This window comes from Pseudomonas sp. RGM 3321, assembly GCF_022836805.1.
Classification (GTDB): Bacteria; Pseudomonadota; Gammaproteobacteria; order Pseudomonadales; family Pseudomonadaceae; genus Aquipseudomonas.
On the sequence record NZ_JALHBH010000095.1, the window covers coordinates 1 to 81,295 of the forward strand.

Sequence of the window (81,295 nt, forward strand, 5' to 3'; positions counted from 1 at the left end):
TGGATGAATCGGTGCAGATCTACAATAGGGAGCGGCCACACTTATCCCTGAAATACAAAACGCCCGATGCGGTGCATCGGGCGTTTTGAGCGTGAAACAGGTGTAAACCTATTTCAGGACTAGACAGTTGTTTTTTATAAAGTGATGCACGTTCGAGTTTAATTAAACTTGCGGAAAGTTCGGTCAATGTACTTGGAAATCTCCTACGCGCGATGATGTGAGAATCAAAACTCCTCTATGAGTTGCCCTTTGGGGCGAAGGAGTTTTCATGTCGTTCAATACCGCGATCAGCGGCATTCATGCCGCGAACAAAAGGCTGGAGGTGGCCGGTAACAATATTGCCAACTCCGGCACCATCGGGTTCAAGTCCTCGCGTGCGCAGTTCTCGGCGCTGTATTCAGCCAGCCAGTTGGGCAGTGGTCGCAATGCAGTAGGTGATGGCGTACGCCTTGCTTCAACACAGCAGAACTTCAATCAGGGCGAAAGCATGACCACGTCGGGTAATCCGCTCGACATGCGTATTCAGGGCAACGGCTTTTTTGTCGTGAGTGACGGTGGGTCTCTTGCCTATACCCGTGCCGGAGCGTTCCTCAAGGATGCGGCGAACTTCGTCGTCGACAGCGAGGGTGGACGATTGCAGGGTTATGCGGCAAACGAGCAGGGCGAGATCAAGCGTGGGTTGCGCACCGACTTGCAGATTGACACATCGAATGTATCGGCCAGAGCCACCACGCGGGTTGCCGAGAACATCAACCTGGACGCCTCGCTGCCTTCGCTCGCGCGCTTGCCGGTCTTCGATCCGGCCGATCCTGCGACCTACACGCGGGCCGTTGGCCGTACCATTAAGGACGCGGGGTCTGGAGCGGGGACCACTGCGGTGCCCGCGGCGGATCATGAGCTCAAGCAGTATTTCGTCAAGACCGGCGACAGTCAGTGGTCCATGTATGTACTGATCGATGGGCGTAATCCGGTGGACCCGAACAGCGTGGCGCCGTTGCATGTCACCCTTGAGCAACGACCGGACGGATCGCTGTCATACAGCGGCAATAGCCAGCACCTTCGTAAGGTCTCGGACACCGAATTTGCCCTGCAAGGCTGGCGGCCGGCTGAAGAGGTCGATGGTGCCTGGGTCAGTAACGGCGCTGCCAACGGCGGCACAGTGTCGCTGCCGTTGAAGGATGGATCGACCAGCATGCTTGACCCTGGTGATGCGTTGATGGATCGCCCGGTGCCAGCGTTTGATCCGTCGGACCTGAAGACGTACAGCGATATGTTTGCCAATGCGATTTTCGACAGTCAGGGCAATCAGCACGAGCTGAAGCAGTATTTCGTGAAGGACGGCACCAACAGCTGGCGCATTCATGCGCTGATTGATGGTCGCAACCCGCAGATGCCTGATTCCACCGACCCGCTGACGGCGAACATCGTGTTTGATTCTGGCGGCTGGGTACAGTCGTTGACCGGCGGCCCTGGTTTTGCGAGTACCCATAACAATGGTCTGCAACTGACCGGCTGGACACCGGCCATGCCTGCCGAGCGGGTCACGGGGCGAGAACAGTGGGTGTCCAACGGTGCGGCTGGCAGTGCGAAGGGTATCACGATCGACTTCACCAACCTGCTTCAGCACAACGCCGCCAGTTCGCGTTCATCTACTCATGTTGATGGCCACGCGGCGGGGCAGTTGAGCAGCTTGAGCGCGGGGCGCGATGGCATCCTGCGTGCCGGATTTACCAATGGCATGAACAAGAATATCGGTCAGGTGATACTCGCCAGCTTCGCCAATCCGCAGGGGTTGCAGGCGCGCAGTGATACGCGCTGGACCGAATCCGCCGAGTCTGGCGTTGCCGACTACAATGTGCCGGGCGTCGGCACGCTGGGCAGCCTCATCGGTGACGGGCTGGAGGGGTCCAATGTCGTCCTGGCCGATGAACTGATTGCTCTGATCCAGGCGCAGACGGCTTATCAGGCCAACTCCAAGGCGATATCGACAGAGGCGACCGTGATGCAGACGCTGATCCAGTCGACCTGATCAGATTGAACAGTCGGATTTGATGAAGTGACCTTTCAGCCGTGTCCAGCCAGGCCCGGGGCTGGTCTGGGCGCAGACAATCCGGCTGTCGCCCTGCCATTTGTAATAGTGGGCGGGGGCGGCCTGGGCGAGGAGGGCGAAGGTCATCAGGCTCGCGCTCGCGATGCCGGCAATGCACGCACGAAAAGGCATGAGGGTTCCCGTTCAGGGCTGCGGTGTCCGCAAGATTATCACTGTCGGTCCGGTTGTCAGCCCATGCCAATGAAGTTTTTTTGGCGGTGCTCGCTGCTTGATGATCGGCAGGCGGCAGTCCTCCGCCGCTATTGGGTGGCGCTTTGCCCGAAGGGCATCATCGAATGTCGGTTTTTGCTGGTTAATCAGGCATTTGTATCGAGCCTGACAAGTTGGTTCAAAAATTGCTTTAACCCTTTCAGAACAGCTACAGGCGGCAAGCGTCTGTCGGAGGAGGAAGACTGTGGACAAGTTGCTTTACGTCGCAATGAGCGGTGCATCCGAAAACGCGATCGCGCAGAAGGCTCACGCCAACAACCTGGCAAACGTATCAACCAACGGTTTCATGCGTGACCTTGAACAGGCCCGCTCGATGCCGGTGTTTGGCGAGGTCATGCCATCGCGCGCCTATGCGATGAGCGAACGTCCGGGGACCGACTTTTCCTCCGGTGCCATGGTTGAGACCGGCCGTGAACTGGACATCGCCGTCAAGGGTGATGGCTGGATTGCCGTGCAGACTCCCGACGGTGGCGAAGCCTATACCCGCAGCTCCGGCATGAACATCGATGCCCTGGGTGTGTTGCGCGACGGCAGCGGTTTGCCGGTAATGGGCAATGGCGGTCCGATTGCCGTGCCGCCTCAGCAGCAGATCGAGATCGGTGCCGACGGCACGATCAGCATCCGCTCGCTGGGCGAAAGCCCGCAGGTGATGGCGCAGGTCGACCGTATCAAGCTGGTCAAGCCTGACCTCAAGACCATGGAAAAAGGCCCCGATGGCCTGATCCACACCAAGAGCGGCCAGCCTGCTGCTGCCGATGCCACCGTTCAGGTCGAGTCCGGCTTTCTGCAGGCGAGCAACGTCAATGCGGTCGAGGAAATGACCTCGGTGCTGGCCTTGTCCCGTCAATTCGAATTGCACGTCAAGATGATGAAGACAGCCGAAGAAGACGATCAGTCGATGGCTCGCGTCTTGCAACTTGGCTAATCAATGACAGCTTGCGCCGACAAACCGGCGCTTGAGGAGAACACACATGCTTCCTGCACTATACGTCGCTAAAACCGGCCTTGCCGCTCAGGACACCAACCTGACCACTATCTCCAACAACCTGGCGAACGTTTCGACCACAGGTTTCAAGAGTGACCGTGCCGAGTTCCAGGACCTGCTGTACCAGATCAAACGCCAGCCGGGTGCCCAGTCCACTCAGGACAGCGAGCTGCCATCCGGTCTGCAACTGGGTACCGGTGTGCGCATCGTCGGCACGCAGAAGAACTTCACGGCCGGTAGCCTGCAGACCACCAACAACCCGCTGGACCTGGCGGTAAACGGTCGTGGTTTCTTTCAGGTGACCCAGCCGGACGGCACTGTTGCCTACAGCCGCGACGGTACTTTTCACCTGGACGCCAACGGCCAGATCGTGACTGCCAACGGCTACGCCCTTGAGCCTGCGATTGTCGTTCCGCAGAACGCCCAGACTTTCACAGTCGGTCAGGACGGTACTGTTTCCGTCACGCTGGCCGGTGCAACCGCCACTCCGCAGATCATCGGCAACATCCAGACCGCTGACTTCATCAACCCGGCTGGCCTGCAGGCCATCGGCGGCAACCTTTATCTGGAAACCGGTTCAAGCGGCGCGCCGCAGATCGGCACGCCAGGCCTCAACGGCCTGGGCCCGACCCTGCAGAACACCCTGGAAAACTCCAACGTCAGCACTGTTGAGGAGCTGGTCAACATGATCACCACCCAGCGTGCTTACGAGATGAACTCCAAAGTAATCTCGACCGCCGACCAGATGCTGCAGAACCTGACTCAGAACCTGTAAGTGTTTGATGTTGTCGCTCGTAAAACTGCTCAATCCGACGGGGCGCCTGATAAGCGCCTGTTACACCGCGAGGTTTCAAGTGTCATGAACCGCCTTAGTGTTCCGCGTTTTTCAGTGTTGATCGCTTCATTGTGCGGGATCACCCTGCTGTCTGGCTGCGTTGCGCCGACGGCCAAGCCCAATGACCCTTATTACGCTCCGGTGTTGCCGCGTACACCCATGTCGGCCGCTGCCAACAATGGTGCCATCTATCAAGCCGGTTTCGAGCAGAACCTGTATGGCGACCGCAAGGCTTTCCGTATCGGCGATATCATCACCATCACGCTTTCCGAGCGTATGGCAGCCAGCAAGGCGGCAACTTCGGCCATGACCAAGGACAGCACCAACAGTATTGGTCTGACCTCGCTGTTCGGTTCGGGCCTGACTACCAACAACCCGATTGGTGGCAATGACCTGAGCCTTAACGCAGGTTATACCGGCGCTCGTACTACCAAGGGCGATGGCAAGGCCGCACAAAGCAACAGCCTGACCGGTTCGGTCACTGTGACTGTGGCGGATGTGTTGCCCAATGGCATTCTGGCGGTGCGCGGCGAGAAGTGGATGACCCTCAATACCGGTGACGAGCTGGTGCGTATTGCCGGGCTGGTTCGGGCTGATGACATCGCCACCGACAACACTGTGTCGTCCACCCGTATTGCCGATGCACGTATTACCTATTCGGGGACTGGAGCCTTTGCCGATACCAGCCAGCCAGGCTGGTTCGACCGGTTCTTCCTCAGCCCGTTGTTCCCTTTCTGATAGCGGGATAGACATGATCAAGCTCAAGCAACTGATAGCGGCGACCTTGTTGTTGTCCACAGCGTTCGGCGTTCACGCCGAGCGTCTTAAGGACATCGCAAGCATCTCCGGCGTGCGGGCCAACCAGTTGATCGGTTACGGTCTGGTCGTGGGTCTCAATGGTACGGGCGACCAGACCACCCAGACCCCGTTCACCCTGCAGACGTTCAACAACATGCTGTCGCAGTTCGGCATCAAGGTGCCGTCCGGTTCCGGCACTGTGCAGTTGAAAAACGTTGCAGCAGTTGCTGTGTACGCGGATCTGCCAGCGTTCGCCAAACCGGGTCAGACGGTCGATATCACCGTTTCCTCGATCGGTAACTCCAAGAGCCTGCGCGGCGGTGCGCTGTTGATGACGCCAATGAAGGGTGTCGACGGCAATGTCTACGCCATCGCACAGGGCAACCTGGTGGTCGGCGGTTTTGATGCGGAAGGTCGTGACGGTTCGAAAATCACTGTCAACGTTCCGTCGTCGGGCCGTATTCCCGGTGGTGCTTCGGTCGAGCGCTCGGTGCCGAGCGGCTTCAATCAGGGTAATACCCTGACCCTCAACCTGAACCGGTCCGACTTCACCACTGCCAAGCGGATTGTGGACAAGATCAATGAGCTGCTCGGCCCTGGCGTTGCTCAGGCGCTGGACGGCGGCTCGGTACGTGTGACCGCGCCGCTTGATCCGGGTCAGCGTGTCGACTACCTGTCGATTCTGGAGAACCTGGAAGTCGATCCTGGCCAGACCGCTGCCAAGGTCATCATCAATTCGCGGACCGGCACTATCGTGATTGGTCAGAACGTCAAGGTTTCGCCTGCTGCCGTAACGCACGGCAGCCTGACCGTGACCATCACCGAAGACCCGATTGTAAGCCAGCCGGGCGCATTGTCCGGTGGCCAGACGGCGGTCGTGCCGCGTTCGCGGGTCAATGCCCAGCAGGAACTGCACCCGATGTTCAAATTCGGCCCAGGCACCACGCTGGACGAGATTGTGCGTGCGGTCAATCAGGTCGGCGCTGCGCCCGGTGACCTGATGGCCATCCTCGAAGCCCTTAAGCAGGCCGGCGCGTTGCAAGCCGACCTGATCGTCATCTGAGGACTCGATTATGGACATGCCCAAGAGCGGAATTTCGTCAGCGGTCGACTCCGGTGCCTACACCGACGTCAACCGTCTGGCAGCGTTGAAGCATGGCGACAAGGACAGCGTGGCCAACCAGAAGAAGGTTGCTCAGGAGTTCGAGTCGCTGTTCGTCAGCCAGATGCTCAAGGCCATGCGCTCGGCCAACGAAGTGCTGGCCAAGGACAACCCGATGAACACCCCGGCGACGCGGCAGTATCAGGACATGTATGACCAGCAATTGGCGGTCACCCTGTCCACCCGTGGCAACGGCATCGGTTTGCAGGATGTGCTGATGCGTCAGCTGTCCAAGGACAAGGGTATTCAGCACGCAGCGCCGAACGATACGACAGCCACGCCTGCAACGACTGGCGATACGACCCCGGCCAAAACCGGGCTGGCGACCAGTGTCTATCAGCGTCCGCTGTGGGCCACGCGCTCGGCGGCGGCAGATCAGGCGGCTGCCGCAGTTTCGGCATCCGGTGATGGACGCAATGACATGGCGGCGCTCAACTCGCGTCGTCTGTCGTTGCCAACCAAGCTAACCGACCGATTGCTGGCCGGCATCGTGCCTTCCGCCACAGCAGCTGTCAGCAACAGCCCGGTGCCTGCTCGCGCAACGGCCAGCAGCAATGGCAACAACGGCGACTGGACGCTCGACCCCAACCTGGCTCCCGCGCCTGAGTACGTGCGTTCCATGGCCCAGCCACCGCTGGCACCGGCCAAGCGCGCATTCAGCAGTGCTGACCAGTTTGTCGAAACGATGTTGCCGCTCGCCAAGGAAGCGGCCGCACGCATTGGCGTCGATCCGGTGATGCTGGTGGCGCAGGCTGCGCTGGAAACCGGCTGGGGCAAGTCGATCATGCGTCAGCAGGATGGCAGCAGCAGTCATAACCTGTTCGGCATCAAGGCGGCGGGTAGCTGGAAAGGCGCTGAAGCGCGCGCCATTACCAGTGAGTTCCGTGACGGCAAGATGGTCAAGGAAACCGCAGACTTCCGTTCCTACGATTCCTACGCCGACAGCTTCCACGACCTGGTCAGCCTGTTGCAGAACAACAATCGGTATAAAGAAGTGGTCAATTCGGCCGATAAACCGGAACAGTTTGTAAAAGAATTGCAGAAGGCCGGGTATGCAACTGACCCGGCCTACGCCAGCAAGATTTCGCAGATCGCGAAGCAGATGAAGAGTTACCAGACTTACGCTGCTGCATCGGGCTCTTCCACGACTTTATAAGGTTTTGAATCATGTCGCTGATTTCAATTGGGCTCTCAGGTATCAATGCCAGCAGTGCCGCGATCAACACTATCGGTAACAACACGGCCAACGTGGATACCGCCGGTTACTCGCGTCAGCAGGTAATGACCACGGCTTCGGCACAGATCAATATCGGCCTGGGTGTCGGCTACATCGGCACCGGTACGACGCTGTCCGACGTGCGTCGTATCTACAACAGCTACCTTGATGCCCAATTGCAAACCAGTACTGCCCTGAGCGCGGACGCGGTTGCGTACTCCGGCCAGGCCAGCAAGACCGATACACTGCTGTCCGACAGCGCGACTGGCGTGTCCACGCAGCTGGCTGACTTTTTCACCAAGATGCAGGGCATTGCGACCAACGCTACGCAGTCGTCGGACCGTTCGGCATTCCTGACTCAGGCTTCTGCGTTGAGCTCGCGCTTCAATTCGGTCGCTTCGCAGTTGTCGTCGCAGAATGACAACGTCAATGCCCAGCTCACCACCTTCACCAAACAGGTCAACGAGCTGACCACGACCCTGGCAAGCCTGAACAAACAGATCACTCAGGCAGGGGCTGGCAACACCACGCCCAACTCGCTGCTCGATTCGCGCAATGAGACTGTGCGCCAGCTCAACGGGCTGGTGGGTGTCAAGGTAATCGAGAACAACGGCAACTACGATATCTACACCGGTACGGGCCAATCGCTGGTCAGCGGTGGCACGTCGTACACCATGTCGGCGACCCCGAGCCCTGCCGATCCTCTGCAGTACAACGTACAAATCGCTTACGGCCAGACCAAGACTGACGTCACCTCGGTGATCAGCGGTGGCTCGATTGGCGGTCTGCTGCGCTATCGCTCCGATGTGCTGGTGCCTGCGACCAATGAGCTGGGCCGTGCCGCGATGGTGTTGGCCGATCAGGTCAACAGCCAGATGAGCCAGGGCATCGACAGCAAAGGCAACTTCGGTTCCAGCCTGTATGCCAACATCAATAGTGCCGACGCCATTTCGCAGCGCAGTACCGGCAAGACCACCAACAGCGCCGGTTCCGGCAACCTGGACGTGACCATTGGCGATACCAGCAAACTGACCGCCGACGATTACGAAGTCACCTTCAGCGACGCCTCCAACTTCACGGTTCGTCGCCTGCCCAACGGCGAAAGCGTCGGCACCGGTGCGCTGACTGACAACCCGCCCAAACAGTTCGACGGCTTCAGTGTCAGCCTCAATGGCAATGCGCTGGCTGCTGGCGACGTTTTCAAGGTTACTCCAACACGCAACGGTGCCTCGGGTATCTCGGTGGTGTTGACCGATCCCAAGGACATTGCAGCGGCCGCACCATTGACAGCGACTGCCGGGTCCAGCAACTCGGGCACAGGTGGCTTCACGCAGCCAGTGCTCAATACCAAATCGGACATCTACGACAGCGTTCAGACCTCTGACCTGCGTAACGCGATCAAAGACTCCGCGCCGATGAAGCTGGTGATGGGTGCGGTCAGCAGTACCGGTGTGCAGAGCTACACGCTGATCAATGCCAGTGGTGCGCCTGTGCTTGACCAGAATGGCAGCGCGGTGAGTGGCACGATCATTCAGGGTCAGAGCAACGCTGTAAAGCTGAGCATCGGTTACACCGACAACACCACTACACCAGCTGGCAAGACGGCGTTCGAAGTGCAGATGACCCTGTCCGGTTCGCCATTGGTCAATGACACGTTCAGCATCGGCCTGACCGGTGCCGGCTCTTCGGACAACCGCAACGCGCTGGCAATGGTAGGGTTGCAGACGGCCAAGACCGTCGGCGTCACCAACGGCGGCGTGGGCACCAGCCTGTCCGGCGCTTACGCCGATCTGGTCTCGGTCGTCGGTACATTGGCAGGGCAGGGCAAGAGCGATGTCACCGCCAGCGCTGCCGTCGTTGCACAGGCCAAGTCCGCGCGTGATTCGGTCTCGGGCGTGTCGCTCGATGAAGAAGCGGCCAACCTGATCAAGTATCAGCAGTACTACACGGCCTCTTCGCAGATCATCAAGGCGGCCCAAACCATTTTCAGCACGCTGATCAACAGCCTTTAAGGAGTCGTGAACCATGCGGATCTCAACTACCCAGTTCTACGAATCCACCAACACCAATTATCAGCGTACGTATTCGAATGTGCTCAAGACCAGTGAAGAGGTCTCCAGCGGCATCAAACTCAACACCGCCAGCGATGATCCGGTGGGTGCTGCACGTGTCCTGCAACTGGCTCAGCAGAACTCCATGCTGACCCAGTACGCGTCGAACATCGGCACGATCAATACCAACATCGTCAATTCCGAGACTGCGCTGACCAGCATCGTCGATACGATGCAGACGGCCCGTGAAGTGATCGTATCGGCAGGCAACGGTGCTTACACCGATTCCGACCGCCTGGCCAAGGCCGCTGAACTCAAACAGTATCAGAGCCAGCTTCTCGGCTTGATGAACAGCCAGGACTCCAACGGCCAGTATATTTTTGCCGGGTCCAAGTCTTCGGCACCGCCGTACGCGCAGAATGCCGATGGCACTTACAGCTATAGCGGGGACCAGACCAGCGTCAATCTGGCAATTGGTGATGGCCTGGTTTTACCGAGCAACACCACAGGCTATGAAGCGTTCGAACAAGCCGTCAACACTACCCGTACGTCTTCGACGCTGCTTTCGCCTGCGACCGACGACGGCAAGGTCGGCCTGACTGGCGGCCAGGTTACGTCCACCAGCGCTTACAACTCGGGCTATCAGGCTGGCGAACCGTACACCATGACGTTCCTCAGCGGTACGCAGTTCAAGATTACCGATGCCAGCGGCACCGATGTCACGACCGATGCGTCAACTGCCGGTAAATTCAGCTATAGCTCGTTCGCTGATCAGACCTTCACCTTCCGCGGTGTAGAGCTGACCATGAACATCAACCTGTCAGCCGCCGAATCTGCCACGCCTGCAACGGCCGCTACGGCACTGACCAATCGCAGCTATGAACTGGCCTCGACGCCAGACACGGTCTCGACTTCGCGCAGCCCGGGCAACACGTCGGCCGCCACTATCAGCAGTTCGGCAGTGGGCAACACAACGGCTGACCGCACGGCGTTCAACAACACTTTTCCGCCCAATGGTGCGATTCTCAAGTTCACCAGCGCCACTGCCTACGACCTGTATGCGTCGCCCGTCACCAGCAGCAGCAAGCCGGTGTCGAGTGGCACGTTGACCGGTTCGACGGCCAATGCGTCGGGCGTCAATTTTACGGTCAGCGGGACGCCAGCAGCCGGTGATCAGTTTGTCGTGGAGTCCGGCACGCACCAGACCGAGAACATCCTGAACACGCTGACAGCGGCGATCAAGGCGTTGTCGACACCCACTGACGGCAATCTGGTTGCCTCGCAAAAGCTTGATGCCGCATTGGGCTCCGCGCTAGGCAACATTGCCAGCAGCATCGATCAGGTTTCCACAGCGCGCTCCGCCGGCGGCGCACGCCAATTGGCGGCGACGGCGCAAGGCACGACCAACGAGCTGCTCAAGGGCAACAACACGGTTGAGCAGGGCACTTATGTCAACGCCGATATTGTTGAGGCCACTACCCGATTGACGTTGCAGAAGACCATGCTGGATGCCTCTCAGCAGGTATTCGTCCAGTTGTCCAAGCTGAACCTGTTCAGCCAGCTGTAACCCTGGTATTGAGCATCCGCCGTCTTTATTTCAGCGGTGAGGGAGGTTACTTGACCGGTAGCTTCCCGCCGCTCGCGAGTCTGCAATAGTGAATTCAGTCCCCCTCGTCAGTATCGTCATTCCCGCCCTCAATCCCCGGTTCTTCCGCGCCGCGCTACAAAGTGCCTTGAATCAGGTTTACGACAACCTGGAAATCATTGTCTGCGACGATTGCCGCACCGATGAAATCAAGGCCGTTTTCGACGAACTGGTGCCCGCATCCAGCAACCTCGCACGTTATGTGCGCAACCCGCAGCGGCTGGGGTTTCAGGGCAATCTGCTGAAGTGCCTTGAAGAATCGCGCGGCGAATACATCAAGTTTCTGTGTGACGACGACCGCCTCTTTCCGTACTTCATCGCTAACCAGGCAGGCGTTCTGGATGCCTATGAGGACGTGAGTCTGGTCGTTGGCCGACGACATCTGGTCGACATCGATGACTACGTATTGCCACCCCGTCTGGAAAACGTCGGGCTCGTGCCCTACGACGCCGTGTTCAAAGGCGAGGACATGCTGGCGATTTTCGAGCGTACGCCACGCAATTATCTGGGTGGGTTCAGTGCTGCTCTGATGCGCCGGGCCGATGTTATGGAGTACCTGCCTTCGATTGCCCAGTCGGGACAGGGGTTTATCGCGCTGCTGGATTTTGCGCTGTTCATATGCCTGTTGCGCCGTGGCAACCTGGTCGCGCTGCACACTATTCAAAACGTCGAGCGCCGGCACCCGGATCGTTTCAGCGGCCAGCCCGACGTGATTCAAAAGGCCGCCACTGAATGGAGCTGGCTGAACGAAATGCTCAAGGCACGTAGCGGTGAGCAGGCCCCGGCCCAGGGCTGGGTGCGCTTTCTGCCCTTGCGCAAGGCGCTGGAACAGCCCCGTGAGTGGGACGAGGTCGGTCTTTACGGGATAATGGCCAGTCGTCAGGGTGTCATGCACAGCCGGGTGGGCAGCAAGAGCGAAACCTACGCCGAGCTTTACACCGAGTGGCTGTCGTGTCGGCAATTTACCGCCCCGCAGAGAAAACTGATCGAGAAACGCATCGGACACTGGACGTGGCAGCCGCGCATCGTTCCGGTGGTCGTTGACCCGTTTGGCGATGCCGAAGGGCTGGATATCACCCTACGCAGCATTGCCGAGCAGGATTACGCCGCTGATTCAGTGGTTGTGTTGACCAATGCCGATGTTGACGATCCGCAGGTGCTGCGCTTCTCGTTGCAGCCGGATTGGGCACGCCAACTGAACGAAGTGCTGCCGCTGCTGGAGAGCGCCGACTGGGTTTATCTGCTGCGTGCCGGGGACCGGCTGACTCAGCCGTCACTGCTGGTGCTGGCAGAGCGAGTCGCGCAAAGCGAGGGCCTGTTGTGCGTTTACAGCGACGAAGGCGCTCTGGTCGATGGGAAATCCAGCGAGCCGATCTTCAAGCCTGATTTCAACCTGGACCTGATGCGGGCCTATCCTTACGTTGGCCGCACGCTGGCGTTCCAGCGCCGCAATCTGCTGGACACAGGCGGCTTCGACCCTGTACACGGCGAACTGGCACCGCACGATTTCATCTGGCGTCTGGTGGAACGCGTCGGGCCTCAGTCTGTCGAACACATCGCCGAGGTTCAGGTTGAATCGACCCTGACCTACGCTGAATGGCTTTCGCTGCCCCAGGTGATCGAGCATAACGAGTCGGTCGTATCGGCCCATCTTTCGCGCATTGGCCGAGAGCACGTCATCCACCATGATCAGCTGCCACTGCTGAACCGGATCGAATACCGGCATGCTACAAGCCCGCTGGTATCGGTGATCATTACCACCCGGGATCAACTGGCAGCTCTGGAGCGGTGTGTAGAAAGCCTGCTCAGCAACACGACTTACCCTTATTTTGAAGTGCTGATCGTCGACAATGCCAGCGAGAGCGCTGATACCCGCGCCTGGTTTGCCGCGATGAGTGAGCTGGGCAGCGACAAGCTGCGCATTTATGCGCTGACCGAGCCTGGCAGCGAAGCCAGTGCTCAGAACCTCGCCGCCCGGCACGCCAACGGCGATTATCTGCTCATGCTCAGCCCGCATGCTGTGCTGCATCAGGCTGACTGGCTGCAAAGTCTGCTTAACCACGCCCAGCGTCCCGAGGTGGGCATCGTCGGGCCACGAATCCTCACCCCGCAAGGCAATATTCTGTACGCAGGGATGGTGATGGGCATGGACGGGCTGGCGGGGCGGCCCTTCATCAATTATCCGGCAGGCTCAAGCAGCTACATGCAGCGTCTGCAGTTGACGCAGAACTGGAGCGCGGTCAGTGGCAATTGCCTGATGGTCCTCAAGGAAGTTTTCGACCAGGCAGGCGGCATGCAAGCTGCAACCTTCACTCAAGGGCTACAGGATCTGGACCTGTGCATGCGGGTCGGGCGTGACGGCTACCTGATTGTCGGCACACCCGATTCGTCACTGGTATTGGCCGAGCCTGCCGCCGCCGAGCGCTCTGAAACGTCTCGTCAGGCGCTGGATAAAGAGCAGCAATCGTTCTTTGAAAAATGGCTGCCGAAGATGGCTCGGGACCCGGCCTATAACCCCAATCTTCACCTCAGTGAAGTGCAGGCTTTCGATCTTGACCCAGGTCTGCAAGTGGGCTGGGAGCCGTTCTGCACCCGCCATCTGCCTTCGATTCTGGGCATGCTGGTCAACTCGTCGGCAGTGGGTCATTACCGTGTCAGCCAACCGTTGCTTGAGCTGGTAGCGGCCGGGCGAGTGTCCGGGCGAATGACCTATGAGTCTATGTCGCCTGTCGAGGTCGAACGCCAGTCTCCGGACGTCATCGTCTTTCAAGGACGTTATTCCGAACCCAAGATCAAAGATATCGTTCTGGCCAAGAGCTACTCCAGTGCCATGCGCATTTTTGAACTGGATGACTACATCATCGATGTGCCCGAGCGAAACGAGCACCGGCGCAGCATGCCCGACAACATTGCCGAGATGCTGCGCAAGGGCATAGGTCTGTGCGACCGCGTGGTGGTGTCTACCCAGCCGCTGGCTCAGGTGCTGTCGAGCATGCACAGCGACATTCGTGTGGTGCCGAACATGTTGGCGACGCACTTGTGGAGCAGCCTTAAAAGCCAGCGCCGCACCTCCGGCAAGCCGCGGATCGGCTGGGGCGGGGGAACCAGTCATCGCGGCGACCTGGAATTGATTGTTGATGTCGTGCGTGAACTGGCCGATGAAGTCGAATGGGTGTTCTTCGGCATGTGCCCGGACTTGCTCAAGCCTTACATTCATGAGTATCACACAGCTGTAAGCCTGCAAACCTACCCGGCCAAACTGGCCAGCCTGAACCTTGATCTGGCCCTGGCACCGCTGGAATTCCATATCTTCAATGACTGCAAGAGCAATCTGCGTCTGCTGGAGTACGGTGCGTGCGGCTACCCGGTCATTTGTTCGGACACCGAGGCGTACCGCGGCCATTTGCCGGCTACGCGGGTCTACACCAACAGCTCCGAAGAATGGTTGCAGGCGATTCGCATGCACCTGTCAGACCCCAATGCGAGCTATCGTATGGGCGACGAATTGCGCGAAACGGTCTTGCGCGATTTCATGTTGCGTGGAGAAAACCTGCAATATTGGGCTAACGGCTGGTTGCCCGACTGACCCCACCTGTTTGATGCGCTCCAGCCACTGATGGCTGGGGCTGTGTTGTTTGCTCTTGCGTTGGCCGGGTCTTTTGGTTATCAGGGTTGCTTCTGGTCACCAGAATTAGAGACGCCATCGGCACGCTATCAAGGAAAGCTCATGCAAAGCCATTCTGGAAATGAAACCACACCGTTGAGCCAACGTCTGACGCTGCTGTTGCTCGCCGAGAATCAGCCGCATTTCCTGCGTCGTGCGCTGAAGTACTACAGCAGTTATCCGTGCAATGTGATTGTGGTCGATGCCTCGCCTGCGCCGGACGCGCAGGTCGCCGAGAGTGCCGGGCTGCAGTACATCCATAACGCCGCACTCAGTGAAACCGGTCTCAGCGCCAGAATTGCAGAAGGCCTCAAGCATGTGTCCACGCCCTTCGTGGTGTACGCACAGGTCGACAGTTTTCTGCTGCCTGATGCGCTGACCGAGGCCGTGAGTTTCCTTGAAAGCAACGAACGTTACGGCGCTTGCCAAGGCTACAGCCTGGGTTACAGGGCCTACGTCGACCACGTGGATTATTTCCGCCGTGACCGTAAGGTTCATGAGGACTACGCATCTGATCAGGCCAGTGAGCGGCTTCTGGGCTTCATGGGGCAAAGCCTGTCGCTGCTCAATGCCGTGACCCGGACCGGGCTGGCGCGTCAGTGGTTCACTTCAGTGCCTGAAAGTACAGAGCTGCACTGGCAGGAAATCGGCCATATGACCTTTCTGGTTGCGGCTGCAGCATTGCGCATACTGCCCATCCCCTACGCGTTGCACGTCAATGCTGGCAAGGAGGCAGAGCATCGCTATGGTGCCGCCATCGCAGGCGCAGTCAAGCACATCGACCCCAAGGCCAAAGCCGAGCGCGAAACGCTCGCGCGTCTGCTTGTCTCGTCTCTGGGCGACGCCAGTGGCCTGGAAGGTGAGCTGGGCGAGCAGCACATACTGGCCGGCCTCGCAGCAATGGCTGAATGTCTGGAAACCCAGCCGTATCAGGGCGGCGAAAAAATCATCAGCTCTGTGTGGAACGTTGCTCTGGCAGAGGTGGACGCGCAGTTCGAGCCTCGCCAGTTCGTTGAACTGCCGTTCTATAACCAGCCGTTGTTCGACGAACTGGCGCGAGTCGAGTTTCTGATCCATCTATTGCCGGCAGGGCATGTGCAGATGGAAGGGCTGGAAGCCGTGCTGGTCAAGCACGCCGAGCTGTTGCGTGTACAGAGCAACCCGGACGCCGAGTCGATTTTGAGTCGTCTGTGGCAAGCCTATGCACACTACGCCTTCAGTCACAGCGTCGTGCAACGTCTGGCCGAAGAGTTGGGCAAGTCCGAGGACGAGGAAGACATCGAATGCGCTGAGCGTATTGTTGCCTGGGGTCAGCGTCTGCAGGCTGATTCCGCTTTCGATAACAGCCAGCTGTTGCGTGGCATGCCTTCCGGCAAGTTGCTCGACTGGCTCGATTCGCGTGATCCGGCACCGGCACAACTGAAAAAGCTCACCACGCAGCTGGCGCGTCGGCCAGCCGGTTCGCAAATCGGTATTTTGCTGCTTGATCTGGAAGCCGACGTGTTCAAGCTGCAGGCAACCTTCGACAGCCTGATCAACAGCCATTATCGAGCGTTCAAGGTCGTGGTATTCACCACCGGTGATCTGCCTGCAACCACCAGCTTGAACGACACCCTGCACTTCGTCAAAGTCGCCGAAAACAATTATGTCGACAAGATCAATCAGGTCGTCAAACAGGCTTCCAGCGACTGGTTGATGCTGGTACAGGCGGGTGAAGAGTTCACCCGCAGCGGTCTGCTGCTGGCCAGTGCCGAGTTGATTGACGCCGGACAATGCCGAGCCGTAGCTGTGGATGAGATTCACCGTCAAGCCAACGGCACCCTTGCGCCATTGTTCCGTCCGGGCTTCAACCTTGATCTGCTGCAAAGTGTGCCGACACTGGCCGCTCGGCACTGGCTGATTCGTCGCCAATTGCTGGTCGAGGCGGGCGGCTATTCGCGAGAGTTTCCCAAGGCGCTGGAATTCGACCTGCTGCTGCGTCTGATCGAGCAAGGCGGCATGAGCGGTCTGGCTCATTTGAGCGAGCCGGTACTGATCTGCGATGCCCCCGAACTCGAAGACAATCAGGACGAGCAAAAGGCGCTGACACGTCACCTGGGGCAGCGTGGTTATCAGGCTGAGGTCAGTTCGGCGTTGCCCGGCACCTACAAAATCGATTATCGCCATGCCCATCGGCCGGCGGTCTCGATTCTGCTCCACAGCCAGGACAATCTGCCGGAACTGCAACGTTGCCTGCACAGTATCCTGCAACGCACCCGCTATCAGCGCTATGAAGTGCTGATCGGTGATAACGCCAGCACCTCTGCCGAATTGTCGACCTGGCTCGACCAGCAGCAACAGCTGTCCAGCCGGGTACGCGTATTCCGCGCCGAGCAGCGTGTCAGCACGGCTGCCTTGCGCAATCTGGTCAGCCAGGAAGCCAAGGGCGAGTACCTGATTCTGCTGGATGCCGAAAGCCAGATCGTCAATGTCGGCTGGATCGAGTCGTTGCTCAACCAGGCACAGCGTCCGGAAGTGGGCGTGGTCGGCGTGCGTCTGGTGGACCGTGAAGGAACCATTACCCAGGCAGGTCTTGTTCTGGGACTCAATGGCGGTGTCGGTTCCGGCTTCGTTGGCGAACCGAAGACGTCACGTGGCTATATGCAGCGACTGGTGGTCGAGCAGAACTACTCCGCCGTGTCATCGGCCTGCCTGATGATTGCCAAGGCGTTGTACGACTCACTGGACGGGCTGGACGAAGAGGCTTTCGCCGAGTCGCTGGGCGATGTCGACTTGTGCCTGAAGGCTGCACAGGCGGGCTATCTGACCGTCTGGACCCCGCATGTTCAGGTGGTGCATTCAGGAGTGGTAAATGCTCCCGAACCAGTGCTTGGCGCGCTGAGCGGAAAGTGGGCGGCGCAGTTTGCCCAGGACGAAGCCTATAACGCCAATCTAGATCTCAACGGCAAGGGGTTCACGCTGGCTGTTTAAGCTGCATGCTTCATGCGATCCGGCTGTTTTACGGCCGGATCGTCTGCCTCCTGCTGCGGCGTCATTTTGTTTTTTCCCTCCGCCAATAATCGCAAAGCGTACAAACCGGCGTGACCTGCGGGTCATAACGTGCATCTTCACTGTATTGTGTTACAGGGAGCGACACGCGCCTGGCTTGCTTTCACATGCCTTGCGCCCTGAAAATGTCTGCAATCACCCTTATTCGGTAGCGCCCTGATCTTATCGGGACGAAAAATGACCTGTTTACTCATCGGGAAGCCATGATGATTGGCATTAAAAGCATAGCGAGTTACGTGCCCACTGCTGGCGTGGATAACTACGCTCAAGGTGCCAGTTTCGGCAAGGATGAAGATTTCATCCTCGGGAAAATCGGTTCCACGTTTCTGCCGCGTAAAGACGCTGGCCAGGAAACCTCGGACCTGTGCGTTGAAGCGGCCAATACCCTGTTTGCCAACAACCCGCAGCTCAAGCGCGAAAGTATTGACGTTTTGATCGTCGTCACCCAGAACGGCGACGAAGAGGGGCTGCCGCATACCGCAGCCATCGTTCAGGACAAACTGGGTCTGTCGACCAATGTCGCTGCGTTCGACATTTCGCTGGGCTGTTCCGGCTATGTCTATGGCATCTACGCGATCAAGGGGTTCATGGAAGCGGCAGGGCTGAAAAACGGTCTGCTGATAACCGCTGACCCGTATTCGAAAATCGTCGACCCGCAGGACCGCAACACCACCATGTTGTTTGGCGATGCAGCCACAGCGACCTGGATGGGCGAGGACGCTGCCTGGCAACTGGGCAAGGCTAAATTCGGCACCGACGGTTCGGGTGCGCCGCACTTGAAGGTCAGCAACGGCGTGTTTTTCATGAACGGTCGCCAGGTGTTCAATTTTGCGCTGCTGAAAGTACCGGCGCACCTGCACGAGCTGTTGGGAGAGTCAGACCTGACGCCTGACGATATCGATGCATTCTGCATTCACCAGGGCAGCGCTGCCATTGTTGATGCCGTGGCACGCCGCTTTGAAGACAAGCCCGAGAAGTTTCTCAAGGACATGGTTGAGACGGGTAACACCGTATCGTCGAGTATTCCATTGCTGATTGAAAAGCACGTACTCAACTCTTCGTGGCATCGAGTAGCGCTGAGCGGTTTTGGCGTGGGGCTTTCCTGGGGTTCTGCGATTATCTATAAAGCCTGAATCGCCGCAGGCTAAAACAGCGCCCGTGACTAGTTCACCGGGCGCTTTTTTTTGAATAATCGATTCTGGTCACATTTTTGAACTTCTACAGTGGTCTGCTCTTTCTGGAACGTGAAGTTCAGACAACGGGTTTCCTCGCGTCATGTTGGTTTGGTTTCGCCTCAAACCCTTGTTTTATAAGGGGTGCAGGCATGATGGCAAAATATTCAAAAAAAACACTCAAGCAACCTGCCATCGCGACGATAACTATTACGAAGGTTCTCTAGGCACACCCGGCGCTTGCAGGGGCCGGAAGCCACGTAGTACCAAACCAACGAGGAATTCATCATGGCTTTAACAGTAAACACCAACGTAGCATCGTTGAACGTCCAGAAGAACCTGGGTCGCGCTTCCGACGCACTTTCGACCTCGATGACTCGTCTGTCTTCCGGTCTGAAAATCAACAGCGCCAAAGACGACGCTGCCGGCCTGCAAATCGCTACCAAGATCACTTCGCAGATCCGCGGCCAGACTATGGCGATCAAAAACGCCAACGACGGTATGTCCCTGGCGCAGACCGCTGAAGGCGCTCTGCAAGAGTCGACCAACATTCTGCAGCGTATGCGTGAACTGGCTGTTCAGTCGCGAAACGACAGCAACAGCTCCACTGACCGTGACGCGCTGAACAAAGAATTCACCGCGATGAGTTCCGAGCTGACCCGTATCGCTCAAAGTACCAACCTGAACGGCAAGAACCTGCTTGACGGTTCCGCCAGCACCATGACTTTCCAGGTTGGTTCCAACTCTGGCGCTTCGAACCAGATCACCCTGACTCTGAGCGCAAGCTTTGACGCCAACACCCTGGGTGTCGGTTCCGCTGTGACCATCGCTGGTTCCGATAGCACCACTGCAGAGACCAACTTCTCTGCCGCTATCGCCGCCATCGACTCGGCTCTGCAGACCATCAACTCCACCCGTGCTGACCTCGGTGCTGCACAAAACCGTCTGACCAGCACTATCTCCAACTTGCAGAATATCAACGAAAACGCCAGTGCTGCACTGGGTCGCGTACAAGATACCGACTTCGCTGCTGAAACTGCACAGCTGACCAAGCAACAGACCCTGCAACAGGCTTCCACCTCTGTTCTGGCTCAGGCTAACCAGCTGCCATCCGCTGTACTGAAGCTGCTTCAGTAATAGCGACATGAGTTTTAGCGGGGGAGTGCGTAATAGCGCTCTCTCGCTTTTTTACTTTCGGAGGTGATGGTTATGGATATGAGTGTAAAGTTGAACGTTTCTTATCCGGCCGCCCAACCGGCGAGTCAGGCTCCAGTGCCAGACAAGTCTGTTGACAAGCCTGCCGATACGCCGTCAGTCGAGCGTGTTGCCGCCACGGCGGAAAGTAAAGGCTCAGATCTGCACAAGGATGACTCCCACGACGAGGCGAAAGTCAAAGCCGCGGCAGAAGACATCCAGAAATTTTTTCATTCGGTGAAGCGCAATCTCGAGTTTTCGATCGATGAAGCTTCTGGCAAAGTGATCGTCAAGGTCATTGCCAGTGACTCGGGTGAAGTGGTAAGACAAATTCCCAATGCAGAAATCCTGAAACTGGCCGATAGCCTGAGTGATGCGAACAGTTTGTTGTTCCGCGCCAAGGCCTGATTGTCAGTACGGTATTTGTTGCTGTTTTACGAGACCTGTGAAAAGGCGGTGAAACCGGCGACATTCTTGAAGGGAGAGGCAAAATGGCTAGTCCAATTACATCTACAACAGGCCTGGGTTCGGGTCTGGCAATCACGTCCATCGTTGAAGGTCTGGTGGGTGCCGAGAAAGCGCCCAAGCAAAACCAGATCGACAAGCAAACCGCCGCTACAACCGCATCGCTGTCGGGTGTGAGTCAGTTGACGTCGGCACTGGCTGCGTTCCAGAAAACCCTGGATACCCTGGGCAGCTCCACGACGCCTGCGTTTCAGGGCTTTGCTGCGACATCTGCCAACGAGGCGGTGGTCAAGGCAACTGCCAGTAACACGGCCGTCAACGGCACTTACGCGATCGGTGTCACCCAGCTGGCGACGCCTTCCAAGGTGGCCACAGCCGCGCTGAATTCCACGCAGGCGAGTGCTATTCCGAGTGGTACCCTGAAAATCACTCAGAATGGCACTGACTACGATGTCAAGATCGACAAGGCCTCGACGTTGCAGGAAGTGCGCGACAAGATCAACTCGTCGCTGCAGGGTAAGGGCATTACTGCCAACATCATCAACGACGACAATGGTGCCAGGCTGGTATTCAGCTCGACGACCACTGGCAAGGGCAGTGACATTTCGGTCGTGGGTGCTTCCGGTCAGGAAGCGCTGAATATCGACGGCACAAAGTTGATGAGCGATACCAGCACGGGGACCGATGCCAGCGGCAAGGCTATCCCCGGTGCTGGCGCGATTACTGCGACCGCCAAGGACGCTGCTTTCACTGTCGACGGCCTGAGCCTGACCAGCAAGACGAATACAATCAGTACCGCGATTTCCGGCCTTACTTTCGATCTGGTCGCGCCAACTGCTGCTGGAGCAACCACTACCGTGACGGTGGCCACCAACACCGATGGGTTGAAAGCGTCGCTGCAGTCCTTCGTGGACTCCTACAACACGCTGGCCACCCTGGTGACTTCCCTGACCAAGGGTTCGATCAGCGACAAAGGCGTTTATACGGCGGCCGCCCTTACCGGCGATGCTACGCCGCGCGCGCTGCTGGCGACTATTCGTGATCAGCTGGCGAGTGCCTCTTCAAGTGCGGGCCTCAGTGCTCTTTCGCAGTTGGGCATCAAGACCCAGCAGTCCAACGGTACGCTGTCACTGGACACTGCTACATTCACCGCAGCGCTGAACGATAAAAAACTGGGCAGCCAGATTCAGACGATGTTCACCGGTACCGGGGCAACAAATGCCGACGGTACGGTTGATGGTGGCCTGGTCTCGCGTATGACCAAAGCGCTTCTGCCCTACACGTCGTCTGACGGTGTTCTGGCCAGCAAGACGAGCAGTCTCAATAAAATACAGACCCGTATTGCCAGTGATCAGGACGCTCTTGATCGTCGTATTGCCAGCTTGACGACCAGTCTGACCAAGAAATACAACGCCATGGACCTGGTGGTCGGGCAGCTCAAGGCGACCGCTACCAGTATCACTTCGATCTTCGAAGCGATGAACGCGCAGAAAAACGCTTCGTAAATTCGTTTTACAGAAGTTTCAAGAACCCGACTTCGAGTCGGGTTTCTGCTTTTGGGCTAAAGTTTCTGCGCGATGCGTCGATAGCTTGGGTATCAGTATTATGGATTTGCGACGAGGTCCCCCTTATGAATCCGATGTTAGCGTTGCGGCAGTATCAGAAGATCGGCTCCCAGGCTCAGACCTCGGAAGCCAGTCCTCACCGTCTGGTTCAAATGTTGATGGAGGGTGGCCTCGACCGTATCGCCCAAGCCAAGGGTGCCATGGCACGCAAGGACGTCGCCAACAAAGGCGTGTTCATCAGCAAGGCGATCGGCATCGTAGGCGGTCTGCGTGAAGGGCTGGATCTGGAGAACACCCCCAGCGAAGCGTTGGTCAGGCAAGACAGCCTCTATCACTACATGATGACGCGCCTGGCCGAGGCCAACGCACGCAACGATCAGAAGATTCTCGACGAGGTTGCCGGGCTGCTGATCACCGTCAAGGAAGGCTGGGACGCTATCGGTACCGCACAAGCACAACAATAAGTTGCTGCCCTGAGGAGAACAACAAGATGAGTGCTGCGCTCAAGCGTATCGAAGAAACCCGGGAAGCCCTGGTGGGGGCGCTTGCCGAACGCGACTGGGAAGCTATCGTCAAACTTGACCTGGCGTGTCGCGAATGTGTCGATGCGGTGGTCAGCGAAGCGCCTGCTGACGAACCGGCTCTGCGCAGCAATCTCGAGGAGTTGTTGGGGGTCTACAGACAACTGATTGATGTTGCAACCGGGGAGCGTCAAGCAGTCGTCGATGAAATGACTCAAATCCAGAATGCGAAGAACGCGTCGAAGGTATACCATCTGTTCGGTTAATGTTTAATTGTCATTTTTATTGTTCGACAAGAATTTCGCCATAAATTTGACTGTGTTCGTTTTTTTGACTTAACTAGTGATGTTTACTATTTTCTGGCGTCTCAAGGTTTATACAGCTGAGATGCCAAGCTGCCCCCCAATCATGGGCATTGAGTTGACTAGGGAAGTTGCTATTGCATGTGGCGTGAAATCAAGATTCTGCTAATCGATGACGATAGCCAGCGCCGCCGGGATCTGGCGGTTATCCTGAATTTTCTTGGCGAAGAAAACCTCTCCTGTTCAAGCCAGGACTGGCAGCAGGTGGTTGGCTCTCTGGCATCTCCGCGAGAAGTCCTTTGTGTACTGGTCGGTAGCGTAAGTGCTCCGGGCAGCCTTCAAGGGCTTCTTAAGACCATCGCAGCATGGGATGAGTTCCTTCCTGTGCTGCTTATGAGCGAAAATTCTTCTGTCGAGCTGCCGGAGGACCTGCGCAGGCGGGTTCTTTCCGCGCTCGAAATGCCGCCCAGCTACAGCAAGCTGCTCGATTCCCTGCACCGTGCCCAGGTCTATCGCGAGATGTACGATCAGGCCCGTGAGCGTGGGCGTCATCGTGAGCCGAACCTGTTCCGCAGTCTGGTGGGGACCAGTCGCGCGATTCAGCATGTGCGGCAGATGATGCAGCAGGTCGCCGACACCGATGCCAGCGTATTGATTCTCGGTGAATCGGGGACCGGCAAGGAAGTTGTAGCGCGCAACCTGCACTATCACTCCAAGCGCCGCGATGCGCCATTTGTGCCGGTCAACTGCGGTGCCATTCCGGCCGAGCTGCTCGAAAGCGAGCTGTTCGGGCATGAGAAGGGCGCGTTTACCGGGGCGATCACCAGTCGTGCGGGCCGTTTCGAGCTCGCCAACGGCGGTACGCTGTTCCTCGATGAAATCGGCGACATGCCGCTGCCCATGCAGGTCAAGTTGCTGCGCGTGTTGCAGGAACGCACTTTCGAGCGCGTGGGTAGCAACAAGACGCAGAGCATCGACGTGCGCATTATTGCCGCGACGCACAAGAATCTCGAAAACATGATCGAGCTTGGCAGCTTTCGCGAAGATCTTTATTACCGTCTCAACGTGTTCCCCATCGAGATGGCACCGTTGCGCGAACGTGTCGAAGACATTCCGCTGTTGATGAACGAGCTGATTTCGCGCATGGAGCACGAAAAGCGCGGCTCGATTCGTTTCAACTCCGCCGCCATCATGTCGCTGTGTCGTCATGCCTGGCCGGGCAACGTTCGCGAGCTGGCCAACCTGGTCGAGCGCATGGCGATCATGCACCCGTACGGCGTGATCGGCGTGGCCGAGCTGCCGAAGAAATTCCGCTATGTCGATGACGAAGACGAGCAGATGGTCGACAGCATGCGCAGCGATATCGAAGAGCGCGTTGCCATCAACAGCAACACGCCGAACTTCGCGTCGGGCGCAATGCTGCCGCCTGAAGGTCTGGATCTGAAGGACTATCTGGGTGGCCTGGAGCAGGGCCTGATTCAGCAGGCGCTCGACGATGCCAACGGCATTGTTGCCCGCGCTGCAGAGCGTTTGCGGATTCGTCGTACCACGCTGGTCGAGAAGATGCGCAAGTACGGTATGAGCCGTCGTGAAGGTGATGAACAGGCAGATGATTGACGCCTGTCTGTAGCGCCAAAAATCAAGCCCCTGAATTTTCAGGGGTTTTTTTTCGGCACGAGGATTGCAAAGTCCCTCTTAACACACCGTTTACTGACGGTTCGCCACGAGAGAGATGAACTATGTCCCAGGCCGCCCAACTGACTTCCGCCCTATCTGCTCAGGCTCAATACTCTCCGGAGCTGGAAAGTCGTCAGGGGCTTGAGCAGGCATTCTCGCTGTTCAATCAAATGTCGGCGCAATTGACCGACTCCTATGGGCTGCTCGAAGCGCGTGTCACTGAACTCAAGGGCGAACTGGCCCACGCCGGTGCCCAGCGTCTGCAAGAGCTGGCGGAAAAGGAGCGGTTGGCCAACCGCCTGCAGAACCTGCTTGATCTGCTCCCCGGTGGCGTAATCGTTATTGATGGCATGGGCGTGGTTCGCGAAGCCAACCCTGCGGCAATTGATCTGCTGGGCCAGCCATTGCTGGGCATGCTCTGGCGTCACGTCATCAGTCGGTGTTTTGCCCCGCGTGAAGACGATGGTCACGAAGTCTCGCTCAAGGACGGTCGCAGGCTTTCCATTGCAACCCGCTCGCTGGACGCCGAGCCCGGGCAGTTGGTGCTGCTTAATGATCTGACCGAAACCCGCCGTCTCCAGGAACAGCTGGCGCGTCACGAGCGGCTGTCATCGCTGGGTCGGATGGTCGCTTCTCTGGCGCATCAGATTCGTACGCCGTTGTCGGCCGCCATGATCTATGCCAGTCATCTGACCGAGCAGGAATTGCCGGTGGAAACCCAGCAGCGCTTTGCCGCACGGCTCAAGGATCGTCTGCATGAGCTCGAGCATCAGGTTCGCGACATGCTGGTGTTTGCCCGTGGCGAGTTGCCGCTGACGGATCGTCTGACGCCCGTTGCCTTGTTTCAGGCGTTGCAAAACGCTGCGGTCACCCATGTGCAGGGCGTGCCGGTACGTTGGCAGTGCGACAGTATTGAAGGCGAGTTGCTGTGCAATCGCGACACCTTGGTCGGTTCGTTGCTCAACCTGATTGAAAACGCCGTCCAGGCCAGTGCTGGCCGGACACTGCTGAAAGTTCATGTGTACAGCCGCGGCAATGTGCTGCGCGTATGCTTCAGCGATAACGGCAGCGGCATGGACAAGGCTGCGCTGGCGCGTATCGGCGAGCCGTTTTTCACTACCAAGACCACCGGCACCGGGCTCGGTCTGGCGGTGGTGACCGCCGTTTCGCGTGCGCATCAGGGCAGCGTGCATTATTTGTCGCGGGTCGGCCGTGGTACTTGCGCCATCGTCAGCCTGCCACTGATTCCGGCGTCCAGCTCCACAGGTAACAACTGATGTCGATCAATGTGTTGTTGGTCGAGGACGACCGTTCACTGCGCGAGGCGCTTGGCGAGACCCTTGAACTGGCAGGTTACAGGTACCAGGCGGTCGGTTCTGCGGAGGATGCGCTGGTTGCTGCCGAGGCGCAGCCATTCAGTCTGGTGATCAGTGACGTCAACATGCCGGGCATGGACGGCCACCAGTTGCTGAGTCTGTTGCGCAATCGCTATCCGCAATTGCCGGTGCTGCTGATGACCGCTCACGGTGCCGTTGATCGCGCGGTCGATGCCATGCGTGAGGGCGCGGCGGATTATCTGGTCAAGCCTTTCGAGCCCAAGGCTCTGATTGCTTTGGTTGCGCGACATGCACTAGGTCGTCTGGAGCCTGCCGAGCGTGACGGGCCGATTGCTGTCGAGCCCGCCAGTATCCAGTTATTGAACCTGGCCAGCCGTGTGGCGAAGAGCGACTCCACTGTGCTGATCTCCGGCGAGTCCGGCACAGGCAAGGAAGTGCTGGCGCGTTTCATTCATCAAAATTCGCCACGTGCCGATAAGCCTTTTATTGCGATCAACTGCGCTGCGATTCCGGACAATATGCTGGAGGCGACGCTGTTTGGTCATGAAAAGGGCTCGTTTACCGGCGCCATTGCCGCGCAGGCCGGCAAGTTCGAGCAGGCTGACGGCGGGACAATCCTGCTCGACGAGATTTCTGAAATGCCGCTGGGGCTGCAGGCCAAACTGTTGCGTGTGTTGCAGGAGCGAGAAGTCGAGCGTGTCGGGGCGCGCAAGCCGATCATTCTGGATATTCGTGTCGTGGCCACCACCAACCGCGATCTTGCGGGTGAAGTGGCGGCGGGGCGCTTTCGTGAAGATCTGTTTTATCGCCTGTCGGTGTTTCCACTGGCCTGGCAGGCGCTGCGTCAAAGGACTGCCGATATTCTGCCATTGGCCGAGCGGCTTCTGGCCAAGCACGTCAATAAAATGAAGCACGCGCCGGTTCGTCTTTCTGCCGAAGCGCAGCAGTGTCTGGTCAGCTACCCCTGGCCTGGCAATGTGCGTGAGCTGGACAATGCCGTGCAGCGGGCCTTGATTCTGCAGCAGGGCGGGGTGATACAGGCGCAGGATTTCTGTCTGTCCGGGCCGGTGACAAGTCTTCCAGCCGCTGCGGTGGTGGAGGCGGTGCCGTCTTTGCCTGTCACATCCTCGTCTGATAATGCAGGTTCCGGTGCCAATGCGGAATCTGTCGGTGCACTGGGTGATGACCTCAGGCGTCGCGAGTTTCAGATGATTATTGACACGCTGCGTGCGGAGCGCGGTCGTCGTAAAGAGGCCGCCGAGCGCCTGGGTATCAGCCCGCGTACCTTGCGTTACAAGCTGGCGCAGATGCGCGATGCCGGGATGGATGTGGAAGCCTATCTGTTCGCTACCTGAGCTGGTGGCGCTGATCGGTGGTTGTGATCGCCGGTCACTGAATATTCGTATAAGCGGTGCAAGCCGGAAATATCCGGATACCCCCCCATGAGTACGGGCGGTCTGGAGTGATTTCATGTCGGGCAACATGGCATTCCCATTTGGTGTGGCAAATAGCCGCCATCTAGCTGGCACCGTTGTTGCTATGTCTTCTGTACCCGCTGAATCAGTGTCAAAAATTTGCGGGCCTTACGAGAGAAACGTCCATGAGCCAAGGTGTTGAATTTAATCGCTTGATGTTGGATATGCGGGCCATGCAGATGGATGCGATGTCTGCACCCAAGCCCGTGTCCGGCGCGCAGGAAGCCGGCGCCAGCAGCTTTGCCGACATGCTTGGCCAGGCCGTCAACAAGGTCGCGCAGACCCAGCAGGCCTCCAGTCAGTTGGCCAATGCATTTGAAATCGGCAAGAGCGGTGTGGATCTGACCGACGTCATGATTTCGTCGCAGAAAGCCAGCGTGTCTTTTCAGGCGTTGACCCAGGTGCGTAACAAGCTGGTTCAAGCTTATCAAGACATCATGCAGATGCCGGTTTAAGGGACGTACTGAGTCATGGCCGAAGCAACTGCCGATCCCGTTCCAGCAAGAGCGGGCGCTTCCGATAAGAAACCGTTGTTCGGTTTGTCTTTTCTGGAAAACCTTTCCGAAATGACCATGCTGCGTCAGATCGGCCTCATGGTCGGTCTTGCCGCGAGCGTGGCCATCGGTTTTGCCGTGGTGCTCTGGTCCCAGCAGCCTGACTACCGTCCGCTTTATGGCAGCCTGGCGGGCATGGACAGCAAGCAGATCATGGACACCCTGACTGCGGCGAATATCAACTACACCGTCGAACCCAATTCCGGCGCGCTGCTGGTCAAGTCCGATGATGTGCAGCGTGCGCGTATCCAGCTGGCGCAGGCAGGCGTGGTGCAGAACGACGCTAACATCGGTTTCGAAATCCTCGACAAGGATCAGGGCCTGGGGACCAGTCAGTTCATGGAAGCCACGCGTTATCGTCGTGGTCTGGAAGGCGAACTGGCACGTACTATCTCCGCCCTGAACAACGTCAAGGGTGCCCGTGTGCACCTCGCGATTCCGAAGAGTTCGGTGTTTGTCCGTGACGACCGCAAACCAAGCGCTTCGGTACTGGTCGAGCTATATGCTGGCCGATCGCTGGAGCCCAGCCAGGTTCTGGCCATTATCAACCTGGTGGCCACCAGTGTTCCCGAGCTGAGCAAGTCGCAGATTACGGTCGTCGACCAGAAGGGCGCTTTGCTTTCCGATCAGGCGGAAAATTCCGAACTGACCATGGCTGGGAAGCAGTTCGACTACAGCCGTCGCATGGAAGGCATGCTGACCCAGCGCGTGCAGAACATTCTGCAGCCGATTCTCGGCAATGATCGCTACAAGGCTGAAGTCTCGGCAGTGGTCGATTTCAGCGCCGTCGAATCGACCGCCGAAAGCTTCAACCCTGACCAGCCTGCCTTGCGCAGCGAGCAATCAGTCAATGAACAGCGCTCCAGCAGCTCAAGCACGGGCGGCGTTCCGGGGGCACTGAGCAACCAGCCGCCAGGTCCTGCAACTGCTCCGCAGAATGCAACTGCCGGTGCGGCTGGTGCGGCAGGCCCTATTGCGCCAGGCCAGCCGCTGCTGGATGCCAATGGTCAACAGATCATGGACCCGGCGACCGGTCAGCCAGCGTTGGCTCCGTACCCGGCCGACAAGCGCGTGCAGTCGACCAAGAATTTCGAGCTGGACCGTTCGATCAGCCATACCAAGCAACAGCAGGGCCGTCTGACCCGTCTGTCGGTCGCGGTGGTGGTCGATGACATGGTCAAGACCAATGCGGCCAACGGTGAAGTCACTCGTGCGCCGTGGAGCGCGGCGGATCTGGCTCGCTTTACGCGTCTGGTGCAGGATGCCGTCGGTTTCGACGCCAGCCGCGGTGACAGCGTCAGCGTGATCAACGTGCCGTTCTCCAGTGAGCGCGCTGAAGTGTTGCCAGAGGCGTCGTTCTACTCGCAACCGTGGTTCTGGGACATCGTCAAACAGGCGGTAGGGGTGATCTTCATCCTGATCCTGGTGTTCGGCGTACTGCGTCCGGTGTTGAACAACATCACCACCGGCAAGAGCAAGGAACTGGCCGGTTTCGGTGGCGACGCCGAGTTGGGTGGCATGGGCGGCCTGGATGGCGAGTTGTCCAACGACCGCGTCAGCCTGGGTGGCCCGCAAAGTATTCTGCTGCCTAGCCCGACCGAGGGTTATGACGCACAGTTGAACGCAATCAAGAGCTTGGTGGCCGAAGATCCGGGTCGTGTGGCCCAGGTCGTGAAAGAGTGGATTAACACTGATGAATGATCGAGCCATGGTAGCCAAACTCTCCAAAGTCGAGAAAGCCGCAGTGCTGCTGCTTTCCCTCGGCGAAACCGACGCGGCTCAGGTGCTCCGGCACATGGGTCCCAAGGAAGTCCAGAAAGTGGGCGTAGCGATGGCTCAGATGCGCAATGTGCATCGCGAGCAGGTCGAAGAGGTCATGAGCGAGTTTGTCGACATCGTCGGCGATCAGACCAGCCTTGGCGTCGGTTCCGACGGCTATATCCGCAAGATGCTGACCCAGGCACTCGGCGAAGACAAGGCTAACGGCCTGATCGACCGGATCCTGCTGGGCGGCAACACCAGCGGTCTGGACAGCCTCAAATGGATGGAGCCGCGTGCCGTCGCCGACGTGATCCGTTTCGAGCACCCACAGATTCAGGCCATCGTGGTGGCTTATCTTGACGCAGACCAGGCGGGCGAGGTGCTTGGGCATTTCGATCACAAGGTCCGTCTGGATATCATCCTGCGCGTTTCTTCGCTCAATACGGTGCAGCCAGCAGCGCTCAAAGAGCTTAACCAGATTCTCGAGAAGCAGTTCTCCGGTAACGCCAACACGTCGCGTACTACCTTGGGTGGTATCAAGCGTGCAGCCGACATCATGAACTTCCTCGACAGCTCCATCGAAGGCGCGCTCATGGATTCGATCCGCGAGGTCGACGAAGACCTTTCGGTACAGATCGAAGACCTCATGTTTGTCTTCAACAACCTCTCCGACGTGGACGACCGCGGTATTCAGGCGCTGTTGCGCGAAGTATCCTCGGACGTGCTGGTACTGGCGCTCAAGGGCTCGGACGAGGCGATCAAGGAAAAAATCTTCAAGAACATGTCCAAGCGTGCCGCCGAACTGTTGCGCGACGACCTGGAAGCAAAAGGTCCGGTGCGTGTCAGCGACGTGGAAACCGCCCAGAAAGAAATCCTCACCATTGCGCGTCGTATGGCCGAGGCCGGCGAGATCGTACTCGGTGGCAAGGGTGGCGAGGAAATGATCTAAGGATTCAGCCGACTCATGTCCAGTTCCAATAAAGAATCGGCCAGCGACCTCATTCGCGCCAAGGACGCCGGGTTGCTCGATATCTGGGCGTTGCCCAGCTTCGATCCACATGTGGAACCCGAGCCTGAGCCCGAACCGGAACCGGTCGACGAACCGGCCGAGATGGAAGAAGTACCGCTGGACGAAGTTCAGCCGCTGACCCTGGAGGAGCTGGAAAGCATCCGCCAGGAGGCCTGGAACGAAGGCTTTGCCACCGGTGAAAAGGAAGGCTTTCACAGCACACAGTTAAAAGTGCGCCAGGAAGCGGAAGTTGTTCTAGCGGCCAAGGTCGCCAGCCTGGAACAACTGATGGGCCACCTGTTGGCACCTATCGCCGAGCAGGACACCCAGATCGAAAAGGCCGTCATTCATCTGGTCGAGCACATCGCGCGGCAAGTCATTCAGCGCGAACTGGTCACTGATTCCGGGCAGATCGCCAGCGTGTTGCGCGATGCGCTCAAGCTATTGCCGATGGGTGCGCAGAACCTGCGAATTTTCATCAATCCTCAGGACTTCCTGCTGGTCAAGGCCATGCGCGAGCGTCATGAGGAGTCGTGGAAAATAGTCGAAGACGAAGACTTGCTGCCGGGTGGTTGCCGTATAGAAACCGAGCACAGCCGTATTGATGCCAGTGTCGAAACGCGAATCGCGCTGGCTATTTCCAAAATGCATGATCAGTTGCATGAGCAAGTGACGCATCCTGCTGCGGCGGACCTCAGCGTCGACCTGCAAGCCTCGCCCGGCAAGGCTTCCAGTGCAGCCGAAGCTGACGCGGACACGCTCGATGCGCCTTGATCGCACCAGTTTCGGCAAACGCCTCGGTTCCTATGCCGAGTCGATCAGTCTGCCTGCGCAGCCCGTTGTAGAGGGCCGCCTGCTGCGTATGGTTGGCCTGACGCTTGAGGCCGAGGGCTTACGTGCGGCGATGGGTAGCCGTTGCGTGGTCATCAACGATGACAGTCATCACCCGGTCGAAGTCGAGGCCGAAGTGATGGGGTTTTCTGGCGGCAAGGTGTTTCTGATGCCAGTTGGCAGCGTGGCGGGCATTGCGCCCGGCGCGCGAGTGGTACCGCTGGCCGATACCGGTCGCCTGCCGATGGGCATGAGCATGCTGGGCCGCGTGCTTGACGGCGCGGGCCGGCCGTTGGACGGCCGCTCGCCGATCAAGGCTGAAGACTGGGTGCCGATGGATGGCCCGACCATCAACCCGCTCAAGCGTGACCCCATCAGCCAGCCGCTGGATGTCGGCATTCGCTGCATCAACGGTTTATTGACGGTTGGCCGCGGCCAACGTCTTGGGTTGTTTGCCGGTACTGGTGTGGGCAAGAGTGTGCTGCTGGGCATGATGACGCGCTTCACCGAGGCGGACATCATCGTCGTCGGCCTGATCGGTGAGCGGGGTCGTGAGGTCAAAGAGTTCATCGAGCATATTCTTGGCGAAGAGGGTCTGAAGCGCTCGGTGGTGGTTGCATCGCCAGCCGATGATGCGCCGCTCATGCGGCTGCGCGCTGCCATGTACTGCACACGTATCGCCGAATACTTTCGTGACAAGGGCAAGAATGTCCTGCTGTTGATGGACTCGTTGACCCGTTTTGCTCAGGCTCAGCGGGAAATCGCCCTGGCCATCGGCGAGCCGCCAGCCACCAAGGGCTACCCGCCCTCTGTGTTCGCCCGGCTGCCCAAGCTGGTGGAGCGCGCTGGCAATGCCGAGGCGGGTGGTGGTTCCATCACGGCCTTTTACACGGTGCTGTCGGAAGGCGACGACCAGCAGGACCCTATTGCCGACTCCGCGCGGGGTGTGCTCGACGGTCACATCGTGCTGTCCCGGCGTCTGGCTGAAGAAGGTCATTACCCGGCCATCGATATCGAAGCTTCCATCAGCCGGGTCATGCCTGCGGTGGTCAGCCCCGAGCACATGGCGCGTGCGCAGCATTTCAAACAGTTGTGGTCGCGTTACCAGCAGACTCGCGACCTTATCAGTGTCGGTGCCTATGTGGCGGGTGGCGATCGCGAGACAGACATGGCGATTGCGTTGCACCCGGTGTTGGTGCGCTATCAGCGCCAGGGTCTGCGAGACAACGAAAGCATGCAAGGCAGTGGCGAGGCGCTGGCGTCGATATTCGCACCGGCACCTGGCGGCTGATAGCCTATGGCTCAGAGTCGAGCGGCGCGTCTGGCGCCAGTGGTCGAGATGGCGGAAGCCGCCGAGCGAACGGCGGCTCAGCGGCTTGGGCATTTTCAGGGGCAGGTCAATCTGGCCAACAACAAGCTGCAGGAACTTGACCAGTTTCGTCAGGATTATCAGCAGCAATGGTTGCAACGCGGCAGTGCCGGGGTTTCCGGGCAGTGGTTGCTGGGTTATCAGCGCTTTCTCAGTCAGCTCGATGTCGCCGTTGCCCAGCAATACAAAAGTCTTGAGTGGCACAAGGCCAATCTCGATCGGGCGCGTAGCGCCTGGCAGGATTGTTATGCGCGGGTCGAAGGCTTGCGCAAGCTGGTGCAGCGTTATATGGATGAAGCACGCAGACTGGAGGACAAGCGGGAGCAGAAATTGCTCGACGAGTTGTCGCAGCGTCTGCCTCGTCACGAACAATTCTGACGTTTGACTCAATCAGACCCGCGGTGATTTCTCTGGCTGGTCTACGCTATCAATGTCTCGGTGATGAAACACCTCGAGGTTCCCCATGACAGTCACTTCCGAACGCTCTGCCGATGGCCAGACGCTGACCCTTTACATCGAGGGGCGCTTTGATTTTCAATCCCATCAGGCGTTTCGCGCAGCCTACGAGGATCACCCGCAGACGCTGAACTATGTGGTCGACCTGCGGGGCACGCACTATCTGGACAGTTCTGCGCTGGGGATGCTGTTGCTGTTACGCGACCATGCCGGTGGCGATAAAGCGGTGGTGCACCTTGTCAATTGCACGCCTGATGTACTGAAGATTCTGGCTATTTCCAATTTCTCGAAGTTGTTCGAACTGAGCATACCCAGTGCAGGCATCCCCGAAAAAGCTGTGCATTCTGATCGCCGATGACAGCGCCAGTGACCGGCTGCTGCTTTCAACCATCGTTGCGCGGCAGGGTCACAGGGTTCTCAGTGCTGGCAATGGTGTCGAAGCTGTGGCCATCTTCAAGGCGGAAAGTCCGCAGTTGATTCTGATGGACGCCATGATGCCGGTCATGGACGGCTTCGAAGCGGCACGACGGATCAAGGCGATGAGTGGTGAGTCGCTGGTGCCGATCATCTTCCTCACCTCGCTGACCGAAGGCGAGGCGCTTGCGCGCTGCCTGGACGCCGGTGGCGACGACTTCATGTCCAAGCCTTACAACCCGCTGGTGCTGGCCGCCAAGCTAAATGCCATGAACCGCTTGCGGGTGTTGCACGAAACTGTCCGTCAACAACGTGACCAGATCAGCAAACACCACGAGTACCTTCTCAACGAGCAGCGTGTCGCCAAGGCGGTGTTCGATCAGATTGCCCACGCCGGTTGCCTGGGGGTCGGCAATATCCGCTACTTGCAGTCTCCTTATGCCTTGTTCAACGGCGATCTGATGCTGGCCGCCTACACGCCAGCCGGGCACATGCAGGTCCTGCTTGGGGATTTCACCGGGCATGGCTTGCCGGCTGCCGTCGGGGCGATGCCGCTTGCCGAGGTGTTCTACGGCATGACCGCCAAGGGCTACGGCCTGGTTGAAATCCTTCGTGAAATGAACGCCAAGCTCAAACGCATCCTCCCCGTCGACATGTTCTGTTGTGCAACGCTGCTTTGTATCAACCTTGCACAACGGCAGGTCGAGGTCTGGAGCGGTGGCTTGCCAGACGGCTACCTGTTGCGCGGCGCGCAGGGTGAGCATGTGCCGCTGGCTTCCAGTCACCTGCCATTGGGCGTGCTGAGCGTCGATGCTTTCGATACACGCACCGATGTCTATCCGTTGGCGCCGGGCGATCGCATCTTCCTGTTGTCCGACGGGGTGCTCGACACCAGCAACAACAATGACGAACTGTTCGGTGCGCAGCGTTTGCGCCAGGTGCTTTCTGCCAACCGCGAGCCGCACTTGCTGATCGAGGAAATTCTCGTAGCGCTCAACGATTTTGGCGGCAAGGCACGTGACGATGTCAGCTTGCTGGAAATCAGCGCCGTCGATGAGCCATTGCAGAGTCTGCCTGCCCTGACCTATTCGGACAGCGGCGCCTCCAGCCCGCTGGACTGGTCGGCCAGCTTCGAGTTTCGCGCTTCTACCCTGAGGCGCTTCAACCCGCTGCCGTACGTCTTGCAGTTGCTGCTTGAAGTTCATGGCCTGCGCAATCAGGGTGCCGCACTGCATATGGTGCTCGGCGAGCTTTATAGCAATGCGCTGGAACATGGTGTGCTAGGGCTGGATTCGTCGCTCAAGCATGATGCGGCAGGCTTCGCCCTGTATTATCAGCAGCGCGCCGAGCGTCTTGGCATGCTTCAGACCGGGTTCATCCGCGTGACTGTGCAGGTCGAGCCAGTTGCAGAGGGTGGTCGGCTGACCCTCAGCGTGGAGGACAGTGGTCAGGGATTTGATATTGAAAAAGTCCGGATGCAGATACCTGCGAGCAATGAACTGTATGGTCGCGGGCTACGCCTGGTGTGTGAATTGAGTCGTGAGGCTCGGTGGTCTGCGGATGGCAGGACGGCGTGCGTGGAATTTTCCTGGGAGGGAGTGGCATAATCCCCTCTGGAGTCTTGATCAAGGAGTGAACAAGTGTCGATTCATCTGGATTACAGCGTGCTGAATGCCTTGCAGGAAGTCATGGAGGACGAGTATCCGACCTTGCTGGATGTGTTCCTCAAGGATTCCGAGCAGCGTATCGCGCAACTGCGTCTTGCTGTTCAAACAGGCCATCCTGACTTTCAGGAATTGAGCCTCACCGCGCACAGTTTCAAGGGCAGCAGCGGCAATATGGGTGCGCTGCAACTTTCCGAGCTGTGTCGGCAGTTGGAAGAGCAGTCCCGTCAGCAGTTGTTCACAGGGCTGCCAGAGCTGATCGGCAAAATCGACAGCGAATACATGACTATTCGCGGCTTGTTTAACGCAGAGCGGCAGTTGTTTGTCAGCTGATCGCTGATTTCCAGATCCCCGATCTTCCTTTATCCGGCAACCTTTCAAGCGGCGGTGAAAGGTTGGCCCGCATATTGCTAAATATTCTGGTAAGGCGATAACCAGCAGCTTATGCGGAGACCGAAATGCCCCTCGCTACCAATGCGCTTCTTCAGGCCACAAGCACTGCGACCTCAAGGTCCGGTACGGCCAATAATGCGGTCAAGTCTGCTGACAGCAGCAAGGACGGGGCCTCCAGCTTTTCCAATGTGTATGCCAAACAGGCGAAGGATGCTGTTCCGTCGCGTGAGGATGCGCCGGTCAAGTCGGCTCGCGACAAGGCAGCGCCTGACAAGGACAAGGTTGCCGTCGGCAAGGACAAGTCTTCCGGTGATCAGGCCAATGCCGCTGACACGTCGAGTGTTGCCGATAGCGGCAATGATTTGCCAACCCGTTCGACTGCCGCTGAGGATGATGCTGCCAGTGCCGGTTCAAAGCAGGATGATGCACAGGCATCTGCAGACCCGGCATTGACTGAAGGGCTGGCGATTGTCGACCCGGTGCTTGACCCGGCGTTGCAGGCGATGGCTGCGCAAGCGCCTGCCTTGCCGGTCGCCAGGCCACAAAGCCCTGACGTCACAGCTGCGCCCGCAGCGACCGCGCTCACGGTCACTCAGGCTGCTCCGCCCGCGCCGACTGAAGAAGCATTCAATCCGGACGCCGATCCGCTTGATGGTCTGGATGCGGTGCAATTGGCGCTGGAGAATGCCAACGCCAAAACGCAGCTGGCTGCGCAGAATACCCATGCTGCCAACAAAGCGACCCCGACCAACGCAGAAGCTGATCCAAACCAGAATCTTGTCAATAACCTGTCGGCCCTGAGCGAGCAGCTTCCCTCGGAAGAGAGCAGCACGGAAAGCAGTGACAAGTCGTTCAGCGGCTTGATCGGCGAAGGACTGAAGGATGTCAAAAGCGCCGCTGGCGACACGCGCGTCGATAACTTTGCCGATCGCCTCGCTGCGCTGAGTCAGGCCGCGCAACCGGCTCGTGTTGCGGCAACACCTGCCGCCGCGCCGTTGATGAGTCAGCCGTTGGCCATGCATCAAAGCGGCTGGACCGAAGGCATTGTCGACCGCGTCATGTACCTGTCGAGCCAGAACCTCAAAACTGCCGATATCAAGCTGGAGCCCGCCGAACTCGGACGTCTGGACATCCGCATCAACATGGCACCGGAGCAGCAGACCCAGGTAACGTTCATGAGCGCCCACATGGGTGTGCGTGACGCACTGGAAAGTCAGATGTCGAGGTTGCGTGAGTCGTTCGTTCAGCAGGGGCTTGGCAACGTCGACGTCAACGTTTCCGACCAGTCGCAACAGCAGGCCCAGCAACAGGCTCAAGAGCAGGCCAGCCGCGCCCAGCGCAACGGTCGTGGTAATGGCGTGAGCTCAGGCGACACTTCGGATGACATTGCAGGCGTCGATGCTGCTGTTCCGGTCAGCCAGCCGGCTGCACGCGTGATCGGCAGCAGCGAGATCGATTATTACGCGTGATGCTCCTGTCTCACATGGCAGCCGCGACGCTAAGTCATGCCTTGCCTGCTAGTTGTTAAGGTAGAAATGCTTTTCGAGCTCGATGGTACAGACGACACAAATTGCGACCTTAGTGACGGCTGAGTTCTGGCGCTGACCCGGGGCTAGCCTGGCAGGACGCCAGGCTAGCCGCACCGGGCCACGGATGGCCCGTTGCGGCGACCCTCCGGATCAGTGGCAGGGCGAAGGAGCCCGACGAAGTCGGGCCGGAAACAGGAGCGAGGGGGGTGCCTACTTTGGCCCCATCAAAGTAGGTCGCCGAGGGGCGAAAAGATGACTCAAGTCGAGCCTGAATCTCACTGAATCGCAGAACTGTGTGACGCAGAGCGTCACGAAAGGCATTACCACGCGGAGCGTGGGAACGATAGTCATCAGCTCCCGGGTCGGGCGCTTCAGCACTGACACAAGCATCACCATCCCTCCGCGCCCAGCCGCGTAACCGGTTGTGTCCAATACATCGTCATCTCGTACAACTCTGGCATAACACTTGCTCTGCCTCTGTCACGTATTGAAGAATCTCTTGAATAGTGACGGATTATTGGCATGGCGAAGAGCGAAGAAGTTAAAGACCCGGCAACCAAAGGCAAACTCAAGCTCATCATCCTCGCCGTTGTGGCGTTGCTGCTGGCGGTAGGTTTGTCGGTGGGCGCGACCTGGTTCCTCATGCACAAGAGCGAAAGCACACCAGACCCGGCTGCTGCCGCTGCCGCAGCTAACGTCAAGCCAGTGGCGGTATTCGAACCCATGACCCCGGCCTTCGTGGTCAACTTCAACTCCAATGGTCGCCAGCGCTACATGCAGGTCAGTATCACCATGCTGTCGCGCAATGCCGCCGACATGGAAGCGCTGAAGGCGCACATGCCGCTGATCCGCAACAATCTGGTCATGCTGTTTGCAGCTATACCCTTTGAGTCGCTGGCCTCGCCGATCGGCCAGGAAATGCTGCGTCAGAAAGCGACCGCGAGCATTCAGGAAGTGGCACAGAAAGAACTCGGCAAGACTGTGATCGAACAGCTGCTCTTCACTAACTTCGTATTGCAGTAGGACTCTCACATGGCCGTGCAAGACCTGCTCTCCCAGGACGAGATCGACGCGCTGCTGCATGGCGTCGACGACGGGATGGTCCAGACCGACACCGTCAACGAGCCTGGCAGTGTCAAAAGCTACGACCTGACCAGTCAGGACCGGATTGTCCGCGGGCGCATGCCGACGCTGGAAATGATCAACGAGCGATTCGCCCGCTACACGCGTATCAGCATGTTCAACCTGCTGCGCCGCTCTGCTGACGTGGCGGTGGGTGGTGTTCAGGTTATGAAGTTCGGCGAGTACGTGCATTCGCTGTACGTGCCGACCAGTCTCAACCTGGCCAAGATCAAGCCGCTGCGGGGCACTGCGCTGTTCATCCTCGACGCCAAACTGGTGTTCAAGCTGGTGGACAACTTTTTCGGTGGCGATGGCCGCCACGCCAAGATCGAAGGCCGTGAGTTCACGCCGACCGAACTTCGCGTTGTGCGCATGGTGCTGGATCAGGCGTTCATCGACCTCAAGGAAGCCTGGCAGGCGATCATGGAAGTGAACTTCGAGTACATCAACTCGGAAGTGAACCCGGCCATGGCCAACATCGTCGGGCCGAGCGAGGCCGTGGTCATTTCCACTTTCCATATCGAACTGGATGGCGGTGGCGGAGATCTGCACGTGACCATGCCGTACTCGATGATCGAGCCGATCCGCGAAATGCTCGATGCCGGTTTTCAGTCGGATCTGGACGATCAGGACGAGCGTTGGGTCAACGCGCTCAAGGAAGACGTTCTGGACGTCAATGTGCCGCTCACCACGACCATCGCTCAGCGCCAGTTGCCGTTGCGGGACATCCTGCACATGCGCCCTGGTGACGTTATTCCGGTGGAACTGAGCGACTCGCTGGTCCTGCGTGCCAATGGCGTACCGTCATTCAAGGTCAAGCTTGGCTCGCACAAGGGCAAGATGGCCCTGCAAGTAATCGAACCCATAGCGCGACGCTGACCTGTCTGGTCGACGTCGGAAATTGTTGCGTAACTGAAATACTGCGTGCAGAGGACAACTGATGGCTGATGAAAACGATATGACGTCTGCTGAAGATCAGGCGTTGGCCGATGAGTGGGCTGCTGCATTGGGCGAAGCCGGCGACAGTCAGGCTGATATTGATGCGTTGCTGGCGGCGGATGCGGGGAATTCGGGTAGCCGGATGACCATGGAAGAGTTCGGCAGCGTGCCGAAAAGCACGGGTCCGGTTTCTCTGGACGGTCCTAACCTGGATGTGATTCTCGACATTCCGGTGTCGATCTCCATGGAAGTTGGCAGCACCGATATCAACATTCGTAACTTGTTACAGCTTAACCAGGGCTCGGTGATCGAGCTGGATCGCCTGGCTGGCGAACCGCTGGATGTGCTGGTCAACGGCACGCTCATCGCGCATGGCGAGGTGGTGGTGGTCAACGAGAAGTTCGGCATCCGTCTGACCGACGTGATCAGCCCGAGCGAACGCATCAAGAAGCTGCGCTAAGTGAGGCGCTGGCTGAGTGTTCTGCTGACCCTGCCGTCGCTGGCCTGGGCTGCCGAGCCCGCTGCTCAGGCCGCACCTGCGCAAGTGGCCAACACGGTATCCGGCGGTATGGGCGGGCAGTTAGTACAACTGCTGTTCGGTCTGATACTGGTGGTCGGTCTGATTTTCGTGCTCGCATGGCTGATGCGCCGCGTGCAGCGCGTGGGGCCGAACAATGGTCAGGTCATCGAATTGGTGAGTTCGCGCGCGCTCGGTCCGCGTGATCGGCTGGTGCTGGTGCAGATCGGCAGCGAACAGGTGTTGCTGGGTATCACGCCAGGGCGGATCACGCCTCTGCATGTGCTCAAGGAACCGGTACAGGTGCCTGTGCGTGAGCAGGCGACCCCTGAATTCGCTCAGCGCCTGATGGAGCTGATGGGCAAGGATAAGGACAAGAAGTAATGGGCGCGTTGCGTTTCCTGATACTGCTGTTGCTGGTCATGGTGACGCCTGCTGTGCTGGCGGCCGATCCGCTGTCGATACCGGCGATCACGCTGTCCAATGGTGCCGACGGTCAGCAGGAGTATTCGGTCAGTCTGCAGATCCTGCTGATCATGACCGCGCTGAGCTTCATTCCAGCGTTTGTCATGCTGATGACCAGTTTCACCCGGATCATCATCGTCTTCTCGATTCTGCGTCAGGCCCTCGGTTTGCAGCAGACACCTTCGAACCAGATCCTGACGGGCATGGCGCTGTTTCTGACCATGTTCATCATGGCGCCGGTTTTCGACCGTGTGAATCAGGATGCGCTGCAGCCTTATCTGGCTGAAAAACTCACGGCGCAGGATGCGGTCGCCAAGGCGCAAGTGCCAATCAAGGATTTCATGCTGGCACAGACCCGTACCAGTGACCTTGAGTTGTTCATGCGTCTGTCCAAACGTACCGATATCCCGACACCTGATGCTGCGCCGCTGACCATTCTGGTTCCGGCGTTCGTGATTTCGGAGCTCAAGACGGCGTTTCAGATCGGCTTCATGATCTTCATTCCGTTTCTGATCATCGATCTGGTGGTGGCCAGTGTGCTGATGGCGATGGGTATGATGATGCTGTCGCCGCTGATCATTTCGCTGCCGTTCAAGATCATGCTGTTCGTGCTGGTAGATGGCTGGGCGCTGATCGTCGGCACCCTGGCTGGCAGTTTTGGTGGCGTATGAGTCGTTTCCCTGAGGAGTCTGCCCGATGACGCCGGAAGTAGCTGTCGATCTGTTTCGCGAGGCGCTGTGGCTGACCACCGTGCTGGTCGCGATTCTTGTGGTGCCGAGCCTGTTGTGCGGTCTGCTGGTGGCGATGTTTCAGGCGGCCACGCAGATCAACGAACAGACGCTGAGCTTCCTGCCGCGCCTGTTGGTCATGCTCGTGACCCTGATTGTCATTGGCCCCTGGCTGTTGAAAATATTCATGGAATACATGCTGTCGTTGTACACCAGTATTCCGACACTGATCGGCTAGCGCCGCATGCAGCCGATGCTTGCGCTGACCGATATCCAGATCAGTACCTGGGTAGCGAGCTTCATGCTGCCGATGTTTCGTATCGTCGCGCTGCTGATGACCATGCCGGTGATCGGCACCACGCTGGTTCCCCGGCGCGTGCGTCTTTACCTCGCATTTGCCATCACTGTGGTGGTCGCTCCCGCGCTGCCAGCCATGCCGCCGGTTCAGGCGCTTGACCTCAGTGGGCTGTTGCTGATCGGCGAGCAGATCATCATCGGCGCCGGCATGGGGCTGTCCCTGCAGATGTTTTTCCATATCTTCGTGATCGCCGGGCAGATCATCTCGACGCAGATGGGCATGGGCTTTGCCTCGATGGTCGACCCTACCAACGGCGTATCTTCGGCTGTTATCGGCCAGTTTTTTACCATGCTGGTCACGCTGTTGTTCCTGTCCATGAACGGCCATCTGGTGGTGTTGGAGGTGCTTGTCGAAAGCTTCACCACGATGCCGGTGGGTGGTGGTCTGCTAGTCAATAATTTCTGGGAGCTGGCGAACGGGCTAGGCTGGGCGTTGAGTTCAGGGCTCAGGCTGGTGTTACCTGCTATCACTGCATTGCTGATCATCAACATCGCTTTTGGCGTTATGACCCGTGCAGCGCCGCAACTCAACATCTTCTCGATCGGTTTCCCGCTGACGCTTGTGCTGGGCATGGTCATTCTGTGGATGAGCATGGGCGATATTCTCAATCAGTATCAGCCGATTGCCAGTCAGGCACTGCAATCGTTGCGCGACATGGTGAGGGCTCGTTGAGATGGCAGAAAACGAGAATGGCCAGGACAAGACAGAAGACCCCACGGAAAAAAAGGTCAAGGACTCCAGAGCGGATGGGCAGATTGCGCGCTCCAAGGAGCTGACCACACTGGTGGTCATGCTGATGGGGGCGGGCGGGTTGCTGATGTTCGGCTCAGGCATCGCGCAGATGATGTCCGAGTTGATGCGCGACAACTTTACGATCAGCCGCGAAACCCTCATGGATCAGTCATACATGGGCAAGGCGTTGCTCAGCTCCGGCCTGCACGCACTGGTTGTGATGCTGCCGTTTCTGATCGCCATGCTGGTGGCGGCGCTGGTGGGGCCGATCATGCTTGGCGGCTGGTTGTTCGCAACCAAATCGCTGATGCCCAAATTCAGCCGGATGAATCCGGCGGCGGGGCTCAAACGCATGTTTTCACCGCATGCGCTGGTCGAGCTGCTCAAATCCTTCGGCAAGTTTCTGATCATCCTTGCCGTTGCTCTGGTGGTCTTGAACAAGGAACGCGACGATCTGGTGGCCATCGCTCATGAGCCATTGGAACAGGCTATGATCCACAGCCTGCTGGTGGTCGGCTGGAGCAGCTTCTGGATGGCCTGTGGCCTGATATTTATCGCTGCTGCCGATGTGCCCTTTGTGCTGTATGAAGCGCACAAGAAGCTGCTGATGACCAAGCAGGAAGTCCGCGACGAGCACAAGAACAGCGAGGGCAGCCCTGAGGTCAAACAGCGTATTCGCCAGTTGCAGCGCGAAATGTCCCAGCGGCGGATGATGGCGTCGATTCCGGAAGCGGATGTCATCATTACCAACCCGACGCACTTTGCCGTAGCCTTGAAATACGATCCCGAGCAGGGCGGGGCGCCGATGTTGTTGGCCAAGGGGACTGACCTGGTAGCGCTGAAGATTCGCGAAATCGGCGCGCATAACCAGATACTGATTCTGGAATCTGCGGCGTTGGCCCGTTCCATCTACTACAGCACCGAGCTGGACCAGGAAATTCCTGCCGGGCTCTACCTGGCTGTGGCCCAGGTACTGGCCTACGTCTACCAGATTCGCCAGTTCCGCGCCGGTCAAGGCAAGCGCCCGGATCCGCTGGGCGACATCAAGATCCCGCCCGACCTGCAGCGCGATGCGTAGCCCTTTGCTTCGTCGCCAGCAGACCACCCTCGCGCCCGCGCTCCGCATGGGTATGCGGTTCCTGAAGCTCTGCGTCCGCTCTGTGCGATTCCCACGCAGAGCGTGAGGAGCGACCATCTCAACTATCGTGCGACGCTCCGCGTCGCATGCCGTTCTGGACGCTCTGCGTCCACCCTTGAAGATTTTCTGACTGCGGCAGGCACGCCGGTTTTACGTTGCTTCTGCCTCTAAAGCCTTACCAGCACTGGCTTTGTAAAAGTTGGACAGCTTTTTGCAATAGGGTCGATACAGGTCGCCATCGGCGTCAATGTTTTGATCTAGTGCGCAGGTAAACAATCAGTGGATCGTTCTCAGATATTCAGTAGCGCACGCAGCAATATCACTGGCCTGGGCCGTGGTCAGTTGGGCGTTCCGCTGTTGTTGCTGGTCATGATGGCAATGATGATGTTGCCTATGCCGCCGTTCCTGCTGGACGTGTTCTTCACGTTCAACATTGCACTGTCCATCGTCGTGTTGCTGGTGTGTGTTTACGCTCTGCGGCCGCTGGACTTCTCGGTGTTTCCAACCATTCTGCTGGTCGCCACGCTGTTGCGCCTGGCGCTGAACGTCGCTTCCACGCGAGTGGTCATGCTTCACGGTCAGGACGGTCACGCTGCTGCGGGCAAGGTGATTCAGGCCTTCGGTGAGGTGGTGATCGGTGGTAACTATGTCGTCGGTATCGTGGTGTTCGCGATTCTGATGATCATCAACTTCGTGGTAATCACCAAAGGTGCCGGCCGTATTTCCGAGGTCAGCGCGCGTTTCACCCTCGACGCGATGCCAGGCAAACAGATGGCAATCGACGCCGACCTCAACGCCGGTCTCATCGATCAGCCGGAAGCCAAGCGCCGCCGTGCTGAAGTCGCTCAGGAAGCCGAGTTCTACGGTTCCATGGACGGTGCCAGCAAATTCGTGCGTGGCGATGCGATTGCCGGTTTGCTGATTCTGTTCATCAACCTGATCGGCGGCATGCTGGTCGGTATTCTGCAACACAACATGACGTTCGCCGATGCAGGTCGCGTTTACACCCTGCTGACCATCGGTGACGGTTTGGTGGCGCAATTGCCATCACTGCTTCTGTCCACTGCCGCAGCGATCATGGTGACCCGCGCTTCCGGTTCGGAAGAGATGGGCAAGCTGATCAATCGTCAGATGTTCGCCTCGCCCAAGGCACTGGCAGTTTCCGCTGCGATCATGATCGTAATGGGACTGGTGCCGGGCATGCCGCACTTCTCCTTCATCAGCCTCGGCCTGGTGGCTGCAGGTGGTGCGTATCTGCTCTGGAAGAAAGAGAACCAGGTGAAAGTCGAGGCGCTGGCCGAAGTGCAACGCCAACAGGACCTGCTGCCTTCGCCGACCCGTGTTCAGGACGCCAAGGAACTGGGTTGGGATGACGTTACCCCTATCGACATCATCGGCCTGGAAGTGGGTTATCGCCTGATTCCGCTGGTGGACCGCAATCAGGGTGGTCAACTGCTGGCGCGTATCAAAGGCGTGCGCAAGAAGCTGTCGCAAGAGCTGGGCTTCCTGATGCCGACCGTACACATCCGTGACAACCTTGATCTGGCACCCAGCGCCTACCGTCTGACGCTGATGGGCGTGATCCTGGCCGAGGCCGAGATTTATCCGGATCGCGAGCTGGCGATCAACCCCGGTCAAGTGTTTGGCACCCTGAACGGCATCACCGCCAGAGACCCGGCGTTTGGTCTGGAGGCCGTTTGGATCGAAATCAGCCAGCGCAGCCAGGCGCAGTCGCTGGGTTATACCGTGGTGGACGCCAGTACTGTGGTGGCAACCCACTTGAACCAGATTCTCTACAAGCACTCTCATGAGCTGATTGGTCACGAAGAAGTCCAGCAGTTGATGCAATTGCTGGCCAAAAGCTCGCCCAAACTGGCTGAAGAGCTGGTCCCTGGTGTGCTGTCCCTGTCCTCGTTGCTCAACGTGCTGCAAGCGCTTCTGGCTGAGCATGTACCTGTGCGTGATATTCGCAGCATTGCAGAAGCTATCGCCAATAACGTCGGCAAGAGTCAAGATACCGCCGCTTTGGTGGCTGCCGTGCGGGTAGGTCTGAGCCGCGCAATCGTCCAAAGCATCGTAGGTGTTGAGCCGGAGCTGCCTGTTATCACTCTGGAACCAAGGTTGGAACAGATATTGCTCAATAGTTTGCAGAAGGCTGGTCAGGGTCAGGAAGAAGGCGTTCTTCTTGAGCCAAGCATGGCTGAGAAGCTCCAGCGTTCGTTGATTGAGGCCGCCCAGCGTCAGGAGATGCAAGGGGTGCCGGTAATTCTTCTGGTAGCAGGGCCTGTCCGGGCGATGCTGTCACGATTTGGACGATTGGCTGTACCGAACATGCATGTTCTGGCGTATCAGGAAATTCCGGACAACAAGCAAGTAACCATCGTAGCGACTGTCGGGCCGAACGGCTGAGGTAGTGAGTCATGCAAGTTAAGCGATTTTTCGCCGCCGATATGCGTCAAGCCATGAAACTGGTTCGCGATGAGCTGGGCGCCGAGGCGGCCATCATCGGTAACCGGCGCATTGCCGGTGGCGTAGAGCTGACTGCCGCTCTGGATTACAAGCTGTCCGCCCTGGCACCGCGTGTGCCGAACATGGAGCTTGAAGACGAGCTGCGCAAGACCCAGTCGCGCATCGTCTCCGCTCAGGCTGAATTGAACAACCGCAGCGACAGCGACGCTTCGATCAATCTTCAGCTGTTTTCCGGCAAACCGGTCAGCGCTGTCGATACGCACATCGAGCCGACGCTTGAAGAGCCGCCGCGCCCATTCGCGTACACGCCGCCTGCGCCCGCAGAGCCTGCTGTCGGCCAGCGCGCCTATGATTCGATGCGCTCCGAATTGAACGGCCTGCGCGAGCTGCTGGAAGTTCAGCTTGGCTCCCTGGCCTGGAACCAGTTGCAGGGCAGTCGTCCGCAGCAGGCCAATCTGTGGCGCCGCCTGCAACGTGTCGGTTTGTCCGGCCCGCTGTCGCGCGATCTGCTGTCGATGATCCCGGAGATTGACGAGCCTCGTCAGGCCTGGCGCATGCTGCTGGCCCATTTGGCGCGCATGATTGCCGTGCCGGACATCGAGCCGCTCGAAGAGGGTGGCGTCATCGCCATGGTCGGGCCTGCCGGTATGGGCAAGACCACCACGCTGGCCAAACTGGCGGCACGTTACGTGTTGAAGTACGGTCCGCAGAATATCGCACTGGTGAGCATGGACAGTTTCCGCATCGGCGCACAGGAGCAGCTCAAGACCCTTGGGCGCATCCTCAACGTGCCGGTCACCCATGTCGATCCTGGCCAGTCGCTGGTTCAGGCACTGGAGCCGCTGCTGCGCAAGCGCGTTGTGCTGATCGACACCGCCGGGCTGCAAGCCAGCGATCCTGCGCTGCGCATGCAACTGGAAAGCCTGGCAGGGCGTGGCATCAAGTCGCGTAACTACCTGGTACTGGCGACCACCAGCCAGAAGCAGGTACTGACCGCTGCCTATCACAGTTACAAACGTTGTGGCCTGGCCGGATGCATTCTGACCAAGCTTGATGAAACAGCCAGCCTGGGCGAAGTCCTGAGCCTGGCGATCAGTCATGAATTACCTGTGGCCTACCTCACGGACGGACCTCGTATTCCTGACGACCTGCACACCCCGCGTCGTCATCAACTGGTGAGCCGTGCGGTGAGTGTGCAGATGCAGGATGAGCCGAGCGAGGAAGCAATGGCTGATATGTTTGCTGACCTCTATCACACCCCTGGCAAGAGAGTGGGTTAAGTGATGGATATTATTGGAATGTCCCTGCGTCAACGGTCTGCCATGTGGTGTTCATTTGCGAACGTGCAGCCCTCGATGTGGTTTCGGTCTACGCAAGACAAGGTAAAGAAATAACATGGGCAGCATGCATCCCGTACAGGTTATCGCGGTGACCGGTGGCAAAGGTGGCGTCGGTAAGACTAACGTGTCAGTGAATCTTTCACTGGCCCTTGCCGAGCTTGGCCGTCGCGTCATGCTGCTGGACGCCGATCTGGGTCTGGCCAATGTCGACGTTCTGCTTGGGCTGACGCCTAAACGTACACTTGCCGATGTGATAGAGGGCCGTTGCGAGTTGCGCGACGTCCTGTTGCAGGGGCCGGGTGGGGTGCGTATCGTGCCTGCCGCCTCTGGCACCCAGAGCATGGTGCATCTGTCCCCGGCCCAGCATGCGGGTCTGATCCAGGCGTTCAGCGAGATTGGCGACAACCTTGATGTGCTGGTGATTGACACGGCTGCCGGTATCGGCGAATCGGTGGTCAGCTTCGTGCGCGCCGCTCAGGAAGTGTTGCTGGTGGTGTGCGACGAGCCCACGTCGATCACCGATGCCTACGCCCTGATCAAACTGCTCAACCGCGACTATGGCATGAACCGCTTCCGGGTGCTGGCCAACATGGCGCAGAGCCCGCAGGAAGGGCGCAATCTGTTCGCCAAACTCACCAAAGTGACGGACCGTTTTCTTGATGTCGCGCTGCAGTATGTAGGTGCCGTGCCGTACGACGAGTGCGTGCGCAAGGCCGTACAGAAACAGCGCGCCGTCTACGAAGCATTCCCGCGATCCAAATGTGCGCTGGCGTTCAAGGCCATTGCCCAGAAGGTTGACACCTGGCCGTTGCCAGCCAATCCGCGGGGTCATCTCGAGTTCTTCGTTGAGCGACTCGTTCACCAGACCAGTGCAGGGCCTGTGCAATGACTGCGAGCGGCTACCAGATGTACAGCAAGGCTTCCCGTAATTCGCAATACGAGTTGATCGAGCGTTATGCGCCATTGGTCAAGCGTATCGCTTATCATCTGCTGGCGCGCTTGCCGGCCAGCGTGCAGGTCGAGGATCTGATCCAGGCCGGCATGATCGGTCTGCTTGAAGTCTCCACCAAATATGATTCAACCAAAGGTGCGAGTTTCGAGACCTACGCCGGCATTCGCATTCGTGGTGCGATGCTGGACGAAGTGCGCAAGGGCGACTGGGCACCACGCTCAGTGCACCGCAATACCCGAATGGTCAGTGACGCAATTCGTGCAATTGAAGCTAAAACCGGCCGTGACGCTAAAGATCACGAGGTTGCGGCCGAACTCCAGTTGAGTCTTGATGATTATTACGGGATTTTGAATGACACCTTGGGCAGCCGCCTCTTCAGTTTCGACGACCTGCTTCAGGACGGCGATCACGAAGGGCTGCATGAGGATGGCGCAAGCGGTTCGCTTGAGCCGTCGCGCGACCTGGAAGACGAGCGCTTCCAGGCAGCGTTGGCCGATGCAATTGCTAATTTGCCAGAGCGTGAGCGTCTGGTGTTGGCGCTGTACTACGACGAAGAGCTGAACCTCAAGGAAATCGGAGAGGTTCTTGGGGTCAGCGAATCTCGGGTCAGTCAGTTACACAGCCAGTGCGCAGCTCGTTTGCGGGGGCGTTTGGGGGAGTGGCGAGCGCGTTGACGGCAGTGCGCGACGTTTGTCGTGCGTTGTCTGCATGCCGGCTGTGCAAAGCGTTACGTGGTAGCAGGATAGACCAGGCAAGGGCCTGTCGGGCAATGTCTCGATGGGCTTTAGTCGCAGTCTTGACTGTCGTTGTGCCAAGCCCGTCGTCGTTTCGTATAGCTGGGGGTGTGCTGTGCCAGTATTGAGTGAACAGCGTGTTCAGGTGCTGAACGCGTTAAAGACTGCTTGGAGGTCGAATTGGACAAGAACATGAAAATCCTCATCGTTGATGACTTCTCAACGATGCGGCGGATCATCAAGAATCTGTTGCGTGATCTGGGGTTTACCAACACATCTGAAGCGGATGACGGTCTGACCGCATTGCCGATGCTGCACAGCGGTGCCTTTGACTTTCTGGTGACGGACTGGAACATGCCTGGCATGACCGGTATCGACTTGTTGCGTCAGGTCCGTGCGGACGAGCGTCTCAAGAGCCTTCCTGTACTGATGGTTACTGCCGAAGCGAAGCGTGAGCAGATCATTGAAGCTGCCCAGGCCGGGGTGAACGGTTATGTAGTCAAGCCGTTCACGGCTCAAGCGCTGAAAGAGAAGATCGAAAAGATCTTTGAACGCGTCAATAGCTGATGCATGCCGCGAGGGCGCTATGGATAACAATGATTCAATGGCCGACTTTGAGTCGACCTTAAAGAGACACGCGCAGGAACTCGTCACCAGCCTTGAAAAGGGCCGCTTCGGTGACGCTGTGCAGCTGATCCATGAACTCAACCAGACACGCGACCGCGGCCTTTATCAGGAAGTGGGCAAGCTGACTCGTGAGCTGCACAGTGCAATCGTCAATTTCCACATTGATCCGCATATGCCTCAGGCCGAAGAGGTGTCGCAGATCACGGACGCGACCGAGCGTCTGTCCTACGTCGTCAGGCTGACCGAGAACGCGGCCAACCGTACGATGGATCTGGTCGAGGAAAGCACGCCGCTCATGAATGGTCTGAGTTCCGACGCCAAGGCGTTGAGCGAAGACTGGGGACGCTTCATGCGTCGCGAAATCGGTGCCGAAGAGTTTCGTGAACTGGCCAAGCGCGTCGATGGTTTTCTGACGCGTACCGAGCAGGAGGCCGATAGGGTTTCCGGGCATCTCAACGATATTTTGCTTGCTCAGGATTACCAGGACCTCACCGGTCAGGTGATCAAGCGCGTCACGCAACTGGTGACCGAAGTAGAGGGTAATTTGCTCAAGCTGGTGCTCATGGCCAGCCATGTCGATCGCTTCGCCGGCATCGAACATGACGAACAATCCATCCTTGCTGAAAAAGATCCTAAAAAACATCTCGCCAAGGGTGAAGGTCCGCAGATTCATGCCGATAAACGTGAAGACGTCGTATCCGGACAGGATGATGTAGACGATCTGCTATCGAGCCTCGGCTTCTAAGATCTGTTGACGGTTAATTTTAGGGAGCACCCCATGAGCTTCGGCGCCGATGAAGAAATCCTTCAGGATTTTCTGGTAGAGGCCGGCGAAATTCTGGAGCAGTTGTCAGAGCAATTGGTCGAGCTGGAAAGCCGACCGGATGATGCTGATCTGCTCAATGCAATTTTTCGCGGTTTTCACACTGTAAAAGGGGGCGCCGGCTTCCTCCAGCTCCATGAGCTGGTGGAGTGCTGCCACATCGCCGAAAACGTGTTCGACATCCTTCGCAAGGGTGAACGTCGCGTTGATTCCGAACTGATGGATGTGGTCCTGGAAGCTCTGGACACCGTCAACAGCATGTTCGGTCAGGTACGTGAACGGACTGACGTAACTGCGGCGACGCCAGAGCTGCTGGCTGCGCTGTCGCGATTGGCCGAGCCACAATCTGCCGACGAAGTCGCAGCGCCCGAACCTGAGCCCGAGCCGGTGGTTGAAGCCGCCGCTCCGGTTGCGGTTGCCGAGCAAGCGGCCGGCGATGACATCACCGATGATGAGTTCGAGCAGCTGCTCGATTCGCTGCACGGCGCAAGTCCGGTGTCTGCGGCACCAGCAGCGGCACCGGCTTCGGCACCTGCGGTCGCGCCAGCTGGCGATGAAATTACCGATCAGGAATTTGAATCCCTGCTTGATCAGTTGCATGGCAAGGGCAAGTTTGCGGCCGATGCAGTAGCCGCTCCAGCCCCTGCGCCTGCGGCACAGAGCAGTCGTGGAGCGCCTGCCGGCGATGAAATCACCGACGACGAATTCGAAGCCTTGCTTGATCAACTGCATGGCAAAGGCTCGTTTGACGGCGCCATAGCCGCTCCGGCTGCTGCTGCACCTGTGGCCGTTGCTGCCAAGGCACCTTCTGCTGCAGCGGCATCGGACGAAATTACCGATCACGAATTCGAAAATCTGCTCGACGAACTGCATGGTAAAGGCAAGTTCAAGCCTGATGCGGTCGTTGCCAAGGCACCTGCTCCGGCAGCCGCCGTAGCTGCTGCTCCGCCACCGGCTGCCAAGCCCGCTGCGGCGCCTGCGCCTGCTGCGAAGGTTGAGCCCGCCAAGCCTGCTCCAGCGCCTGCACGTGCTCCTGCGCCCACCGGTGAAAAGCCGGTTGCGACTGAAGCCGAAACCACGGTTCGTGTGGATACCGCCCGACTGGACGAGATCATGAACATGGTCGGCGAGCTGGTGCTGGTACGTAACCGCCTGGTTCGTCTGGGTCTCAACAGCGGCGATGAAGCCATGTCCAAGGCGGTTTCCAACCTGGATGTGGTCACCGCCGACCTGCAGACTGCGGTGATGAAAACCCGCATGCAGCCAATCAAGAAAGTCTTTGGCCGCTTCCCGCGTCTGGTTCGTGACCTGGCTCGCCAGCTCAAGAAAGAGATCAACCTGGAGCTGGTCGGTGAAGAGACTGACCTCGACAAGAACCTTGTAGAGGCGCTTGCCGACCCGCTGGTCCACTTGGTGCGCAACGCGGTCGACCACGGTATCGAAACGCCGGAAGAGCGCGAAGCCACGGGCAAGTCTCGTGGCGGTCGGGTCATCCTTTCGGCAGAGCAGGAGGGCGACCATATCCTGCTGTCGATTTCCGATGACGGCAAGGGCATGGATCCTAACGTGCTGCGCTCCATTGCGGTCAAGCGCGGTGTCATGGACAAGGACGCAGCCGATCGGTTGAGTGACACCGATTGCTACAACCTTATCTTTGCACCGGGCTTCTCGACCAAGACCGAGATTTCCGATGTATCGGGTCGCGGTGTGGGCATGGACGTGGTTAAAACCAAGATCTCCCAGCTCAACGGCTCGATCAACATCTACTCGACCAAGGGCCAGGGTTCGAAGATCGTCATCAAGGTCCCGCTGACTCTGGCGATCATGCCGACGCTGATGGTGATGCTGGGCAACCAGGCTTTTGCCTTCCCGTTGGTCAACGTCAACGAAATCTTCCACCTGAACCTGTCCACTACCAATGTGGTTGACGGTCAGGAAGTGGTGATCGTACGTGACAAGGCCTTGCCGCTGTTCTACCTCAAGCGCTGGCTGGTCAGTTCGGCGGCTCATGAAGAGCAGCTAGAAGGGCACGTCGTGATCCTGACGGTCGGCACCCAGCGCATCGGCTTCGTTGTCGATCAACTGGTCGGCCAGGAAGAAGTGGTTATCAAACCGCTGGGCAAGATGCTGCAAGGTACGCCAGGCATGTCGGGCGCCACCATCACCGGTGACGGTCGCATCGCCTTGATTCTCGATGTACCCAGCATGCTCAAGCGTTACGCCGCACGGCGTATCTGAACCCGGGGGTGCGGGCAGCCTGGCTGCCTGCAGCGCCTATTGGAGTGTTTATGGCAGTCAAGGTCCTGGTGGTGGATGATTCCGGTTTTTTCCGCCGCCGTGTTACGGAAATTCTTTCTTCGGACCCCAACATTGTAGTGGTCGGCACCGCCACCAACGGCAAGGAAGCGATTGAGCAGGCGCTGGCGCTCAAACCTGATGTCATCACCATGGACTACGAAATGCCGATGATGGATGGCATTACGGCAGTTCGCCATATCATGCAGCGTATCCCCACCCCGGTATTGATGTTCTCGTCGCTGACGCACGAAGGTGCGCGCGTGACTCTGGATGCTCTGGACGCCGGTGCGGTGGATTTCCTGCCCAAGAATTTCGAAGATATCTCGCGCAACCCGCAGAAGGTCAAACAACTGCTGTGCGAGAAAATCAACAGTATTTCACGCAGTAATCGCCGTTCAAGCGGTTTTGGTGCGGCCAGCGCTGCATCGGCTGCTCCGGCAGCGCCGACGCTGTCCAGCCGGACGCCTGCGCCCGCCGCCGCGCCAGCCCGTGCTGTGCCGACGCGCACAGCAGCGCCTGCCACGGCACCTGCGGCTCATGCTCACCATGCACCGGCGCACCCGACTACCTCAGGCACGCCCAAGCGCAAGGCTTACAAACTGGTGGCCATCGGCACCTCCACCGGCGGCCCGGTTGCGCTGCAACGGGTACTTACCCAGCTGCCGGCCAGCTTTCCGGCACCGCTGGTGCTGATTCAACACATGCCTGCGGCCTTCACCAAGGCCTTTGCCGAGCGTCTCGACAAGCTGTGCAAGATCAGCGTCAAGGAAGCAGAGGACGGCGACGTTCTGCGGCCTGGTCTGGCGTTGCTGGCGCCGGGCGGCAAGCAGATGATGGTGGATGCGCGCGGTACGGTGAAGATTCTGCCGGGTGACGAGCGCCTGAATTACAAACCCTGCGTAGACATCACCTTTGGCTCTGCCGCCAAGTCCTACAGCGACAAGGTGCTGTCGGTGGTATTGACCGGCATGGGTGCCGATGGCCGTGAAGGCGCCCGCCTGCTCAAACAGGCGGGCAGTACCGTATGGGCGCAGGACGAAGCGAGCTGCGTCATTTACGGCATGCCGATGGCAATCGTCAAGGCTGAGCTTGCAGATGCGATCTACAGTCTGGATGACATAGGCCGACACTTGGTGGAGGCCTGTCTCTGATGGATGTACTGAGTCTTATCGGTCTGATCCTGGCGTTTGTCGCAATCATTGGCGGCAACTTTCTTGAAGGCGGACACCTAGGTGCATTGCTCAATGGCCCGGCAGCCCTGATCGTACTGGGCGGCACTCTGGGTGCTTCACTGTTGCAGTCACCGATGAGCGCGTTCATGCGCGCCATGAAAATCATCCGCTGGATCATTTTCCCGCCTCGCATCGATTTGCCCGGCGGTGTCGACCGGGTGATCGGCTGGAGCATGACCGCCCGCAAGGAAGGCTTGCTCGGTCTGGAAACGGTCGCCGACTCCGAACCTGACAGTTATGCCCGCAAAGGCTTGCAGCTGTTGGTCGATGGTGCCGAACCTGCAGCGATCCGGAGCATTCTTGAAGTGGATTTCATCACCCAGGAAACCCGCGATATTCAGGCTGCCAAGGTATTCGAAAGCATGGGCGGCTATGCGCCGACCGTGGGTATCATCGGCGCGGTGATGGGGCTGATTCACGTCATGGGCAACCTGGCTGACCCCAGTCAACTGGGCAGCGGCATTGCGGTGGCTTTTGTCGCCACCATCTATGGTGTGGCGACGGCTAACCTGATCCTGTTGCCAGTGGCCAACAAGCTCAAGGCCATTGCCCACCGGCAGTCGCGTTACCGCGAAATGTTGCTCGAAGGTCTGTTGTCCATCGCCGAGGGTGAAAACCCGCGCTCCATCGAACTCAAGCTGCAAGGCTTCATGGAGTAACAGTGCATGGCTCGCCGACGTCAGGCCGAAGAACACGAAAATCATGAACGCTGGCTGGTGTCGTACGCCGACTTCATTACCCTGTTGTTCGCTTTTTTCGTGGTGATGTACTCGATTTCCTCGGTCAACGAAGGCAAATACAAGATTCTGTCCCAGGCATTGGTTGGCGTGTTCAACGATACCGAGCGGACCATGAAGCCGATCCCTATCGGTGAGCAGCGCCCGGTCTCGGTCAAGCCCGCCGAGCCGTTGGTCAAGGACAGCGAACAGACCGATGCCGGCATTGGTCAGGCTTCTGATGATCCGCTGCAGACCATCGCTCAGGATGTGCGCGATGCGTTTGGCGACCTGATCAAGTCCGACCAGATGACGGTGCGCGGCAACGAGTTATGGATCGAGATCGAACTCAATTCCAGTCTGTTGTTCGTCAGCGGCGACGCCATTCCTAGTGATCAGGCCTTCACGATCATTGAAAAGGTCTCTGGAATCGTCAAACGCTTTGACAACCCGATACACGTTGAAGGCTTCACTGACGACCAGCCGATCAGCACGGCGCAGTTTCCGACCAACTGGGAACTGTCTTCGGCTCGGTCTGCCAGCATTGTGCGCATGCTGGCGATGGACGGAGTCAATCCGGCGCGGCTGGCCTCTGTGGGCTATGGTGAGTTTCAGCCGATTGCGCCCAACACCACCGCCGCTGGGCGTGCCAAGAACCGCCGCGTAGTGCTGGTCATCTCGCGAAATCTGGATGTACGTCGCAGCCTGACCAGCTCAGGGTCGGCCAATGTGCAGCCGGATGCTGCACTGAGGCGTGCTGGCACACAAACTGCACCGGTGCCAGCAAAGCCGCCGGTACGCGCGAACGCCGTCAATTCTCCGTCACCTGCCCCCTAACATCGTATCGGTATGGTCGTTGCTGTACGCAAGGAAAAACATCAATGAGAGTCTGGGCAGTAGCCAACCAGAAAGGTGGAGTCGGAAAGACCACCACGACCATCGCCCTGGCCGGCTTGCTGGCCGATGCGGGCAAGCGTGTGGTCGTGGTCGATCTGGACCCCCACGGCTCCATGACCAGCTATTTCGGGCATAACCCGGACGAACTGGAACACAGTGCCTTCGATCTGTTTCTCCACAAGGGTGCGGTGCCGGAGGGTCTTCCGGGCCAATTGCTGTTGCCGACCAGTGACCAGCGTATCTCGCTGATACCCTCCAGCACGGCGCTGGCCACACTGGAGCGTCAATCCCCTGGCCAGAGCGGCCTGGGCCTGGTGATTGCTAAAAGTCTGGCGCAGTTGTGGCAGGATTTTGACTATGCGCTGATCGACAGTCCGCCGTTGCTGGGCGTTCTTATGGTCAATGCGTTGGCGGCCAGCCAGCAGTTGGCGATACCGGTACAGACAGAGTTTCTGGCCGTGAAAGGCCTGGAGCGTATGGTCAATACCCTGACCATGATCAACCGTTCGCGCAAGGTGCCATTGCCTTACACCATCGTGCCGACCTTGTTCGACCGTCGTACCCAGGCGTCGATGGGCACCTTGAAATTGTTGCGCGACAGTTTTCCCGAGCACGTCTGGCAAGCCTACGTGCCGGTCGACACGCGGCTGCGCGATGCCAGCCGTCTGGGGCTTACGCCGTCGCAGAATGACAGCAAGAGTCGCGGTGTGATTGCTTATCGGGCATTGCTCAAGCATATGCTCGCCGAGCAGCTCAATGCTCAGGTGGCCTGACGTGAACGTCCATTCTTTCTACACAGTTTGCTCAAGTGATGCCTCAATGCGGCCGATAACTCTATCAGGTTGCACATGCTCCATTTTTTGTTGGGCCCCGGTATGAACCGCCCTGTAGAAGTAGCAACACGACCCAAACTGGCGTTGCAGTCCTATCTGGACGCATTGCTGTACGACGCGACTGAAGTGCTTGAAGAGCCTGTCAGCAGCATTGATGAATTTCAGGCGGCTGTGCTCGAAGAGCAGGCCTCTGATGCGCGGATGCAAGCGCAGATCAAACCGTTGGCGGTTGCGGTGGCCGCGCCGGCTCCGGTGGCTGTAGCAGTAAAGGTCGCAGCGCCTGCGCCCGTGATTGAAGTCGCTCCGGTGATTGTTGCCGAAGTGGTAAAGGTTGAAGAGGCGGTGTCGACCGTTGAGCTGGTCGAGCCGGTCGCCGAGTTGAGCACACTGGTGACCCAGCGCACGCCGACGCCGCCGCCGACCAGCGATGGTCGCCCTGCATGGGCCGCCGAGCCGTTCGAATGCCTGTTGTTCGACGTGGCCGGGTTGACGCTGGCAGTGCCGCTGGTATGCCTGGGGTCGATTTACCCGCTGGCAGGGCAGGAGCTGACGCCACTGTTTGGTCAGCCGGACTGGTTTCTCGGGATCCTGCCTTGCCAGGCGGGCAACCTGAAAGTGTTGGATACCGCGCGCTGGATCATGCCTGATCGCTACCGCGACGATTTTCGCCAGGGATTGCAGTACGTGATTTCGGTGCAGGGATACGAGTGGGGACTGGCGGTTCATCAAGTCAGCCGTTCGTTGCGTCTTGATCCGAACGAGATCAAATGGCGCACGCAGCGAGGTCAGCGTCCATGGCTGGCGGGCACGGTTATCGAGCACATGTGCGCGTTGCTGGATGTTGCAGAGTTGGCCGAGCTGATAGCCAGTGGCGCGGTCAAGCAGTTGAACAAGTCGAAATAATCATGGGTCGATGCCAGTGGCATCACCTGAAAAGAACACACGTGAGGGGTTGGGGTTATGAATAAGTCGTCTGCACAAGGTTCCGAAGATCCTATCCTGCAATGGGTTACGTTCCGCCTGGACAACGAGTCCTACGGCATCAACGTGATGCAGGTGCAGGAAGTGCTGCGCTACACTGAAATCGCCCCGGTCCCGGGTGCGCCAAGCTACGTACTGGGCATCATCAACCTGCGCGGTAACGTTGTCACCGTGATCGACACCCGTCAGCGCTTTGGCCTGGCTCCGGTTGAAGTCAGCGACAATACGCGTATCGTGATCATCGAAGCCGACAAGCAAGTGGTCGGGATTCTGGTCGACAGCGTGGCTGAAGTGGTTTACTTGCGTCAGTCTGAAGTCGAAACCGCGCCAAACGTGGGTAACGATGAGTCGGCCAAATTCATTCAGGGCGTTTGCAACAAGAACGGCGAACTGTTGATTCTGGTTGAACTGGACAAAATGATGTCCGAAGAAGAGTGGTCCGAACTGGAGAGCATCTGATTGATCTTTGAGGTAGCTGTCGTCTTCCTGGGCATTCTCTGGGTAGTCACCCTGTTTATGTTCCTGGCCCATACCAGGCGTCAGCGCAAGCTCGACGCCGAGCGTGATGAGGCGGCTGCCTTGCGTGATCAGCGGATCAAGGAGTTGGCCAGGCGCCTGGACAACTACCAGAACGGCACGGTGCGCATGGGCGAAGCGTTACACGAGCTGCGTGCCATTGTTGCGCCGTTGCCGGACAAGCTCACTGCACTGGAACAGCGCGATCCCTCCACGCTGTCCTTTGCCCAGGCTGCACGCCTGGTCGGCATGGGTGCCAGCATCGATGAGCTGACCCAGTCCTGCGGCCTGACCCAGGCCGAAGCGCAACTGATGACCAAACTGCACAGCAATACTGCGAGCTAGTTTCTCTTCGGTACACGCGTGCGCTGCCCATTCAAGGTCGGACGCAGCGCGTCCAGAACTGCATTCCCATGCTGGAGTGTGCGCAACGAGAGTCTTGTAACTCTCGTGCCAATCACTCTGCATTGGCATGCTCTTCTTAACGCTTGGCGTTGCAAATTTCCGGTGCGGCAGAACATCATGCCTTACCTGTTAATGCTGCCATACAATGCTTTTTTATCGCGATGGTACTGACGACGCAGAGTGCGACGTAAGTGACGGCTGAGTCCTGGCGCTGATCCGGGGGTAGCCTGGCAGCACGCCAGGCTACCCCCGGATCAGTGACAGGGCGAAGGAACCCGACGAAGTCGGGCCGGAAACAGGAGCGAAAGGCTTTGGTTACTTTGGCCTCATCAAAGTAACTCGCCGAGGGGCGAAAAAATGACTTGAGTCGAACCCCAATCCATCTGACATCGCAGAACCGCCGTGCAAAGCGGAGCCACGGTCAGCGCCCGTCTTACTGCTCGTCCAGCGCAAACTCGGTCAGGCAGAACGTCGGGATCTTCAGATCGCGCAGGCGTTGCGAGCCGCCCAGTTCCGGCAGGTCGATGATCGCAGCGGCTTCATGTACCTCGGCGCCCATGCGGCGGATGAGGTTGGCGGCGGCGATCAGCGTGCCTCCCGTCGCGATCAGGTCATCGAACATGATGACTGAGTCACCTTCGCACAAACTGTCGGCATGCACTTCCAGATACGCTTCGCCGTATTCGGTCTGATAGGCCTCGGAGAGTACGTCGGCAGGCAATTTGCCTTGTTTGCGAAACAGCACCAGCGGCTTGTTCAGTTGGTACGCCACCACCGAACCAATCAGAAAACCACGCGCGTCCATGACGCCGATATGGCTGAAATCGGCCTCTATATAGCGCTGCACGAAGCTATCGATTACCTGACGGGTAGCCTTGGGCGACTGAAAGAGGGGAGTGATGTCGCGAAACACCACGCCCGGTTTGGGGAAGTCTACGACCGGGCGTATAAGGGACTTGAAGTTCGATTGATCGAAAGTCATCAGGTGGATCCATGGCAGGTTTGGCCGATAGTTTAAGCCGACCCGCCACAGATCGCACGTATCAGCTTTGCATCGCGCCGCCCGCCAGCGCGCACAGCTCGATCGGGGCGAGGATATGAATCTCTTTGCCTTCTGCAGCAATCAGCTGATTTTGCTGGAACCGGGTGAATACCCGCGACACCGTCTCGACGGCCAGGCCCAGATGATTACCGATTTCGTTGCGCGACATGCTCAGACGAAACTGATTGGCCGAGAAGCCTCTGGCTCGAAAGCGCGCAGACAGATTGATCAGAAACGTGGCAATACGCTCATCGGCGGTCTTCTTTGACAGCAACAGCATCATTTGCTGATCTTCGCGGATCTCGCGGCTCATGACGCGCATCAACTGGCGACGCAGCTGCGGCAACTGCACCGACAACTCGTCCAGGCGTTCAAATGGAATTTCGCACACTGAAGTGGTTTCCAGTGCCTGCGCCGAGACCGGATAAGCCTGGGCGTCCATGCCTGACATTCCGACCAGTTCGCTGGGCAGATGAAAGCCGGTGAGTTGTTCTTCGCCGTTGTCACTGATGTTGAAGGTCTTCAGCGCACCGGAACGTACTGCGTAGACCGACTCAAAGGTATCTCCCTGGCGGAATAGAAATTCGCCTTTTTTCAGCGGACGGCCCCGTTTGACGATCTGGTCAAGGCAGTCCATGTCTTCCGTATTCAACGAGAGGGGCAGGCAGAGTGGAGCGAGACTGCAATCCTTGCAGTGAGCCTGACTTTGAGCGCGCAACTTTACTGGCTCGGACATCACTTAATTCCTTGTGGGAAAACACACATAAGCCGTAAGGGTAACTCACCCTTGCTTGTCGGGGCCAGCCTGCAAAGACTTCTGCACCATCAAGGTTCCAGAACGGCTGCCGATAAGCCTGTATTCCCTTGGATGAACCAGGATGCCTTGGCATGTCAACGACACTTCCGTTGATCAACAGTATTACGATACGTACTGCGACCTCGCAGATTACGTATAGCAGCCAGACCAGCGAAAGCAGCGTCGAGACGCCTGCAGGTGAGGCAAAGGGTGTAGAGGTCAATCTATCGTCAGCGGGCAAGGCTGCCGCTGCGTCGTCTTCCAGAAACGCCGATATCGAGCAGAGCGGCCTGCCGTCTTCCGTGCAGAAGATCCTCAAGGCGATTCGCGAGCTTCAGCGCAGGATCGCGGAAACCATGGAGCAGATCCAGAAGGCTCTGAAGGACCCGAGTCTGAGTCCCGAGGAGCGCCGCACCAAGGTCGCGGCGCTACAGACCGTGCTCACCACATTGCAGGCGCAGGTGAGCAATTCCACGGCCGATTTGTCGACGCTGATGAACAGCCTGAACTCCAGCGACGCCGACAAGATCAAGGCGGGCATGCTGGTTCTGGCCAAAATGTAGAACCAGGCCCCTGGTCATATCACCCGGGAGAACTGCTGTCTGTTCTGCCGGGGCAGGTACGCATCGAATACCATGCACACTGCGCGCACCAGTAGCCGGCCTGCCGGTCTGACTTCAATCCCTGCATCGCTCAACGCAATCAGCCCGTCCTCTGCCATGCCAAGCAGTTGTGGCCACGCATCGCTGAAATAGTCTCTGAAATCGATGGAAAATGTTTTTTCAATCTCGGCGAAATCCAGCATGAAGTGGCAGATCAACTGCTGAATGACTGCGCGTCTGATCCGGTCGTCAGCGCTGCACATCAGCCCTCGTCTGGTTGCTGGCTGGTCGCTGTCCAGCAGCCTTTGATAGTCGCTCAGGTCGCTGCTGTTCTGACTGTACAGCCCGCCGATCTGGCTGATGGCCGAGACGCCCAGCCCGATCAGATCACAATGACCATGCGTGGTGTAGCCCTGAAAATTGCGTTGCAGGGTCAGATCTTCCTGGGCGATGGCCAGCTCATCGTCGGGCAGCGCGAAATGGTCCATGCCGATGTAGCGATAACCGGCGCTGCCCAGTTGCTCGACGGTGCGCTCGAGCATGAGCAGTTTGCTCCGGGCATCCGGTAGTTCGGCCGTGTCAATGCGCCGCTGCGGCATGAAGCGTTCCGGCAGGTGGGCGTAGTTGAACACAGACAGCCGGTCGGGCTGTAATTCGATGATTTCATCCACTGTGCGGCTGAACGCTTGCGGGGTTTGTCTGGGAAGGCCGTAGATCAGGTCGATATTTACAGAACGAAACTGCAGCGTGCGGGCGGCTTCGACGATGGCGCGGGTTTCCTCCAGGCTCTGCATGCGGTTTATCGCCCGTTGCACGGTCGGGTCCAGGTCCTGCACGCCAAGGCTGACCCGGTTGAAACCCAGCTCGCGCAGCAGGCCCATGGTCGACCAGTCCGCTTCGCGAGGGTCAATCTCGATGCCATAGTCGCCGGAGTCATCCTCGAGAAAGTTGAAATGCGCGCGCAGCTGCGCCATCAACCGGCGCAGTTCATCATGACTCAGGAAGGTCGGCGTGCCGCCACCCAAGTGCAGTTGCTCCACCACCTGACCGGGTGCCAGATGGCAGGCGAGCATCTGTATTTCGTGTTCGAGCCGCTGCAGGTAAGCCTGGGCGCGTCCGCGGTCCTTGGTGATGACCTTGTTGCAGGCACAGTAGTAACAAATGTTCGCGCAGAAGGGCAGATGCACATAAAGCGACAGCGGGCGCAACGCCTTGCGGCTTTCCCGCAGTGCATGCAACAGGTCGAATGCGCCTACCTGTGTGTGAAGTTGCACTGCTGTCGGATAGGACGTATAGCGCGGTCCTGCCACATCGTAGCGATGGATCAGGTCTGAATCCCAACGAATGGCGTCAAGCATGCGCACGTTTCCCGGTCAGGCTGGCGATGTCGCGAGCATACGCAAGCGCTCAAGGCCGGGCGTTGACGTGGATCAAGCGGGATGAGCTGCCCGGCCTCAGTGCCGCATCAGCCAATGCTGATGCGGCCCCGGCAAGGTCCAGAGACCAAACACGATCACCAGCAACCCTCCGGCCATGCGAACACCCCGCTGGCGCAGCAGGGCAGTGGTGCGCTCGGCGGCAAGTCCGGTGGCCAGCAGAACGGGCCAGGTGCCCAGCCCGAAGGCCAGCATCAGCAGGGCGCTGTGGAGAGGATTACCCTGGCTGGCGGCCCAGAGCAGGGCGCTGTAAACCAGCCCGCACGGCAGCCAGCCCCACAGCGCGCCGAGCAACAAGGCGCGGGGCAGGCTGGACACCGGCAGTAAGCGACTGGCCAGCGGTTGCAGGTATCGCCACAGGCCTCGGCCCAGGCGCTCGATATGCGTCAGCCCGCTCCACCAGCCGGCCAGATACAGCCCCATTACGATCAGTAACACCGCGGCGATGACCCGCAGACCCGTTGCCAGCGGGCTTTGCGCGACTGCCCAGCCGACCAGTCCGGAACCCAGGCCAGCAACCGTGTAACTGAGAATGCGCCCAAGGTTATAGGCCAGCAGCAGCCGGAATCGACGGCTGCGCTGCTCCTTGGGAATGGCCAGTGTCAGCGCTCCCATCAGGCCGCCACACATCCCCAGGCAATGACCGCCGCCCAGCAGCCCGAGAAGGAGCGCCGAGAGCAGCATCGAAGCAAGTTCAAACATCGTGTTTCTCGTCAGCGCCAGGCCGTTGCGGTTCTGACCGGGCATGATCCACCGGCGGCGGATCATCGAATAATATGCTGTGCGCCGGGCCTTCCATATCGTCGTACTGGCCGCTGTCCACCGCCCAGAAGAACACGTAGATCGCGACACCCACCAGCAGCAGCGCAGCAGGGATCATGATGTAAAGCGCGGGCATGAAACCTCCGGGGCAGGTTGTGACATCAGGGCGCGGCGCGGCATACGGGGCAGGCGCAAGGCGTTGAGCACTACGGTCAATGAACTGAGCGACATGCCGATGGCCGCCCATACCGGGGTGATCCAGCCCAGTGCCGCGAATGGCAGCATGAGGCCATTGTACAGGCCGGCCCAGAGCAGATTTTCGATAATGACCCTGCGCGTGCGTCGGGCCAGATTCAGTGCGTCGATCAGCACCGGCAAACGGTTGCACAGCAGCACGGCGTCAGCGTTGGTTTTTGCAAGGTCGGTGGCCGAGCCCATTGCCACACTGATGTCGGCAGCGGCCATGACCGGGACGTCATTCACCCCGTCACCGATCATCAGCACCTTGCGTCCCTGGGCCTGAAGTTGTCGCAGCACCTCCAGCTTGTCGTCCGGGCGCAGGCCGCCACGCGCTTCGTCTATCCCCAGCGCCTGCGCGACACTGACGACCATCGGAGAGCTGTCTCCGGACAGCAGCAGCGTTTTCCAACCTCGCGCCTTGCAGGCTTGCAACAAGGTGTCGGCATCGTCGCGCAGTCGATCGTCGAGTACCAGCCAGGCCAGCGGCCCTTGCGCATCGCCCAGCAATAGCCACTGGCCGGACTCATCGGTGATCACCGGCGGTTCAGTGCCGTTCGGCGCACAGACAAACGCCGCCTGGCCAATGCGCAGCAGTTTCCCGTCAACCCGTCCTTCCAGCCCCAGTCCTGGTGTGCTGCGCACCTCTTCGGCAGCCCTTGACGCTCGACCAAAGGCGCGGGCAATGGGGTGCTCGGAACGGTTTTCCAATGCAGCCGCCAGCTCCAGGCAGCGGTCGGCGTCCAGTTCGCGTAGCGGGTGAATGCTGCGCAGCGCCAGACGTCCCTCGGTCAGGGTGCCGGTCTTGTCGAAGATGACTGTGTCGATCTGATTCAGGCCCTCCAGCACATGACCTCGGGTCAGCAATAGACCAAGCTTGTGCAGCGTGCCGGTGGCTGCTGTCAACGCGGTCGGTGTCGCCAGCGACAGCGCGCAGGGGCAGGTGGCAACGAGCATTGCCAGGACAATCCAGAAAGCGCGGGATGCGTCGATTTGCCACCAGACAACACCGATCAGTGCAGCCGCAATCAGCGAAAACAGCAGAAAGGTCTGTGCAGCCCGGTCGGCGATCTGCGCGAGACGGGGTTTCTGCGCCTGGGCGCGTTCGAGCAGGCGGACAATGGCCGAAAGACGGGTTTCCTGACCCAGCGCCGACACTGCAATGGTCAGCGGACTCTCGACATTCAACGTTCCTGCGGTGACAGCGTCGCCCGCGCCGCGCGTTTGTGGCAGGTACTCGCCGGTCAGCAGGGACTCATCGATGCTGGAATGACCTTCGAGGATCCTGCCGTCAGCCGGTATCACCGCACCGGGGCGCACTAATACACGATCAGTCAAACGCAGCTCGCTGAGCATGATGCGCTGGCTCTGGCCATCGTCACCGAGGCGCAGGCATGAGGCGGGCAGCAGGTTGACCAGCTGCGCCGTGGCTGCCGCCGTGCGCTCGCGGGCACGGCGCTCCAGGTAGCGTCCGGCCAGCAGGAATAATGCAAACATGCCCACCGCATCAAAATACAATTCGCCAGCGCCGGTGACCGCAGTCCAGATGCCGGCGACATACGTCGCGCCTATTGCCAGCGACACCGAGACGTCCATCGTCAGTTGACGGCTGCGCAGGTCGCGTAATGCGCCGCGGAAGAACGGTGCGCAACTGTAGAACACGATCGGAGTGGTCAGAAACAGCGCCACCCAGCGCAGGATAGTGTGCATCTGCGGGCTGAGGTCGATGTTGAACTCCGGCCAGGTCGCCATGGTTGCCATCATTGCCTGAAACCACAGCAGGCCAGCGACGCCCAGTTGCCGCAACGCCAGACGGTTTTCTCTTGCCAGACGTTCGGCGGCGCGATCGGCCTGCCAGGGGTGAGCGACATAACCAATTGCGTGCAGTTCGCTCAGCAACTGACTGAGGGCAAGCTGGTCGCCGCGCCAGCGTACGTGCAGGCGATGGGTGGAGAGGTTCATGCGCGCTTCGGCCACTGCGGGCAAGCGGCTCAGGCGTTTTTCGATCAACCAGCCGCAGGCTGCGCAACTGATGCCCTCGACAAGCAAAGTGGCTTCTGACAAATCGCCGTCGTGGCGCACGAACGGTGCCTGTACTTCAGGGCGGTCGTAGAGTGCCAGCTCATCGATCAATTGCGTGGGCAGGCTTTCCGGGTTGGCCGAGGCCTCGCTGCGATGGCGGTAGTAGCTTTCCAGACCGCTGGCGACGATGGTCTCGGCCACCGCCTGACAGCCGGGGCAGCAAAGCTCTCGGGACTCACCGAGCACAACCGCCGTGAAACGGTCATCGACTGGAACGGGTAGTCCGCAGTGGTAACAGCACATTGGTGTGGCTGGGGGCAACGTTGCCATGTTCAGTCTTTCCGGCGTTGCGCGGCTTGCAGGGGTTCGTCGCCCAGGGTCAGGTCAGCAGCGCCGACCTGTTCTTCTTCGAACAGACGCCAGGTCTGGTCGCCTTCGACACCCAGCAGCTCCACAAAGCGCCGACCCTCGACCCGGTCCTGCAACTGCCCGATATAGCGGCTCGGTTCGGACGGACTGCGGGTCAGGAACACGCGGCGATCACTGTCGGGGCGCGTCGGGGAAATGAGGTTCAACTCCAGACGCTCCGGCGTGCTGTTGCCACTCAGGTGTAACACGACTTCGCCGGTCAACTCGTCCAGATGCACACGGGCGTGCAGTTTGAGGTTTTGCGCAAGCATTTCCCGATTCAGCGAGCGATTGATGCCCTTGCCGGCTTCGTAGTAGTTATCGGTGACCAGTGGGTCGGGGTTGGTCACTGCGATGAACACCATCGACAGGCTCAACGTCACCGAGCAGGTCAGAATGGCGATGATGATCCATGGCCAGAGGTGTATGTACCAAGGGCTTGCAGCAGTCGCAACGGGCATGACGGTGCTCTTAACGAAGGGGCGGGCCGATGAAACGGCTTTTGGTGTCGACACGTGTGTCGCTGCCGATGTCCTTGAGGGTAAAGGTGACTTCGTTGCTGTGCGCCGGGAGTTTTTCCGGCGCGCTGGAGAGCTCCACTGGCAGGCTGACGATCTCGCCTGCCGGGACGCTGATTTCCCGACGGCCCTGCAGCTTCAGGTCGGGCAGGCCGCTGGCCTCCAGCACGTAATCATGATCCATCTGATCCTTGTTCATCACTTTCACTGTGTAGACGTTTTCTATACGGCCTTCGGCGTTTTCCCGGAACAGCATGCGGTCCTTGCTGACATCGAGACCCACCAGGGTGCGCATGCAGAAGGCTGCGGTCAGTAGCCCGATCATCAGCAGCAGAACCAGTGCATAAGCGATCAGGCGTGGACGCAAGGTGCGGGTGCGCTGCCCGGAAAGATTATGCTCGGTGGTGTAGCGAATCAGTCCGCGAGGGTAATCCATCTTGTCCATGACTGTATCGCAGGCATCGACACAGGCCGCGCAGCCTATGCATTCGACCTGCAGGCCGTGGCGAATGTCGATGCCGGTCGGGCAGACCTGAACGCACATCGTGCAGTCGATGCAGTAGCCAAGGCCCTGAGCACGGTGATCGGCTTCCTTTTTACGCGGCCCGCGGGTTTCGCCACGATTCGGGTCGTAGGAGATGATCAGCGTGTCCTTGTCGAACATCACGCTCTGGAACCGCGCGTAGGGGCACATATAGATGCACACCTGCTCGCGCAGCCAGCCTGCATTGAGGTAAGTGGCCAGGGTGAAGAAGCCGACCCAGAAATACGCCCAGCCATCCGCTTCGCCCGTGAACAGATCAATGCACAAGTCGCGAATGGGAGAGAAGTAACCCACGAAGGTTATGCCCGTGGCAAAGCCGATCAGCAACCACAGGCTGTGCTTGGCGAGCTTGCGCGCCAGTTTGCCAGTGCTCATCGGTGTATGGTCAAGCCTGATGCGCTGGTTGCGGTCGCCCTCGGTGACTTTCTCGCACCACATGAACATCCAGGTCCAGACGCTTTGCGGGCAGGTGTAGCCGCACCATACCCGTCCGGCATAGACCGTGATGAAGAACAGCCCGAAGGCTGCAACGATCAGAATGCCGGACAACAGGATGAAATCCTGCGGCCAGAACGTTGCTCCGAAGATGTAGAACTTGCGTTGCGGCAGGTCCCACCAGACCGCCTGGTGCCCACCTTTATTGAGCCAGACCGTGCCAAAAAAGATAAGCAGCAACACGGCACCGCCCAGCATGCGCACATTGCGAAACAGACCTTTGAACGCGCGGGTGTGGATTTTCTCGCGCGAGGCATAGAGGTCGATGAATTCGCCGCTTTTTTCGGATGGCGGTGTGATGTCGTGTACTGGAATCTGGTTGCTCATTGATGGGTCCAGCGGCGGTGGAGTGGCCCGGGCCGATACAGGTCAGACAGGTTTACATCCGCGTTCAACGTGACGCACGTGAGTAAACGGCCGCTTCTTCATTCAACTGGCTGACCCAAGGGTTGAGCAGCGCGACCCCGCACGACTGAAAGTCGATTGTGTTGCGTGTGACAACGGTCATGCCATGCACCAGCGCAGTAGCCGCAATTAACGCATCGCATTCGCTGCGCGGGTCGGGAACATGCAGTTGGGCGCAGCGCCTTGCGACCTGAGTGTCGACTGTCAGGATACGTCCGGCGAACGCTTTCAATACATGCTGGTCAAGCCACATTCGCAATACTGCGCCCTGTACCGGGTCGCAGCGTTCGATACGCAGGATACCTGTTTCGAGCTCAAGAATCGTGATGGACGAGATGAACAGGCTGGAGGCCATCTGTGTTCGCGACCAGCGAAGCACGTTGGCGTCTGCAGTGCGCTTTCTGAGCTCTGAAACCACGTTGGTGTCGAGCAGGAACATCAGGACAGATCAACCTGTCGTGGAGTGATCACGGCGCGCTGAGGTTCGAACTCGATATCGATGTCACTGGGCATTATCAGCATGTCGGCGATGCTTGCGGCGCTGCCGGTCAGCTTCAGGTAATCCTCGATGCAAAGCAGCACATGGGCCGGGCGACCTCGGTCGGTAATGAATACCGGGCCTTCATTCGCGGCCTTCTTGGCCCCGCTGGTGTCCTGATTGAATTCACGGCTGGAGAGGGTAGTGGTCATGTGCGCGACTTCCAGAATGAGTAGACAGATTATCGTGGTCGTGAAGGAGTCTAGTCATGTAGAGATGTAACTACAACGAATTTGTTCTTACAGAATGCAACAACCATGGGCTAATCGAGCCGCGTCATCTGGATTCAGGTGGCTTCTCCTGGCGGGACAGGCTGTACACATAGGCAGCCAGAATGTGAACCCGGTCATTGCCTTGCAGTGCCTGCTGAGCGGGCATCTGGCCCTGGCGGCCATCACGAATGGTCTGCTGCAACTGAGCGAAGCTGGAGCCGTAGATAAACGCGTTGGGGTGCGTCAGGTCCGGCGCGCCAAGAATCGGCATTCCTTTGCCTTCGGGCCCATGACAGGCAACGCAGAGTGTCGCGAAGGTCTTCTGTCCCGCGACCGGGTCAGCTTTGGCACCTTCGGGTAACTGCCGGGCGTCCAGTTGAGTCAGCACGTAGGCCGATACATCACGCACACCCTGTTCGCCCAGCACTTCGCCCAGGGCGGGCATCACGCCCATGCGCCCGGCCATGATCGACGTCTTGATCGCCTGAGCGTCGCCGCCCCAGCGCCAGTCGGCATCGGTCAGGTTGGGGAAGCCGTAGGCGCCTTTCGCGTCAGAGCCGTGGCAGACCGAGCAGTTGGAGGCAAACAGGCGAGCACCGATTTTCAGCGCCTGCGGGTCTTTGGCTACCTCCTCGACGGGCATGGCGGCGTATTTGGCGAACAGCGGGCCGTAGCGTGCTTCGGCAACAGCCACTTGCCGTTCCCATTCGTGGACACTGCTCCAGCCTTGCTGGCCGTCGGAGAATTGCGTCTTGCTGTCCTTGTCCCGATAGTCGTAACCCGGCAGCAAACCCTGCCAGTTGCCCAGGCCCGGGTACAGGACTAGATAGCCCAGCGCAAAGACGATGGTCGCTACGAATAGATAGAACCACCATCTGGGCAGTGGGTTGTCGTACTCCTCGATACCGTCGAACGTATGGCCGACGGTTTCATCTGTCGGTTCGTCGGGCTGACCTTTGCGCGTGGACAGCAGCAGCCAGAGCATGGCGATGATTGTGCCCAGCGTCAGGACCGCGACGTACAGGCTCCAGAACGTACTCATGACCGGCCTTCCCGTTCAGCCCTGGCAGTTTCGACCTTGCCGATGGCCTCGGGGTCATCCGCGAAAGGCAGCAGGGTCGCATCGTCGAAGTGTGCCTTGCGGGCAGGGCTGAACACCCACAGCATCAGGCCGATGAACGCCACCATTACGACCAGTGTGCCAAGGCCTCGAATCATTCCGATGTCCATCAGGTTCACCGTTTGCTCTTGATGAGCGTGCCGAGGCCTTGAAGATAGGCCACCAGCGCGTCCATTTCGGTCTTGCCCTGCACGGTCGCCGCCGCACCGGCGATGTCCGCGTCCGTGTACGGGGTGCCAAGGGTACGCAGCACTTGCAGCTTTTTCGCCGTCTGCGTGCTGTCGATCTTTTTCTCGGCCAGAAACGGATAGGCGGGCATGATCGACGTTGGGACCACGTCCCGAGGGTTATTCAGATGCACACGGTGCCACTCATCCGAGTAACGACCGCCGATCCGTGCCAGGTCCGGCCCGGTGCGTTTGGAGCCCCACAGGAAAGGGTGATCCCAGACGCTTTCGCCCGCCACCGAGTAATGCCCGTAGCGTTCTGTCTCGGCGCGTAATGGCCGGATCATCTGCGAGTGGCAGCCTACGCAACCATTGGCGATGAACACATCGCGGCCTTCTACTTCAAGTGCGCTGCGTGGCTTCATGCCTTCGATCGGTTGATTGGTCACATCCTGAAAAAACAGCGGGACGATCTGCGTCAGCCCGCCGATGCTCACGGCAACGACCATGAAGAAGGCCAGCAGGCCGATGTTTTTTTCGAGCACATCATGTTTCATCAATGCGCTCCCACGACGGCAATGCGCGCAGCGGCCTCGGCCGCCTGCGGGTCAGAGGCGCGCACGGTACGTATCACGTTGTAGGCCATCAGCAGCATGCCGCTGGTGAATATGGCACCACCGATTGCCCGCACGATGTAGCCCGAGTGACTGGCCTGCATGGTTTCGATGAAGGAATAGGTCAGCGTGCCGTCGTCGTTCACTGCACGCCACATCAAGCCCTGGGTAATGCCATTGACCCACATCGAGGTGATGTACAGCACGGTGCCCACGGTCGCGAGCCAGAAATGCGTGTTGATCAGGCCGACACTGTGCATGTGCGGACGGGCGTAGAGTTTCGGAATCATGTGATAAACCGACCCAATGGTAATCATCGCCACCCAGCCCAGTGCCCCGGCATGCACGTGACCGATGGTCCAGTCGGTGTAGTGCGACAGCGAGTTGACGGTCTTGATTGCCATCATCGGGCCTTCAAAGGTCGACATGCCATAGAACGCCAGTGAGACTACGAGAAAGCGCAGTATCGAATCGGTCCGCAACTTCTGCCATGCACCCGACAGCGTCATCATGCCGTTGATCATCCCGCCCCAGCTGGGTACCAGCAGAATGATCGACATGACCATGCCCAGCGACTGTGCCCAGTCTGGCAGTGCGGTGTAGTGCAGATGGTGCGGACCGGCCCAGATATATAGCGTGATCAATGCCCAGAAGTGCACGATGGACAAACGATAGGAGTACACCGGGCGTTCGGCCTGTTTGGGCACGAAGTAATACATCATGCCGAGAAAGCCGGTAGTCAGGAAAAACCCTACGGCATTGTGCCCGTACCACCACTGGATCATGGCGTCGGTCGCTCCGGCGTAGGCCGAATAGGATTTGAACAGGCTGACCGGCAACGAGATATGGTTGACGATGTGCAGCATGCCGGTCACCACGATGAATGCGCCGTAAAACCAGTTGGCGACATAGATATGCCGGGTCCGGCGTTTGACGATGGTGCCGAAAAACACTGCAGCGTAGGCGGCCCAGACGATTGCCAGCAGAATTGCCACCGGCCATTCAAGTTCGGCATATTCCTTGGTGGTGGTATAGCCCATCGGCAGCGTCACGATGGCGCCGACAATCACGGCTTGCCAGCCCCAGAAGGTAAACGCCGCCAGGCCATCGGAAACAAGCCGCGTCTGACAGGTGCGCTGCACCACGTAATAAGAGGTGGCAAACAGTGCGCAGCCACCGAACGCAAAGATCACCAGGTTGGTGTGCAACGGCCGCAGGCGTCCGAAGGTGGTCCATTCAAGTTCCAGGTTCAGTCCCGGCCAGACCAGCTGCGAAGCGATGAACACGCCAAGGCTCATGCCGATCACGCCCCAGACCACGGTCATGATGGCAAACTGGCGCACCACTGTGTAGTTGTAGGTCGTCGGACTGGTTGTTGTGTTCATTACAGACTTCCACGATTCAGATGTTGACCGCAGACGTAATCGGGCTCGGGCGATGCATCGCTGGAAATGGCATCGAAGCACACGAAAAGGCAGGGGCAGGAACAGACAGGCACATTAGCGAGCGTCAAATGGTTGCAGCAGACGTGTGTCGGCGAGTTTAGCTTTGAAAGAAGGGTGTGGGAAGCCGCAGCGCGGAGCGGATAATCTGCGTTGTATTGTCAGCGAGTATTCCGCACCCCGTTGCAGGGTGCGGAGTTCACGCATCGCCGCTGGATTGGAGCAAAGCGGTGGCGACCTTCGCGTACAGACGAGTTGATCAGGACTCGCGCAAAGACTGTCACGTATGTTCAATCGGCGGCTGCATCTGTCATAGCCCAGCAAACTGGCCTGAGCAGGCATATGACTCTGGCGGCCGACTCAGCGGTTCTGTTGCAATTGTGCGAGGCCAGTACCGTCAATGAAACCGCCCGGCGGTGTCAGGTTTGGGGCGCTCATCGCCTTGGTACTTTTACCTTATGCACCTTGGCAGATTAACCGGGCGGACCTGAATGGTGGCTGTCCGGCAGGGCCTGTCGGTGCGTCCACGCGCTCTGCGCTTGCGCTATTCACGCAGTATTCGCGGTTATAGTAGCGGGCTACTCTTAGACTCATCTGAACGAGGCAAGCATGAGCAAAGGCCCACAGTCCGGCATCGGCAAGGATCAATGGCTGCAACTGATCAACGAAAAAGGCTGGTTATGGACGCCCACCCTGCTGGCAGAAGCGCAGGAGGCGCCCACCTTGCTGCTGGCGCATGGCGCAGGCGCACCGATGGACAGCGATTTCATGAACCACATGGCCACTGATATTGCGGCGCAAGGCGTCAGCGTCCTGCGCTTCGAGTTTCCTTACATGGCCCTGCGGCGTCACGGCGGCAGCAAGCGTCCGCCCAATCCGCAGGCGCAATTGCTGGAATGCTGGCGAGAGGTCTATGCCTTGGTCAGGCCTTTTGTGGCTGGGCGACTGGCTGTTGGCGGCAAGTCGATGGGCGGGCGCATGGCCAGCCTGATCGCCGATGAGCTGGAGGTGGATGCGCTGGTTTGCCTGGGATATCCGTTCTACGCCGTGGGCAAGCCGGAAAAGCCACGCGTGGCCCATCTGGCTGAACTGAAGGCACCTACTCTGATCGTTCAGGGCGAACGCGATGCGTTGGGTAATCGCGAAGCAGTGGAGGGTTATGCGTTGTCCAGCGCCATTCAACTGCACTGGTTGCCGACCGCCAATCACGACCTCAAACCATTGAAAGTGGCAGGTATCAGCCATGAACAATGCCTGGTCGAGTCGGCACAAGTGATTGCTCGTTTTCTGCGCGCCTGAGCTATCGGCAACGTACGTCAAAAAAGCCTTTGGCCACTTCGAAATTGATCGATGACATGCTGAAACTGAAGCGTCCGCGCAGGCGCAAGGTATAGGGATTGGCTTCAAACAGGTTCAGGGTGCCGTTTTGAAAGTGTGCTGAATGATAGAGGGTGTTTTGCCGGTGCTGCGTTTCGCTGTAAATCACTTTGATCTGGGCATGGCCTGGCAGATCGTGATCACCGGGTTTCAGGTTGCTGTCCAGAAACAGCCCGATAGTCGTTCGCTTTGTGCCCACCTTGCCGTCGACGATCAGCTTCCATACCCACTGATCGGGGGCCTGCTCCAGCTCTGCCCGCAGAGTCAACTGGCCCGCAAGGGAAAGCACCTTGAACGGTCGCTTGTTGACGCTGGCCTGAAAACTGCCTTCACAAGACGGTGGACGAACAAAGCGTTTGGCTGGGGATGTCGTGTGGTGCATGGCCTGACTCTGTAGAACGTATGAATAGAAGCAGGGCGTTGTCCTCTCGGGTAACACCCTGTTTGATGATTACAGGTTCATCAGTTTTCGATCATCTGATGCCAACGCCAAGACTGGAGTTGTGGCTCTTCAACTTGAAGTTTCCACCAGAGACCATGTTCTTCACGTAGTACCAGTTCCAGCCCCCAATGCCGGCGCTTGAAACAGTGGACGACCAATAATTACCGTTGCCCATGGGCCAGCGATTGCCGTACAGGGTATAGATCTCCACCAGCTCGTGAATGGTCGGAATCCTCGCGCCGTTGTTGCCTGCGTTTTTGCTGATCTGAGAAAAGCTCCCGCTGCCCAGGCCGATGCAATGGATGACGCCGGTGACGGTGATCAGGTAGCTCTTACTCGCGCCCGAAGCATCGGTCGCCGTAAGGGTGGCCGTGCCGTTGCCTCGAACCGAAGCCAGCCCGTTGCTGTCCACTTTCGCGACCAGCGGGTTGCTCGAGGTGTACTGATAGGGTGCCTGTCCGCCGCTGGCCTGACGCTTAAGGGTGGTGTCGGCCGGGAAGTTCGGCAGCAGGTCTGGGTAGCCTGGAAGCAGATAGACCTTGCCGGCCAGGGTGACCGGGGACGTGTCCAGGCCCAGTTCGGGCTGCGCCGCCAGAATCTGCAAGGCCAGCGTGCCGGATACCTGCACCAGACCGTTGACGCGATTGACCACATAAGAAACCGCCACTGTCTGCCCGGCGTTTGCCGTCACCAGAGCAAACGCAAACAGCATCTCCAGCGTCTTGCCGGCTTCTGCGCTCGACAGGGTCTTTTCCTTGGTGTCACTGCCGTTCGGCCCTTGCCATTGCACGATCACCTGATCGCCGGCTTTCAGGTTGGCGGTGGCGTCGATCACCACGGTTGCACCGGATGAAGCGTTGACCGGGTCGAGCGTGGTGCCGGTGGCTTCTTTTAGGGTGGGGGTGGGGAGGGGCAGTGCCACCATCTCACGGATAGTAATTGCCAATCTCTGCGATTCAGCAATTCTGTCTCCATGTTGCGCCGTATACCAGACCTGTACCTGCCCGTTTAGATTGGCATCGATGTACCGTTTGGGAATGCGGAATACGGTTTCCCTGTTGACGGTTCCTGTATTGATAACGGTGTATGTGCTGTAGGTGCCCCCTGCATCACCGCCTTCCCAGTGAATGGTGACTTTGTCTCCCTCAGCCATTGCCCGATAAGGCAACACGCGAACAATGGCTTCGAGTGGTATATCGGCCGGGTCGAGAATGCCGTCCGCACTCAGCTTGTCTACGGCAGGAGCTTCCAGCGGACTGCTGTTATCCACGTCCACGAGCAACCGTAGTATGGGCGATTTGAAGAACGCTCTCGCGTAGGTGGTTACGGTGTAGTAAACCTCAAGTGAACCGCCTGCCAATGCACTCACCTTTTCATCCGGGATCAAATACTCGATGCCCTTGCCGATATCATCGGTATTCAGGTTTTTAACCTCCTGATGCATGACCGTCTCACCGTTGGCAGCCTTGCCAATCCATACCAGGTTGATGTCGTGGCCGTCCGCCATAAAGTAATAAGGCGGCACCTGAGTGATCACATTGTGACTATCAGGGTTCAGAATTCCATTGGTGACGCCTTGGACATGTGGCAATGACAGTTGCTGCGGTTGACCGAGTACTGCGAGAGTCAGACTCTTTGAACGCAATGCCTCGCCAGTGCCTTTGATCACTGTGTATTTCAAACGCGCCCGGCCCTGTGCGATGGGATGGAACTGTTCATTGGGGATGAGAAACTCCACGAAGCTGCCAGGTATCTGAACCACTTTTGATGCGGTGAAGGACTCCAGCTGAATGCCTTCTGCAGTGTTACGCTCCATCACGAAGTTTATGATGTCACCGGTGGCGATACTGGCATGTGACAGCACGAGCGCTTGAACATCTGCGCCGGCCAGCTTATCGAGATCAAGCTCCATGTTGGGCGCCTGTGGGGCGATAGGGGCCTGCAGGCTGGAGTTGCCAGCCTCGACTGCAACATAGGCTGGGAAAGAGAAGCGTGACCAGTTATTGACGATATCCCTGACATCGTACCGGACAACAATATTTTCCGAGTCCCCTGCTTCGATAATAATCTGCTTGTCGATACTAACAGTGACCGGTTTACCAAGCTGGTCTGCTGTCAGAGGAGGGTGTTCGACTCTGATGCCGTGCCAATAGATGAAAATCGAATCCCCTGCAGCCATATTTTCGTAAGCGTCGAGGGTAACGCTTACCCCCTCAGGTGAGGTGATCACGCCAGAGGGGTTGACGGTCGGAATGTTGAGCTTCTCATTCTCATAGGGTGTGGCTGGGTCGGGGTCCCGACCACCGGGGATTTCCAGTTTGACGACTATTTTGTTAACAGGCGAATGTTCCTGGGCATTGGAGGGAAATGGCGTATAGAGGTAGTTGACATCAGTAAGACCTGACTGTATCCAGCGGGTATCCACATACAATGAAAAAAAGCCATTGGTGTTCGGTGAGTCTGAAGAATGTGTGTAGGTATCAATAACCTCATTGTGTGTGCCCCAGAACAGGTCGATGCGATCTTTTGGCTTGAGATTGATAGGGCCGATCAGTATTTCTATCGGCTTGGCGGGGTCTGCTACGTCAACATCGCCAATGCCTTGAGGGTTATAGCTCAAGGGCAGTGGAACAGGCAGTGCAGGTGAAGTCTGTAGTGAGTTCATGGATGTTCTCTTTTTCTTGTTTAAAGATAAATGGCAAAGTTCAGGCGAGGTCAAATTCTGCAGAGTCCACCGACACGCATATCGACGTAGGCGCTGGCGCGTTTCGAGTTACCTTGGCCCATAGTGCTTTTTACCTGGAAACTGATCTCGGCATGCCCATAACAGTGCTGGTTCAATACAGTACGGGGCACCAGAATATTAACGCCGTTCTGGACTTCTTCCTGAGTGAGGGCCGGTGACGTGACTGACCATTCGAATTTTTTATCATCGCCCACCAGCTCGTTGTAGGCTTCATAGGTGAAGACAATGACGTGTCCTGGGGCCATATTTAAATAGGGTTGGATAAAAATGGAGGCGCCTTGCGCACTGTTTTCAAAGGTGAGCGTGCCGTTGGCAGACAGCGACATAAATTGCGGCGCTTCTGGTCCGTCCGGGCCACCCGGTAATTCATTTTTTGAACGCACGATCAAGCCCTGCTCTGATGACGTGGAGAGATTGGGATTACCCTCGGTTTTGACGGTGTAATAAACTCTGATGTCGTTTCCTGCGCCCACGGCGGTGAACTTACTGTTCAGCGCAGTGAGCAACAGCGTACGGCCTGCGACGACGTCGCTGTTGGTAAGCGTGTAGGGTTGTTCCAATACCTCTTGGTCGCCCCAAAAGACCGTCAAGATCTGATTGGCCTTAAAGAGAGGGTTCCAGTTAATCAAGACGGTGGCGTCAAGTTCAAAGTCGTTCTCATCAATAAAGTTGTCTTCGTTGCTGGGCGTGCTGCTGCTACCTTTGATCGTCGGTTTGTCGAGAACGCCGGGCACGGGCAGCTCGATGTTGACAAGCACCTCAAGAGGGTCTGAAGTACCGGTAACCTGTCCATTTCTAATGACGTCATACTTGATATCGCGCAGACCACTCTGAGCCTGTTCAATGATCAGATACGGGACATCAAAAAACAGAATGAAAGGTTCGTCCAGGTCCTCCACGGCAATAGCGGCAGGCCCTAACTCTTCAGAACCCCAGTGCAGGAGAATCTGATCGCCTTCCATCAAAAAGGACGAGAAAGGAATTTTCACCTCGACGCTGGCCACTGACTCTGCGTAATCAATCACGCCGTCGTTATTATCGATAACCGGAGCAGGTAGGCCGGGCGTCACGTCGTTCAGAAACAGAGGGATGGTAATCTTCTGAGACTCGGCAGACGTGTTCCCGGCCCGGTCTGTCACCGTGTAATAGGTTGCGCCTGCAGGGCTGCCGAGAGCAGTAAGAAACTCCTGGGTAAACAGGATCTCGATCGCTTGACCTTCATCTTCCAGGCCGTTCAGTTCAAGCTCTGGACCGGGCACGTTTCCCCAATAGGTTTTGATAACGTCGCCGCGATTCAGTCCCGAATACCCGAAAATGCTACCGGTCAATACACCGCCCATAGACTGAAGCTCTTCAAGTGTCAGGCCATCTTTGGCCCCGGCCGGAAAATCCATATAACCCAGTTGATGGGCGCCCGGAGCGGTGCGGTCGACAACAAGCGTTTTGATTTGGGACGATTGCTCGGCACCACTGGGATAACCGATCGTCAAGTAGTCAAGTTTGTACGCGCCATCGTCTTTCAGTTCGGTGTCGACGGGGATGGTCAAGCGTAGTAACGTTCCGACCGGTGGAAGAGGTACCAGTTGACCTTTTAAACCGACTTTATTGCCATTAAGTTGCAACTGGTAAAAGTCTTGAAGCCTGGCACCTTCCCAGACTGGAAATTCGACGATGATGTCATTGGCAAGATCGGCAGTTTTTATAAGTCCGTCCGCTTCATCGGCGACAGGAACAAATGGTGGTATGAGCGTCGGTTCTTGATTGGGGCTGCGTGTGTAAAAATCGTTTTTTTGACGCATGTCGAAATTCCTCTATTTGATTTTTATTGACGAGCAGGAGTGTCCTGGCGCCGTCAGTCGATAACGATAATTCCAGGGGCGCTTGGCCGTCAGAAATAAGCTTTTGGCTTCATCTGGATTTTTAAGTAATAGGCTTTTTGAGCGGCTGTCAATGCTCTTTTGATAAGTATTTTTATGGATGTAGGCTGGCTGTCTAATCTGGTTAGCCTGATATTTTGTGGGAAAGGTACTACTAAATTTTCGGAATTGGACTACTTGTTTGTTAGTGGAAATCAATTGTATCCGCTAGCGGTGAAGCCACAATAAAAGTCCTATGAATGTTAAGAGTTTCTTATTGTGGCTGATTGTTTTATTGGAACGTGTGGGCTTTACAGGGCAGGGCTGGGCGCTATTGTGTGCCTCGCATCGACTCACGTGATGGCTGACTCTCCGCTTAGGGAGATTGTCAGCGACCGGACAGAGTATGTGGATGCGGCCAGCGCATTTGATAATTACTCTGTATACGGTACTGGATACCTTCATTCCGATGGGGCTGCGATCAAACGTATCTCTTCTTATGGCGGAAGGACCGAATTAACGGGCAATACCCTGGTCAAGGATGGAATGTTGTCTGACGGCGACGCTCGAGTTTCAGTTAAAGACTCCACCGTCCTCAGCGATAGCGGGGTAGCGCTCATCGTGCAGGGCGACTCGAACGTGACACTTGAACACAGTGTCGTTGAGGGAAAAGGGGGCGGCATTACCGTTGTCGAGGACGCCTCGGCCCTGATCAGCAATACGCAGGTCAGCTCGCTGCAGGATGACGTTGATAGACACACTGGCTGGGGCGTTGGCATTTTTGGCGCTCGCGCTGACATCACTTCCCGAAGCTATATAAAAGGCTTGTCTCACGGGGTATGGTTCACTCACCCACGTCTTACAGTGGGTGATGGAACGCAGTTCAATCACGGTCAGATGAGCATCGACAACTCTACCGTCGAAGGGCTGACAGGAGCCGCCATAAGGGTGGAAGGGCGTGAGGGTATAAGCCACCTTGCGGATATTGAGATCAAGAACAACACCCTCCTGCTGTCCGGCAATGGCATGCTTCTTGAGGTTCTGAACCAGAGCACCGCCAACTTCAACGTCGACAACAGCACCCTCTACGGCGACCTTGTCGCCGATGACACCAGCACCCTGAACATCACGCTGCAAAACGGCGCGCAATTGAACGGCGACATCGTCAATGGCAACCGTCTGGCGATTACCTCGGGCAGTCACTGGCAGATGCAGGGCGACAATGCCGTCAGGTCGCTTTCCCTGCACGGGGGCAGGGTTTCGTTTGCTGGTGAAGGGTTTCATACCCTTTCGCTGAATGAGTTGTCAGGGGGTGGCACGTTCGGCTTGCGCGTGGATCTGGACAACGGCGTCGGAGACCTCATTGACGTCATCGGCCAGGCCAGTGGGCAGTTTGGCTTGCGGGTGCGCAACACGGGGGAGGAGGTTGTGTCTGCCGACATGGCACCGCTCAAGGTGGTGCATACCGAAGGTGGCGACGCGCAATTCAGCCTCCTGGGCGGGCGGGTTGACCTGGGCGCCTATTCGTATTTGCTGGAGCAGCAGGGCAATGACTGGTTCATCGTCGGTAAAGACAAGGTCATAAGCCCTTCGACCCAGAGCGCGCTTGCCCTTTACAGCGCGGCACCTGCTATCTGGATGAGTGAGCTCTCTACCTTGCGTTCGCGCATGGGTGAGGTTCGTGCAAGCGGCAGGGCGGGCGGCTGGATGCGTGCCTATGGCAACAGGCTGAATGCCACGACCAGTGACGGTGTCGACTACCGGCAGAAACAAAGTGGCCTGTCGCTGGGTGCCGATGCGCCCGTCGAGGTCGGCAACGGCCAGCTGGTGGTGGGTGTGCTGGGAGGGTACAGCACGTCCGGTATCGATTTGAGCCATGGCACCACGGGTAAAGTCGACAGCTACTATGCAGGCGCCTATGCCACCTGGCTGTCGGACGATGGCTACTACGTTGACGGCGTGCTCAAACTCAACCGCTTTCGCAACAAGGCAGATGTTGCCATGAGCGATGCAAGCAAGGCCAAGGGTGACTACACCAACAACGGGGTAGGGGGCTGGGTAGAGTTCGGCCGCCATATCAAGCTGGCGGACGATTACTTCCTTGAGCCCTTCGCTCAGTTGTCCAGTGTTGTCGTTCAGGGGCAGGAACTGCGCCTGGACAACGGCATGAAGGCGAAGAACGACCAGACCCAGTCGGTATTGGGCAAGGTGGGTACCTCGCTGGGCCGCAGTGTTGCGCTCAAGGATGGCGGAGTATTGCAGCCTTATGTACGTGTCGCCATTGCACAGGAGTTTTCGCGCCGCAACGAGGTGAAAGCCAACGATGTGAAATTCGATAACAGCCTGTTCGGTTCGCGCGGCGAACTGGGCGCCGGGGTATCGGTGTCGCTGTCCGAGCGTCTGAAACTGCACGCAGATTTCGATTACATGAAAGGTCGGCATATCGAGCAACCCTGGGGGGCGAATGTGGGGCTGCGCCTGGCATTCTGATTCTTGAGGCCAGTGCCTGAGCAACACCAGAGCCCCCGGTGAGTGATCACCGGGGGCTTTTCAGTTATTGATCGGTAAACCTGCGTTTGCGTTGTCTCTGTCGGGAGGTGACAGGCACCGCGTAGTTGACGTTTACCCGTAGCACTGGCGATGTGCCGATCCGTCGATGATCACGATAAAGCTCGTAATACAGGTCAACCAGACCGTACTGAACATAGGGCGTGAAAGTGTAGGAAATACACAGCACACGTATCACGCTGTTTTCGCCCACCCGATGGAAAAGCGTGGTCGATGACAGGTTTTTTCCCCAATAAAAACGGATTTCGTCACCCCAGCACATTTTGACTGACCCTGGGATATGAATGGTGATGCCCGCATGTGCCTGTTCGTGACTGATGGAATCAGGATCGATGTCAGGCAGCACAGGTGCTTTCAGCGTGTCGGAAATATCGGATGGAAGATGGAGGGGGCTCGCGTGTCGGTAGAGGCTCTGGTGGGGGGGGCTTCTTGAACAGTGCTCGCGCTGTTGGGATTGTTTTGTTCTTTTTGGGTGCGCGCCGCTACATCCGTGGATTGTTCTTTGTAGTGGTCAACTTTTTCCGGACACCTCAATCGGTGATCGTCAGGCCGCTTGCCGCTCATACTGATTGGGCGGCACGTAGCCCAGTGTCGAGTGCAATCGCCCCTCGTTATAGAACCGCACGATGTAATCCGTGATGTCCTTTACTGCTTCGCCGAGGTTGGCGTAATCCTTTCTCCAGGTGCGCTCCATTTTCAGGTTCAGGAAAAA

The 81,295-nt window shown here is 58.3% G+C and carries 73 protein-coding genes and 1 pseudogene; 54 read left to right on the top strand and 20 right to left on the bottom strand.

Annotated elements, in window-relative coordinates:
• Positions 1-268 precede the first annotated feature (268 nt).
• On the top strand, positions 269-2,029 hold the full coding sequence (locus RGM3321_RS05755; RefSeq protein ID WP_244391973.1) for a flagellar hook protein FlgE: 1,761 nt from the start codon (positions 269-271) through the stop codon (positions 2,027-2,029).
• On the opposite strand, the gene RGM3321_RS05760 is transcribed toward RGM3321_RS05755, so the two are convergent.
• Complete coding sequence (locus RGM3321_RS05760) at positions 2,030-2,221, bottom strand: hypothetical protein (protein ID WP_122271347.1); 192 nt, start codon at positions 2,219-2,221, stop codon at positions 2,030-2,032.
• Between the two features lie 283 nt (positions 2,222-2,504).
• Here RGM3321_RS05760 and RGM3321_RS05765 point away from each other — a divergent pair, with 283 nt between their 5' ends.
• From RGM3321_RS05765 to RGM3321_RS06010, 50 genes are all read left to right on the top strand, one after another.
• Positions 2,505-3,245 (top strand): flagellar basal body rod protein FlgF, encoded by a 741-nt coding sequence (locus RGM3321_RS05765; RefSeq protein ID WP_058401318.1) that lies wholly within the window; start codon positions 2,505-2,507, stop codon positions 3,243-3,245.
• Positions 3,246-3,291: 46 nt separating this feature from the next.
• Positions 3,292-4,080 (top strand): flagellar basal-body rod protein FlgG, encoded by a 789-nt coding sequence (flgG, locus tag RGM3321_RS05770; protein ID WP_002554310.1) that lies wholly within the window; start codon positions 3,292-3,294, stop codon positions 4,078-4,080.
• Between the two features lie 84 nt (positions 4,081-4,164).
• Positions 4,165-4,878, top strand: coding sequence for a flagellar basal body L-ring protein FlgH (gene flgH / locus RGM3321_RS05775; RefSeq protein WP_002554309.1), 714 nt, complete (start codon positions 4,165-4,167; stop codon positions 4,876-4,878).
• Between the two features lie 13 nt (positions 4,879-4,891).
• The gene (locus RGM3321_RS05780; RefSeq protein WP_003404340.1) at positions 4,892-6,001 is read left to right on the top strand and encodes a flagellar basal body P-ring protein FlgI; all 1,110 of its coding nucleotides are present in this window, start codon (positions 4,892-4,894) and stop codon (positions 5,999-6,001) included.
• A gap of 10 nt (positions 6,002-6,011) precedes the next feature.
• On the top strand, positions 6,012-7,256 hold the full coding sequence (flgJ, locus tag RGM3321_RS05785; protein WP_244391975.1) for a flagellar assembly peptidoglycan hydrolase FlgJ: 1,245 nt from the start codon (positions 6,012-6,014) through the stop codon (positions 7,254-7,256).
• 11 nt (positions 7,257-7,267) lie between these two features.
• Positions 7,268-9,328, top strand: a complete 2,061-nt coding sequence (gene flgK / locus RGM3321_RS05790; RefSeq protein ID WP_244391977.1) for a flagellar hook-associated protein FlgK — start codon at positions 7,268-7,270, stop codon at positions 9,326-9,328.
• 13 nt (positions 9,329-9,341) lie between these two features.
• The gene (locus tag RGM3321_RS05795; protein WP_244391979.1) at positions 9,342-10,934 is read left to right on the top strand and encodes a flagellar hook-associated protein 3; all 1,593 of its coding nucleotides are present in this window, start codon (positions 9,342-9,344) and stop codon (positions 10,932-10,934) included.
• An 88-nt stretch (positions 10,935-11,022) separates the two neighbouring features.
• On the top strand, positions 11,023-14,598 hold the full coding sequence (locus RGM3321_RS05800; protein ID WP_244391981.1) for a glycosyltransferase: 3,576 nt from the start codon (positions 11,023-11,025) through the stop codon (positions 14,596-14,598).
• A gap of 141 nt (positions 14,599-14,739) precedes the next feature.
• Complete coding sequence (locus tag RGM3321_RS05805) at positions 14,740-17,646, top strand: glycosyltransferase (protein WP_244391983.1); 2,907 nt, start codon at positions 14,740-14,742, stop codon at positions 17,644-17,646.
• Between the two features lie 284 nt (positions 17,647-17,930).
• Positions 17,931-18,857, top strand: coding sequence for a ketoacyl-ACP synthase III (locus tag RGM3321_RS05810; protein ID WP_002554302.1), 927 nt, complete (start codon positions 17,931-17,933; stop codon positions 18,855-18,857).
• Positions 18,858-19,184: 327 nt separating this feature from the next.
• Positions 19,185-20,033 carry a flagellin domain-containing protein gene (locus RGM3321_RS05815; RefSeq protein ID WP_002554301.1) on the top strand — a complete coding sequence of 283 codons (849 nt, stop codon included), beginning with the start codon at positions 19,185-19,187 and terminating at the stop codon, positions 20,031-20,033.
• A gap of 72 nt (positions 20,034-20,105) precedes the next feature.
• Positions 20,106-20,498, top strand: a complete 393-nt coding sequence (locus RGM3321_RS05820; protein WP_002554300.1) for a flagellar protein FlaG — start codon at positions 20,106-20,108, stop codon at positions 20,496-20,498.
• An 83-nt stretch (positions 20,499-20,581) separates the two neighbouring features.
• Positions 20,582-22,060, top strand: a complete 1,479-nt coding sequence (gene fliD / locus RGM3321_RS05825; RefSeq protein ID WP_244391989.1) for a flagellar filament capping protein FliD — start codon at positions 20,582-20,584, stop codon at positions 22,058-22,060.
• A 125-nt stretch (positions 22,061-22,185) separates the two neighbouring features.
• Complete coding sequence (gene fliS / locus RGM3321_RS05830; RefSeq protein ID WP_244391991.1) at positions 22,186-22,584, top strand: flagellar export chaperone FliS; 399 nt, start codon at positions 22,186-22,188, stop codon at positions 22,582-22,584.
• Positions 22,585-22,610: 26 nt separating this feature from the next.
• Positions 22,611-22,907, top strand: coding sequence for a flagellar protein FliT (fliT, locus tag RGM3321_RS05835; RefSeq protein ID WP_244391993.1), 297 nt, complete (start codon positions 22,611-22,613; stop codon positions 22,905-22,907).
• A 177-nt stretch (positions 22,908-23,084) separates the two neighbouring features.
• Positions 23,085-24,560 carry a transcriptional regulator FleQ gene (gene fleQ, locus RGM3321_RS05840; protein WP_002554296.1) on the top strand — a complete coding sequence of 492 codons (1,476 nt, stop codon included), beginning with the start codon at positions 23,085-23,087 and terminating at the stop codon, positions 24,558-24,560.
• Between the two features lie 122 nt (positions 24,561-24,682).
• A complete protein-coding gene (locus tag RGM3321_RS05845) occupies positions 24,683-25,897 on the top strand; it encodes an ATP-binding protein (RefSeq protein ID WP_244391995.1) in 1,215 nt (404 codons plus the stop codon).
• Positions 25,897-27,312, top strand: coding sequence for a sigma-54 dependent transcriptional regulator (locus RGM3321_RS05850; protein WP_244391997.1), 1,416 nt, complete (start codon positions 25,897-25,899; stop codon positions 27,310-27,312). The genes RGM3321_RS05845 and RGM3321_RS05850 overlap by 1 nt, the downstream gene beginning before the upstream one ends.
• A gap of 245 nt (positions 27,313-27,557) precedes the next feature.
• Positions 27,558-27,887, top strand: a complete 330-nt coding sequence (gene fliE, locus RGM3321_RS05855) for a flagellar hook-basal body complex protein FliE (protein ID WP_002554293.1) — start codon at positions 27,558-27,560, stop codon at positions 27,885-27,887.
• A 15-nt stretch (positions 27,888-27,902) separates the two neighbouring features.
• Positions 27,903-29,687, top strand: a complete 1,785-nt coding sequence (gene fliF, locus RGM3321_RS05860) for a flagellar basal-body MS-ring/collar protein FliF (RefSeq protein WP_244391999.1) — start codon at positions 27,903-27,905, stop codon at positions 29,685-29,687.
• Entirely contained in the window at positions 29,680-30,696 is a 1,017-nt protein-coding gene (fliG, locus tag RGM3321_RS05865) for a flagellar motor switch protein FliG (protein ID WP_002554291.1), read from the top strand. The genes fliF and fliG overlap by 8 nt, the downstream gene beginning before the upstream one ends.
• A 15-nt stretch (positions 30,697-30,711) precedes the next feature.
• Complete coding sequence (fliH, locus tag RGM3321_RS05870) at positions 30,712-31,530, top strand: flagellar assembly protein FliH (RefSeq protein ID WP_230016520.1); 819 nt, start codon at positions 30,712-30,714, stop codon at positions 31,528-31,530.
• A complete protein-coding gene (gene fliI / locus RGM3321_RS05875) occupies positions 31,520-32,878 on the top strand; it encodes a flagellar protein export ATPase FliI (protein ID WP_004664459.1) in 1,359 nt (452 codons plus the stop codon). The genes fliH and fliI overlap by 11 nt, the downstream gene beginning before the upstream one ends.
• 6 nt (positions 32,879-32,884) lie before the next feature.
• Entirely contained in the window at positions 32,885-33,334 is a 450-nt protein-coding gene (fliJ, locus tag RGM3321_RS05880; protein WP_002554288.1) for a flagellar export protein FliJ, read from the top strand.
• 85 nt (positions 33,335-33,419) lie between these two features.
• Positions 33,420-33,770, top strand: a complete 351-nt coding sequence (locus RGM3321_RS05885) for an STAS domain-containing protein (protein ID WP_244392001.1) — start codon at positions 33,420-33,422, stop codon at positions 33,768-33,770.
• Positions 33,727-35,433 (top strand): fused response regulator/phosphatase, encoded by a 1,707-nt coding sequence (locus RGM3321_RS05890; RefSeq protein ID WP_244392003.1) that lies wholly within the window; start codon positions 33,727-33,729, stop codon positions 35,431-35,433. The genes RGM3321_RS05885 and RGM3321_RS05890 overlap by 44 nt, the downstream gene beginning before the upstream one ends.
• A gap of 33 nt (positions 35,434-35,466) precedes the next feature.
• A complete protein-coding gene (locus tag RGM3321_RS05895) occupies positions 35,467-35,823 on the top strand; it encodes an Hpt domain-containing protein (protein ID WP_058401335.1) in 357 nt (118 codons plus the stop codon).
• A gap of 125 nt (positions 35,824-35,948) precedes the next feature.
• On the top strand, positions 35,949-37,352 hold the full coding sequence (locus tag RGM3321_RS05900; RefSeq protein WP_244392005.1) for a flagellar hook-length control protein FliK: 1,404 nt from the start codon (positions 35,949-35,951) through the stop codon (positions 37,350-37,352).
• Positions 37,353-37,934: 582 nt separating this feature from the next.
• Positions 37,935-38,435, top strand: coding sequence for a flagellar basal body-associated protein FliL (gene fliL / locus RGM3321_RS05905; protein ID WP_058402554.1), 501 nt, complete (start codon positions 37,935-37,937; stop codon positions 38,433-38,435).
• Positions 38,436-38,444: 9 nt separating this feature from the next.
• A complete protein-coding gene (gene fliM, locus RGM3321_RS05910) occupies positions 38,445-39,413 on the top strand; it encodes a flagellar motor switch protein FliM (RefSeq protein WP_244392007.1) in 969 nt (322 codons plus the stop codon).
• 61 nt (positions 39,414-39,474) lie between these two features.
• Positions 39,475-39,933 (top strand): flagellar motor switch protein FliN, encoded by a 459-nt coding sequence (gene fliN / locus RGM3321_RS05915; protein ID WP_002554280.1) that lies wholly within the window; start codon positions 39,475-39,477, stop codon positions 39,931-39,933.
• A complete protein-coding gene (fliO, locus tag RGM3321_RS05920; RefSeq protein WP_244392009.1) occupies positions 39,934-40,374 on the top strand; it encodes a flagellar biosynthetic protein FliO in 441 nt (146 codons plus the stop codon).
• On the top strand, positions 40,374-41,126 hold the full coding sequence (gene fliP, locus RGM3321_RS05925) for a flagellar type III secretion system pore protein FliP (protein ID WP_058402557.1): 753 nt from the start codon (positions 40,374-40,376) through the stop codon (positions 41,124-41,126). Before fliO ends, fliP begins: the two co-directional genes overlap by 1 nt.
• 25 nt (positions 41,127-41,151) lie before the next feature.
• Positions 41,152-41,421 (top strand): flagellar biosynthetic protein FliQ, encoded by a 270-nt coding sequence (locus RGM3321_RS05930; protein ID WP_002554277.1) that lies wholly within the window; start codon positions 41,152-41,154, stop codon positions 41,419-41,421.
• 6 nt (positions 41,422-41,427) lie between these two features.
• Positions 41,428-42,213: a flagellar biosynthetic protein FliR gene (gene fliR, locus RGM3321_RS05935; RefSeq protein WP_002554276.1), complete on the top strand. Its 786-nt coding sequence runs from the start codon at positions 41,428-41,430 to the stop codon at positions 42,211-42,213.
• A 1-nt stretch (position 42,214) separates the two neighbouring features.
• A complete protein-coding gene (gene flhB / locus RGM3321_RS05940) occupies positions 42,215-43,351 on the top strand; it encodes a flagellar biosynthesis protein FlhB (RefSeq protein ID WP_244392011.1) in 1,137 nt (378 codons plus the stop codon).
• Between the two features lie 339 nt (positions 43,352-43,690).
• Positions 43,691-45,820, top strand: coding sequence for a flagellar biosynthesis protein FlhA (gene flhA / locus RGM3321_RS05945; RefSeq protein ID WP_244392014.1), 2,130 nt, complete (start codon positions 43,691-43,693; stop codon positions 45,818-45,820).
• 11 nt (positions 45,821-45,831) lie between these two features.
• Positions 45,832-47,160, top strand: coding sequence for a flagellar biosynthesis protein FlhF (gene flhF, locus RGM3321_RS05950; RefSeq protein ID WP_002554273.1), 1,329 nt, complete (start codon positions 45,832-45,834; stop codon positions 47,158-47,160).
• 115 nt (positions 47,161-47,275) lie between these two features.
• Positions 47,276-48,109 (top strand): flagellar synthesis regulator FleN, encoded by an 834-nt coding sequence (gene fleN, locus RGM3321_RS05955; protein WP_003412391.1) that lies wholly within the window; start codon positions 47,276-47,278, stop codon positions 48,107-48,109.
• A complete protein-coding gene (gene fliA, locus RGM3321_RS05960; protein WP_002554271.1) occupies positions 48,106-48,846 on the top strand; it encodes an RNA polymerase sigma factor FliA in 741 nt (246 codons plus the stop codon). The genes fleN and fliA overlap by 4 nt, the downstream gene beginning before the upstream one ends.
• 252 nt (positions 48,847-49,098) lie before the next feature.
• Entirely contained in the window at positions 49,099-49,473 is a 375-nt protein-coding gene (locus tag RGM3321_RS05965) for a chemotaxis response regulator CheY (RefSeq protein WP_244392016.1), read from the top strand.
• Positions 49,474-49,492: 19 nt separating this feature from the next.
• The gene (locus RGM3321_RS05970; protein WP_244392018.1) at positions 49,493-50,278 is read left to right on the top strand and encodes a protein phosphatase CheZ; all 786 of its coding nucleotides are present in this window, start codon (positions 49,493-49,495) and stop codon (positions 50,276-50,278) included.
• 33 nt (positions 50,279-50,311) lie between these two features.
• Positions 50,312-52,594 carry a chemotaxis protein CheA gene (locus RGM3321_RS05975; RefSeq protein ID WP_244392020.1) on the top strand — a complete coding sequence of 761 codons (2,283 nt, stop codon included), beginning with the start codon at positions 50,312-50,314 and terminating at the stop codon, positions 52,592-52,594.
• 50 nt (positions 52,595-52,644) lie between these two features.
• Positions 52,645-53,805: a chemotaxis response regulator protein-glutamate methylesterase gene (locus tag RGM3321_RS05980; RefSeq protein WP_244392022.1), complete on the top strand. Its 1,161-nt coding sequence runs from the start codon at positions 52,645-52,647 to the stop codon at positions 53,803-53,805.
• Positions 53,805-54,545, top strand: a complete 741-nt coding sequence (locus tag RGM3321_RS05985) for a flagellar motor protein (RefSeq protein WP_054987607.1) — start codon at positions 53,805-53,807, stop codon at positions 54,543-54,545. Before RGM3321_RS05980 ends, RGM3321_RS05985 begins: the two co-directional genes overlap by 1 nt.
• Before the next feature lie 6 nt (positions 54,546-54,551).
• Positions 54,552-55,439 (top strand): flagellar motor protein MotD, encoded by an 888-nt coding sequence (gene motD / locus RGM3321_RS05990; RefSeq protein WP_244392024.1) that lies wholly within the window; start codon positions 54,552-54,554, stop codon positions 55,437-55,439.
• 44 nt (positions 55,440-55,483) lie between these two features.
• A complete protein-coding gene (locus RGM3321_RS05995) occupies positions 55,484-56,272 on the top strand; it encodes a ParA family protein (protein ID WP_057403002.1) in 789 nt (262 codons plus the stop codon).
• Positions 56,273-56,347: 75 nt separating this feature from the next.
• Positions 56,348-57,235 (top strand): CheW domain-containing protein, encoded by an 888-nt coding sequence (locus RGM3321_RS06000; protein ID WP_244392026.1) that lies wholly within the window; start codon positions 56,348-56,350, stop codon positions 57,233-57,235.
• A gap of 57 nt (positions 57,236-57,292) precedes the next feature.
• Positions 57,293-57,772: a chemotaxis protein CheW gene (locus RGM3321_RS06005; protein WP_002554262.1), complete on the top strand. Its 480-nt coding sequence runs from the start codon at positions 57,293-57,295 to the stop codon at positions 57,770-57,772.
• Positions 57,773-58,174, top strand: coding sequence for a DUF2802 domain-containing protein (locus RGM3321_RS06010; RefSeq protein ID WP_004644274.1), 402 nt, complete (start codon positions 57,773-57,775; stop codon positions 58,172-58,174). It begins immediately after the preceding gene.
• A gap of 493 nt (positions 58,175-58,667) precedes the next feature.
• Here the strand turns inward: RGM3321_RS06010 and RGM3321_RS06015 are convergent, their stop codons facing one another.
• Both RGM3321_RS06015 and fnr read right to left on the bottom strand, forming a co-directional pair.
• The gene (locus tag RGM3321_RS06015; RefSeq protein WP_122280570.1) at positions 58,668-59,216 is read right to left on the bottom strand and encodes an adenine phosphoribosyltransferase; all 549 of its coding nucleotides are present in this window, start codon (positions 59,214-59,216) and stop codon (positions 58,668-58,670) included.
• A 61-nt stretch (positions 59,217-59,277) separates the two neighbouring features.
• Positions 59,278-60,012, bottom strand: a complete 735-nt coding sequence (gene fnr / locus RGM3321_RS06020; protein WP_244392028.1) for a fumarate/nitrate reduction transcriptional regulator Fnr — start codon at positions 60,010-60,012, stop codon at positions 59,278-59,280.
• Positions 60,013-60,164: 152 nt separating this feature from the next.
• Here fnr and RGM3321_RS06025 point away from each other — a divergent pair, with 152 nt between their 5' ends.
• The gene (locus tag RGM3321_RS06025; RefSeq protein ID WP_244392030.1) at positions 60,165-60,635 is read left to right on the top strand and encodes a chemotaxis protein; all 471 of its coding nucleotides are present in this window, start codon (positions 60,165-60,167) and stop codon (positions 60,633-60,635) included.
• A 14-nt stretch (positions 60,636-60,649) separates the two neighbouring features.
• On the opposite strand, the gene hemN is transcribed toward RGM3321_RS06025, so the two are convergent.
• From hemN to ccoN, 12 genes are all read right to left on the bottom strand, one after another.
• Entirely contained in the window at positions 60,650-62,032 is a 1,383-nt protein-coding gene (hemN, locus tag RGM3321_RS06030) for an oxygen-independent coproporphyrinogen III oxidase (RefSeq protein WP_244392031.1), read from the bottom strand.
• Between the two features lie 96 nt (positions 62,033-62,128).
• Positions 62,129-62,812: a sulfite exporter TauE/SafE family protein gene (locus RGM3321_RS06035; RefSeq protein WP_244392032.1), complete on the bottom strand. Its 684-nt coding sequence runs from the start codon at positions 62,810-62,812 to the stop codon at positions 62,129-62,131.
• Complete coding sequence (ccoS, locus tag RGM3321_RS06040; protein ID WP_058402109.1) at positions 62,805-63,008, bottom strand: cbb3-type cytochrome oxidase assembly protein CcoS; 204 nt, start codon at positions 63,006-63,008, stop codon at positions 62,805-62,807. Before ccoS ends, RGM3321_RS06035 begins: the two co-directional genes overlap by 8 nt.
• The gene (locus RGM3321_RS06045; RefSeq protein WP_244392033.1) at positions 62,987-65,461 is read right to left on the bottom strand and encodes a heavy metal translocating P-type ATPase; all 2,475 of its coding nucleotides are present in this window, start codon (positions 65,459-65,461) and stop codon (positions 62,987-62,989) included. The genes ccoS and RGM3321_RS06045 overlap by 22 nt, the downstream gene beginning before the upstream one ends.
• Before the next feature lie 2 nt (positions 65,462-65,463).
• Positions 65,464-66,000: a FixH family protein gene (locus tag RGM3321_RS06050; protein ID WP_244392034.1), complete on the bottom strand. Its 537-nt coding sequence runs from the start codon at positions 65,998-66,000 to the stop codon at positions 65,464-65,466.
• 10 nt (positions 66,001-66,010) lie between these two features.
• On the bottom strand, positions 66,011-67,423 hold the full coding sequence (gene ccoG, locus RGM3321_RS06055) for a cytochrome c oxidase accessory protein CcoG (RefSeq protein ID WP_244392035.1): 1,413 nt from the start codon (positions 67,421-67,423) through the stop codon (positions 66,011-66,013).
• Positions 67,424-67,487: 64 nt separating this feature from the next.
• Entirely contained in the window at positions 67,488-67,940 is a 453-nt protein-coding gene (locus RGM3321_RS06060; protein ID WP_244392036.1) for a type II toxin-antitoxin system VapC family toxin, read from the bottom strand.
• Positions 67,940-68,191 carry a type II toxin-antitoxin system prevent-host-death family antitoxin gene (locus RGM3321_RS06065; RefSeq protein WP_244392037.1) on the bottom strand — a complete coding sequence of 84 codons (252 nt, stop codon included), beginning with the start codon at positions 68,189-68,191 and terminating at the stop codon, positions 67,940-67,942. The genes RGM3321_RS06060 and RGM3321_RS06065 overlap by 1 nt, the downstream gene beginning before the upstream one ends.
• Before the next feature lie 124 nt (positions 68,192-68,315).
• The gene (ccoP, locus tag RGM3321_RS06070; protein ID WP_244392038.1) at positions 68,316-69,293 is read right to left on the bottom strand and encodes a cytochrome-c oxidase, cbb3-type subunit III; all 978 of its coding nucleotides are present in this window, start codon (positions 69,291-69,293) and stop codon (positions 68,316-68,318) included.
• Positions 69,290-69,481 carry a cbb3-type cytochrome c oxidase subunit 3 gene (locus RGM3321_RS06075; RefSeq protein WP_244392039.1) on the bottom strand — a complete coding sequence of 64 codons (192 nt, stop codon included), beginning with the start codon at positions 69,479-69,481 and terminating at the stop codon, positions 69,290-69,292. The genes ccoP and RGM3321_RS06075 overlap by 4 nt, the downstream gene beginning before the upstream one ends.
• Before the next feature lie 5 nt (positions 69,482-69,486).
• A complete protein-coding gene (ccoO, locus tag RGM3321_RS06080; protein WP_244392040.1) occupies positions 69,487-70,095 on the bottom strand; it encodes a cytochrome-c oxidase, cbb3-type subunit II in 609 nt (202 codons plus the stop codon).
• Entirely contained in the window at positions 70,095-71,537 is a 1,443-nt protein-coding gene (ccoN, locus tag RGM3321_RS06085) for a cytochrome-c oxidase, cbb3-type subunit I (protein WP_244392041.1), read from the bottom strand. Before ccoN ends, ccoO begins: the two co-directional genes overlap by 1 nt.
• A gap of 666 nt (positions 71,538-72,203) precedes the next feature.
• Here ccoN and RGM3321_RS06090 point away from each other — a divergent pair.
• Positions 72,204-72,893 (top strand): alpha/beta family hydrolase, encoded by a 690-nt coding sequence (locus RGM3321_RS06090; RefSeq protein WP_244392042.1) that lies wholly within the window; start codon positions 72,204-72,206, stop codon positions 72,891-72,893.
• A gap of 1 nt (position 72,894) precedes the next feature.
• Here RGM3321_RS06090 and RGM3321_RS06095 read toward each other — a convergent pair whose 3' ends face one another.
• The 3 genes from RGM3321_RS06095 to RGM3321_RS06105 all read right to left on the bottom strand — a co-directional run bounded on the left by RGM3321_RS06095 (position 72,895) and on the right by RGM3321_RS06105 (position 77,958).
• On the bottom strand, positions 72,895-73,353 hold the full coding sequence (locus RGM3321_RS06095; RefSeq protein ID WP_244392043.1) for a hypothetical protein: 459 nt from the start codon (positions 73,351-73,353) through the stop codon (positions 72,895-72,897).
• Positions 73,354-73,444: 91 nt separating this feature from the next.
• Complete coding sequence (locus tag RGM3321_RS06100) at positions 73,445-76,078, bottom strand: hypothetical protein (RefSeq protein WP_244392044.1); 2,634 nt, start codon at positions 76,076-76,078, stop codon at positions 73,445-73,447.
• Between the two features lie 50 nt (positions 76,079-76,128).
• On the bottom strand, positions 76,129-77,958 hold the full coding sequence (locus tag RGM3321_RS06105; RefSeq protein WP_244392045.1) for a hypothetical protein: 1,830 nt from the start codon (positions 77,956-77,958) through the stop codon (positions 76,129-76,131).
• Positions 77,959-78,561: 603 nt separating this feature from the next.
• Between RGM3321_RS06105 and RGM3321_RS06110 the strand changes: the two genes are divergently transcribed.
• Positions 78,562-80,505 carry an autotransporter outer membrane beta-barrel domain-containing protein gene (locus RGM3321_RS06110; protein WP_244392046.1) on the top strand — a complete coding sequence of 648 codons (1,944 nt, stop codon included), beginning with the start codon at positions 78,562-78,564 and terminating at the stop codon, positions 80,503-80,505.
• A gap of 64 nt (positions 80,506-80,569) precedes the next feature.
• Here RGM3321_RS06110 and RGM3321_RS06115 read toward each other — a convergent pair.
• A pseudogene (locus tag RGM3321_RS06115) lies at positions 80,570-81,147 on the bottom strand (hypothetical protein).
• On the bottom strand, positions 81,128-81,295 hold a 168-nt coding region (locus tag RGM3321_RS06120; protein WP_244392047.1), incomplete at its 5' end, for an IS3 family transposase. The gene RGM3321_RS06120 and the pseudogene RGM3321_RS06115, both read right to left, overlap by 20 nt.

Excerpts from the sequence above, each read along its gene's own strand:
- RGM3321_RS05755 (WP_244391973.1), top strand. The coding sequence starts at position 269 with ATGTCGTTCAATACCGCGATCAGCGGCATTCATGCCGCGAACAAAAGG.
- RGM3321_RS05760 (WP_122271347.1), bottom strand. The coding sequence starts at position 2,221 with ATGCCTTTTCGTGCGTGCATTGCCGGCATCGCGAGCGCGAGCCTGATG.
- flgG (WP_002554310.1), top strand. The coding sequence starts at position 3,292 with ATGCTTCCTGCACTATACGTCGCTAAAACCGGCCTTGCCGCTCAGGAC.
- flgH (WP_002554309.1), top strand. The coding sequence starts at position 4,165 with ATGAACCGCCTTAGTGTTCCGCGTTTTTCAGTGTTGATCGCTTCATTG.
- RGM3321_RS05780 (WP_003404340.1), top strand. The coding sequence starts at position 4,892 with ATGATCAAGCTCAAGCAACTGATAGCGGCGACCTTGTTGTTGTCCACA.
- flgJ (WP_244391975.1), top strand. The coding sequence starts at position 6,012 with ATGGACATGCCCAAGAGCGGAATTTCGTCAGCGGTCGACTCCGGTGCC.
- flgK (WP_244391977.1), top strand. The coding sequence starts at position 7,268 with ATGTCGCTGATTTCAATTGGGCTCTCAGGTATCAATGCCAGCAGTGCC.
- RGM3321_RS05795 (WP_244391979.1), top strand. The coding sequence starts at position 9,342 with ATGCGGATCTCAACTACCCAGTTCTACGAATCCACCAACACCAATTAT.
- RGM3321_RS05805 (WP_244391983.1), top strand. The coding sequence starts at position 14,740 with ATGCAAAGCCATTCTGGAAATGAAACCACACCGTTGAGCCAACGTCTG.
- RGM3321_RS05810 (WP_002554302.1), top strand. The coding sequence starts at position 17,931 with ATGATTGGCATTAAAAGCATAGCGAGTTACGTGCCCACTGCTGGCGTG.
- RGM3321_RS05815 (WP_002554301.1), top strand. The coding sequence starts at position 19,185 with ATGGCTTTAACAGTAAACACCAACGTAGCATCGTTGAACGTCCAGAAG.
- RGM3321_RS05820 (WP_002554300.1), top strand. The coding sequence starts at position 20,106 with ATGGATATGAGTGTAAAGTTGAACGTTTCTTATCCGGCCGCCCAACCG.
- fliD (WP_244391989.1), top strand. The coding sequence starts at position 20,582 with ATGGCTAGTCCAATTACATCTACAACAGGCCTGGGTTCGGGTCTGGCA.
- fliS (WP_244391991.1), top strand. The coding sequence starts at position 22,186 with ATGAATCCGATGTTAGCGTTGCGGCAGTATCAGAAGATCGGCTCCCAG.
- fliT (WP_244391993.1), top strand. The coding sequence starts at position 22,611 with ATGAGTGCTGCGCTCAAGCGTATCGAAGAAACCCGGGAAGCCCTGGTG.
- fleQ (WP_002554296.1), top strand. The coding sequence starts at position 23,085 with ATGTGGCGTGAAATCAAGATTCTGCTAATCGATGACGATAGCCAGCGC.
- RGM3321_RS05845 (WP_244391995.1), top strand. The coding sequence starts at position 24,683 with ATGTCCCAGGCCGCCCAACTGACTTCCGCCCTATCTGCTCAGGCTCAA.
- RGM3321_RS05850 (WP_244391997.1), top strand. The coding sequence starts at position 25,897 with ATGTCGATCAATGTGTTGTTGGTCGAGGACGACCGTTCACTGCGCGAG.
- fliE (WP_002554293.1), top strand. The coding sequence starts at position 27,558 with ATGAGCCAAGGTGTTGAATTTAATCGCTTGATGTTGGATATGCGGGCC.
- fliF (WP_244391999.1), top strand. The coding sequence starts at position 27,903 with ATGGCCGAAGCAACTGCCGATCCCGTTCCAGCAAGAGCGGGCGCTTCC.
- fliG (WP_002554291.1), top strand. The coding sequence starts at position 29,680 with ATGAATGATCGAGCCATGGTAGCCAAACTCTCCAAAGTCGAGAAAGCC.
- fliH (WP_230016520.1), top strand. The coding sequence starts at position 30,712 with ATGTCCAGTTCCAATAAAGAATCGGCCAGCGACCTCATTCGCGCCAAG.
- fliI (WP_004664459.1), top strand. The coding sequence starts at position 31,520 with ATGCGCCTTGATCGCACCAGTTTCGGCAAACGCCTCGGTTCCTATGCC.
- fliJ (WP_002554288.1), top strand. The coding sequence starts at position 32,885 with ATGGCTCAGAGTCGAGCGGCGCGTCTGGCGCCAGTGGTCGAGATGGCG.
- RGM3321_RS05885 (WP_244392001.1), top strand. The coding sequence starts at position 33,420 with ATGACAGTCACTTCCGAACGCTCTGCCGATGGCCAGACGCTGACCCTT.
- RGM3321_RS05900 (WP_244392005.1), top strand. The coding sequence starts at position 35,949 with ATGCCCCTCGCTACCAATGCGCTTCTTCAGGCCACAAGCACTGCGACC.
- fliL (WP_058402554.1), top strand. The coding sequence starts at position 37,935 with ATGGCGAAGAGCGAAGAAGTTAAAGACCCGGCAACCAAAGGCAAACTC.
- fliM (WP_244392007.1), top strand. The coding sequence starts at position 38,445 with ATGGCCGTGCAAGACCTGCTCTCCCAGGACGAGATCGACGCGCTGCTG.
- fliN (WP_002554280.1), top strand. The coding sequence starts at position 39,475 with ATGGCTGATGAAAACGATATGACGTCTGCTGAAGATCAGGCGTTGGCC.
- fliP (WP_058402557.1), top strand. The coding sequence starts at position 40,374 with ATGGGCGCGTTGCGTTTCCTGATACTGCTGTTGCTGGTCATGGTGACG.
- RGM3321_RS05930 (WP_002554277.1), top strand. The coding sequence starts at position 41,152 with ATGACGCCGGAAGTAGCTGTCGATCTGTTTCGCGAGGCGCTGTGGCTG.
- fliR (WP_002554276.1), top strand. The coding sequence starts at position 41,428 with ATGCAGCCGATGCTTGCGCTGACCGATATCCAGATCAGTACCTGGGTA.
- flhB (WP_244392011.1), top strand. The coding sequence starts at position 42,215 with ATGGCAGAAAACGAGAATGGCCAGGACAAGACAGAAGACCCCACGGAA.
- flhF (WP_002554273.1), top strand. The coding sequence starts at position 45,832 with ATGCAAGTTAAGCGATTTTTCGCCGCCGATATGCGTCAAGCCATGAAA.
- fleN (WP_003412391.1), top strand. The coding sequence starts at position 47,276 with ATGGGCAGCATGCATCCCGTACAGGTTATCGCGGTGACCGGTGGCAAA.
- fliA (WP_002554271.1), top strand. The coding sequence starts at position 48,106 with ATGACTGCGAGCGGCTACCAGATGTACAGCAAGGCTTCCCGTAATTCG.
- RGM3321_RS05965 (WP_244392016.1), top strand. The coding sequence starts at position 49,099 with ATGAAAATCCTCATCGTTGATGACTTCTCAACGATGCGGCGGATCATC.
- RGM3321_RS05970 (WP_244392018.1), top strand. The coding sequence starts at position 49,493 with ATGGATAACAATGATTCAATGGCCGACTTTGAGTCGACCTTAAAGAGA.
- RGM3321_RS05975 (WP_244392020.1), top strand. The coding sequence starts at position 50,312 with ATGAGCTTCGGCGCCGATGAAGAAATCCTTCAGGATTTTCTGGTAGAG.
- RGM3321_RS05980 (WP_244392022.1), top strand. The coding sequence starts at position 52,645 with ATGGCAGTCAAGGTCCTGGTGGTGGATGATTCCGGTTTTTTCCGCCGC.
- RGM3321_RS05985 (WP_054987607.1), top strand. The coding sequence starts at position 53,805 with ATGGATGTACTGAGTCTTATCGGTCTGATCCTGGCGTTTGTCGCAATC.
- motD (WP_244392024.1), top strand. The coding sequence starts at position 54,552 with ATGGCTCGCCGACGTCAGGCCGAAGAACACGAAAATCATGAACGCTGG.
- RGM3321_RS05995 (WP_057403002.1), top strand. The coding sequence starts at position 55,484 with ATGAGAGTCTGGGCAGTAGCCAACCAGAAAGGTGGAGTCGGAAAGACC.
- RGM3321_RS06000 (WP_244392026.1), top strand. The coding sequence starts at position 56,348 with ATGCTCCATTTTTTGTTGGGCCCCGGTATGAACCGCCCTGTAGAAGTA.
- RGM3321_RS06005 (WP_002554262.1), top strand. The coding sequence starts at position 57,293 with ATGAATAAGTCGTCTGCACAAGGTTCCGAAGATCCTATCCTGCAATGG.
- RGM3321_RS06015 (WP_122280570.1), bottom strand. The coding sequence starts at position 59,216 with ATGACTTTCGATCAATCGAACTTCAAGTCCCTTATACGCCCGGTCGTA.
- fnr (WP_244392028.1), bottom strand. The coding sequence starts at position 60,012 with ATGTCCGAGCCAGTAAAGTTGCGCGCTCAAAGTCAGGCTCACTGCAAG.
- RGM3321_RS06025 (WP_244392030.1), top strand. The coding sequence starts at position 60,165 with ATGTCAACGACACTTCCGTTGATCAACAGTATTACGATACGTACTGCG.
- hemN (WP_244392031.1), bottom strand. The coding sequence starts at position 62,032 with ATGCTTGACGCCATTCGTTGGGATTCAGACCTGATCCATCGCTACGAT.
- RGM3321_RS06035 (WP_244392032.1), bottom strand. The coding sequence starts at position 62,812 with ATGTTTGAACTTGCTTCGATGCTGCTCTCGGCGCTCCTTCTCGGGCTG.
- ccoS (WP_058402109.1), bottom strand. The coding sequence starts at position 63,008 with ATGCCCGCGCTTTACATCATGATCCCTGCTGCGCTGCTGCTGGTGGGT.
- RGM3321_RS06045 (WP_244392033.1), bottom strand. The coding sequence starts at position 65,461 with ATGGCAACGTTGCCCCCAGCCACACCAATGTGCTGTTACCACTGCGGA.
- RGM3321_RS06050 (WP_244392034.1), bottom strand. The coding sequence starts at position 66,000 with ATGCCCGTTGCGACTGCTGCAAGCCCTTGGTACATACACCTCTGGCCA.
- ccoG (WP_244392035.1), bottom strand. The coding sequence starts at position 67,423 with ATGAGCAACCAGATTCCAGTACACGACATCACACCGCCATCCGAAAAA.
- RGM3321_RS06060 (WP_244392036.1), bottom strand. The coding sequence starts at position 67,940 with ATGTTCCTGCTCGACACCAACGTGGTTTCAGAGCTCAGAAAGCGCACT.
- RGM3321_RS06065 (WP_244392037.1), bottom strand. The coding sequence starts at position 68,191 with ATGACCACTACCCTCTCCAGCCGTGAATTCAATCAGGACACCAGCGGG.
- ccoP (WP_244392038.1), bottom strand. The coding sequence starts at position 69,293 with ATGAGTACGTTCTGGAGCCTGTACGTCGCGGTCCTGACGCTGGGCACA.
- RGM3321_RS06075 (WP_244392039.1), bottom strand. The coding sequence starts at position 69,481 with ATGGACATCGGAATGATTCGAGGCCTTGGCACACTGGTCGTAATGGTG.
- ccoO (WP_244392040.1), bottom strand. The coding sequence starts at position 70,095 with ATGAAACATGATGTGCTCGAAAAAAACATCGGCCTGCTGGCCTTCTTC.
- ccoN (WP_244392041.1), bottom strand. The coding sequence starts at position 71,537 with ATGAACACAACAACCAGTCCGACGACCTACAACTACACAGTGGTGCGC.
- RGM3321_RS06090 (WP_244392042.1), top strand. The coding sequence starts at position 72,204 with ATGAGCAAAGGCCCACAGTCCGGCATCGGCAAGGATCAATGGCTGCAA.
- RGM3321_RS06095 (WP_244392043.1), bottom strand. The coding sequence starts at position 73,353 with ATGCACCACACGACATCCCCAGCCAAACGCTTTGTTCGTCCACCGTCT.
- RGM3321_RS06100 (WP_244392044.1), bottom strand. The coding sequence starts at position 76,078 with ATGAACTCACTACAGACTTCACCTGCACTGCCTGTTCCACTGCCCTTG.
- RGM3321_RS06105 (WP_244392045.1), bottom strand. The coding sequence starts at position 77,958 with ATGCGTCAAAAAAACGATTTTTACACACGCAGCCCCAATCAAGAACCG.
- RGM3321_RS06110 (WP_244392046.1), top strand. The coding sequence starts at position 78,562 with ATGTTGTCTGACGGCGACGCTCGAGTTTCAGTTAAAGACTCCACCGTC.